The organism is Corynebacterium sp. MSK071 (assembly GCF_030232125.1).
Classification (GTDB): Bacteria; Actinomycetota; Actinomycetes; order Mycobacteriales; family Mycobacteriaceae; genus Corynebacterium; species Corynebacterium kefirresidentii.
The window spans coordinates 1-106,043 of sequence record NZ_JASPJA010000009.1 but is presented as its reverse complement, the minus strand read 5'-3'; the positions used below and the strand labels follow the sequence as shown (position 1 = coordinate 106,043).

Annotated in this window: 107 protein-coding genes, 3 tRNA genes, 4 pseudogenes and 1 riboswitch; of the genes and pseudogenes, 71 read left to right on the top strand and 43 right to left on the bottom strand. The window is 59.5% G+C overall.

Annotated features, from left to right (window positions below):
- The first annotated feature begins 546 nt into the window (after window positions 1–546).
- Window positions 547–723 (top strand): hypothetical protein, encoded by a 177-nt coding sequence (locus tag QP990_RS08960; RefSeq protein ID WP_023020515.1) that lies wholly within the window; start codon window positions 547–549, stop codon window positions 721–723.
- Window positions 724–839: 116 nt separating this feature from the next.
- Entirely contained in the window at window positions 840–1,124 is a 285-nt protein-coding gene (locus tag QP990_RS08955) for a hypothetical protein (RefSeq protein WP_034655721.1), read from the top strand.
- Here QP990_RS08955 and QP990_RS08950 read toward each other — a convergent pair.
- The 5 genes from QP990_RS08950 to QP990_RS08930 all read right to left on the bottom strand — a co-directional run bounded on the left by QP990_RS08950 (window position 1,121) and on the right by QP990_RS08930 (window position 6,512).
- Window positions 1,121–2,698 carry a phospho-sugar mutase gene (locus QP990_RS08950; protein ID WP_023020517.1) on the bottom strand — a complete coding sequence of 526 codons (1,578 nt, stop codon included), beginning with the start codon at window positions 2,696–2,698 and terminating at the stop codon, window positions 1,121–1,123. The two genes, QP990_RS08955 and QP990_RS08950, sit on opposite strands and share 4 nt — an antisense overlap.
- 3 nt (window positions 2,699–2,701) lie before the next feature.
- A complete protein-coding gene (gene deoC / locus QP990_RS08945) occupies window positions 2,702–3,349 on the bottom strand; it encodes a deoxyribose-phosphate aldolase (RefSeq protein WP_023027804.1) in 648 nt (215 codons plus the stop codon).
- A 10-nt stretch (window positions 3,350–3,359) separates the two neighbouring features.
- The gene (locus QP990_RS08940) at window positions 3,360–4,727 is read right to left on the bottom strand and encodes an MFS transporter (protein WP_023020519.1); all 1,368 of its coding nucleotides are present in this window, start codon (window positions 4,725–4,727) and stop codon (window positions 3,360–3,362) included.
- A gap of 15 nt (window positions 4,728–4,742) precedes the next feature.
- Complete coding sequence (gene deoD, locus QP990_RS08935) at window positions 4,743–5,468, bottom strand: purine-nucleoside phosphorylase (RefSeq protein WP_023020520.1); 726 nt, start codon at window positions 5,466–5,468, stop codon at window positions 4,743–4,745.
- An 87-nt stretch (window positions 5,469–5,555) separates the two neighbouring features.
- Window positions 5,556–6,512, bottom strand: coding sequence for a sugar-binding transcriptional regulator (locus tag QP990_RS08930; RefSeq protein WP_034655724.1), 957 nt, complete (start codon window positions 6,510–6,512; stop codon window positions 5,556–5,558).
- A gap of 164 nt (window positions 6,513–6,676) precedes the next feature.
- Here QP990_RS08930 and QP990_RS08925 point away from each other — a divergent pair.
- The 7 genes from QP990_RS08925 to rplA all read left to right on the top strand — a co-directional run bounded on the left by QP990_RS08925 (window position 6,677) and on the right by rplA (window position 10,083).
- Window positions 6,677–6,752: transfer RNA gene (locus tag QP990_RS08925), tRNA-Thr, on the top strand.
- Window positions 6,753–6,789: 37 nt separating this feature from the next.
- Window positions 6,790–6,861 (top strand) — tRNA-Met (locus QP990_RS08920).
- 139 nt (window positions 6,862–7,000) lie between these two features.
- Window positions 7,001–7,073 (top strand) — tRNA-Trp (locus tag QP990_RS08915).
- Between the two features lie 223 nt (window positions 7,074–7,296).
- Complete coding sequence (secE, locus tag QP990_RS08910) at window positions 7,297–7,629, top strand: preprotein translocase subunit SecE (RefSeq protein ID WP_023020522.1); 333 nt, start codon at window positions 7,297–7,299, stop codon at window positions 7,627–7,629.
- A gap of 126 nt (window positions 7,630–7,755) precedes the next feature.
- Window positions 7,756–8,694, top strand: a complete 939-nt coding sequence (gene nusG / locus QP990_RS08905; RefSeq protein WP_023020523.1) for a transcription termination/antitermination protein NusG — start codon at window positions 7,756–7,758, stop codon at window positions 8,692–8,694.
- Window positions 8,695–8,866: 172 nt separating this feature from the next.
- Window positions 8,867–9,310 carry a 50S ribosomal protein L11 gene (gene rplK / locus QP990_RS08900; protein WP_005327961.1) on the top strand — a complete coding sequence of 148 codons (444 nt, stop codon included), beginning with the start codon at window positions 8,867–8,869 and terminating at the stop codon, window positions 9,308–9,310.
- 68 nt (window positions 9,311–9,378) lie between these two features.
- Window positions 9,379–10,083, top strand: coding sequence for a 50S ribosomal protein L1 (gene rplA / locus QP990_RS08895; protein WP_005322897.1), 705 nt, complete (start codon window positions 9,379–9,381; stop codon window positions 10,081–10,083).
- Between the two features lie 85 nt (window positions 10,084–10,168).
- On the opposite strand, the gene QP990_RS08890 is transcribed toward rplA, so the two are convergent.
- From QP990_RS08890 to QP990_RS08875, 4 genes are read right to left on the bottom strand one after another with little or no spacing between them, the layout of a single operon-like run.
- Window positions 10,169–11,557, bottom strand: a complete 1,389-nt coding sequence (locus tag QP990_RS08890) for a hypothetical protein (protein WP_023020524.1) — start codon at window positions 11,555–11,557, stop codon at window positions 10,169–10,171.
- Complete coding sequence (locus QP990_RS08885; RefSeq protein ID WP_023020525.1) at window positions 11,554–12,855, bottom strand: FAD/NAD(P)-binding protein; 1,302 nt, start codon at window positions 12,853–12,855, stop codon at window positions 11,554–11,556. Before QP990_RS08885 ends, QP990_RS08890 begins: the two co-directional genes overlap by 4 nt.
- Window positions 12,852–13,868 carry a pyridoxal-phosphate dependent enzyme gene (locus QP990_RS08880; RefSeq protein ID WP_023020526.1) on the bottom strand — a complete coding sequence of 339 codons (1,017 nt, stop codon included), beginning with the start codon at window positions 13,866–13,868 and terminating at the stop codon, window positions 12,852–12,854. The genes QP990_RS08885 and QP990_RS08880 overlap by 4 nt, the downstream gene beginning before the upstream one ends.
- A gap of 32 nt (window positions 13,869–13,900) precedes the next feature.
- Window positions 13,901–15,205: a deoxyribodipyrimidine photo-lyase gene (locus QP990_RS08875; RefSeq protein ID WP_023020527.1), complete on the bottom strand. Its 1,305-nt coding sequence runs from the start codon at window positions 15,203–15,205 to the stop codon at window positions 13,901–13,903.
- A 314-nt stretch (window positions 15,206–15,519) separates the two neighbouring features.
- Between QP990_RS08875 and rplJ the strand changes: the two genes are divergently transcribed.
- From rplJ to tuf, 15 genes are all read left to right on the top strand, one after another.
- Window positions 15,520–16,041 (top strand): 50S ribosomal protein L10, encoded by a 522-nt coding sequence (gene rplJ, locus QP990_RS08870; protein ID WP_005322886.1) that lies wholly within the window; start codon window positions 15,520–15,522, stop codon window positions 16,039–16,041.
- A gap of 88 nt (window positions 16,042–16,129) precedes the next feature.
- On the top strand, window positions 16,130–16,519 hold the full coding sequence (rplL, locus tag QP990_RS08865) for a 50S ribosomal protein L7/L12 (RefSeq protein ID WP_023020528.1): 390 nt from the start codon (window positions 16,130–16,132) through the stop codon (window positions 16,517–16,519).
- 143 nt (window positions 16,520–16,662) lie between these two features.
- Window positions 16,663–16,878 (top strand): type II toxin-antitoxin system RelE/ParE family toxin, encoded by a 216-nt coding sequence (locus QP990_RS08860; RefSeq protein ID WP_255342536.1) that lies wholly within the window; start codon window positions 16,663–16,665, stop codon window positions 16,876–16,878.
- A 40-nt stretch (window positions 16,879–16,918) separates the two neighbouring features.
- Window positions 16,919–17,251 carry a HigA family addiction module antitoxin gene (locus QP990_RS08855; protein ID WP_023020529.1) on the top strand — a complete coding sequence of 111 codons (333 nt, stop codon included), beginning with the start codon at window positions 16,919–16,921 and terminating at the stop codon, window positions 17,249–17,251.
- Between the two features lie 69 nt (window positions 17,252–17,320).
- Window positions 17,321–18,337: a DUF3068 domain-containing protein gene (locus QP990_RS08850; RefSeq protein ID WP_023020530.1), complete on the top strand. Its 1,017-nt coding sequence runs from the start codon at window positions 17,321–17,323 to the stop codon at window positions 18,335–18,337.
- Between the two features lie 384 nt (window positions 18,338–18,721).
- Window positions 18,722–22,216, top strand: coding sequence for a DNA-directed RNA polymerase subunit beta (locus QP990_RS08845; protein ID WP_023020531.1), 3,495 nt, complete (start codon window positions 18,722–18,724; stop codon window positions 22,214–22,216).
- A gap of 107 nt (window positions 22,217–22,323) precedes the next feature.
- Complete coding sequence (locus QP990_RS08840; RefSeq protein ID WP_023020532.1) at window positions 22,324–26,319, top strand: DNA-directed RNA polymerase subunit beta'; 3,996 nt, start codon at window positions 22,324–22,326, stop codon at window positions 26,317–26,319.
- A gap of 170 nt (window positions 26,320–26,489) precedes the next feature.
- A riboswitch (TPP riboswitch) is annotated at window positions 26,490–26,622 on the top strand.
- The gene (locus QP990_RS08835) at window positions 26,612–27,226 is read left to right on the top strand and encodes an ECF transporter S component (RefSeq protein WP_023020533.1); all 615 of its coding nucleotides are present in this window, start codon (window positions 26,612–26,614) and stop codon (window positions 27,224–27,226) included. It overlaps the preceding riboswitch by 11 nt.
- 14 nt (window positions 27,227–27,240) lie before the next feature.
- A complete protein-coding gene (locus tag QP990_RS08830) occupies window positions 27,241–28,668 on the top strand; it encodes an ABC transporter ATP-binding protein (protein ID WP_034656222.1) in 1,428 nt (475 codons plus the stop codon).
- Window positions 28,661–29,431 (top strand): energy-coupling factor transporter transmembrane protein EcfT, encoded by a 771-nt coding sequence (locus QP990_RS08825; RefSeq protein WP_023020535.1) that lies wholly within the window; start codon window positions 28,661–28,663, stop codon window positions 29,429–29,431. The genes QP990_RS08830 and QP990_RS08825 overlap by 8 nt, the downstream gene beginning before the upstream one ends.
- Window positions 29,432–29,457: 26 nt before the next feature.
- A complete protein-coding gene (locus QP990_RS08820; RefSeq protein ID WP_023027806.1) occupies window positions 29,458–30,009 on the top strand; it encodes a hypothetical protein in 552 nt (183 codons plus the stop codon).
- Window positions 30,010–30,241: 232 nt separating this feature from the next.
- Entirely contained in the window at window positions 30,242–30,613 is a 372-nt protein-coding gene (gene rpsL / locus QP990_RS08815; RefSeq protein WP_005322866.1) for a 30S ribosomal protein S12, read from the top strand.
- 6 nt (window positions 30,614–30,619) lie between these two features.
- Entirely contained in the window at window positions 30,620–31,087 is a 468-nt protein-coding gene (rpsG, locus tag QP990_RS08810; RefSeq protein WP_005322865.1) for a 30S ribosomal protein S7, read from the top strand.
- Between the two features lie 322 nt (window positions 31,088–31,409).
- Window positions 31,410–33,539: an elongation factor G gene (fusA, locus tag QP990_RS08805; RefSeq protein WP_023020537.1), complete on the top strand. Its 2,130-nt coding sequence runs from the start codon at window positions 31,410–31,412 to the stop codon at window positions 33,537–33,539.
- Window positions 33,540–33,931: 392 nt separating this feature from the next.
- Window positions 33,932–35,122 carry an elongation factor Tu gene (tuf, locus tag QP990_RS08800; protein ID WP_023020538.1) on the top strand — a complete coding sequence of 397 codons (1,191 nt, stop codon included), beginning with the start codon at window positions 33,932–33,934 and terminating at the stop codon, window positions 35,120–35,122.
- Between the two features lie 230 nt (window positions 35,123–35,352).
- On the opposite strand, the gene QP990_RS08795 is transcribed toward tuf, so the two are convergent.
- From QP990_RS08795 to QP990_RS08780, 4 genes are all read right to left on the bottom strand, one after another.
- A complete protein-coding gene (locus QP990_RS08795; RefSeq protein ID WP_023020539.1) occupies window positions 35,353–37,047 on the bottom strand; it encodes an ABC transporter family substrate-binding protein in 1,695 nt (564 codons plus the stop codon).
- Between the two features lie 109 nt (window positions 37,048–37,156).
- On the bottom strand, window positions 37,157–39,061 hold the full coding sequence (locus QP990_RS08790; protein ID WP_023020540.1) for an ABC transporter ATP-binding protein: 1,905 nt from the start codon (window positions 39,059–39,061) through the stop codon (window positions 37,157–37,159).
- A complete protein-coding gene (locus QP990_RS08785; RefSeq protein ID WP_005322860.1) occupies window positions 39,058–40,050 on the bottom strand; it encodes an ABC transporter permease in 993 nt (330 codons plus the stop codon). The genes QP990_RS08790 and QP990_RS08785 overlap by 4 nt, the downstream gene beginning before the upstream one ends.
- Window positions 40,051–41,034, bottom strand: coding sequence for an ABC transporter permease (locus tag QP990_RS08780; protein ID WP_023020541.1), 984 nt, complete (start codon window positions 41,032–41,034; stop codon window positions 40,051–40,053).
- A 331-nt stretch (window positions 41,035–41,365) separates the two neighbouring features.
- Between QP990_RS08780 and QP990_RS08775 the strand changes: the two genes are divergently transcribed.
- The gene (locus tag QP990_RS08775; protein ID WP_023020542.1) at window positions 41,366–42,064 is read left to right on the top strand and encodes a hypothetical protein; all 699 of its coding nucleotides are present in this window, start codon (window positions 41,366–41,368) and stop codon (window positions 42,062–42,064) included.
- Here the strand turns inward: QP990_RS08775 and amaP are convergent.
- Genes amaP through QP990_RS08745 form a run of 6 tightly spaced genes read right to left on the bottom strand, consistent with a single transcriptional unit; the run spans window position 42,053 to window position 45,174 of the window.
- The gene (gene amaP / locus QP990_RS08770; protein ID WP_023020543.1) at window positions 42,053–42,628 is read right to left on the bottom strand and encodes an alkaline shock response membrane anchor protein AmaP; all 576 of its coding nucleotides are present in this window, start codon (window positions 42,626–42,628) and stop codon (window positions 42,053–42,055) included. The two genes, QP990_RS08775 and amaP, sit on opposite strands and share 12 nt — an antisense overlap.
- Complete coding sequence (locus QP990_RS08765; RefSeq protein ID WP_023020544.1) at window positions 42,621–43,187, bottom strand: DUF6286 domain-containing protein; 567 nt, start codon at window positions 43,185–43,187, stop codon at window positions 42,621–42,623. The genes amaP and QP990_RS08765 overlap by 8 nt, the downstream gene beginning before the upstream one ends.
- Window positions 43,180–44,145, bottom strand: coding sequence for an Asp23/Gls24 family envelope stress response protein (locus QP990_RS08760; protein WP_023020545.1), 966 nt, complete (start codon window positions 44,143–44,145; stop codon window positions 43,180–43,182). Before QP990_RS08760 ends, QP990_RS08765 begins: the two co-directional genes overlap by 8 nt.
- Entirely contained in the window at window positions 44,145–44,339 is a 195-nt protein-coding gene (locus QP990_RS08755) for a DUF2273 domain-containing protein (protein WP_023020546.1), read from the bottom strand. The genes QP990_RS08760 and QP990_RS08755 overlap by 1 nt, the downstream gene beginning before the upstream one ends.
- A 2-nt stretch (window positions 44,340–44,341) precedes the next feature.
- The gene (locus QP990_RS08750) at window positions 44,342–44,689 is read right to left on the bottom strand and encodes a hypothetical protein (RefSeq protein ID WP_023020547.1); all 348 of its coding nucleotides are present in this window, start codon (window positions 44,687–44,689) and stop codon (window positions 44,342–44,344) included.
- Window positions 44,690–44,694: 5 nt separating this feature from the next.
- The gene (locus QP990_RS08745; protein WP_023020548.1) at window positions 44,695–45,174 is read right to left on the bottom strand and encodes an Asp23/Gls24 family envelope stress response protein; all 480 of its coding nucleotides are present in this window, start codon (window positions 45,172–45,174) and stop codon (window positions 44,695–44,697) included.
- 719 nt (window positions 45,175–45,893) lie between these two features.
- Between QP990_RS08745 and rpsJ the strand changes: the two genes are divergently transcribed.
- Genes rpsJ through rpsQ form a run of 11 tightly spaced genes read left to right on the top strand, consistent with a single transcriptional unit; the run spans window position 45,894 to window position 51,065 of the window.
- Complete coding sequence (gene rpsJ, locus QP990_RS08740; protein ID WP_003848085.1) at window positions 45,894–46,199, top strand: 30S ribosomal protein S10; 306 nt, start codon at window positions 45,894–45,896, stop codon at window positions 46,197–46,199.
- Between the two features lie 23 nt (window positions 46,200–46,222).
- Window positions 46,223–46,879, top strand: a complete 657-nt coding sequence (rplC, locus tag QP990_RS08735) for a 50S ribosomal protein L3 (RefSeq protein WP_023020549.1) — start codon at window positions 46,223–46,225, stop codon at window positions 46,877–46,879.
- Window positions 46,876–47,529, top strand: a complete 654-nt coding sequence (gene rplD, locus QP990_RS08730; RefSeq protein ID WP_005322847.1) for a 50S ribosomal protein L4 — start codon at window positions 46,876–46,878, stop codon at window positions 47,527–47,529. The genes rplC and rplD overlap by 4 nt, the downstream gene beginning before the upstream one ends.
- Window positions 47,529–47,831 carry a 50S ribosomal protein L23 gene (gene rplW, locus QP990_RS08725; protein WP_023020550.1) on the top strand — a complete coding sequence of 101 codons (303 nt, stop codon included), beginning with the start codon at window positions 47,529–47,531 and terminating at the stop codon, window positions 47,829–47,831. Before rplD ends, rplW begins: the two co-directional genes overlap by 1 nt.
- Before the next feature lie 35 nt (window positions 47,832–47,866).
- On the top strand, window positions 47,867–48,703 hold the full coding sequence (gene rplB / locus QP990_RS08720; protein WP_023020551.1) for a 50S ribosomal protein L2: 837 nt from the start codon (window positions 47,867–47,869) through the stop codon (window positions 48,701–48,703).
- Between the two features lie 13 nt (window positions 48,704–48,716).
- Window positions 48,717–48,995: a 30S ribosomal protein S19 gene (gene rpsS / locus QP990_RS08715; protein ID WP_005276936.1), complete on the top strand. Its 279-nt coding sequence runs from the start codon at window positions 48,717–48,719 to the stop codon at window positions 48,993–48,995.
- A 3-nt stretch (window positions 48,996–48,998) separates the two neighbouring features.
- Entirely contained in the window at window positions 48,999–49,361 is a 363-nt protein-coding gene (gene rplV, locus QP990_RS08710) for a 50S ribosomal protein L22 (RefSeq protein ID WP_005276938.1), read from the top strand.
- A complete protein-coding gene (rpsC, locus tag QP990_RS08705; protein WP_023027807.1) occupies window positions 49,361–50,104 on the top strand; it encodes a 30S ribosomal protein S3 in 744 nt (247 codons plus the stop codon). The genes rplV and rpsC overlap by 1 nt, the downstream gene beginning before the upstream one ends.
- 3 nt (window positions 50,105–50,107) lie before the next feature.
- Window positions 50,108–50,524 carry a 50S ribosomal protein L16 gene (gene rplP, locus QP990_RS08700; protein ID WP_023020553.1) on the top strand — a complete coding sequence of 139 codons (417 nt, stop codon included), beginning with the start codon at window positions 50,108–50,110 and terminating at the stop codon, window positions 50,522–50,524.
- Window positions 50,524–50,754 (top strand): 50S ribosomal protein L29, encoded by a 231-nt coding sequence (rpmC, locus tag QP990_RS08695; RefSeq protein ID WP_005322842.1) that lies wholly within the window; start codon window positions 50,524–50,526, stop codon window positions 50,752–50,754. Before rplP ends, rpmC begins: the two co-directional genes overlap by 1 nt.
- A gap of 2 nt (window positions 50,755–50,756) precedes the next feature.
- Window positions 50,757–51,065 (top strand): 30S ribosomal protein S17, encoded by a 309-nt coding sequence (gene rpsQ / locus QP990_RS08690; RefSeq protein WP_284799079.1) that lies wholly within the window; start codon window positions 50,757–50,759, stop codon window positions 51,063–51,065.
- A gap of 72 nt (window positions 51,066–51,137) precedes the next feature.
- Here the strand turns inward: rpsQ and QP990_RS08685 are convergent, their stop codons facing one another.
- Window positions 51,138–51,959, bottom strand: coding sequence for a siderophore-interacting protein (locus QP990_RS08685; protein WP_023020555.1), 822 nt, complete (start codon window positions 51,957–51,959; stop codon window positions 51,138–51,140).
- A 100-nt stretch (window positions 51,960–52,059) separates the two neighbouring features.
- On the opposite strand from QP990_RS08685, the gene QP990_RS08680 reads away from it, so the two are divergent.
- From QP990_RS08680 to QP990_RS08665, 4 genes are all read left to right on the top strand, one after another.
- Window positions 52,060–53,007 (top strand): ABC transporter substrate-binding protein, encoded by a 948-nt coding sequence (locus QP990_RS08680; RefSeq protein WP_023020556.1) that lies wholly within the window; start codon window positions 52,060–52,062, stop codon window positions 53,005–53,007.
- Entirely contained in the window at window positions 53,008–54,090 is a 1,083-nt protein-coding gene (locus QP990_RS08675; protein ID WP_023020557.1) for an iron ABC transporter permease, read from the top strand.
- 5 nt (window positions 54,091–54,095) lie between these two features.
- The gene (locus QP990_RS08670) at window positions 54,096–55,130 is read left to right on the top strand and encodes an iron chelate uptake ABC transporter family permease subunit (RefSeq protein WP_023020558.1); all 1,035 of its coding nucleotides are present in this window, start codon (window positions 54,096–54,098) and stop codon (window positions 55,128–55,130) included.
- Window positions 55,131–55,215: 85 nt separating this feature from the next.
- A complete protein-coding gene (locus tag QP990_RS08665) occupies window positions 55,216–56,049 on the top strand; it encodes an ABC transporter ATP-binding protein (protein WP_023020559.1) in 834 nt (277 codons plus the stop codon).
- Between the two features lie 36 nt (window positions 56,050–56,085).
- On the opposite strand, the gene QP990_RS08660 is transcribed toward QP990_RS08665, so the two are convergent.
- Window positions 56,086–56,478 carry a hypothetical protein gene (locus QP990_RS08660; RefSeq protein ID WP_023020560.1) on the bottom strand — a complete coding sequence of 131 codons (393 nt, stop codon included), beginning with the start codon at window positions 56,476–56,478 and terminating at the stop codon, window positions 56,086–56,088.
- Window positions 56,475–57,359: a carbohydrate kinase gene (locus QP990_RS08655; RefSeq protein ID WP_023020561.1), complete on the bottom strand. Its 885-nt coding sequence runs from the start codon at window positions 57,357–57,359 to the stop codon at window positions 56,475–56,477. The genes QP990_RS08660 and QP990_RS08655 overlap by 4 nt, the downstream gene beginning before the upstream one ends.
- Before the next feature lie 20 nt (window positions 57,360–57,379).
- Here QP990_RS08655 and QP990_RS08650 point away from each other — a divergent pair, with 20 nt between their 5' ends.
- Together QP990_RS08650 and QP990_RS08645 are read left to right on the top strand one after the other, a co-directional pair.
- Window positions 57,380–58,588 (top strand): glycoside hydrolase family 32 protein, encoded by a 1,209-nt coding sequence (locus QP990_RS08650; RefSeq protein WP_023020562.1) that lies wholly within the window; start codon window positions 57,380–57,382, stop codon window positions 58,586–58,588.
- A 133-nt stretch (window positions 58,589–58,721) separates the two neighbouring features.
- The gene (locus QP990_RS08645) at window positions 58,722–60,770 is read left to right on the top strand and encodes a sucrose-specific PTS transporter subunit IIBC (protein ID WP_023020563.1); all 2,049 of its coding nucleotides are present in this window, start codon (window positions 58,722–58,724) and stop codon (window positions 60,768–60,770) included.
- A 218-nt stretch (window positions 60,771–60,988) separates the two neighbouring features.
- On the opposite strand, the gene QP990_RS08640 is transcribed toward QP990_RS08645, so the two are convergent.
- The gene (locus QP990_RS08640) at window positions 60,989–61,906 is read right to left on the bottom strand and encodes a hypothetical protein (protein WP_023020564.1); all 918 of its coding nucleotides are present in this window, start codon (window positions 61,904–61,906) and stop codon (window positions 60,989–60,991) included.
- A gap of 529 nt (window positions 61,907–62,435) precedes the next feature.
- Between QP990_RS08640 and rplN the strand changes: the two genes are divergently transcribed.
- Genes rplN through rplE form a run of 3 tightly spaced genes read left to right on the top strand, consistent with a single transcriptional unit; the run spans window position 62,436 to window position 63,677 of the window.
- Window positions 62,436–62,804: a 50S ribosomal protein L14 gene (rplN, locus tag QP990_RS08635; protein WP_005322812.1), complete on the top strand. Its 369-nt coding sequence runs from the start codon at window positions 62,436–62,438 to the stop codon at window positions 62,802–62,804.
- Between the two features lie 4 nt (window positions 62,805–62,808).
- Complete coding sequence (gene rplX, locus QP990_RS08630) at window positions 62,809–63,123, top strand: 50S ribosomal protein L24 (RefSeq protein ID WP_023027809.1); 315 nt, start codon at window positions 62,809–62,811, stop codon at window positions 63,121–63,123.
- Between the two features lie 2 nt (window positions 63,124–63,125).
- Window positions 63,126–63,677: a 50S ribosomal protein L5 gene (rplE, locus tag QP990_RS08625; RefSeq protein ID WP_023020566.1), complete on the top strand. Its 552-nt coding sequence runs from the start codon at window positions 63,126–63,128 to the stop codon at window positions 63,675–63,677.
- A gap of 58 nt (window positions 63,678–63,735) precedes the next feature.
- On the opposite strand, the gene QP990_RS08620 is transcribed toward rplE, so the two are convergent.
- The 4 genes from QP990_RS08620 to QP990_RS08605 form a co-directional block, all read right to left on the bottom strand.
- The gene (locus QP990_RS08620; protein WP_023020567.1) at window positions 63,736–64,314 is read right to left on the bottom strand and encodes a hypothetical protein; all 579 of its coding nucleotides are present in this window, start codon (window positions 64,312–64,314) and stop codon (window positions 63,736–63,738) included.
- Window positions 64,315–64,422: 108 nt separating this feature from the next.
- Window positions 64,423–65,565, bottom strand: coding sequence for a hypothetical protein (locus tag QP990_RS08615; protein WP_284799078.1), 1,143 nt, complete (start codon window positions 65,563–65,565; stop codon window positions 64,423–64,425).
- Window positions 65,562–65,843 (bottom strand): AAA family ATPase, encoded by a 282-nt coding sequence (locus QP990_RS12375; RefSeq protein ID WP_349834779.1) that lies wholly within the window; start codon window positions 65,841–65,843, stop codon window positions 65,562–65,564. Before QP990_RS12375 ends, QP990_RS08615 begins: the two co-directional genes overlap by 4 nt.
- A complete protein-coding gene (locus tag QP990_RS08605) occupies window positions 65,773–66,309 on the bottom strand; it encodes an ATP-binding cassette domain-containing protein (RefSeq protein WP_023020571.1) in 537 nt (178 codons plus the stop codon). Before QP990_RS08605 ends, QP990_RS12375 begins: the two co-directional genes overlap by 71 nt.
- Before the next feature lie 126 nt (window positions 66,310–66,435).
- Between QP990_RS08605 and QP990_RS08600 the strand changes: the two genes are divergently transcribed.
- Window positions 66,436–67,221, top strand: a complete 786-nt coding sequence (locus QP990_RS08600; RefSeq protein WP_023020572.1) for a formate/nitrite transporter family protein — start codon at window positions 66,436–66,438, stop codon at window positions 67,219–67,221.
- 55 nt (window positions 67,222–67,276) lie between these two features.
- Here the strand turns inward: QP990_RS08600 and QP990_RS08595 are convergent, their stop codons facing one another.
- Genes QP990_RS08595 through QP990_RS08585 form a run of 3 tightly spaced genes read right to left on the bottom strand, consistent with a single transcriptional unit; the run spans window position 67,277 to window position 72,624 of the window.
- The gene (locus tag QP990_RS08595; protein WP_023020573.1) at window positions 67,277–69,745 is read right to left on the bottom strand and encodes a GNAT family N-acetyltransferase; all 2,469 of its coding nucleotides are present in this window, start codon (window positions 69,743–69,745) and stop codon (window positions 67,277–67,279) included.
- Window positions 69,745–71,094, bottom strand: a complete 1,350-nt coding sequence (locus QP990_RS08590; RefSeq protein WP_023020574.1) for a lysine N(6)-hydroxylase/L-ornithine N(5)-oxygenase family protein — start codon at window positions 71,092–71,094, stop codon at window positions 69,745–69,747. The genes QP990_RS08595 and QP990_RS08590 overlap by 1 nt, the downstream gene beginning before the upstream one ends.
- Before the next feature lie 36 nt (window positions 71,095–71,130).
- Window positions 71,131–72,624: a pyridoxal-dependent decarboxylase gene (locus QP990_RS08585; protein ID WP_023020575.1), complete on the bottom strand. Its 1,494-nt coding sequence runs from the start codon at window positions 72,622–72,624 to the stop codon at window positions 71,131–71,133.
- Window positions 72,625–73,028: 404 nt separating this feature from the next.
- Here QP990_RS08585 and QP990_RS08580 point away from each other — a divergent pair, with 404 nt between their 5' ends.
- Window positions 73,029–74,012, top strand: a complete 984-nt coding sequence (locus tag QP990_RS08580) for a 3-hydroxyacyl-CoA dehydrogenase NAD-binding domain-containing protein (RefSeq protein ID WP_023020576.1) — start codon at window positions 73,029–73,031, stop codon at window positions 74,010–74,012.
- Here the strand turns inward: QP990_RS08580 and QP990_RS08575 are convergent.
- The 4 genes and pseudogenes from QP990_RS08575 to QP990_RS08560 form a co-directional block, all read right to left on the bottom strand.
- The gene (locus QP990_RS08575) at window positions 73,909–74,451 is read right to left on the bottom strand and encodes a hypothetical protein (RefSeq protein ID WP_023020577.1); all 543 of its coding nucleotides are present in this window, start codon (window positions 74,449–74,451) and stop codon (window positions 73,909–73,911) included. The two genes, QP990_RS08580 and QP990_RS08575, sit on opposite strands and share 104 nt — an antisense overlap.
- A complete protein-coding gene (gene fdhD, locus QP990_RS08570; RefSeq protein ID WP_023020578.1) occupies window positions 74,448–75,278 on the bottom strand; it encodes a formate dehydrogenase accessory sulfurtransferase FdhD in 831 nt (276 codons plus the stop codon). The genes QP990_RS08575 and fdhD overlap by 4 nt, the downstream gene beginning before the upstream one ends.
- Window positions 75,278–75,523, bottom strand: a complete 246-nt coding sequence (locus tag QP990_RS08565) for a DUF6457 domain-containing protein (protein WP_023020579.1) — start codon at window positions 75,521–75,523, stop codon at window positions 75,278–75,280. Before QP990_RS08565 ends, fdhD begins: the two co-directional genes overlap by 1 nt.
- Window positions 75,524–75,600: 77 nt before the next feature.
- Window positions 75,601–77,889 (bottom strand): annotated as a pseudogene (locus tag QP990_RS08560) (FdhF/YdeP family oxidoreductase).
- 306 nt (window positions 77,890–78,195) lie between these two features.
- On the opposite strand from QP990_RS08560, the gene rpsH reads away from it, so the two are divergent.
- The 7 genes from rpsH (at window position 78,196) to QP990_RS08525 (ending at window position 81,567) form a co-directional block, all read left to right on the top strand.
- Entirely contained in the window at window positions 78,196–78,579 is a 384-nt protein-coding gene (rpsH, locus tag QP990_RS08555) for a 30S ribosomal protein S8 (RefSeq protein ID WP_005322799.1), read from the top strand.
- A 15-nt stretch (window positions 78,580–78,594) separates the two neighbouring features.
- Window positions 78,595–79,131, top strand: a complete 537-nt coding sequence (gene rplF, locus QP990_RS08550) for a 50S ribosomal protein L6 (protein ID WP_023020585.1) — start codon at window positions 78,595–78,597, stop codon at window positions 79,129–79,131.
- A gap of 3 nt (window positions 79,132–79,134) precedes the next feature.
- Window positions 79,135–79,536 carry a 50S ribosomal protein L18 gene (rplR, locus tag QP990_RS08545; protein WP_005322788.1) on the top strand — a complete coding sequence of 134 codons (402 nt, stop codon included), beginning with the start codon at window positions 79,135–79,137 and terminating at the stop codon, window positions 79,534–79,536.
- Between the two features lie 40 nt (window positions 79,537–79,576).
- Window positions 79,577–80,200, top strand: a complete 624-nt coding sequence (rpsE, locus tag QP990_RS08540) for a 30S ribosomal protein S5 (protein WP_023020586.1) — start codon at window positions 79,577–79,579, stop codon at window positions 80,198–80,200.
- Between the two features lie 3 nt (window positions 80,201–80,203).
- On the top strand, window positions 80,204–80,389 hold the full coding sequence (rpmD, locus tag QP990_RS08535) for a 50S ribosomal protein L30 (RefSeq protein WP_023020587.1): 186 nt from the start codon (window positions 80,204–80,206) through the stop codon (window positions 80,387–80,389).
- A gap of 3 nt (window positions 80,390–80,392) precedes the next feature.
- Window positions 80,393–80,839, top strand: coding sequence for a 50S ribosomal protein L15 (gene rplO, locus QP990_RS08530; RefSeq protein WP_005322777.1), 447 nt, complete (start codon window positions 80,393–80,395; stop codon window positions 80,837–80,839).
- Between the two features lie 239 nt (window positions 80,840–81,078).
- Entirely contained in the window at window positions 81,079–81,567 is a 489-nt protein-coding gene (locus tag QP990_RS08525; RefSeq protein WP_023020588.1) for a hypothetical protein, read from the top strand.
- A gap of 111 nt (window positions 81,568–81,678) precedes the next feature.
- Here QP990_RS08525 and QP990_RS08520 read toward each other — a convergent pair whose 3' ends face one another.
- On the bottom strand, window positions 81,679–83,181 hold the full coding sequence (locus QP990_RS08520) for an FAD-binding oxidoreductase (RefSeq protein ID WP_023020589.1): 1,503 nt from the start codon (window positions 83,179–83,181) through the stop codon (window positions 81,679–81,681).
- 11 nt (window positions 83,182–83,192) lie between these two features.
- Window positions 83,193–84,500 (bottom strand): class I SAM-dependent methyltransferase, encoded by a 1,308-nt coding sequence (locus tag QP990_RS08515; protein ID WP_284799071.1) that lies wholly within the window; start codon window positions 84,498–84,500, stop codon window positions 83,193–83,195.
- Between the two features lie 375 nt (window positions 84,501–84,875).
- Here QP990_RS08515 and secY point away from each other — a divergent pair, with 375 nt between their 5' ends.
- The 12 genes from secY (at window position 84,876) to eccB (ending at window position 94,652) form a co-directional block, all read left to right on the top strand.
- Window positions 84,876–86,201 (top strand): preprotein translocase subunit SecY, encoded by a 1,326-nt coding sequence (secY, locus tag QP990_RS08510; protein WP_023020591.1) that lies wholly within the window; start codon window positions 84,876–84,878, stop codon window positions 86,199–86,201.
- Window positions 86,201–86,746, top strand: coding sequence for an adenylate kinase (locus tag QP990_RS08505; protein ID WP_023020592.1), 546 nt, complete (start codon window positions 86,201–86,203; stop codon window positions 86,744–86,746). Before secY ends, QP990_RS08505 begins: the two co-directional genes overlap by 1 nt.
- A gap of 2 nt (window positions 86,747–86,748) precedes the next feature.
- Complete coding sequence (map, locus tag QP990_RS08500) at window positions 86,749–87,543, top strand: type I methionyl aminopeptidase (RefSeq protein WP_023020593.1); 795 nt, start codon at window positions 86,749–86,751, stop codon at window positions 87,541–87,543.
- Between the two features lie 65 nt (window positions 87,544–87,608).
- Entirely contained in the window at window positions 87,609–88,460 is an 852-nt protein-coding gene (locus QP990_RS08495) for a L,D-transpeptidase (protein WP_023020594.1), read from the top strand.
- A gap of 300 nt (window positions 88,461–88,760) precedes the next feature.
- Complete coding sequence (gene infA / locus QP990_RS08490; RefSeq protein ID WP_004566852.1) at window positions 88,761–88,979, top strand: translation initiation factor IF-1; 219 nt, start codon at window positions 88,761–88,763, stop codon at window positions 88,977–88,979.
- Window positions 88,980–89,162: 183 nt separating this feature from the next.
- Window positions 89,163–89,531 (top strand): 30S ribosomal protein S13, encoded by a 369-nt coding sequence (gene rpsM / locus QP990_RS08485; RefSeq protein WP_005322765.1) that lies wholly within the window; start codon window positions 89,163–89,165, stop codon window positions 89,529–89,531.
- Window positions 89,532–89,534: 3 nt separating this feature from the next.
- Complete coding sequence (rpsK, locus tag QP990_RS08480; protein WP_005322764.1) at window positions 89,535–89,939, top strand: 30S ribosomal protein S11; 405 nt, start codon at window positions 89,535–89,537, stop codon at window positions 89,937–89,939.
- A gap of 21 nt (window positions 89,940–89,960) precedes the next feature.
- Window positions 89,961–90,566, top strand: a complete 606-nt coding sequence (rpsD, locus tag QP990_RS08475; protein ID WP_005322762.1) for a 30S ribosomal protein S4 — start codon at window positions 89,961–89,963, stop codon at window positions 90,564–90,566.
- Window positions 90,567–90,680: 114 nt separating this feature from the next.
- Window positions 90,681–91,691: a DNA-directed RNA polymerase subunit alpha gene (locus QP990_RS08470; protein WP_005322760.1), complete on the top strand. Its 1,011-nt coding sequence runs from the start codon at window positions 90,681–90,683 to the stop codon at window positions 91,689–91,691.
- A 72-nt stretch (window positions 91,692–91,763) separates the two neighbouring features.
- The gene (rplQ, locus tag QP990_RS08465) at window positions 91,764–92,261 is read left to right on the top strand and encodes a 50S ribosomal protein L17 (protein ID WP_023020595.1); all 498 of its coding nucleotides are present in this window, start codon (window positions 91,764–91,766) and stop codon (window positions 92,259–92,261) included.
- Between the two features lie 147 nt (window positions 92,262–92,408).
- The gene (gene truA / locus QP990_RS08460) at window positions 92,409–93,290 is read left to right on the top strand and encodes a tRNA pseudouridine(38-40) synthase TruA (protein WP_369707468.1); all 882 of its coding nucleotides are present in this window, start codon (window positions 92,409–92,411) and stop codon (window positions 93,288–93,290) included.
- 75 nt (window positions 93,291–93,365) lie between these two features.
- The gene (gene eccB, locus QP990_RS08455) at window positions 93,366–94,652 is read left to right on the top strand and encodes a type VII secretion protein EccB (protein ID WP_023020597.1); all 1,287 of its coding nucleotides are present in this window, start codon (window positions 93,366–93,368) and stop codon (window positions 94,650–94,652) included.
- Here eccB and QP990_RS08450 read toward each other — a convergent pair.
- Together QP990_RS08450 and eccD are read right to left on the bottom strand one after the other, a co-directional pair.
- Window positions 94,642–95,781, bottom strand: a complete 1,140-nt coding sequence (locus QP990_RS08450) for a S8 family serine peptidase (protein ID WP_232213546.1) — start codon at window positions 95,779–95,781, stop codon at window positions 94,642–94,644. The two genes, eccB and QP990_RS08450, sit on opposite strands and share 11 nt — an antisense overlap.
- Window positions 95,782–95,837: 56 nt before the next feature.
- On the bottom strand, window positions 95,838–97,265 hold the full coding sequence (eccD, locus tag QP990_RS08445) for a type VII secretion integral membrane protein EccD (RefSeq protein ID WP_023020599.1): 1,428 nt from the start codon (window positions 97,263–97,265) through the stop codon (window positions 95,838–95,840).
- A gap of 151 nt (window positions 97,266–97,416) precedes the next feature.
- On the opposite strand from eccD, the gene QP990_RS08440 reads away from it, so the two are divergent.
- From QP990_RS08440 to QP990_RS08420, 5 genes and pseudogenes are all read left to right on the top strand, one after another.
- On the top strand, window positions 97,417–98,790 hold the full coding sequence (locus QP990_RS08440; protein WP_284799064.1) for a cell division protein FtsK: 1,374 nt from the start codon (window positions 97,417–97,419) through the stop codon (window positions 98,788–98,790).
- On the top strand, window positions 98,769–100,271 hold the full coding sequence (locus tag QP990_RS08435; RefSeq protein ID WP_046202906.1) for a recombinase family protein: 1,503 nt from the start codon (window positions 98,769–98,771) through the stop codon (window positions 100,269–100,271). The genes QP990_RS08440 and QP990_RS08435 overlap by 22 nt, the downstream gene beginning before the upstream one ends.
- A gap of 405 nt (window positions 100,272–100,676) precedes the next feature.
- The gene (locus tag QP990_RS08430) at window positions 100,677–101,105 is read left to right on the top strand and encodes a hypothetical protein (RefSeq protein ID WP_248100326.1); all 429 of its coding nucleotides are present in this window, start codon (window positions 100,677–100,679) and stop codon (window positions 101,103–101,105) included.
- A gap of 204 nt (window positions 101,106–101,309) precedes the next feature.
- The gene (locus QP990_RS08425) at window positions 101,310–101,564 is read left to right on the top strand and encodes a hypothetical protein (RefSeq protein ID WP_034659529.1); all 255 of its coding nucleotides are present in this window, start codon (window positions 101,310–101,312) and stop codon (window positions 101,562–101,564) included.
- A pseudogene (locus tag QP990_RS08420) lies at window positions 101,564–102,156 on the top strand (recombinase family protein). The gene QP990_RS08425 and the pseudogene QP990_RS08420 overlap by 1 nt, the downstream one beginning before the upstream one ends.
- An 861-nt stretch (window positions 102,157–103,017) precedes the next feature.
- Here QP990_RS08420 and QP990_RS08415 read toward each other — a convergent pair.
- From QP990_RS08415 to QP990_RS08400, 5 genes and pseudogenes are all read right to left on the bottom strand, one after another.
- Entirely contained in the window at window positions 103,018–103,281 is a 264-nt protein-coding gene (locus QP990_RS08415; protein WP_011117479.1) for a hypothetical protein, read from the bottom strand.
- A gap of 353 nt (window positions 103,282–103,634) precedes the next feature.
- Window positions 103,635–104,052: pseudogene (locus tag QP990_RS08410) on the bottom strand (transposase family protein); the annotation flags it as partial.
- Between the two features lie 164 nt (window positions 104,053–104,216).
- Window positions 104,217–105,071 carry a 23S ribosomal RNA methyltransferase Erm gene (gene erm / locus QP990_RS08405; protein ID WP_257045183.1) on the bottom strand — a complete coding sequence of 285 codons (855 nt, stop codon included), beginning with the start codon at window positions 105,069–105,071 and terminating at the stop codon, window positions 104,217–104,219.
- A 99-nt stretch (window positions 105,072–105,170) separates the two neighbouring features.
- The gene (locus QP990_RS12370; protein WP_011116968.1) at window positions 105,171–105,218 is read right to left on the bottom strand and encodes an erythromycin resistance leader peptide; all 48 of its coding nucleotides are present in this window, start codon (window positions 105,216–105,218) and stop codon (window positions 105,171–105,173) included.
- A gap of 55 nt (window positions 105,219–105,273) precedes the next feature.
- Window positions 105,274–105,969, bottom strand: a pseudogene (locus tag QP990_RS08400) (IS3 family transposase); the annotation flags it as partial.
- Window positions 105,970–106,043 lie beyond the last annotated feature (74 nt).

Sequence of the window (106,043 nt, the reverse complement as noted above, 5' to 3'; positions counted from 1 at the left end):
AGCATATACTTTCCGGAAACCTACAGGTCAATCCGTGAAAATCCGCGATTCCGGACACACTTTTTGACCCTTAACCCGGTTTCGTCGTACCTGCAGTCGTGAGACGGGTGCTACCGGCAGGACTCCTGTCTGCGGGAGCTTTGAGCCCTGTGGAACACCGCATAGGCACCGATGAGGGATACAGCTAGGAATATCCCAGCGGCCGTGAAGTAGAAAAATCCATTTCCTAACCTACGAGAAATATCCGGCAATGAGGTGGAATCCGATCCCGCCAGGGCCTTGGCAACGTATACCGCATTCAAACCGCCAATGAAATAGCCGAGGCAGAGCAATGATGAAATACCAACTGCAATCTTTAGCAGAACTGTTAAGGATGAATGGCGGGGTTCTGTAATCTTTAACTCCTCTCATTTTGGCCTTCAGGACCAGCAAACTACACCTTCCTAAGGTGCTGTGTACAAACAGGCGTGCTCGGTAGCCACACCATCAGTCACAGAAAGTCACTGTAGAGATGAAGGTATGAGGTTTAGCGATAGGATATGGGATATGAAGAAGATCCGAACGATGCTGGACGGGGTAAACGAGATTCACCTATTTCAAAGCCAGCGAGTAGCGCAGGCAGCGCAGCAAGCGCATCTGCGCAATCGGACTCGCAGTTATCGGGCGCACCGCAAAATAAACGCAGCGATTTCCCACCAGTTGGAGGAGCGCTCCCTGGCGTAAATAGACTTTCTAACCTTGACGACCAAATTGCTGTGTGGGCGCATCAGGGGCCAACTCCGCATCCACAGATAATCAAACAGCACAATGACATTCAGCCGGGCGCAGGCGATCGGATTATGGAGGGCGCTCATGCAGATATTGTCCTCGATAGGAAAGTTACAGCAGAATCTTTCGAGTACGCGATATTTGAATCAAAAGTACGGCTCTTTACGGCCGTAGGTGTCATTTTCGGCGCGCTCATCCTTATGCCGGCGATACTCGTTCTTTTTGACCCACCGGAATCGATAGTTGGTACTGCGGCGGTGGGCCTGGCGGCAGCAAGCCCACTAGTCCGCACCCTCATTGGCCCTAAGCAATCTCAGAAGGACCAGTTAGAGAGCGTGGAGCGAGGAGGGGTTTAAATCTCGAAGTAGGCGCGCAGGTCGGCCGCAATAGCATCGAGGCGGTCGGCGTCGGGGGACTCGAGGTAGCACTTGAGCTTCGGTTCCGTGCCGGAGGGGCGAACGATGACGCGGTCATCGTTGTCCGTGAAGAACTTGGAGCCTTGGGCGAATTTCTCTACCTTCGCCACGGGCGAGCCAGCCAGTTCGGTGGGCGGGGTAGATGCGACCTTATCCATCGCTTGGGCGATGATGCTGAGGTCATCTACGCGGAAGGTCAGCGGTTGGGTATACAGGGCCCCGACGGTGGCGTAGATGCCCTCCAAGCGCTCCAGCAGGGTGGTTCCTGCGGCCTTGCACTCGGCAGCGAGGCTGGCGAGCACTACGGAGGTAGCGATGCCGTCCTTGTCACGGACAGCGGTGGGATCGGGGCAGAATCCAATGGCTTCCTCGTAGCCAAAGGCGAGATCCGGGGTTCGTGCGATCCACTTGAAGCCGGTCAGTGTCTCCTCGTGGCCGAGGCCGTAGTGCGCGGCGATGCGCCCGAGCAGGCGGGAGGAGACGAGGGAATTGGCAAAATTGCCGGTCGCCCCGCGGCGGGCCAGATAGTCGCCCAAAAGGGCACCGGTTTCATCGCCGGTGAGCTGGCGCCAGGAGCCAGAAGCAGTAGGTACGGCGGCGGCGCAGCGGTCGGCGTCGGGGTCATAAGCGATAAGGATATCGGCGCCGATCTCCTCAGCGTGGCGGATACCCAGATCAAGGGCGCCGGGCTCTTCCGGGTTGGGGAAGGAGACGGTGGGGAAATCCGGATCCGGTTGGGCCTGCTCAGGAACTAGCGAGACGCGGAAGCCACAGCGGGTGAGAAGTTCTTTGCCCAAGGCAGCACCAACGCCGTGCATGGCCGTGAGCGCGATGGTGACATCGGAGCTTTCGCCTACGAGTTGTGCCGCGCGGTCGAGGTAGTCGGCGCGGGTATCGACGTTCTCGACATTCGCCGCAGAAAGCGGGATTTCATCGGCATGAGGTGCCGCGGCGATGGCTTCCGCGATTGCGGCATCGGCGGGCGAGATAAGTTGCACGCCTTCCGCAGGGCCGGTGGCGATGCGGCCGCCCAAGTACACCTTGTAGCCATTATCGGCCGGCGGATTATGCGAGGCGGTAACCATGATGCCAGCATCTGCCTTGAGCTTGCGTACCGTGAAAGCGGTCAGCGGGGTGGGGTTTTGTGCGGGCAAAACCAGGGCTCGGCCGCCAGCTGCGGAGATGACCTGCGCCGCATCGCGTTGGAACTGCGCGGAGCCGTGGCGGGCATCGCAACCAATGGCCACGACTGGGGTATCGACCTGCTGCTTGAGCCATGTGATGAGCCCGTAGGTGGTGCGGATGACCACGGCGCGGTTCATGCGGGACTCACCTGGGCCCACGGCGGCGCGCAGGCCCGCGGTGCCAAAGGCCAGGGGGCCGGCGAAGGCGGAGGCGAGCTCAGCGGTATTGCCCTCCTCAATCCAGGTGTTTACCCGGCGGGCTGTATCCGGATCAGGGTCGTGCTCGGCCCACGTACGGGCGTAGTCATAATCTACGGCGGCGTTCGACATGGACTAGAGCTCCTCGAGGATCTTGGCGGAGGAGGACAGGCCCAAGCGGGTCGCGCCAGCCTCAATCATGGCTAGGGCGTCCTGTGCGGTACGGATGCCGCCAGAGGCTTTCACGCCTAACTTATCGCCTACGGTCTCGCGCATGAGCTTTACGGCATATACAGAGGCACCGCCGGCCGGGTGGAAACCAGTGGAGGTCTTGACAAAGTCCGCCTGGGCGGCTGCAGCGGCCTTGCAGGCGAGGACAATGGCGTCTTCGGAAAGCGCGGCGGATTCAATGATGACCTTGAGAACCTTGCCCGGGATGGCATCGCGCACGGCCTGGATTTCGGCCTGCAGATCCTCGGCGCGGCCCTCAATGGCTAGCGGGATATTGATGACCATGTCCACCTCTTCGGCGCCATCGGCAACCGCGCGGGCTGCCTCAGCGGCCTTGATCTCCGGCTTTACGGCACCGGAGGGAAAGCCGACGACGGTGGCAATGTGCAGGGAGTCAGGAACCTCGATGGGCAAGGCGGAGGGGGAAACGCATACGGAGTAGGTGCCCAGCTCGGCTGCCTCATTTACCAGGGCGCGGAATTGTTCCGGGGTGGCCTCCGGCTTGAGCAGGGTGTGATCGATGATGGATGCAACGTCGGTGCGGGAAGTCATAATTTTCTCCTTAACGGGCTGGGCGGGATTCGGAACGGGCCATCTTGAGGTCAGAAACTACGTATAGGGCAATGCCAATAGCAGCCACGGTGGCCAGGATCCACAGCACGGTGTTATAGCTAGCGAGGTCCTGCAGCTTGGCGGTATAGGCAATGCCCAGCGGGATGGCGATATTGATGGTCAGGTTATAAAAACCAATGGCGATGCCGGACTTGACGGCGCTGATATTGCGCAGCGCGGTATTAACCAGCGGCGCGTACATCAGTGAAAAGCCGGAGGCGAAGGCCACGATGGCTGCGATGAGAATAGCGACGTGGAGTTGCACAAAAAGCGCGGCCATCACCAGTGCGCCGGCAACTAAGGCGAAGGCGGTGTAGATGGTGGCGCGGGAGGATAAAACGGTGCCGATCTTTCCGGAGAAGATGCCGATGAGGATGGCGCAGATATAGCCCGGGATCATCAACAGGGAGGCTTTATCGATATTCATGCCGTGCAGGTCATGCGCCGCAAAAGGCAGCAAGAAGATGAAGCCCATCTGGGTGGAATAGACGAAGAAGACCATGAGGATGGTCCACACGTAGCGGCCGTTGGTGAAAAACTCCGGGGTGACCACGGGATATTTGGCGTGGCCGATGTGGTAAACAAAGCCCACCACGCCGAGGACAGCCACGATGAGATATACCCAGTCGAACTCCTGCATGAATAAGGTCAGGCCAGTGGCAAAGACGGCGATGAAAAATAGGCCGAGCACATCGAGGTGTCCCTCCACGGCCTCATCTTCTGGCACCAGCTTGATGATTGGTGGGATGGTCAGAATGAGGATGAGCGGGATTAGGAACATCGCCGTCCACGAGACATAGGTGGAAATAAAGCCAGAGGTCAACGCGCCGATGAGCAGGCCGGCTTGGAAAGCGGCGGTGGAAAAGCCCAGGTAGGTCTTTTGATCGGCCTCGCTCAAGTGCTTGGTCACGTAAATGACATAAAGCGTCTCCGCGGCGGAGAGGCCGCCGGTTTGAATGAGACGACCGGTCAGCACCATGGGCCAGAAGCTAGAAAAGGCGAAGGCTAAAATCGATCCCACGGCAATGAGGACAACGCCGGTGAGCATGAGCTTGCGGATGGAAATGGAATCCGCCAGCGCGGCATAGACCACAGCACCGATGCCGATGATGACGCCGGCGAGGGAAGCCTGGAGGGAGGCGGTCTTAACGGAAAGGTCGAGCGCCTGGGCAATCGGCATGGTCATCGTCTTAAAGCCGTTATCAATAACCAGAGAAAAGACAAAGACGAAGAGCAGGATGGGGACGGCAACTTTGGGGTTTAGCGCGGGACCTGGCCGCTTGTCCTGCGGGGAAGCAGAGGTAGTAGAAGAAGTCACGGGGAAGGCGTCCTTTTAGTCGAGCGCGTTAAGCGGCAGCGCGAGTTCAATCATGGTGTGGAAGGCGGTTTGGCGTTCTTCGGCAGAAAGCTTGGTACCGTGCACGAGGTTGTCGGATACGGTGAAAAGCCCCAGTGCGTCGACGCCGGCTTCGGCCGCGGTGGCATAAAGCGCTGCGGATTCCATCTCTACGCCGAGCACGCCCATGTGCGCCCAGCGTTCGTTGACGGACTGGTCAAAGTTATAAAAGATGTCCGAGCTCAAGATATTGCCCACGTGAATGTGTGCCTGCTGCTTCTCGGCTTCATCCACCAAAGCCTTGAGGAGCTTCCACGAGGCGGTGGGAGCGTAGCTGCCCGGCAGGTTGTACTGGCTCAAGAAATTGGAATCGGTGGAGGCGGAGGAGGCGACGATGACATCGTGTAGCTCGATGTCTTCCTGCATAGCGCCGATGGAACCGACGCGGATGAGCTTCTTTACGCCGTAGTTGTGGATGAGCTCCCAGGAGTAAATGCCGATGGAGGGAATACCCATGCCGGTGCCCATGACCGAAACGGGGTTGCCTTTATAGGTGCCGGTAAACCCCAGCATATTGCGCACGCCGTTGAACTGGACGGTGTCTTCCAGGAAGTTTTCGGCGATGAATTGTGCGCGTAGTGGGTCGCCGGGCAGCAAGATGGTTTCTGCAATGGGCGCGCCCTGCGGGTTGATGTGTGGGGTGGCAATATCGGTAGCGGACATAGCTTCGCTCCTCGGTGTGTGGGGGGGATTTTACACACTTAGCTTAACCCCGCAGGAACCCATGTCAATGACGCAATTTACAATTGTTCAACATTTGTGGGAGGCCTCACTAGCCCAGTCCACGATCTTGCGCGCGGTGGCCTGATCTGTGACCAGATGGGTAGCCAATCCCTTGCGCAGCGCCACCCATATGGCCCGCGCCTTAGATGCGCCGCCAGCTACCAGCACCCGGGTGGGGCGCGTGGCCAAGTCTGCGAGGCTGATGCCCACGGTGCGGGCGTCTACGGCCGGGCAGGCTACTTCCCCGCGGGCGTCGAAGAAGCGCGAGCACACATCACCCACAGCATTGTCTGCAATCTGCTGTTTCTCGGCCGCGGTCAGATAGCCCAGGTTGAATGCTAAGGATTCCTGCTCGGCCGAGCCCACCGTGAACACTGCCACGCTTACCGACGCCCCCTTATGCAAAATCTGCCCAATATGCCTATCGCGCTCCACCCACTGCTTGGCCTCCGCGGAATCGAAGATGCCCGGCAGTGGTAAAAGGTGGGCCTCGGCATTGAAGGCGTGGGCAAAGGCCTGCAGGGTGTAGAAGTCTTTAGTGGATCGCTCCGTGTGTGAGTGGCCACCTTTTAGTTGCACAATCTCTACGCCTTCCCGTGGCTGTCGCCGCAGGTGAGAAGCGACGGCGGACATCGTCTCGCCCCAAGAGAGGCCGACGCTGGTGCCATCCTCAATGAGTTCTTCCAGGAGGGCGGCGCCGGCGCTGCCCAGGTCTGCTAGGGGAGAACCGCCGGGTGGGGTGGTGGTCACGCGGACGTCGGCAAGCGCAAAGCGTTGGCGTAGTTGGCCCACTAGTTCATCGGATTGCTCCCGCGGATCGGCAATGCTGATGGTGACAAAGCCGCGCGCGGAGGCGTGGCTGAGCAACTTGGACACCGTGGGCCGGGAAACCCCAAGATGATGGGCAACCTCGGCCTGAGAGAAGCCGGAGTTGTAGTACAACTTTGCGGCGTCAATGGACTGGGCATCCTTCTGATCCAACATGCCTTTCATTCAAGCACATTCACATGCGCGATAAGGTGTCATAAAAGCTTCCCATTTTTGCGCTCTGACGTGGCGATTTGTGTAAAACGTTGCAAGCGGGTTAGATTATTGGAGTCCGCAACGGAGAGCACAACGAAATAGCGATGTGTTCAACGCTAGGATGTGCCCCCTTAGCTCAGTCGGCAGAGCGTTTCCATGGTAAGGAAAAGGTCGACAGTTCGATTCTGTCAGGGGGCTCCATTCATGTTCGGAGGAAGAAATTCCCCAAGGTGAATATGGCGGTGTAGCTCAGTGGTAGAGCAAGCGACTCATAATCGCTGTGTCGCGAGTTCAATTCTCGCCATCGCTACCGGGAAAGAAAGGCGCCCGCAGGGCGCTTTTTTATTACCGCGCTGAAGGCTTTGCAGACCCGCCTGGTTTCAGATTGGAACTACGGCTCTGGTAAGGTCTTCAACGCTTGATGCTGAGGCATTAAGAGATAAAAGAATAGGGGCGTGGCGCAATTGGTAGCGCAACGGTCTCCAAAACCGTAGGTTGCAGGTTCGAGTCCTGTCGCCCCTGCACAGTAAACCCCGTCACTTGATTTCAGGTGGCGGGGTTTGTTCATGCCATATTTTCCCGGTCGAGCCTTGCTCGCCGCTGTGCTCGCCCAATGTATCCAAGGCCACGTCTTATAAATGCGGTGGTCAGCTTTTCATGCAGTGCAAGCTTTGCTAGGGTTGACAAAGTTATGGAGGTGCGCGTTAAGCGCCCTATTAGATTTAGTTCCCAAGGAGGGTTAGCTGTGAGCGATGAGCAGCAGCCGAAGAATTCGGGTGCACCGCGCCCGACCGGTAAGCGTCAGCTCTCTGGTGCGGCTACCACGTCCTCCGCGGACTACGCCGATAAGCACGTCGTCCGCGTAGAGGATAAGAATCACGATGACACCCCAGGTGGTGGCGTAGCCGCTTTCCCTGGCGAGGTGGCAACTGAGATGAAGAAAGTGGTGTGGCCGACCGCTAAGGAGATGCTGCAGTACACCCTCATTACCTTTGCCTTCCTCATCGTCATGACCGTTTTGGTGTGGGGTGTGGACGCTCTGGCCGGTCTCGGAGTTGAGCAGGTTCTCTCTGATTAGTAAGATAGCCGCATAATCTTTTATCCCGCTGTTTCCACTGAAGGAACGGCGGGATACTTTTTGCCCATACGCGGGCGGGTAGGCTAGTCCTACGCAACGCGCCGAGGAATTTTTGGAGTAAGAATCATGAGCGACGAGAATAACGTCGAAACCGTAGGCACCTCCCTAGAGGAGGCTATGCAGGCCAACGTGCAGGAGCAGGCGGCAGAGCACGCTAGCTCCGTTGAAGAAGCACAGCAGGAGGACGCTACCCCAAGCGCGCCCGCAGTAGAAGAAGCAGCAGAGTCCACCGACGCTGCAGGCGAGTCTGCGGAGGCAGCCGAGGCACCGGGAGCGGAATCGGAATCGGCAGCAGCCGACGCCGAGGGCGCGGCAGAGGCCGCAGCTCCAGAGGCTGGCGAGGATGAGTCCGAAGACGCCGCCTACCGCAAGCGCCTGCGTGCGTTTACCCGCGAGCTGAAGAAGCAACCGGGCCAGTGGTACATCATTCAGTGCTACTCCGGTTACGAAAACAAGGTAAAGACCAACCTGGACATGCGTGCCCAGACCCTCGAGGTGGAGGACTCTATCTTCGAGGTTGTCGTTCCTATTGAGCAGGTACTTGAGAACAAAGACGGCAAGAAGAAGATTGTGAAGCGCAAGCTGCTGCCGGGCTACGTCCTCGTCCGCGCCGAACTCAATGACGCCGCTTGGTCCGTCATCCGCGAAACCCCTGGTGTGACCTCCTTCGTGGGCAACGAGGGCAACGCCACCCCGGTTAAGACCCGCGATGTGGCTAAATTCCTGATGCCGAACGAAGCACCGTCCACCAAGGGCGATGCCGCCCCGAATGAGGCCGAGGGCGAGCAGGTCGTGGCCATGCCAGAAAAGGAAGTGGCAAAGAAGTACGCCCACGACTTCGAGGTAGGCGAGGCAGTGACCATCCTGTCCGGCCCGCTGGCCGCAGTCTCCGCCACCATTTCCGAGATCGACCCAGAGACCGGCAAGATGCAGGGACTGGTATCCATCTTTGGTCGCGAGACCCCAGTGGAGTTGTCGCCGACCGAGATCGAGCGCATCTCCTAAAAGTGATTTTGTGCAGGGCGCACGGTGTTCTAAACTGGAACGCCGTGCGCCTTTGGCGTGCGTATAAGAAAAACGTTTCATCCTCCGGTGGCCCACTGAAGGTGAGCATCCGGACGGGATCCCGTTATTCATCGTGGCGGCTATCCCGGTAACACAGGAAAGAGGTAATTCGATGGCTCCTAAGAAGAAGGTATCTGGCTTCATCAAGCTGCAGATCGAGGCAGGCGCCGCTAACCCGGCACCGCCAGTTGGCCCGGCACTGGGTGCCCACGGCGTCAACATCATGGAATTCTGCAAGGCTTATAACGCCGCTACCGAGAACCAGCGTGGCAACGTGGTTCCGGTTGAGATCACCGTCTACGAGGACCGTTCCTTCGACTTCAAGCTGAAGACCCCGCCGGCAGCCAAGCTGCTGCTGAAGGCCGCTGGCATCAAGAAGGGGTCCGGCGTTCCACACACCGACAAGGTCGGCTCTGTGTCTTGGGACCAGTGCAAGGAAATCGCAGAGACCAAGTTTGCGGACCTGAACGCACGTGACATCGAGAACGGCGCTCGCATCATCGCCGGTACCGCCCGCTCCATGGGCATCACCGTTGATGGCGCACCGGAGAAGTAAAAACTTTATGTGGTAGGGCCAGCTACGGCCCGCCGAACACCACACCAATCCAGAAAAGGAATTGTTAAATGAGCACCAAGTCTAAGGCTTATAAGGCCGCTGCGGAACTGGTAGATAAGTCCCGCCTGTACCGTCCGATCGAGGCCACCAAGCTGGCTAAGGAGACCTCCTCCAAGAACTTCGACGCCACCGTTGATGTTGTTTTCCGTTTGGGCGTTGACCCGCGCAAGGCTGACCAGCTGGTTCGCGGCACCGTTTCCCTGCCTAACGGCACCGGTAAGGACGTTCGCGTTGCTGTCTTCGCAGAGGGCGAGAAGGCTACCGCCGCTCAGGAAGCTGGCGCTGATATCGTCGGCACCGCTGAATTGATCGAGCAGATCAACGAGGGCAACATCGACTTCGACGTTGCTATCGCTACCCCGGATCAGATGGCCAAGGTTGGCCGCGTTGCCCGCGTCTTGGGCCCGCGTGGTTTGATGCCGAACCCGAAGACCGGCACCGTTACCGCAGACGTTGCTAAGGCAATCTCTGAGGTTAAGGGCGGCAAGATCTCCTTCCGCGTTGATAAGGCTGCTAACCTGCACGCCATCATCGGTAAGGCTTCCTTCGATGCTGAGAAGCTGGCTGAGAACTACGGCGCCCTCATGGATGAGATCCAGCGCCTGAAGCCTTCTTCCGCTAAGGGCATCTACATCAAGCGCGCTACCATCTCCACCACCTCCGGCCCGGGCATCCCGGTTGACGGTTCCGTGGTCAAGGATTACACCGCTTAAGCAGTTATCACGTACTGCGTTTAAGGTTAAAGGGCTTAGAGGCAATTCCTCGAAGCCCTTTTTCTATATCTCGAGCCACTAGTAGTTATGTGGCGTCAATATCGTCTGGCACCCATTCGCCGCCGTCGTAGTAGACGTTTCGAGCCAAGGGAATCTGGTGCGAAGCAGACTCGAGGATGTGCATAAAATATCCGGCCGTGTTGGGAATGGCGAGGGTATCTCCTACGGCAATGCCCGCTGGGAAGTCCAGTTCGCGGCGCAGAATCACCTCGTCTTCAATGCAGTAGGCACCGACTACAAAGCCGGTACGTCGCTCGCGGGAGACCTCCTTTGCTGAACCGGCTGTAGGCACGAGGAGGGGGTCTAGCAGGATGTCATCCGCGGCGGTCCGGCACTGCGTGCGATTCATCGCCACACCGATAAGGGGCAGGCCATCAGAACGTTCTTTGAGAAAGCTCACCTCGGCGAGGATGACACCACAGCCGTCGAGGAGGCTGCGGCCCGGTTCTAGATGGAGGGCGATGTCCCGCTCTCGCAGGGCACCACCGGCGTTGCCGTAGCCGGGGACCTCACCGGAGAGAAGTTGGTTCAGCCACTGACCGCGCGTCGGTTCCTGCCAGAATGGGTAAGTATTGGAGAGCGGATCCGATTTCCAGGTAAAGGGGTCACCGGTACCAGCGCGTTGCGCAGAGATACGCGCTGTGTAGTTTTCCCACTGCTCGCGGGATTCTAAATAGCTCATGGGCACGCCGCCGCCGATATCGATGAAATTAGCGGGTTGGTTCATTGCGCGTAGGTGCTCGACTAGAGCAATGGCCTCTGTAAGGGCGGTGCGGCGATCCGCCTCGCTATAGCCATGCAGGTGGACGTGGACACCCACGGCACGAAGCTCCGTGGGCCACTCCGCTTTCTGCCATGCAGGTAGCCTTTCCCCGAAGCGGGTCGGTGGTAAATCATCTGGATCTGGAGCAAGGCGCGGTGCCACGCGGGCGGTAGTTTCTAAAGCTCGGGCGATGGCGGCGATGCGGCCGCATTCTGCGCGAGAATCGCACGATATAGTAACGCCACGCGAAATCGCGAGGCGGAGCAAACCATCGCTTTTGATAGCAGCGCTGAGGATGATGCGCTCTGGGGCTACATCGCGCTCGAGTACTTGGCGTAGCTCGTTCTCACTGGCTACATCCACGCCGAGTCCACTCTCGCGAGCGGCGTCGACAAAGCACAGCGCCTTATTGGCTTTGCGGGCGAAAAATACCCGAGTTTTCACGTCGTGGGAAGCACCGGCGTCTAGTAGCTCTTGGGCATTGTGGCGCAGTGGCGCGGGATTAAGCACGTTTACCGGAGAACCATAGCGCGAGGTGAGTGCGCTAACGTCTTGCGGGTTCTCCACGAGCTCTTGCATCCACTGCTCCCATCGGGCACGCAGCGGGACGGTGCCATGGACCGGCAGTGGGGCAACGGGAGGGGTGGTCATGGGTTTCCTACTTTCTCCGCCCAGCGGGGGATGTCATCGTGTACTAAACGGTTAAGAGAGTCATGCCCGGGCAGGGAGAGCTCATTCATGCGGCCAATTTCCACCACACCAGGAACGTTATGGAAGGGGGAGTGGGTGGCTTGGGGAGCCACAGTGGCGTCGATAAGCAGGTCCACGCCGCCCTTCTCCCGCCAGGAATCTATCTGCTCAGGAGTGCCTAGATACTGGGTATCCACCACCCCGGAGTGGATGAGCTCGAGCAGACGCCTAGCTGTGACCGGTGGTGGGCCGAAGGCCACCCGCTCAAGGGTGCGTGAGAGCTCGCGGAACCCGGGCATTGGGCCGTGTGCCTGGTGCCAATCGACGCAGTCTTGGAAGACCCCACGAAAAGCCGCGCCCACGGCCGTGGCCGGAGTCAGGGGACCAGTACCCTCGACCGCACGGAGGGAAGCCTCCAGCTCAGCGAGCGCAGCGCCAGTGAAATCCTGACCATCAATAACGGCTGCTAGTTCCGCACTAGAGAAGTCACCGAACTCGGCTGCGGCCCCGATGAGGATCTCGCGCAAATCTGCGGCGTTAGTGATGTGCACACAGGCCTGCCGCCACCGCGTCGAAACCTCCGGCAGCGGTGCCTCCGGAGAGGGCTTTACCTCCATAAATCGCCCGCCGCGGCTAACCGGATAAATGACCTCGGCGGTATCGCCATAAAGCAGGCATACATCGATAAAGCTTAAGGCGGCACCGCGCACGCCGATTCGCCGTGGAGCGCTAGGGAGGTCGGCGCCGAAATAGAGACCGGTGACGGGCACACGCGAAGTTTCGTGGACCAAGGAACCAGCATGGAGATGGTCGTGTCCGGTGCAGACCAGGACGTCGTCGAAGGGGGCGCCGTCGACCATGAAGCCTTCTCCGTCATTACTCACTTCGCTCACGCGGTGCGGCAGATGGCGAATGTGAACGTGCGCCGGCGCGCGCTGCAATGCGGCGGACCAGGTATCGGCGAGGAATTGGCCCACTTCGGCGCGCGGTGGGAAGGCATCGGTGGTGTCCCCACCGCGGCGGGCCCGCCATGCGTTGAAATTATCGTGGGCGGTGGTGACGATGGCGCAGTTGACGTTGAGGCGCCAGTGGGGCGGCTGCTGCGGGCGGTAGACAGCGCCTGAACCGGCCGGATACGGGTCGAAGACCGTGACATCGATGGGGATGCGGGCGCGCTCGATGAGTTCCTCTACAGCCCAGAGACCGCGCGGACCGCCTCCGATGATGGCAATGCGTCGGGCAGGCTTAGCGGAAGTCACTGCGCCGTCCCTTCGCTGCGCGCGGCAAGTTCGGCAGGTGAAATGCCGAAGTTTTCGCACACCCAGGAATCGTTATAGATAGTGTCTAAGTAAGGCTGGCCGGCGTCGTGTAGCACGGCAACCACCTCCGCCCCCGCCGGCAGGGAGGGGGCGAGGCGCTGGAAGGCTGCGATAACAGCACCGCCGGAAGCACCCGGCAGCAAACCCTCGGCCCGGGCGAGCCTGCGGGCGGCCACGATGGCCTCGAGATCGGGGACCCGCTCGACGGAGGAGGGCGAAAATTTGGTGGATAGGTCGGTCACGATACCTGCGCCATAGCCGGGCAGCATGCGGGTGCCACGCTCACCGCCGAAAAGTACGGAGCCCTCTGCATCAACGCCGATTGTTTGGGTACTGGCTCCCACCTCGGAAAGTTTGCGGACACAGCCGCCAAGGGTTCCGGTGGTACTCATAGCCACGAGCACATGGCTGGGTGCCTGCCCGAGTTGCTCCAGGATCTCAGTCATAGTGCCCTCCGCGTGGGCGTGGAAGGCGGCTTCATTGGAATACTGGTTGAGGTTGAAAGAATCGGGGATCTCTTCCAATAGCTCGGCCACGCGGGTGCGGCGGGCGGTGAGCCAATCGCCGGTTTCAGGATCTGGGTGGTCGAGCAATTCCACGTGTGCGCCATAGGCCCGCATGGTGGCCACCGTAGAAGCGTTGACGCGCGGATCCACCACACAATGGAACTTCATCCCCTGGAGCGGGGCTTGGCGAGCTAGCGCCATGCCCAGGTTGCCGGAGGAAGATTCCACCAGCGTCGAGCCTGGGCGGATATCGCCGGCTGCAAGGGCTGCCTGGATAAGCGCTCGCGCCGTCCGGTCTTTCGCAGAACCGCCAAGGTTGAATTGTTCGAGTTTGAGATAGAGGTGGACATCCGGCCGGGGACTAGTCGCCTCTACTCGCATGAGTGGGGTATTGCCAATGGGCGGGTGCGCTTGAGAATGAATCCTGGGGCTCATCATTGGCCCCATGGTAGACCTTTACGTCCACCTTTTCTGCAGGCTTAGTCTTTGATCTCCGCATAGGCATCGAGCGCGGCTTGGCGCGATTCCTGCAGGTCCACGATAGGCGGGGCGGACAGTGCGGGTGCCCAGCGGCGCACGTACTCGCCGTCGGGGTCGAAGCGCTTGGCTTGCGTTTCGGGGTTGAAGATGCGGAAGAAGGGCGCGGCGTCATCGCCGCAGCCGGCCACCCACTGCCAATTAAACGGGTTGGAGGCGGCATCGGCGTCCACCAAGGTGTCCCAGAACCATTCTTCGCCCAGGCGCCAGTGGATGCCTAGGTTCTTGGTGAGGAAGGAGCCCACCACCATGCGCACGCGATTGTGCATATAGCCGGTGGCCCATAGTTCGCGCATTCCGGCGTCGACAAGCGGAATGCCAGTAGTACCTGCCTGCCAGTCCTTGAGCCGCGGGTCATCCCAGGACCAGTCGAAGCGGTCGAATTTCTCCCGCACGTTCTCGGTGGCGAGATTGGGCAGGTGGTAGAGACGGTGCCAGGCAAAGTCGCGCCACAGTAGCTCGGAGTGAAACTTGGCGGCCTCTGGTTCCTCGGCTGCGGCGAACCACACCTCGCGCGGGGAGACCTCGCCAAAGCGCAGGTGGGGCGAGAGTAGGGAGGTGGCATTGAGCGCGGGGATATCGCGCTCCTCGGCGTAGTTGGCCAGGTCCAGCTGGGCTAGTCGCTCGCGCGCGCCGGCCTCGCCGGGCGTCCAGTGCTCGGCCAGCGATGCGGCCCATGCCGGTTCGGTGGGCTGGGGCCAGGCAGATGCACTGCTTGCCGACGCCCCCATTTCCGGCACCCCCTCCGGTTCATCTCCCGCCACCTGGGAGGCGGCGGCCTTGGAGAAAGGAGTAAAAACCTTATAGGGCTGGCCCTGGCCATTGGTGACCTCCCAGGGCTCCACCAAGGTGAAGCCGGGCGAGGACGTCGCGGTGATGCCCTGGGAGGCCAGGGTTTCCTTGACGGTGGCATCGACCTCGCGCAGCGGGCCGTGGTAGCGGCGGGTCCACGTGACGGTGGTGGCTCCCAGTTCGGTGGCGAGGCGGGGGATTTCCTCGCGAGCATCGCCGGCGGCGCGAATGAGTTCTACGCCGTGGTCGGCAAGGTCGCTAGCGAGGGCATAGAGGGAACGTTCGCGCCACCACGTGGTCGCGCCGCCCAGCGGGCGGGTGCCGGGATAGGCAGGTTCGTCGAGGACGACGGCGACCAAGGGGGCGTCGCCAAGCGCGGCGGCCTCGGCCGCGCGGGAAAGGGCCTGGTTATCGTGCAGGCGCAGGTCATCGCGGAACCACATGAGGCTGGTCATGGCGGCCATCCTACGCGGCGGAAACGGCGATTTGGAGAAACCGCGGGTGGGGAGGTAGTGTTTTCCACGAAGTTTGAACGGCCACTTCACGGCCGAGTCAAAGTTCACCGAAGACCGTTGGTCATCCATTTGGATCGAAGGTTCTCCATCCTAGGAGGCGGCCCACGCAGGAGACACTTTGCGATTATTCGCGGCATTCTCTTATGTCGCGCGCCCTGTGCTCTTGCACGGGGCTTTTGTTGTTTCGGGCAACCGAAGCGAGGAAGGCCCCGGCGGAATAATAAAAGAGATGTTTTGGAAGGAGGCGAGAGACAATGGCAAACCCAAAGAACACTGCAGACCTGGCAGAGCTGAAGGAGAAGCTGGCTGGCGCTAACTCTGTTGTATTGACCGAGTACCGCGGCCTGACCGTATCCCAGCTGCAGGAGCTGCGTAACGATCTGGGCTTTGACGTTGAATACTCCGTCGCCAAGAACACCCTTTTCAAGATCGCTGCCAAGGAAGCTGGCATCGAAGGTCTTGATGATTTGCTGACTGGCCCGACCGCAATTGCGTTCATCAAGGGCGAGGCAGTGGATGCTGCGAAGGTCATCACCAAGTTCGCTGATGACAACAAGGCACTCATCATCAAGGGTGGCTACATGGACGGCAACGCACTGTCTGCCGACCAGGTTGAGGCCATCGCCAAGCTGGATAACCGCGAGACCACCCTCGCAAAGCTGGCTGGCGCTATGAAGGGTTCTATGGCGAAGGCAGCCGCTCTCTTCAACGCTCCTGCAACCAAGGCTGTACGCACCGTCGCAGCCCTGCAGGACAAGAAGGAAGCAGAAGCTTAAGTCGTCACAAAAGACGCACAATTACAACACCGTGTGCGCGGCATAAATCACGCGCAGCGCACACACAACACAGAAAGGACTTGCCATCATGGCTAAGCTCACCAAGGACGAGCTCATTGAAGCTTTCAAGGAAATGACCCTCATCGAACTGTCCGAGTTCGTTAAGGAATTTGAAGAGGTATTCGACGTTGAGGCTGCTGCTCCGGTTGCTGCTGTTGCAGCTGGCGCTCCGGCTGAGGGCGGCGCTGCTGCTGCTGAGGAGAAGACCGAGTTCGACGTCGTTCTGACCGACGCTGGCGCTAAGAAGATTGGCGTTATTAAGGCTGTTCGCGAGATCGTCTCCGGCCTGGGCCTGAAGGAAGCTAAGGAAATGGTCGAGGGTGCTCCTAAGGCTATCCTCGAGGGCGCTTCCAAGGACGACGCTGAGGCTGCTAAGACCAAGCTGGAAGAGGCTGGCGCTTCCGTCGAGCTCAAGTAATTTCACTGAGCTTTACGCTTTCAAACCCCCACTCTTACCGCCGCGCGCGGTGGGAGCTGGGGGTTTCCTCGTTTTATGCTCGCGGGCGCTATGCGGGTAGTACAGCAATGGCCAGTAGTGTCAAAGTGTGACACTATGGCATTGTGGAGTTCAGGAGGGGTAGCTTAGAGCGCTTTCACACAGATGGTAAGGCGCCAAAGTACGTGCCCCCTGAACTGCGAAGGATACTGCGTCGCAAACTCATCATGATTGACCGAGCAGCCTCTCTTGCTGATTTGAGGATTCCACCAGCGAATCACTTAGAGAGGTTGAAAGGGCAGTGGGACGGATTTTATTCCATCCGCGTTAACGCGCAGTGAAGAGTAGTCTTTCGATGGACAGGGAAAGGAGCTGTGGACGTTGACTTCATCGATTATCACAAATGAGGGAGAGGAAGCTTCGGATATCATATCCGTTCCACACCCTGGGGAGGTTCTGCGCGAGGAGTTTCTGGAGCCGCTCGGACTTACTCAATACCGCTTAGCCAGGGATATTTTTAGCTCCAAATCCCAAATTTCCAAGCTGGTGCGTGGGCGCATTGGGATTAGTGCGGAAATGGCGCTACGTCTTTCCGCCTATTTTGGCAATTCGGCAGAGTTCTGGCTGGGACTGCAGGAAGAGTTTGATCTTTGGTGCGCGCGCCAAACCACGGATACGAGCAGCATCGTTGCTTGGAATAAGCACACAGCTTAAAAATCAATCCGGCGTAGCGGGGCCTGTAGAAACAAGGAATCGCCGCTACGGGCTGTAGAATTAGCCCCCATGCTGCCCAAGTCCCGCATTTTTTCCGTCCTGCTCCTAGGCCTCGGTGTTGCGCTCATCGCCGCCGGTATTGTGGCGCCGGCGTTTTTGGATTACTCCCCGCGGCTGCCGCTGAACCTGAAAAACAGTACGTGGACACTGCACGATGATTCTGCGGATTCGCAGCAGCTGTCCAAGGACGGCACACAGCCGTATTCGGGCCCCATGACCTACCAAATCAACATGGATATCCAAGAGCCCTCGGACGAGGAGAATGCTACCGTGCGCATCGGTGAGACCCGCATGCGCGGTGAGGGAGAGGGCCTTAATGACCTGAGCCAGGCCCAGGTGTGGACGTACCCCGTAGATCGCCTGAGCGGCGAGGCAGCAGGAGAGGCCACGTTGAGCCACACACTCGCAACCCCGTCCGACACGGTGACCGTGGACGGATATTGGCTCAAGTTCCCAGCGGACGCGGAAAAGACCAACTACCCGGTCTTTGACCCGACCCTGCGCAAGGCCGTCGATGCAGTCTTTGAAGAAGAAACCACGATGGACGGCCGCACGGTCTACCGCTACCACCAAGAAATTGAGCCGACCAACGTCGCGCAGCTATTTGCGGCCGATGGCAATACCACCAGCCTGCCCAAGGAAGACGGCGGCGAGGAGCAGGGCTACCTGACCCACTCCGGAAGCCGTGACTTCTACGTGGACCAACAAACCGGCCTCGTAGTGGGCATGGATATGGATATCGATGATTACTACGCGGACCGCGAGGGCGTGGGCCGCGAGCGCGCCTTCGTCTTTAATGGCTCTACCTCCGAAGAGGACCAGCAGGCGCTGCTCAAAGAGGCGGCAGATTTCCCGCGCGACCGCGTGGCGGAGATCGTGCGGTGGGTTGCCATCGGCCTCGGCGCACTGTTGACCCTGCTCGGAATCATTGGCGCATTGGGCCTAATTGGCGGCAAGAATAAGCATGCCCGCCCGCGCCATAACCGCGGGCGCATCGGCGGGAGCGCGGTGCCAGCGAGCCGGTAAAAGCGCAGCTGGAAAACAAAATCGCCGCCGGGGTTGCGGTGTATTGAGATTTTAGTGGTAGGGTGCTCGGTGGTTGTCGCGCACAGTCGCGCGACGTGGACGCGTTAGCGCCGCGGCGAGCACGAGCTTGCCCCCTAGCGCGGTAGCGACACGCCCCAAGTGTGGTGTGTCTTTACATGGCAGGTCTTTTCCTATAAGCTGTTTCGTTGCGCTGGAATCTGGATCTTCGGTGCACATTTAGCCTTTCAGGCCGGTGATGGCAAAACCGACTTGACAAGGTGATTTTGTGCATTCTGAACCCAGACACTCCACAGCAGACCGAATGCTAGAATTACCAGCGGTTTTGCGGCTCGTCGGCCAGGGCGAGCAGGCAATCCGCGTGAGGTGCTGGAAGGACCCATCTTGGCAGTCTCCCGCCAGACCAAGTCAGTGGCCAATATCCCCGGAGCCCCGAAGCGATACTCGTTTGCAAAAATCAGCGAGCCTATCGCCCTGCCGGGTCTCCTTGACGTACAACTTGATTCCTTTGATTGGCTCGTTGGCGCGCCGGAGTGGCGCGAGCGCGAGCAGGCTGAGCGCGGCGATGACGCCCGCGTGACGAGCGGCCTCGAGGACATCCTCGAAGAGCTCTCGCCGATTGAGGACTACTCGGGCAATATGTCCCTGTCCCTGTCGGAGCCGCGCTTTGAACCGGTGAAGAACACCGTGGATGAGTGCAAGGAAAAGGACATCAACTACTCCGCGCCGCTGTACGTGACCGCAGAGTTTATTAATAACGACACCCAAGAGATTAAGTCGCAGACCGTCTTCATCGGCGATTTCCCGATCATGACGGATATGGGCACGTTCATCGTGAACGGTACCGAGCGCGTCGTCGTCTCTCAGCTGGTGCGCTCCCCGGGCGTGTACTTCGATCGCTCGATCGATAAGTCCACCGAGCGCCCGCTGCACTCCGTGAAGGTTATTCCTTCCCGCGGTGCATGGTTGGAGTTCGACGTCGACAAGCGCGACACCGTCGGCGTGCGCATTGACCGCAAGCGCCGCCAGCCGGTAACCGTGCTGCTTAAGGCACTGGGTTGGAGCGAGGAGCAGATCAGGGATCGCTTCGGCTTCTCCGAGCTCATGATGTCCACCCTGGAGTCTGACGGTGTAGCGAACACCGATGAGGCACTGCTGGAGATCTACCGCAAGCAGCGCCCAGGCGAGCAGCCCACCCGCGAGCTGGCTCAGTCCTTGCTGGATAACTCCTTCTTCCGTGCAAAGCGTTACGACCTGGCTAAGGTCGGCCGCTACAAGGTCAACCGCAAGCTGGGGCTCGGCGGCGACCACGATGGTCTGATGACCCTGACCGAGGAAGACATTGCCGTCACCCTCGAGTACCTGGTCCGCCTGCACGTAGGCGAGCGCGAGATGAAGGCACCGAACGGTGAGATGATCTCCCTGCACACGGATGACATCGACCACTTTGGTAACCGTCGCCTGCGCACCGTGGGCGAGCTCATCCAGAACCAGGTCCGCGTCGGCCTGTCCCGCATGGAGCGCGTTGTGCGCGAGCGCATGACCACCCAGGACGCGGAGTCCATCACTCCGACCTCCCTGATTAACGTGCGCCCGGTCTCTGCTGCTATCCGCGAGTTCTTCGGTACCTCGCAGCTGTCCCAGTTCATGGACCACAACAACTCGCTGTCCGGCCTGACCCACAAGCGCCGCCTGTCCGCGCTGGGCCCAGGCGGCCTGTCTCGTGAGCGCGCCGGCATTGAGGTGCGAGACGTTCACGCTTCTCACTACGGCCGCATGTGCCCGATTGAGACTCCCGAGGGCCCGAACATTGGCCTCATTGGTGCGCTGGCGTCCTACGCCCGCGTGAATGCCTTCGGCTTCATTGAGACCCCGTACCGCAAGGTTGTGGACGGCAAGATTACCGACCAGGTGGAGTACCTCACCGCCGATGAAGAGGACCGCTTCGCTATTGCTCAGGCCGAGGTCGAGCAGGACGCAGAGGGCAACCTCACCGGCGAGCGTATTGAGGTCCGCCTGAAGGACGGCGACATCGGGCTTACCGACGCCGCCGGTGTGGACTACGTTGACGTCTCCCCGCGCCAGATGGTTTCCGTGGGTACCGCCATGATTCCGTTCTTGGAGCACGACGATGCTAACCGTGCCTTGATGGGTGCGAACATGCAGAAGCAGGCAGTGCCGCTGGTACGCTCCGAGGCCCCGCTGGTTGGTACCGGCATGGAGCAGCGCGCTGCGTACGACGCTGGCGACGTTGTCATCACCCCGAAGGCCGGCGTGGTCGAAAACGTCACCGCTGATGTCATCACCATCATGGATGATGAGGGCCAGCGCGATACCTACATCCTGCGTAAGTTCGAGCGCACCAACCAGGGCACCAACTACAACCAGACCCCGCTGGTTTCCATGGGCGAGCGCGTAGAGGCCGGCCAGGTTCTGGCCGATGGCCCGGGTACCCACAATGGTGAGATGTCCCTCGGCCGCAACCTGCTGGTTGCCTTCATGCCGTGGGAAGGCCATAACTACGAGGACGCCATCATCCTTAACCAGCGCATCGTGGAGGAGGACATCCTGACCTCCGTCCACATCGAGGAGCACGAGATCGATGCCCGCGATACCAAGCTGGGCGCCGAGGAAATTACCCGCGAGATTCCGAACGTCTCCGAGGACGTCCTGAGCGACCTGGACGAGCGCGGCATCATCCGCATCGGTGCCGACGTCCGCGCCGGCGACATCCTGGTGGGTAAGGTCACCCCGAAGGGCGAGACCGAGCTGACCCCGGAGGAGCGCCTGCTGCGCGCCATCTTCGGCGAGAAGGCCCGCGAGGTCCGCGATACCTCCATGAAGGTGCCGCACGGTGAGGTAGGCAAGGTCATTGGCGTTGCTCGCTTCTCCCGCGACGATGATGACGATCTGGCCCCTGGCGTCAACGAGATGATTCGTGTCTACGTTGCCCAGAAGCGCAAGATCCAGGACGGCGATAAGATGGCCGGCCGCCACGGCAACAAGGGTGTTGTGGGCAAGATTCTACCGCCAGAGGATATGCCGTTCATGGAAGACGGCACCCCGGTCGACATCCTGCTGAACACCCACGGTGTGCCGCGTCGTATGAACATTGGCCAGGTCCTTGAGGTTCACTTGGGCTGGCTGGCACACGCTGGCTGGAAGGTCGATACCGAGGATCCAAAGAACGCCGAGCTGCTCAAGACCCTGCCGGAAGAGCTCTATGACGTTCCTGCGGATTCCTTGACGGCGACCCCGGTCTTCGACGGTGCTACCAACCATGAGATCGAGCGCCTGCTGGCTTCTTCCCGTCCTAACCGCGACGGCGATGTGCTGGTGGATGAGCACGGCAAGGCCACGCTTTTCGACGGCCGCTCGGGCGAACCGTACAAGTACCCAATTTCGGTTGGCTACATGTACATGCTCAAGCTGCACCACTTGGTCGATGAGAAGATTCACGCCCGTTCCACCGGTCCTTACTCCATGATTACCCAGCAGCCGCTGGGTGGTAAGGCCCAGTTCGGTGGCCAGCGCTTCGGCGAGATGGAGGTGTGGGCAATGCAGGCATACGGCGCTGCCTACACCCTGCAGGAGCTGCTGACCATCAAGTCCGATGACGTCGTCGGCCGCGTGAAGGTCTACGAAGCCATTGTTAAGGGCGACAATATTCCAGATCCGGGCATTCCTGAGTCCTTCAAGGTGTTGCTCAAGGAGCTGCAGTCCCTGTGCTTGAACGTGGAAGTTCTTTCCACCGACGGCACGCCGATGGAGCTGTCTGGCTCTGATGACGATGACATGGATAGCCCATCGCTTGGCATTAACCTGTCCCGCGATGAGGGCTCTTCCGCTGACATCGCCTAATTAGTTTCTTGGTCCACCGCGGGGTAAGTCCCCGTGGTAGGGCGTAAACGTTCCATTCATACAAAGCCATCAATTCCTCGACAACGAGGATGAAAGGGAGACATTACGTGTTTGACGTAAATCTCTTCGACGAGCTCCGCATCGGTCTGGCCACCGCAGACGATATTCGTCGCTGGTCCAAGGGCGAGGTCAAAAAGCCTGAGACCATTAACTACCGCACCCTGAAGCCGGAGAAGGACGGCCTCTTCTGTGAGCGCATCTTCGGCCCCACCCGTGACTGGGAGTGCGCTTGTGGTAAGTACAAGCGCGTCCGCTACAAGGGCATCATCTGTGAGCGCTGTGGCGTTGAGGTCACCAAGTCCAAGGTTCGCCGTGAGCGCATGGGCCACATTGAGCTGGCCGCTCCGGTAACCCACATCTGGTACTTCAAGGGCGTTCCGTCCCGCTTGGGCTACCTGCTGGACCTGGCTCCGAAGGATCTCGAGCGCATCATTTACTTCGCCGCCAATATCATCACCTCCGTGGATGAAGAGGCTCGCCACAACGATCAGTCCACCCTGGAAGCAGAAATGCTCCTGGAGAAGAAGGACGTTGAGGACGATACCGAGTCCGAGATCGCAGAGCGCGCCTCCAAGCTGGAGTCTGACCTGGCTGAGTTGGAAGCAGCCGGTGCCAAGGCCGATGCCCGTAAGAAGGTAAAGAACGCTGCCGATAAGGAAATGCAGCACATCCGCGAGCGTGGCGAGCGCGAAATCGCCCGCCTGGATGAAATCTGGAATACCTTCATCAAGCTGGCTCCAAAGCAGATGATCATCGATGAGACCATCTACGAAGAGCTGGTTGACCGCTACGAGGATTACTTCACCGGCGGCATGGGCGCAGAAGCTATCCAGACCCTGGTCCGCAACTTCGACCTCGAGGCTGAGGCCGAGGAGCTGCGCGAGATCATCAACAACGGCAAGGGCCAGAAGAAGATGCGTGCTCTCAAGCGCCTGAAGGTCGTTGCTGCCTTCCTGCGCTCCGGCAACGATCCGGCCGGCATGGTGTTGGATGCCATCCCGGTTATCCCGCCAGAGCTGCGCCCAATGGTGCAGCTGGACGGTGGCCGCTTTGCTACCTCCGACCTGAATGACCTCTACCGCCGCGTGATCAACCGCAATAACCGTTTGAAGCGCATGATCGACCTGGGCGCTCCAGAGATCATCGTGAACAACGAGAAGCGCATGCTGCAGGAGTCTGTGGACGCGCTCTTCGATAACGGCCGCCGCGGCCGTCCGGTTACCGGCCCGGGCAACCGTCCACTGAAGTCTCTGTCTGACTTGCTCAAGGGCAAGCAGGGCCGTTTCCGCCAGAACTTGCTGGGTAAGCGCGTGGACTACTCCGGCCGTTCCGTTATTATTGTCGGCCCGCAGCTGAAGCTGCACGAGTGTGGTCTGCCGAAGCTCATGGCGCTCGAGCTATTCAAGCCGTTCGTCATGAAGCGCTTGGTAGAAAACGACTATGCCCAGAACATCAAGTCCGCCAAGCGCATGGTTGAGCGCCAGCGCCCAGAGGTGTGGGACGTTCTGGAGCAGGCCATTTCTGAGCACCCTGTGATGCTCAACCGTGCACCTACGCTGCACCGCCTGGGCATTCAGGCCTTCGAGCCGAAGCTGGTTGAGGGTAAGGCTATTCAGCTGCACCCGCTGGCTTGTGAGGCGTTCAACGCCGACTTCGACGGTGACCAGATGGCAGTCCACCTGCCGCTGTCCGCTGAGGCACAGGCTGAGGCCCGCGTCTTGATGCTGGCGTCCAATAACATTCTGTCCCCGGCATCCGGTAAGCCACTGGCTATGCCGCGTCTGGATATGGTTACCGGTCTGTACTACCTGACGATGGACAAGTCCGAGGACGAGATCGGTGGCAACGGCCGCTTCCGCGAGGCAGAAGAGGACAAGCCAGCAACCGGCGTTTACTCCTCCTACGCCGAGGCCCTCATGGCCTATGACCGCGGCACCGTTGGCCTGCAGGCCCCGATCAAGGTCCGCATCGATCACCTTCGCCCGCCGAAGGAGATCGAGGAGGAGCAGTTCCCGGATGGCTGGACCAAGGGCCAGGCATGGATGGGCTACACCACCATTGGCCGCGTCATGTTCAACGAGTTGTTGCCATGGAACTACCCGTACCTCGAGGGCATCATGGTCCGTAAGGGCGGCGGCTCTGGCAACAAGGTCCTCATCGGTGACGTGGTCAATGACTTGGCCAATAAGTACCCGATGATCACCGTGGCTCAGGTGCTGGACAACATGAAGGATGCCGGCTTCTACTGGGCAACCCGTTCTGGCGTGACCATCACTATGTCTGACGTTCTGGTTCTGCCGAATAAGACCGAGATCCTCGAGTCTTATGAGAAGGAAGCAGAGCGCATCGAGCGTAAGTACTGGGAGCAGGGTGCTCTGACCGAGCGCGAGCGCTACGATCGCCTGGTTGAGCTGTGGAAGGACGCTACCGATACCGTCGGTGAGGCCGTCGAGAACATGTACCCTGACCACAACCCGATTCCGATGATTGTGAAGTCTGGTGCGGCCGGTAACATGCGTCAGATCTGGACGCTGGCCGGTATGAAGGGCATGGTTGTGAACTCGCACGGTGATTACATCACCCGTCCGATTAAGACCTCCTTCCGTGAAGGCCTGTCCGTGCTGGAGTACTTCAACAACTCCCACGGTTCCCGTAAGGGTCTGGCCGATACCGCGCTGCGTACCGCTGACTCAGGCTACCTCACCCGTCGTCTGGTGGACGTGGCCCAGGACGTCATCGTCCGCGAAGAGGACTGTGGCACCCGCCAGGGCGTTCGCGTCCCCATCGGCGAGGTTTCCGGCGACAAGGTGGTTCTCTCCGAGCTGTGGGAGACCTCCGCATCCGGCCGCGTTCTCGCGACCGATGTCAAGGACGACAATGGCGAGGTCGTGGCCGAGGCCGGCTCCGACCTCACCGAGGAACTCACCCAGAAGCTGTTGGACGCCAAGGTTACTGAGGTCAAGGTTCGCTCCGTGCTGACCTGCCAGACCCCGGCTGGCGTGTGTGCCAAGTGCTACGGCAAGTCCATGGCTTCCGGCCAGCTGGTCGATATCGGCGAGGCCGTCGGCATCGTGGCGGCACAGTCCATTGGTGAGCCGGGCACCCAGCTGACCATGCGTACGTTCCACCAGGGTGGTGTCGGTGGCGATATTACCGGCGGTCTCCCGCGTGTTCAGGAGCTTTTCGAGGCCCGTAACCCGAAGAACCGCGCTCCTATCGCTTCCGTTGACGGCACCGTATCCCTGTCCGATGAGGGCAACTTCTGGACCCTGACCATCACCCCGGATGACGGTTCTGATGATGTGGTCTATGAGAAGCTCTCCAAGCGTCAGGGCCTGGCTCAGGTCCGTCGCCCGATGGAGTCCAACCCGGATGCGATGATCGAGCGTTCCCTCAAGGACGGCGACCACGTCGAGACCGGAGACCGCCTGATGCGCGGTGCGGCTGACCCGCACGACGTGCTCGAGGTCCTCGGCCGTCGTGGCGTGGAGCAGCACCTCATCAACGAGGTGCAGGCTGTGTACCGTACCCAGGGTGTGGCTATCCACGATAAGCACATCGAGATCATCATCCGCCAGATGCTGCGCCGCGGTACCGTCATTGATGCGGGTACTACGGACTTGTTGCCGGGTAACCTCATCGACCTTTCTGAGGCTAAGCAGCTCAATGCTGCTCAGGTTGCAGAAGGTGGCGAGCCGGCTCAGCTGCGCTCGGAGATCATGGGTATTACCAAGGCTTCCTTGGCTACCGAGTCCTGGTTGTCTGCTGCATCGTTCCAGGAGACCACGCGTGTGCTTACCGACGCCGCTATTAACAAGCGCTCCGATAAGCTCATCGGTCTCAAGGAGAACGTCATCATCGGTAAGCTGATCCCTGCCGGTACCGGTATCTCCCGCTACCGCAATATCTCCGTCAAGCCGACCGAGGCTGCACGCAACGCTGCATACTCGATTCCGACTTACGGCGATTCCATCTACGGTGATGACGGCTTCGGTGAATTCACCGGTGCTTCCGTCCCACTGGATGAGGACTTCACCTTCTAACGTGCAGTTCAATTTGCGTTAACGCGGGAAATAGATGGCCCCGCCTTCCTGAACGATAGGAAGGCGGGGCTGTTTCGATGTCTAGGGAGCACCGCTAGACTGCTTTGCTAGTATGAATGCAGCTTTTGGCCAGTCACCTTTAAAGGAGTGCGGCCTAAGTCATTGAAAATTGCACACTTCACGGGTGCTTACGCGCTGCTCGGTTTTGCAGCTGTGTCGGGCTGAGATGCCACAGAAGTTGTGGCGAACCGTAGAACCTGATCCGGGTAATGCCGGCGAGAGGGAGGAAATTATGACAACTAATACACGTGTGTCCGCTGCCCCGAAGCGCAGCCTGAACTGGCGCGTGGTCGATATTGTGGTGGCGTCCGTTTTGGGCGTGGCCTGCGGAGTTTTATTCCTGGTATGGAATGCAGTGGGTTATGCCTGGTTTGAAGCTATGGACGCCGTGACTCCGGGCCTGGGAGGCATTGCTACTGGTATTTGGCTTATCGGTGGCGTGCTGGGTGGCTTGATTATTCGCAAGCCGGGTGCGGCCATCTATGTTGAGGTTTTGGCCGCCACCGTATCGGCGGTGCTGGGCTCCCAGTGGGGTATTAGCACCCTGTATTCGGGCCTGGCGCAGGGTATCGGCGTGGAAATCATCCTGGCGATCTTCCTGTACCGCAAGTTTGGCCTGGGAGTATCCATTCTGGCCGGCATGGCAGCTGGCTGGGGTGCGTTCATCTTGGAGCTGTTTACCTCCGGCAACCTGGCTCGTTCCTTCGAGTTCAAGCTCATCTATTTTGTAACTCTGAACATCTCCGGCGCTATCTTGGCCGGTGCGCTGGGTTTCTTCGTGGTGAAAGCCCTGGCTAAAACCGGTGCCCTGGATCGCTTTGCCGCAGGCCGTGAACAGCGCGCTTAGGGCGTGTTGTGTCCGTGTCTGATTGTGCATCATTGGCGGGAAACGCCACCAAGATAACGGCCCGAGGATTCGGCTGGACTCATGCCGGGCGCAGCGAACCGGCGCTATCCGATATTGACCTGATCATCGAGCCAGGAGAACGCGTGCTTTTATGCGGCGACTCTGGATCGGGTAAGTCCACTTTCCTTGCGGCGATGGCCGGAGTGCTGGGTTCCGATGAGGAAGGAACCCGCACTGGTGAAATTCTCTTGGAAGATTCCACCGGCATGGTGGAGGAGCCTGGACATACCATCCCAGTGGGGCTGGTGCTTCAGGATCCGGATTCCCAAGTGATCTCCGCGCGTGTTGGCGATGACATTGCTTTCGGCTGCGAGAACCTGGCGTATCCGCGCGGGGAAATCTGGCGCCGTGTGGCCGCCGCTAAGGAACTGGTTGGCCCATTCGTGGATCTGGATTTCCCCACCGAGAGGCTTTCTGGTGGGCAAAAACAGCGTTTGGCGTTGGCCGGCGTCATTGCAATGGGTGCGGGTGTGGTGCTGCTGGATGAGCCCACGGCCAACTTAGACCCCGAGGGTGCGCGAGATGTCGTGCGCGCCGTGTCCGCGTTGGTGGAGGAAACCGGTGCCACGCTCGTTGTAGTAGAACACCAGCACGCGGCGTGGAAAGGTGTGCTCGAGCGCGCGGTGGAGTTGGACCATGGGCGCATAGTCTCTGATGGTCCTTTCGCGGAGGTGGCCCAGCGTCGCCGAGTCGAAGGATTGCCGCAGGCGCGCCGTTTGGGCGAGGCCGAATTGGCAGGGCGCGAGGCCGCGCTGTGGAGTACGGACCTCGTCACCCGCTATGGACCGCCGCGCACGATTGCGCTGCCGGCGGGAGCCTCCACGGTCATTACCGGGCCGAATGGCGCGGGTAAGTCCACCTGGTTGATGACCATGGCCGGGTTACTGCCGGCCAAATCAGGGGAAATTGGGGTGGCCGATTTCGTGCGCCGCGGGGTCAAAGGGTCGCCGCTGCGCTGGAAATCACGCGAGCTGGCGGACCGCATTGGCTTTGTCTTCCAGAATCCGGAGCACCAATTTGTCGCCCGGACGGTGGCCGAGGAGCTGCGGGTTGCGCCCAAGGTAATGCGCGTGGACCCGCCGGAGGAGAGGATCGCGCAGCTCGTGGAATCACTGCGGCTGGAGCATCTCTTGGAAGCCAACCCGTTTACGCTCTCTGGCGGCGAAAAGCGGCGCCTGTCGGTGGCCACTGCCTTGGTGACCGCCCCGTCGGTGCTGCTCTTGGACGAGCCCACCTTTGGGCAAGACCCTCAGACCTTTGTGGAGCTGGTGCGCTTGCTGCGGCAATTGGCAGATGATGACACCACCATTGCCTCTATTACCCATGACCCGCTATTTATCCAGGCCTTGGGAGATCACCGAGTGGAGGTGCGCGGTGCCTAATCTTTTGCGCGGAGCTAACCCGCTAAGCCGCATCTTTTTGATGTTTATCTGGGTTAGCCCACTATTGGCCTCCATTGACCGGGTCTCGGCTGCGGTATCGCTGACGCTTACCCTGATCCTCGCGCCGCTGTGCGGGGTGTCATGGGGGCAGCTACTAAAGGGCGGTTGGTTCCTCTTTCTCATTGCGCCGATTTCTGGCATCTCGATGCTGTTGTATGGCGAGCCTGGTGGCACGGAGTACTTCAGCTGGTGGCTCATCGCGGTAACGCAGAACTCGCTGACCCTCGCGGTTGCCATTACGCTGCGCGTCTTTGCTGTGGCGCTGCCCATGGTGGTCTTGGCTCGCGATATTGACCCGACGGAACTGGGCGATGCGCTCTCGCAGATCCTCAAGCTGCCCTCGCGCTTTGTTATTGGTGCGGTCGCCGGCGTGCGTATGATGACGCTCTTCCAGTCCGATTGGCAGTCGTTGGGGATGGCGCGCAGGGCGAGGGGGCTGACGGACGTCGGCAAGCTGCAGCATCTGCTGACCATGTCCTTTGGTCTTCTAGTAATTGCGCTGCGCCGCGGTGGCAAGCTGGCCACCGCCATGGAGGCGCGCGGTTTCGGCCGCACCCCACCTGGCGGTGGGAAGCGCTCGTGGGCGCGCGAATCGCGGCTGCGGGCCCGCGATGGGTGGATTATGACCTGCGGTGCCGTCCTGGCTTTCGTACCGGTGGTAGTTTCGGTACTCACTGGGGCCTGGAGATTCTTCGGCCTATAAACCGCGAAAGCAGTGATTGAGCGACCATGGACTTTGATAGCCAACAAGAGCGCCTTTTAGAGGACGTCGTCAAGCTGGCGGCAGCCAGAAAGCGTGCCTTCAAGCCAGTGACCGTGCTTATCGACGGCCCTTCGGGTGCCGGAAAAACCTGGACTTCCGCCGCGCTGGCCGAGCGCACCAACTGGCGCGTGGTACACCTCGATGAGTTCTACCCCGGCTGGCACGGCCTGGACAAGGGCTCTGACATGGTGGCAGAACAGGTATTGCGCACCATGAATCCCGGCTATTGGCGCTGGGATTGGGAGGCGGACAGCCCTGGAGACTGGGCTAGCCTCGACGTGCGCGATGATCTCATCGTGGAAGGGGTGGGCTCCGTAACCCCGGCCAATATCGCAGCCGCAAAGGAGAGGGGAACGGTAGTTAGCGTGCTTATCGACGGCCCCCGGGACCAACGCCGCGAACGCGCCATCGCCCGCGAGCCCGACTACGAGCAGTGGTTTGAAACCTGGGAAGCACAGGAAAAGGACTACTTTGCCACCAAGGCTGCTGAGGCTGATTTAGTTTGGGAATGGTCCTAGCAGGAAGAAGGTGCCGATCGCGTTTTGTATAAAGCGTGATCGGTTTGCTAGTCTAAACGGCAGTTCACTATGCGTGCCTTGCTGGCACGCGGTGAAGAGTCTGATCCTTAACAAGGCACCGACCTTGGGAAGAGTTCTGGACATGCGGCAGCGCCCCGGGAAAGAGCGCCCATTTTTGCATGTTTGGTTCTTTTCCTTCGGTATTGGTGCAATTCGACAGAAAGACTGTTAAATGCCAACTATTCAGCAGCTGGTCCGCAAGGGCCGCCACGATAAGCGTAAAGAGGTTTCCACCGCTGCGCTGAAGGGTTCCCCGCAGCGTCGCGGTGTATGCACCCGCGTGTACACCACCACTCCTAAGAAGCCGAACTCCGCACTGCGTAAGGTTGCTCGTGTTCGCCTGACCACCGGTATTGAGGTTTCCGCCTACATTCCGGGCGAGGGCCACAACCTGCAGGAGCACTCCATGGTCCTCGTTCGCGGCGGCCGTGTGAAGGACCTTCCTGGTGTTCGTTACAAGATCATCCGCGGCGCTCTGGATACCCAGGGTGTCAAGGACCGTAAGCAGGCACGTTCCCGTTACGGCGCAAAGAAGGGACAGTAATAAACAATGCGTAAGAATGCTGCTCCGAAGCGTCCTGTAGTCAAGGACCCGGTATACAACTCCGAGCAGGTAACCATGCTCGTCAACAAGATCCTCCAGGACGGCAAGAAGTCCACCGCAGAGCGTATCGTCTATGGCGCTCTCGAGGCTTGCCGCGAGAAGACCGGTACCGATCCGGTTGGCACCCTGGAGAAGGCACTGGGCAATATCCGCCCAGACCTTGAGGTTCGCTCCCGCCGTGTCGGTGGCGCTACCTACCAGGTGCCGGTTGAGGTTCGCCCTGACCGTGCAAACACCCTGGCACTGCGCTGGATGGTGACCTTCACCCGCCAGCGTCGCGAGAACTCCATGATTGAGCGTCTCGCAAACGAGATTCTGGATGCCTCCAACGGCCTCGGCGCTTCCGTTAAGCGTCGTGAGGATACTCACAAGATGGCTGAGGCTAACCGCGCCTTCGCTCACTACCGCTGGTAATTTCAGCACTCATTTCAATGGCCCAAGCAACGAGAAGAAAGTTTCGCGCTGGCTGCCGGCAGGTTTTCTCCGGCGGCGACACAAAACTACATATCTCTTGCTTGGGTCATTCTTTGCCCTAATGGGTGTGATTTCTGGGCGGTATGCCCGCCCGGTCCAGCGGCATCGTGGAGTGTCCAGTACACTGAAGCGATGGAAGTCTAGGGGCATGCGTGCACCTAGGACGGCCAATAGTGGCAAAAATTAAAAGACCTTATCCATGCAGGCGTCATAGCCAGAAACCTGGTCACGGCGTCGACGACTATTAAGTTGGGGTATAAACGTGGCACAAGAAGTGCTTAAGGATCTGAACAAGGTCCGCAACATCGGCATCATGGCCCACATCGATGCTGGTAAGACGACGACCACCGAGCGTATTCTCTTCTACACCGGTATCAACCGTAAGGTGGGCGAGACCCACGACGGTGCGTCCACTACTGACTGGATGGAGCAGGAGAAGGAACGCGGCATCACCATTACCTCCGCTGCCGTGACCTGCTTCTGGAATAACAACCAGATCAACATCATCGACACCCCGGGTCACGTTGACTTCACCGTTGAGGTTGAGCGTTCCCTGCGTGTTCTTGACGGCGCCGTCGCAGTCTTCGACGGTAAGGAAGGCGTTGAGCCGCAGTCCGAGCAGGTGTGGCGTCAGGCTGCTAAGTACGATGTTCCGCGTATCTGCTTCGTTAACAAGATGGACAAGCTGGGCGCTGACTTCTACTTCACCGTTCAGACCATCATTGACCGCTTGGGCGCTAAGCCGCTGGTTATGCAGCTGCCTATCGGCGCTGAGGATGACTTCGACGGCGTTGTCGACCTGCTGAATATGCAGGCAATCACCTGGCGTGGCAAGGTCGAGACCGGCGCTGAGCCTACCTACGAGGAAATCCCAGAGGACCTCAAGGACAAGGCGGAAGAATACCGCGAGAAGCTGGTTGAGACCGTTGCTGAGTCCGACGAAGAGCTCATGGAGAAGTACTTCGGCGGCGAGGAGCTGACCATTGACGAGCTCAAGGCCGGCATCCGTAAGCTCACCATCAACTCCGAGGTCTACCCGGTTTACTGCGGTACCGCCTACCGTAACAAGGGCGTGCAGCCACTGCTTGACGCTGTGGTTGACTTCCTGCCAAGCCCGCTGGACGTCGGCGAGGTTATCGGCCACGAGGTAGGAAACGAGGACAAGGAGCTTACCCGTAAGCCTTCCGTTGAGTCCCCGTTCTCCGCACTGGCATTCAAGATTGCTGCTCACCCATTCTTTGGCCAGCTCACCTTCACCCGCGTCTACTCCGGCCAGGTCACCCCGGGTACCGAGGTTATGAACTCCACCAAGGGCAAGAAGGAGCGCATCGGTAAGCTCTTCCAGATGCACGCCAACAAGGAAAACCCTGTTGAGCAGGCAGACGCCGGTAACATTTATGCTGTTATCGGTCTGAAAGAGACCACCACCGGTGACACCCTGTGTGACAAGGATAACCAGATCATCCTCGAGTCCATGGACTTCCCGGATCCGGTTATCAAGGTTTCCATCGAGCCGAAGACCAAGGCTGACCAGGAGAAGCTGGGTACCGCTATCCAGAAGCTCGCAGCTGAGGACCCAACCTTCACCGTCGAGCTGGATGAGGAGACCGGCCAGACCGTTATCGGCGGCATGGGCGAGCTCCACCTCGACGTTCTCGTTGACCGCATGAAGCGCGAGTTCAAAGTTGAGGCGAACATCGGTAACCCGCAGGTTGCTTACCGTGAGACCATCCGTAAGAAGGTTGAGTCCATGGAGTATACCCACAAGAAGCAGACCGGTGGTTCCGGTCAGTTCGCAAAGGTTATCTGCACCATCGAGCCGTACAACCCGGACCCAGAGACCTTGGAAGAGGGCGAGTCCGCAACTTACGCATTCGAGAATGCCGTCACCGGTGGCCGCGTTCCGAAGGAATACATTCCTTCCGTTGACGCTGGTATCCAGGACGCAATGCAGTACGGCTACCTGGCAGGCTTCCCGATGGTTAACATCAAGGCCACCCTGGAAGACGGCGCTTACCACGACGTCGACTCCTCCGAGATGGCCTTCAAGCTGGCCGGCTCCCAGGTCTTCAAGGAAGCAATGGCCAAGGCAAAGCCAGTTCTGCTGGAGCCGATGATGGCCGTTGAGGTTGTCACCCCTGAGGAGTACATGGGTACCGTTAACGGTGACATCTCCTCCCGTCGTGGCCAGGTCTTCGCTATGGAGGACCGTTCCGGCGCGAAGGTCGTTAAGGCTAAGGTGCCGCTGTCCGAGATGTTCGGTTACATCGGTGACCTGCGTTCTTCCACCGCTGGCCGCGCAAACTTCACCATGGTCTTCGATTCCTATGCAGAGGTTCCATCCTCCGTTGCACAGGAGATCATCGAGGAGCGCACCGGCAGCGCTAACTAAGCAGTAGCCCCGCTCCACCCGCGGTTTGTCCGGGCTGGTAATCTTCGCCAGTAGATGCCAGACCCGCCGCGGAGCGGGACAACTGGGCCAGGGTAGCGGCGGGCTGAGTTTGCAGCTTAACCATCTAGGTTGTGAATTGAGCCGGCCGTTACCCTCCCAGGATCCTTTTTAGAAGATTCTTGTCGAGGGAAATGGCCGCGATATTTCGCGGGGTTACCTCCTATAACGGCGGTTTGAAAAAACCGTGGCATAAATCTAGGATCGTGTAACTGGCACGTAAAGAAAGCGTCATTAGCGCTTTGCCCCACATACTGTGGGTCGGGTGCCAATGACAACTGTCAACCACGTGGCTGCGAAGGTCGTAGCCACCATATAGTCCAGGAGGACATACAGTGGCAAAGGAGAAGTTCGAGCGTACGAAGCCGCATGTGAACATCGGCACCATCGGACACGTCGACCACGGCAAGACCACCACCACCGCAGCGATCACCAAGGTTCTGGCTGACCAGTACCCTGAGGAGAACCAGGCATTCGCGTTCGACATGATCGACAAGGCTCCTGAGGAGAAGGAGCGCGGTATTACCATCAACATCTCCCACGTTGAGTACTCCACCCCGAAGCGCCACTACGCACACGTTGACGCTCCGGGCCACGCCGACTACATCAAGAACATGATTACCGGCGCTGCTCAGATGGACGGCGCTATCCTGGTTGTTGCTGCAACCGATGGCCCGATGCCGCAGACCCGCGAGCACGTTCTGCTTGCTCGCCAGGTTGGCGTTCCTTACATCCTCGTTGCACTGAACAAGTGCGACATGGTTGATGATGAGGAAATCATCGAGCTCGTTGAGATGGAGATCCGTGAGCTGCTCGCAGAGCAGGACTACGATGAGGAAGCTCCTATCGTTCACATCTCCGCTCTGAAGGCTCTCGAGGGCGATGACAAGTGGGTACAGTCCGTCGTTGAACTGATGGAAGCCTGCGACAACGCTATCCCGGATCCGGAGCGCGCTACCGACCAGCCGTTCCTGATGCCTATCGAGGACATCTTCACCATTACCGGCCGCGGCACCGTTGTTACCGGCCGTGTTGAGCGTGGCCGTCTGAACGTCAACGAGGACGTTGAGATCATCGGTATCCAGGAGAAGTCCCAGACCACCACCGTTACCGGTATCGAGATGTTCCGCAAGATGATGGACTACACCGAGGCTGGCGACAACTGTGGTCTGCTTCTGCGTGGTACCAAGCGTGAGGACGTTGAGCGTGGCCAGGTTGTTATCAAGCCGGGCGCTTACACCCCGCACACCAAGTTCGAGGGTTCCGTCTACGTCCTGAAGAAGGAAGAGGGCGGCCGCCACACCCCGTTCATGAACAACTACCGTCCGCAGTTCTACTTCCGTACCACGGACGTTACCGGTGTTGTTCACCTGCCAGAGGGCACCGAGATGGTTATGCCTGGCGACAACGTTGAGATGTCCGTTGAGCTCATCCAGCCGGTCGCTATGGACGAGGGCCTGCGCTTCGCTATCCGCGAGGGCTCCCGCACCGTCGGCGCTGGCCGCGTTACCAAGGTTATCGACTAGTCGATACCCAGTAACCGCTCAGTAGAGCTATAAAAAATCCGCTTCACTTTCGGTGGGGCGGATTTTTTGATCCTTAACCCACTTTCTCCGCGATGCACGAGCGTCGGCAATAGCCGTTGCTGCCTTGGCCGGGCGGTGCTGGCCTATAAAAGAGGCCTCCCGCTGCATCCTGTTTGATTGATGCTGCGGGAGGCTTCAGCGCATTGCGCTTTTAGGTGTGCAGGGAGTTGCTACTTTTCCCAGCCGATGTCTTCCTTGGGGAGGATGGCGAAGCCGTTGGCACCGTAGTTGGCCAGACCCTTCTTTACGCCGACCATTTGCGGACCGTTGGCGAAGGGGAGGATACCGTAGTGGCCGAAGGCCTCCGATTCGAGCTCATTGACGCGGTCGATTTGTTCGTCCTGGGAAGGAAGCTTCTGCAGCTCTTCAATCTTCTTATCAAATTCCTTGGTGCCAGTGCTGGACATATTTAGTGTGGAATCGCTGGCGTAGTACTGGCCAAAGTAGGCGACTCCAAATGGATCGGAGGAAGCAATGGCGGACAGGAAGAGGTCGAAGTCTCGCTCAGAGGTTACCTTCGAGAACTCAGCAGAAGGGCGCTCTTCAATCTTGAGGTCAACGCCGACGTCCTTGAGCATCTTTTGAAGTGCGGCGGCAAGGGACTTGGATACCTCATCGTCGCCGATGAGGATATAGCGCAGGGATAGTTTTTCGCCGTCTTTAGCAAAGATTCCGTCATCACCTTGTTGATATCCGGCATCCTCGAGCAGCTTCTTGGATTGCTCGGGGTCGAACTTGATGACGTCCTTGATATTGTCCTTGTAGCCCTCCTGGGTGGAGTAGAGGGTAAGCGAGCCCGGCATCTCTTCTTCATAGCCCAGGCCGTTATAGCGGATCTCGGCCAGCTGATCGCGGTCGATGGCGGAGAAGACGGCGTGGCGCACATCCTCATCCTTGAGCTGTGGCGCCTTGGAATTGAGGGTGAGGATGACATTGGCAGGGCGCAATGCTGCGCGGATATCGATGTCCTCGCCCATTTCACCGGCAATGGTGAGGCTGTTCTTATCGGCCACGCCAGCCGCGTCGATTTCCCCGGCCTGGAAGGCGTTGATGGTGGCCTGGGATTCCATGACGCGGAAGCTTACCTTCTTCATCTTTGGCTTATCGCCCCACCACTTTTCGTTCGGCACGAGGCTAAGGGTGCCACCCTTAAAGTCCACATTGTCCACCTTGAATGGGCCAGCGCCGTACTGCGGGTTCAGTTTGCCCAGGTAGGCCTTGTCAAACTTCTCTGGGCTATCAATAGCGGGGTGGAGCAGTTGATTGAAAAGACCCTGCCACCACGGGTAGGGGCCATCGAAGGTGATGACCACGTCCTTGTCGGTAGCTCCCATTTCCACGGAGGTGATGCGCTCGTAGCCGTCGGTGGAGTTTACCTGGACGTCCTCGTCCTTGCCGTTGTTAAAACGCCAGGTATTCTCAAAGGCCTTCCAATCGATGGGCGTGCCGTCGTTGAAGGTGGCGTCTTTGTTGATCTTGTAGGTGACGACGGTGTTCTTGCCCTTCTTGTCTTCCTTGGCCTCGTCGATGTAGTCGGGGTTTGGGGTGTAGTTTCCCTCGCCGTCGTAAAGTGCCAGCTGTGGGTTGTACCAACCCCATACCGTGCGGGTATCGGTGACCATATTGGCATGGAAGGTGTTTTGCTGCTCGGTCAGTTCGCCGATGGGGAGGGTGAGTTCACCGTCGTCCTTGAGCTCGTCGCGGGATTTTTCGTTATAGTCGCCGGCTGGATTGACCTCGATGTCGAGGCCGCCTACGGCCTTATTAGAGCCTCCGCCCGAGTTGGCGGCACAGCCGGTGAGCGCGAGGGCTGCGGCGGAAAGGGTGGCTACGGTAGCGATCCGGAAGCGAGTGAACTTGTGCATAATCGGGTTCTCCTTGAGTGAGAGGAAAGTGAAAGATGTGGAAGCGGGGCAGCCGCCACATCCTTCTAGGTGTGAGGTCAACTATATAGAACGGTTGCTGTGCGGCGGGTCACTTTCGTGAAATTGGGGATGTATCGGCCGGATCGGGGTTGCGTCGCCTGCGGGCGGCCTCCGGATCTGGAATCGGAATAGCTTCCAGTAGCTTCTTGGTGTAATCCGCTTGGGGGTTTTCGAAGACCTCGTCGGTCGGCCCGGATTCCACAAATTGGCCCTTATACATGACGGCCAACCTATCGGAGAGGTGGCGCACCACCGAAAGATCATGGGCCACGAAGAGGTAGGACAGCCCCAGCCTTCTCTTCAGATCTTCAAGCAAGTTGATGACACCAGCCTGGATGGAGACATCGAGCGCGGAGACGGGCTCATCCAGCACTAAGACCGAGGGGTTGGTGGCCAGCGCGCGGGCGAGGCCGATGCGCTGGCGCTGTCCGCCGGAAAAGTGGCTGGGGAAGCGATCCAGCTGGGAGGAGTCCAAACCGACAAGGCCCATGAGCTCGTTCACGCGGGCATCCACGTCGCCGTCATAGCCTAGGGAGTTGAGTGGTTCGGCGATGACCTCGCGCACGGTCAGGCGCGGGTTGAGGGAGCTCATCGGGTCCTGGAAGACAATTTGAATGTCCTTGCGGGCCTCGCGGCGCTCGGAATTGCTCATCCCGGCCGCGTCCTTCCCGTTGAGCACGACTGCGCCATTTTCGGGCTTTAAGTCCATGATTTCTAGCAGGGTGGTGGTCTTGCCGCAGCCAGACTCGCCTACGATGGCCATGCATTCGCCCTTGCGAATATCAAAGGTGAGGCCGTCCACTGCCTTGACCGTGCCCACGCGGCGCTTGACCAGCGCGCCCTTGGTAAGTGGGAATTCCTTGCGCAGGTCCGTGACCTCCAGGGTGGTGGCGCGCTCCTCGCGGGAGATACCGGCCATGACGTCCTCCGCGAGCTGCGGGGGCTTGAACATGAGCTCGCCGCCGATTTTGCGGTCGTGGATTTCGGGCGCGCGCAGGCAGGCACTCTGGTGCGAGGGGGCGTCGTCAAGCGCGATAAGCGGCGGCTCCCCGTCGGAGCAGGCGGGCTGCGCCACGGGGCAGCGCGGGGCAAACTGGCAGCGCTGCTTGAGGTCCACCAGCACCGGCGGGCTGCCCACGATGGGTGTGAGCGGCTCTTCTGCGGACACGTCCGGGCGGGGCGTAGAGCCGAGCAGGCCCACGGTATAGGGCATGCGGGGTTGGGAGAAGATGGTATCCACATCGCCGCGCTCCACGGGTCGGCCGGCGTACATGACCATGACATCATCGGCCGTTTCTGCCACCACGCCCATGTCATGGGTAATCATGATGGTGGCGGCGCCGGTTTCGCGCTGGGCGAGCTTAATGACCTCCAGAATCTGCGCCTGAATGGTCACATCCAGCGCGGTCGTGGGCTCATCGGCGATGAGTACGCGCGGATTATTGGCGATTGCGATGGCAATTACCACGCGCTGGCGCATGCCGCCCGAGAACTCGTGCGGGAAAGACTTCAGGCGCAGGTGCGGATCGGGGATGCCCACGAGATCGAGCAACTCCGTGGCCTCTTTGAGGGCCTGCTTCTTGCCGACGTCCCTATGGGCCTGAATTGCTTCCACCAACTGCGATCCAATATCGAAGACCGGGGTGAGCGCGGAGAGCGGATCCTGGAAGATCATGCCAATGCCGTTGCCTCGAATCTCGGACATCTGCTTATCGCTGAGACCGAGCAGCTCGCGGCCGTCGAACTTTACGGACCCGGTGATCTTCGCGTAGTCCGGCAGGAGCCCCATGATGGACATGGAGGTCACGGACTTACCGGAACCGGATTCGCCCACGATGCCGAGCGTGCGGCCAGGGTAGAGATCAAAATCTACGCCACGGACCGCGGAGACGGATCCGGCTTCGGACGGGAAGTTAACGCGCAGGTCTTTGACGGATAAGACGGGCGAGGTCATGCTTTACCTCCGGAATTCGAGTTGGGGTCGAGCGCATCGCGCAGGCCATCGCCAATGAAAGCCATGGACACGGTGAGCAAGGTCAGGGTTGCGGCAGGGAAGTAGAACAGCCACGGGGAGGACTGCACGGCGGCGGTGCCGCCCTGCAGGAGGGTGCCGAGGGAGACGTCGGGAAGCTTGACGCCCAACCCCAGGAAGGACAGGGCCGTCTCGGAGCCCACGGTGCCCACCACGCCGAAGACGAACTGGATGATGAGCAGCGAACCAATATTGGGAATGACGTGGCGCACGATGGTGCGCAGCTTGGACACGCCCATGTAGCTCGCCGCGCGGACGTAGTCTTGCTCGCGCACCGTAAGCGCCAGCGACCAAATCACGCGGGCCTGGTACATCCAGCCAAAGAGGATGAGCACGACGATAAGCAGCTTCCAATCTCCGCCGGAATCCGCCACTACCAATGCGATGAGTAGGAAGGTAGGGATGGACAGCAGGAAGTGAATGACGGCCAGCACCGCCTTTTCGGCTATGCCTCCCCACAAGGCTGCAGCGGATCCAATGAACGCGGAGATGACCAAGGTGGCTAGGGATACCACGATGGCGATGGTCAGGGACCTGCCTAAACCGTGAATGGTCTGGGCATAGAGGTCATTGCCGGTGTCATTCGTGCCAAACCAGTGCTCGGGGCTCGGCGGCTCCGACAGCGCAAGGAAGTCCGGCTCGGTGTAGTCCCACTTGGCAAAGAAGCCGCCAAAAAGCGCCGCAAGGACCAAGAAAGCCAGGATGATAAGGCCCAAGGTGGCGAGCTTATTGCGGAAGAAGCGGCGCAGGTACAGCTTGTAGCGCGAGGTGCCACGGGGCATCTGCTCCAGGGTGGCTACCTGCTCGGCCTCGGCGGGGGAGAAGGGGTCTCCCGAAGTGACCTCGCTGTGTGCGGTGATTTCCCCGCGCGGTTCCTGCTTGAAATAGTTGCGGTCTTTAGATGGGGTCATTTAACTCACCCTCACTCGTGGATCAAGCGCGACGACAACCAGGTCCGCCAATACCGCGGAGATGGCCGTCATGGCGGCGCCAAAGGCAGCGACAGCCGCTGCACCGTTGACGTCGTTCTTGCTAATGGTCTCGATGAAGTACTGGCCCATGCCGTTCCAGCCAAAGATGCGCTCGGTCATCACCGCACCGGTGAAGATGCCGGGGATGGAAAAGGCCACCGAGGTTGCCACCGGGATGATGGAGGTGCGCAGTGCGTGCTTGCGAATCGCCTGTTGGCGGGTCAAGCCCTTAGCGCGGGCGGTGCGCACATAGTCCGCATCCAAGTTATCCAGCAGCAAGGTGCGCTGGGTCATGTGGTAGCTGGCGTAGCTAATGAAGACCAATGAAATGGTGGGAAGGATCAAGTGCTGTGCGGAGTCCACCAGCTTGGGAAAGAATCCTTCCACGTCCAGCGAATGGGAGCCGACCACATAGAAAATCTTCTTGCCGCTGAGCTCGTTGATTTTCAGTGCGCCCCACACCACGGCGATGGACGCCACTACCACGTGGGTATTCATCGCGATGATGGAAATGCCCTGCCAGATGCGGTCACCGGTCTTGTACTGGCGCGAAGCGGTGTAAACGCCCACTGCCACGCCGATGAGAATGGACAAAATGGTGGAGAGCAAGAGCAGCTGCGCGGAAACCCAGATGCGGTAGCTAATTTCTGAATTCACCACCTCGCCCACTGGGGATTGGCCCCAGTCCCATTTGGTGAGGATATTGGTCAGCCAGGTCCACCAGCGTTGTACCAGCGGAGTATCGGGGCTGAGGTTATAGGGCTCGAGGAGGCTATTGATTTCCTCCGGTGAAAGCGGTGGGCGGCGGCCGGTGTAGTTGGACCGTGGGTCCAGGAAGCTGGCCGCCAAGAGATAGGCGAGGTTGGTAGCCAAAAAGATCATGAGTAACCAGCCCAAGGTCTTTTTGATCAGATATTTAGTCATAGAGATTCTCCGTGCGCGGTTAAGCAGGAAACGGGGTGCAAGGTGTATCCAACGAGCGAATCGTTGTATGTGACTAATCTAATAATCTGTTATCCAGAACACAATCAAATTAACCCCGTGACATAAATCCCCAATAATACGACAGGTATTACTGAACGTAGCTAGGGTGGAAAAATCTGCAATAAATACATTGTGAGCAGGCGATATGTGGCTCGAGATTGTTGAACACTTATAGTATTTATTTAATTGAATGAAATTAACTCGGGGGTGAAAATTTTCCTCTCGGCCCCGGCTGTCTGGCCGGCGCGGGTGCTGGGTAATCTTGGCGGATATGGATGACCCCACCCGCATCGATCCCACGCTTGAGTCCCTCCGTCGCGCCTGGGAAGGCCAACCCGACCTCAGCCTCGCCACCTTCTTTGCCATGCTGGCTAATCGGGGCATCGGTTGGGGTGCGAGCGATGCGGAGCTGGTAGCGGAGTTGCAGCGACAAGCGGCCGTGCATCCACCGCTTCTGCCCTTGGATAACGGACGCATTGCGGAAGGGGAGTGGCTGGTGCTTGCCGACGCCCCCACTAACCGCATTACCGCCACCCCCACCCACGTCATCGTGCGCCGTCCACAAGCTCAACCCGTGGTATGGGCATATGATTCCATTCGCCCAACCGGGCCCGGCCGGCCTTTTACCATTCGTGATACAGAAGGCTTCGAGCACCGCTTTGGCGTGGTTACCAGCCTCATGCGGTTGAGCACTACGTGCCCAGACCTCAAGGGCCTGAAGCGACAGGAGTTAGGCGATTTCGTCTTTGTTCTTCGCTTCTCCGGGGCCATTGGCGTTCTTGACCATGGGTTACACCTATTTGCCAAGGAAAATCGCCGCGTTACTCGCCAGGATTATTCTTGGCAGCGAATAGAAAAATGCCGCCCCGGAGAGGAACTGGAAGTGATCCTCGGGGGCGGCGAATCGGCCCGTTTGGGGGCCATTGAAGAGGTCCTAGTGGCAGAGACCCCGAACCCGCTATTCGGATAGGTCCTTCAGAGGCCCAACCTTGCTGAATTGCAGTTTATAAATGGTGTCCAAATCCGCGTCCGGGAAAGCCGCGCGGAAATCGCGTTCATTGGTCTCCACGGCGCCAGTAAGGCGCTCCACCGGGGTATCCGGATTGGCCGTGACCGTGTACTGCAGGGTAGGGCGGGCACGGTCATAAGCCACGAGCCGCTCCACGTGCTCGACGCCCTTAATTCCATCCAGATCCTGGGCCACAGCACCGGCAATAGCGTTCATCGACGTCGTGATAGATCCCTTGTCATTAGACGATGCAGACTCCACGTTATTAAAGCGACGGTGGCGCAGGTTAGCTACCACGAGCCACAGGCCTACGATAAGCAGTAGTGCGGAACCACCGGCCAGCGCCCAGACCCACCAGTCATTGTCCGCCAACGTCTTCCACGCATCGTGGTCCACCCACAGGGCTAAGTACTTGGCAAACTCCACATTGAAGTGGATAAGGATGGGCCACACGCCCAAAGCGATGAGGATTATTCCCAGCAGGCCGAGCAGGATACGGTCAAAAGTAGCAAGTTTTCTAGACATTGTTATCCAACTCCGGAATCTTTTCTACAGCTACGGTGACCTGTGGCGGATTCTTTAAGTGCGCCAGGCACTGCGTAACCGCGGTCTCTACTCGGCCCTGCAGCTCGGCATCGTCGGTATCACCATTGACGGTGACCTTAGCGGTCTTTTTATCCGCTGAGGTCTGTGCGGAGGCAACGCCCGGCACGCGGCGAGCAGTCGCCGAAGATAGGCGAGCGATATCTACCGGCCGCATCCACATGGACGCGGTATCGGAAGCCAGCTGCAGGTGCGTTGTGCGGCGCGTCTTTAGCGTTGCAAATAGGAAGATAAGGCCGACGATGATGGATGCGACACCGGCCCAAATCATCCAGGTCTGCAGCTGTTCAGTGGCGATGAGGTTAAGTACTGGCTGTACCCACGATTGGGCATCGGAACCAGAACCTACAAGCCACGTCTCGCGCACGCCGACGATGCCCGCGGCGATCAGAAGCAGCCCTAGAATCACAGCCCACGATCGCGCCGCTGGAGACGCCTTCGGCTGCTGCCCAAAGTGTTCAGGCATGTGCTGTTCAGCCATGGTTGCCTCCTTGTGGGCGGTAGGGGTTTATGGAAATGGCGCGCAACGGCTCCGGCCGTGGCACATCCACGTGCAGTGGGCGAGGGTTGGCCGGGGTGACCTCAATACGTTTGAGTGCTTGTGGTCGAGGGGCTTGTACCTTTCGCGCAGGAACGGACTTAGGGGTCTGCACGCGGCGCGGTGTCCACTCGTGGCGGATCTCGATATCACGCAGCGGCTGCGGCCGAGGAGCTGATACCTGTACTTTTCGCGACAGCGGGCGAACCTGTCCGCTGGGGACCAGCTTGGCTGGGCGCGGTGCCGCCACGCTGTGAACGTGTACCGGCTTAGGCTCTTTGAGAGGCCGCAGCGCATGTTCACCTGGGGAAGAGATTTCGCGCAGGTGGTGGTCAGGGAGATCAGCAGAGACACTGCGTACCTCAGCCTCGCGCGGAGTGTTTACGGACCGCACCGCGATGTCGGAGTCCGGGGCAGTGACGCTGCGCACCGGTGTTTTCTGCGGTGTGGCAATGCTGCGTACGTTGACCGACTCGGCAGTGACCGGCTGCCAGACCGGCGAGGGCGTGATGTGCGGCGCGACGGCAGCAGCAACCTGGCGCTGCTCCACTTCTGCCGCTGTTACCCGATTGCCCGGAACGGAACCGCCAACGGTGACATTAACGCGTGTAGTGGAATAACCGGTATGTGCCGCGATGGCTTCTGAAATGGCGGCGCGGGTATGCTCCGCCACCGTAGTAACCGGCGAGGGCCACACTACGCCGATAGTGGCGTTGACGGCCGCTACCTCGCGCTCCGAGTCCATTTGGACCGAGACCCGTGGAAAACCGCGGCCGCCGATGCCCGCTAGCTTGGCCTCTATGGCCTTGGTGCCGGGGACGCTAGCGATCGCGGCGGTAACGATGCGTTCCATGGTCCGCAGCGAGATACGCGTGTGGCCCTGAGTGGAACTATCTGTCATTAACCTTGGCCTTTCTCCTTACCGATGAGGCCATTCCACACCGAGGTGAGATCGATACGGCCATCAAAGTGTGCTCCCACGATTCCGCCAATGGCAGCAAGGAGTACGGCGAGCAGGGTCGGACCCCAACCTAGGTGCAAAAAGAAGGCAAGAATAAGGCCGGAAATGATGCCCAAAGTGGTGTAATTTTTCATATCTATTCCTTCGATGGAGCAGCGGATAAGCCATCCACGGCGTCAGAAAACTCAACGTCAATGCGCTGCAGTTCGGGACATGCCCCTCGTGCGGCGGACCGGATGTCTTCTGCCAAGGCATAAAGGTCCGGCGCCGCGCTGATATCGACGCGGATGTTGATCTGCAGGTGGCGATCGTCGCGCGGATTGGGTCGCCGCATACCGACGATGCGCTCGCCTGGGAGGTACAAACTCACCGAACTGAACGAACCGCCGTCGAGTGCAGCGACGCCGCGGACCTTCGTGACGGCCTGTGCAATAGCGTGGGCGTGGCTTACCTCGAGCTCGAAATGTGCTCGGGGCTCAGGCATTGGGCTTAGGCCTGACCCTGGTTCAAAGCAGCCTGGTCTTCAGACTCGGACTCATCTTTCGGCAGCTTGACATCGTGAACAACAACGTTGACGCGCTCGACACTCAGGCCAGTCATGCGCTCTACAGCATTCATGATGTTGCGGCGGATAGCCTCAGCGAGCTCGTGGATGGCCACGCCGTACTCAGCCGTAATTGCAATCTCGATGCGGGCGGAGCCTTCTGCTACCTCTACGTCTACGCCCTGGCGGACGTCCTCGGAAGCACCGAAAGACTCGCGAATATTGCCGATCATGCGGGCGCCGCCGCCACCCAGGGAATCCACGCCGGAAACCTCGCGGGCTGCGATGCCGGCAATCTTGGAGACCACGACATCATCGATGGTGGTGGTGCCGTACTGGGTTTCCAGGTTGTTATTGACCTCGCGCTCCTCGGAAGCGGGAACCTGGTTGTCAGAGTTTTGTGCAGGGGTCTTGTTTTCAGACATGGGCGAGTGAGCCTTTCTTTATTGGGTAATGCATGAACGCGATATTCAACTATCTAGGCAGAACAAAGAGTCCACAGCCATTGCCTCCGAGTTTAGATACTTCTCAGCCGAGTGTGGGGTGCGAGGCAACAAAATTTTCCAAAACGTGATTTTTGGCACGGTTTAATACGCGGCTTGAAAAACCGCAGCCCAACATGCTTAAATACAAAGGTTGCTTTAACAGGGCAGCGAGAACCGAGATGTGGTGCGAGCGACGGACGTCGTCAAGCGCAGTCTCGGGGAGACGCTGAGCTGGTAAAGCGAACATGACACCTTCGTTGTCGCCATGTTTCAGGGGAACTTGAAACATTGACTGGAAGGTCATCCGATCGGGCTAGGTCCGCGTTAGAGCAGTGACACCCCGAGAAGATGGACCGGAGAAGGGGCATGGCAAATAAACAGCGGCAGTAGACGAATTGGACACTCTCCACGTGTAATGCGTGAAAACCGTCCTCTTCACAATACTTTGACCACGGGTCTTGTACCCCGTCGAGAGCACTGCGTTCTGGCGCTTGCCATGTACCGCAACTCTTGGTCGTCATGACAGTCAGACCACTGGCGTTGTGTCAGGCCCCCAAGCCCGGACAACGTTATAGAGAAATCGAGAAGCAATTTCCCACCGCTTCACGCCCCGGAAACGCCGGGAATGTGAAAGTGGGGAAGCGAGGAAGAGGATAAGCGTGGCGGGACAAAAAATCCGCATTCGGCTGAAGGCCTATGACCACGAGGCTATCGACGCTTCTGCAAAGAAGATCGTCGAGACCGTTACCCGTACCGGTGCTCGTGTAGTCGGCCCAGTGCCGCTCCCAACCGAGAAGAACGTATACGCAGTTATTCGTTCTCCGCACAAGTACAAGGACTCTCGCGAGCACTTCGAGATGCGCACTCACAAGCGCCTGATCGACATTCTCGACCCAACCCCGAAGACCGTTGATGCTCTTATGCGCATCGATCTTCCGGCAAGCGTCGACGTGAACATCCAGTAAGCGACTTTGGTGGAGAACAAATAATGAGTGAAAACGAGATCAAGGGCATTCTGGGCAAGAAGCTCGGCATGACCCAGGTCTTCGACGAGGACAACCGCGTTGTACCGGTTACCGTCGTCGAGGCAGGGCCATGCGTTGTCACCCAGATTCGCACCCCCGAAACCGATGGCTACAGCGCCATCCAGATCGCCTTTGGCGAAATCGACCCACGCAAGGCAAATAAGCCGGTTGGTGGTCACTTCAAGAAGGCTGGCGTAACCCCACGCCGTCACGTTGCGGAAATCCGCATGGACGACACCTCTGCTTATGAGGTTGGCCAAGAGGTCAAGGTTGACATCTTCGAGGGCATCACCTTCGTTGACGTCACCGGCAAGACCAAGGGCCACGGCTACGCTGGTGCCATGAAGCGCCACGGCTTCGCAGGCCAGGGCGCAGCTCACGGTAACCAGGCCGCTCACCGCCGCGTTGGTGGCATCGGCGGCGCTGCTACCCCGGGCCGCGTCTTCAAGGGCAAGCGCATGGCTGGCCGTATGGGCCAGGACCGCGTGACCACCCAGAACCTGAAGATTCAGAAAATCGATGCCGAGTCCAACCTGCTGCTCATCAAGGGTGCTATCCCTGGTGCGCGCGGCGGCCTCGTCACCGTTAAGACCGCAGTGAAGGGCGGTGCACACGCATGAGCAACCTCAAGCTAGACGTCCACACTTCCGAGGGTAAGACCAACGGCTCTGTAGACCTGCCTGCTGAAATCTTTGACACCGAGGCATCCATTGCTCTGATGCACCAGGTTGTTAACGCTCAGCTTGCTGCTGCACGCCAGGGCACCCACGCAACCAAGACCCGCGGCGATGTCCGCGGTGGTGGTCGCAAGCCTTTCCGTCAGAAGGGCACCGGCCGTGCACGCCAGGGCTCAATCCGCGCACCGCATTACACCGGTGGCGGCACCGTCCATGGCCCACAGCCGCGCGACTACGCACAGCGCACCCCTAAGAAGATGATCAAGGCTGCTCTCTTCGGTGCACTGTCTGACCGTGCTCGCAACGAGCGCATCCACGTCATCGAAGAGCTCGTACCGGGCCAGAAGCCGTCCACCAAGTCGGCTAAGGCCTTCCTCGAGTCCCTGACCGAGCGCAAGAACGTGCTCCTGGTCATCGGCCGCGAGGACATCAACGCTCGTCGTAGCGCTAATAACCTGCCTAACGTTCAGATCCTGGACGCTGGCCAGCTCAACACCTACGACGTTCTCTACTCCGATGACGTTGTGTTCTCCGTTGAGGCGCTACACACCTTCATCAACCGCGCAACCGGCGCGGATAAGGAGGAGAACTAATGGCTAAGATTTCTAACCCACGCGATATCATCATCGCCCCGGTTGTATCCGAGAAGTCCTACGGTCTGATGGAGCAGAACGTGTACACGTTCTACGTCTCCACGGACTCCAATAAGTCCCAGATTAAAGATGCCGTAGAGCAGATCTTTGACGTCAAGGTCGACTCCGTGAACACCGTGAACCGTGCAGGCAAGCGTAAGCGCACCCGCACCGGTTACGGCCAGCGTAAGTCCACCAAGCGTGCATATGTGACGCTCCGTGAAGGCAGCGACTCCATCGACGTCTTCGGCGGCGGCGCTTAAGCGTCACCGGAGAGCCGAAAGGAAAAGGAAGAATTATGGCTATTCGTAAGTACAAGCCGACAACTCCGGGTCGCCGCGCATCCTCCGTTTCTGAGTTTGACGAGATCACTCGTTCTACTCCGGAGAAGTCCCTGCTGCGCCCGCTGAGCAAGACTGGTGGCCGTAACAACTACGGCCGCATCACCACCCGCCATATCGGCGGTGGCCACAAGCGCCGTTACCGTCTGATCGACTTCCGTCGTAACGACAAGGACGGCATCCCGGCAAAGGTCGCTCACATCGAGTACGACCCGAACCGCACCGCAAACATTGCACTGCTTCACTACGTTGATGGCGAAAAGCGCTACATCATCGCCCCTAAGGGTCTGAAGCAGGGCACCATCGTAGAGTCCGGCCCGAATGCAGATATCAAGGTTGGCAACAACCTGCCTCTGCGTAATATCCCGACCGGTTCTACCATCCACGCTGTTGAGCTCAAGCCGGGTGCTGGCGCTAAGCTGGCTCGCTCCGCTGGTGCTTCCATTCAGCTGCTGGGTAAGGAAGGCAAGTACGCAGTTCTGCGTATGCCGTCTTCCGAAATCCGCCGTGTGGATATCCGCTGCCGCGCCACCGTTGGTGAGGTTGGCAATGCCGAGCAGATGAACATCCGCTGGGGCAAGGCCGGCCGTATGCGTTGGAAGGGCGTTCGCCCGACCGTCCGCGGTGTCGTAATGAACCCGGTTGACCACCCACACGGTGGTGGTGAGGGTAAGACCTCGGGTGGTCGCCACCCTGTGTCCCCATGGGGCCACAAGGAGGGTCGCACCCGCAACCCGAACCGTTACTCCAACAACATGATCGTGCGCCGTCGTCGCCCGAACAAGAAGCGCTAAGAGGAGGTAAACAATGCCACGCAGCCTTAAGAAGGGCCCGTTCGTCGATGAGCACCTCCTCAACAAGGTGGATGCTCAGAACGATGCAGGCACCAAGCAGGTCATCAAGACCTGGTCTCGCCGCTCGACCATTCTCCCCGATTTCATCGGTCACACCTTCGCCGTCCACGACGGCCGCAAGCACGTGCCGGTTTTCATCGAGGACTCCATGGTCGGCCACAAGCTGGGCGAGTTTGCACCAACCAAGACCTTTAAGGGTCACGTCAAGGATGACAAGAAGGGACGTCGATAAGCGATGAGTGAGACCATCACCTCCGCATCCGCCACGGCCCGCTACGTCCGCGTCACCCCGATGAAGGCACGTCGCGTGCTCGATCTGGTCCGCGGCAAGTCCGTAAGCGAAGCCCTGGCTATCCTGAAGTACGCACCGCAGGGTGCTTCCAAGCCAGTTGCTAAGGTCGTTGCTTCTGCAGCCGCTAACGCTGAGAACAACTTCGGCCTCGACCCACGTACCCTGGTCATCTCCGAGGCTTATGCCAACGAGGGTCCGACCATGCGTCGTTTCCAGCCGCGTGCACAGGGTCGTGCATTCATGATTCGTAAGCGCACCAGCCACATCACCGTGGTGGTCGAAAGCCAGCAGGAAGGGGCCAAGTAATGGGCCAGAAGATCCATCCTCACGGCCTACGTTTGGGCATCACTTCCGACTGGAAGACCCACTGGTTCGCCGATAAGGACTACGCGAACTACGTAGCCGAAGACATCAAGATTCGTAACTACCTCAACAAGGGCCTCGAGCGCGCCGGCATTGCCGACGTCGTTATCGAGCGCACCCGCGACCGCGTCCGCGTCGACATTCACACCGCCCGCCCAGGCATCGTGATTGGCCGCCGCGGTGCTGAGGCTGACCGTATCCGCCGCGAGCTGGAAAAGCTCACCGGCAAGATGGTTGCCCTCAACATCCTCGAGGTCAAGCAGGTAGACGCAAACGCAACCCTGGTTGCTCACTCCATCGCGGAGCAGCTGGTTAACCGCGTCGCATTCCGTCGTGCAATGCGCAAGGCTATCCAGTCCGCTATGCGCCAGCCACAGGTCAAGGGCATCAAGATTCTGCTGTCCGGCCGCCTGGGTGGTGCTGAAATGTCCCGCGTTGAGCGCTACCACGAGGGTCGCGTTCCGCTGCACACTCTTCGCGCCGAAATCGATTACGGCACCGCAGAGGCCCACACCACCTTCGGCCGCATTGGCATCAAGGTGTGGATCTATAAGGGTGACGTCGTCGGTGGCGTACGCGAGTCCGAACTGAACGCTCCGGCACAGGGCCGTGGCCGTGACCGCAATGGTCGCTCCCGCCGCGGTGGCCAGCGCCGCCAGCGTGCACAGCAGAAGCAGGAGGGCTAATCCATGCTGATTCCTAAGCGTGTTAAGTACCGCCGTCAGCACCGCCCGAACCGTCGCGGCGTGTCCAAGGGCGGTAACCGCATCAACTTCGGCGATTACGCTATCCAGGCTCTCGAGCCGGCGTACATCACCAACCGTCAGATTGAGGCCGCACGTATTGCCATCAACCGCCACGTCAAGCGTGGTGGCAAGGTGTGGATCAACATCTTCCCGGACCGTCCGTTGACCCAGAAGCCGCTCGGCGTTCGTATGGGTTCCGGTAAGGGCCCGGTTGAGAAGTGGGTGGCTAACGTTAAGCCGGGCCGCGTACTTTTCGAGATGAGCTATCCGAACGATGCCGTTGCAATTGAGGCTCTGCGCCGCGCTGGCCAGAAGCTTCCTTGCAAGGTCCGTATCATCAAGAAGGAGGACCAGTTCTAATGGCAACCGGTACCCCCGCCCACGAGTTCCGTGAGCTCGACAATGCTGAGCTGCAGTCCCGCCTGAAGGATGCGAAGGAAGAACTGTTCAACCTTCGCTTCCAGAAGGCCACCGGCCAGCTGACCAACAACCGCCGCATCGGCACGGTTAAGCGCGACATTGCCCGCATCTACACCGTTCTGCGCGAGCGCGAGCTGGGCCTGTCCGTTGCTCCGGGAGCTGAGGCTTAATCATGAGTGAGGCTAACGTGACTGATTCCAAGAAGGCACCTACTCCGAAGAAGGAGAAGGTCAAGGGCGCTCCTAAGGTTCGCACCGGCTATGTAGTATCCGACAAGATGAACAAGACCATCGTTGTCGAGCTGGAAGACCGCAAGCAGCACGCCCTGTACGGCAAGATCTTGCGTTCTAACAAGAAGGTTAAGGCGCACGACGAGGAAGAAACCGCAGGCATCGGCGATCTCGTACGCATCGCTGAGACCCGCCCGCTGTCCAAGGACAAGCACTTCCGTCTCGTTGAGATCATCGAGAAGGCTAAGTAAAAACTAGCCAGCGCAGCCCCTGCTCCGAATCTAATGGTTCGGGGTAGGGGCCTTCGCCGTTTTCGGGCTTAGCTACGGTCGGGCCCTTCCATAAAACCAGTAGGGAACCCACGTGACGTCGGTGGTATCCAGGCCCCACTCATTCACCGCGAGGCCTCGTACGCTCTTTGCTAGCTCCCCCTCGCCGGAAGCCCACACGTACCCTGGCCCCGGCGCACGGGCATAGTCCGCTCTTAGAGCGGCTACGACAGCATCCGCCTCCTGACGCGGTTGGGTATGAATGATGCGCAGGCTGCGGACGCTCGTCTCCCACCGAGTTGCAAGGCCCGGCTCTACCTCGTCCTCGCTGGTTACCACGGCCATAACGTCGGTGGCTCGAAGCATCGCCGGGTTATGGTTTTCTTGGTAGGCCAAGATGTGCCGCAGGGCGGGCAGGGCGGATGCATCGGCGACTAGAAGTTGTGCCGACTCGGTTGGTCGCCACAAGTCGTTGCACGTAAAGAATCCCGCCGTATCGCCGGCTCGTGCGCGGCGAATCCACCGCGAGCCAGGTCCGGAATCGCCGTGGGTGACCACGTCGACATCGACTGTGGCCTCTTCTGAATGGAGCGCGCGGATGGTATACCAGCGCAGGTCCGGCCGCCTCTCCTCGCAAATCGCGCTTACCGCCGAGCGAAGGTTTATGCCGTCGACGGGGAAGGGCCTAAATTCCTGTCCGGCTTGTGGCATGACGAGTCCAAAGAATTCATCGGGTCCGGAGAGGGTGTATGTCCGGAATGCCTCGGCATAAAACGTCAGGCGGTGCAGGCGCGGCCGGATCCGTTTATTAGCGGTCAGAATAACGGGGATGAGTTCGTGTTGACGCATCGTGGCGGATTGTGGGGAAGAGTTCATGCGTCTAATATACTCATAATAAACTAAGGCTTGCCTAAATTACTCTTTGCGGTATAGGCTAAGCAAAGTTATTTTCCTCCTTCTTGAAAGGGCTAGCCTGGTGAAGATTTTCGGCCGTCGTAGTTTGGGTGCAGTAGCAGTGCTTTCTGCCGGAGCCGTAGCCTTAGGAGGCTGCTCCCGCGGTGAAGGCGATGAAACGGCTAAGGCTACTGACGCTTCCAGCGAGCAGCGGGTGGCTAGCCTGGGCCTGGGTGACGCCGATACGCTACTTGCCCTGGGGATCACTCCCGTGGCGGTGGCACCGTGGGGTGCTGAGGGCGATGGCGATCCCTCCGGCGTCGGCCCCTGGGCAGATAAGCTTTTGGGCGATGCAAAGCCTGAGGTGATTTATAATACCGCAACCGGATTCACCGCGGATACCTTTGAGCAGATCACCGCGGCAGATCCCACCCAGATCATTGCGGTGAACCAGGCCGTGGATGCGCATACGAAGGAATCCCTGGAAGACATCGCGCCTACCACCGTCAAGCCAGATGGCTATGAAGACTGGCAGGTGCCCTGGGAAAAGCAGGTAGAAACTATTGCAGACGCGGTGGGTAAGGAAGACGAAGGCGATAAGCTTATCGATGACACCGAAAAGGCCTTCGAGGAATTCCGCCGCGAGCACACGGAATTGCAGGATAAATCTGCGGCCATCGTCATGCCTTATGACGGCAAAATCGGCCTCTACACCGAGGAGGACGGGCGCGGACAATTCATCGAGGATCTTGGCATGGAGATCCCCGATGCCTTGCAGGGCGATGGCAGCAGCTTCTTCGTTGACATTGCCCCAGAAAATTACGCAAAACTTAACCAGGTTGATTACCTCTTTGTCCTGGACTACAACGGTTCCTCCGAAGCCTTGAAGAAGGATAAGACCTTCCAAGGCCTCGACGTTGTCAAGGATGGTCGCGTGCGCTACCTGGATACGGATACCGGTAATGCCATGAGTATGCCGAACCCGGTGACCATCCCCTGGGCAGTAGATAAGTTTGAAGAGAAGCTGTAATTGTCAGCAACCACGAAAGTCGGCCAAAAAATCCAGACGGATAACACCGCAGATAGTCCTACCGCCACCGGCGCCGCCGCACCGGTAATGACGCGGGCACAGAGTCACAAGCTGCTCCTTGTTGCCCTCATCCTCGCCAGTCTGGTGTTGGCGGTGGCGTCCTTGACGCTAGGATCCCGCTCGATTCCGCCCGGGGAGGTCATCGCCGCCCTGCACGGAGCAGGGGAGCAGGATATCCACGATATCGTGTGGAACCTGCGCATGCCGCGCACCTTCCTGGCTTATTTCGCCGGCGCGGCCCTTGCTGTGGCCGGTGTACTGGCGCAATCGTGGACCAGAAACCCGCTGGCGGATCCAGGGTTTATTGGCGTTACCGCGGGTGCGTCATTCTTTGTTGCCATAGGCACGGCCATCGGCATTGCTACCTCCACCGGTATGCGGACTACCCTCGCGCTCGCTGGCGCGGGTATTACCACGCTGCTGGTCTTAGCCGTATCGCGGCGGTTTCAGGATCCTCTGACGCTCGTTCTGGTAGGTGCCGGCGTCTCCGCCGCCTTGGGATCGGGCGCGATGATCATCGGCCTTTATTCCACGGACGTCCTCGATAGCATGCGGCGGTGGACCATCGGATCCACCTTTGGCCGCGGCCCAGAAGACGTCGCGATCGCGGGCATAGGGCTTGTTATCGGCCTAGCGTGCGCGGCGATGGCAGCCAGACCCCTCGACCTTTTGGCTATGGGGGAGGAGTCCTCCCTCGCCTTGGGCGGGTCCCCCACCACCGCGCGGGTGGGCGCGGCGCTCAGCGTCGTGGTGCTGGCCGGCAGTGCAACGGCGGCAACGGGGCCCATTGCCTTCGTCGGCTTTGCCATTCCTCACATCGTGCGGCGGGTGGTGGGCCCTAGCGTTGCTACCATGCTTTTGCCCTCCGCGCTCTTAGGTGGTTGTGCCGTGCTTGCCGCCGATATCATCGGCCGCCTCATTGTGGGTAACTCGGAGCTGGAGATGTCCATCGTCCTCGCAGTAGTGGGCGCACCCTTCCTCATTTGGGGTGCCCACCGAGGAATGGGCAGAACGTGGGGGTAAAACGCATGACCACGATCAGCACAATTTTAACAGCGCAGCAACGCCGTCGGCACGCGCGCGTGCTCGCTTCCACGTTGGCATTTATCCTTATCGCCCTTATCGCGTACTTAGTATTGTTGGGGCAAGGTTCCGTGGAACTGAGCCCACGGCAAGTCATCGATGTCCTCACCGGCGGCGGCAGCGAGAGCCACATCAGGGTGGTGTGGGACTTGCGCCTGCCGGTTGCTATCGCCACCGTCATCGTGGGCACCGCCCTCGGTCTGGCCGGTTCTTGGACGCAAACCATGGCCCGCAACCCGCTCGCCTCGCCGGATATTTTAGGCGTTACCGGCGGGGCATCGGTGCTGGTGGTCCTGGGCACCGTGCATTCGCGCCCCAGTTTCGCTGAGGGCATCCCGGAGTTTTGGTGGCGGGCATGCTTGGCGACGATCGGCGCCCTCCTCGTTGTCCTCCTCCTCGCCACCCTTGGTGGCATCGGTACGAGCAACCGCATCGTCATCGTCGGTATTGCCTTATCGCTGCTGTTTCAGGCCATCGTGGCGTATTTGATGCGCAGCGCCCAGGTCCTGCGCGCTGCGGAGGCGCAAACGTGGCTTGCGGGATCGACTGGATTTGTGCGCATGGAGGTCATCCTCCCCCTGCTGGCGGCATTAGCGCCGTTTCTCGCTATAGGCATCTGGTGCGCGCGGGAATTGCCGTTGCTTGCCCATGATGATTCCTCCGCAACCACCCTGGGCGTGAATATCTCCCGCCAGCGCTCTCTTCTGCTTATCGCGGCAACCGGTATCAGCGCCGTGGTGGTCTCGGTGGTGGGACCCATTGGGTTTATCGCGCTGCTAGCGCCGCACCTGGCGCGGATGGTGGCGCGCACCCCCACGCCATCGCCGCTGGCGTCGGCAGCCGCGGGCGCGGCGTTGCTTACCGTGTGCGCCGTCATCGCTGGCGCTATCCCGGTAGACGCGCCGGTGGGTGCGGTTTCCTCGGTCATCGGCGGCTGCGCCTTGGTGATAGTGGTGTGGAATGCGGCCGGGCGCAGCTAAACGTTGCGCCGCGGCACAGCGGGGGAAACGGACAAACACAGCGCCGGATGGTGCTAGATAGTCGTACGTGGATGAAGGAAAAGATATGACGAATAATCAGCCTAAACAGCCCACGAGCGCGAAGCCTCGGTGCAGTCTCCACGCCACCGGCATTCATGCGGGATATAAGGATGGCGAGGACATCCTTGCCGGCGTCGATCTGCACGCCCGTGCCGGCGAAGTCACCACGCTCATTGGGCCCAATGGCTGTGGCAAGTCCACGCTGCTGAAAACTCTCTCGAAAATCCTGGCCCCGCGGCAGGGCAGCGTCATGGTCGGGGACGCTGACCTACATGCGTTGTCCGCGAAGGATGCCGCGCAGCAGGTGGCGCTGCTGCCGCAGCACCCCGTGGCCCCCGATGGGCTACGGGTAGGCGAGTTGGTCGCGCGCGGGCGTCATCCCTATCAGGGGAGGATGCGCGGCCTTTCCGCTACGGATCGGGAGACTATCGCGCAGGCCTGCGAGGCTACCGACATTGTGGACTTCCTCGATCGTGATATCGCTTCGCTATCGGGTGGGCAGCGCCAACGCGTCTGGCTGGCGTTGGCACTGGCACAAGATACGCCTGTGCTGCTTCTCGACGAACCCACGACCTTTCTCGACCCCGCCCATGCCATGCGCATGCTGGAGTTGGCTCGCGCACAGGCGCAGGTGGGAAAAACAGTGGTTGTAGTCCTGCACGATCTCATGCTGGCGGGCCACTATTCTGATTCCATGGTGGTGATGAAAGCCGGCAAAATTATCGCTCGCGGGGCGCCGAAACAAGCGCTATCCCCGAAGGTATTGGAGCAGGCCTATGGCATCGAGGCTGAAGCCTGGGACGATCCGGATAGTGATGCCCCCATCATTGTTCCCCGCCGCGTCGTAGCGGCGCATTAGTGGAAACCTGCCAATTGTGGCTGTTGCCCAGTCGCTCTAGTTGACCTTTCTTTGTATATCTAGAAAGGAAATTGCCACTACAAAAAGATTGAGCACGCTTCCCGCGCCGAGCAAAAAGGTACCGATTCGATAGGATCCTGTGCCGACGGCCGCCATATTGCCGTAGATATAGACCCAGATGCCCCAGCCGATGAGCAGAACGAGGCCGGCAAGACCAGAGAGCAGGCGGAGGCTACGAGGGGAGGCGGGGGCGAAGAATTTATAGGCGGCGTCGACAAGCGTGCAAGCCGCAAGCCCCAAACTCAGCCCGCCGGTCAACCAAACAGGAAGTAGAGCGGAGGTGCCAAAAACTACGGGCAGGATAAACGCGAGAAACGCGAGGATAAAGAGCGCGGAGTGCAGCCACAGGGTGCGCTTGGTGTAGGTCATAGCGCTGACTCTACTTCCTCACGCCGTGGTGGGTTAGCACCTTTGCGTGAAACGGTGATCCCTGCGGCGGCCGCGGCGAAGGACAGGATTTCCTTCCACTCCGCAGCTCCTAGTTCAGACAAGGCGGTGGCGTCGAGCCCGCGCTCATCAATCTGGGTCAACAATGCGGCCATGATGGTATCGCCGGCGCCAATGGTGTCGGCGACGGTGACCTTTGCGGCCGGCACCTGTAGTGCGGTGTCACCGGCCTGAACGCTAAGGCCCTCCCCGCCGCGGGTAATTACGACGACGGGGACCTGGGAAATGAGGTCGGTGCCGAGGAATTCCACCTCCTCGTCGGAAAGCTTGAGCACAGTGACGTGGGGGAGCAGGTCCGCTAGGAATTCTCGGTGCTCCTGGGTGGCGTAGAACGGGCGGATATTCGGATCGAGGGCGACCAAGGTACCTTGTGCGGCAAAATCCTTCAATAGTTGCGCATAGCGGGAGGCGCCAGGTTCAAGGGCAAGGGAGACCGTGCCAAAGCACGCGATATCGGCCGGAACCAAGTGTGGCTCAACCAAGCGGTCGGCGGTGCCCTCGATATAGAAGTTATAGGAAGCGGAGCCGTCCTCATGGATGGTCGTGACGGCTAGCGTGGTGGGCTCATCGCCACGCTGCAGGTGGGTGGTGGTCACGCCTTCTGACTTAAGGCGGCCAACGAGTTCCTGGCCAAAACCATCGGTAGAAAGGCGGGACTGGAACTCTACGTCCGCCCCCAGTCTCGCGGCTGCGATGGCCACGTTAAATGGCCCGCCGCCCAGCGCCGGGGTGTGGTCGTTCAAGCTGCCAGGGGCTACTGGAACGAGGTCCACGAGCCCTTCACCGCACACATGAATAGTCATATTTTCATAGTATCGGTGATATGAACTACCGGCCCAATTTTCACCTTGCCCCACCACAAGGCCGCCTCAATGATCCCAATGGTGTCTTTGTAGACGGTGATACCTTGCATGTTTACTACCAGCATGACCCTGCCTTCCCGCGCCAGCCCAAGCGCACCGGCTGGGGCCATGCGACCACACGTGTTTCCGCGCCCACGCCATGGCAACACCACCCGGATGCCTTATACCCGGATCTGCCCTATGACAAGGATGGATGCTATTCGGGCGGCGCGGTGGTCGATGGCACCGATGTCTGGCTGTTTTATACAGGCAACCTGAAACAAGACGGCCGCCGCATTCCCTCGCAGAACCGCGTGCGCGCCCTCGACCCTTCGGGCCCTGAAGGCGGCATCTATCTCCGCGATGAGAATAACCCCCTCATCCCGGACTCCCCGGAGGGTTATACGGGCCACTTCCGTGACCCACAGATCACCCGCGACGGTGACGGTTGGCGGATGGTCATCGGCGCCCAAACCGAAGATGAACGCGGCACCATTGTTCTCTACCGCTCCCAGGACTTAGCGCAGTGGGACTTTCAGGGCGAGATTGTTTTGGATGATCCTTCCCAGCTGCCGGGCGGATATATGTGGGAGTGTCCTAATCTCCTCACGCTAGGGGACAAGCAGGTACTCATCTTTTGCCCGCAAGCAGAAACGGACCGCTGCGGCTATGTCGTGGGCACGCTCGAAGGGTTGGATTTTCACATTGAGCGCGGCTTTACACTCTTGGATCACGGCACCCAGTTTTATGCGCCGCAGGCTACCGAGGACGGCATCCTGCTGGGGTGGATGGGCATGCCCGCCCAGGATGACACTCCGACGCAAGGCTGGGTGCACACCTTGACCCTGCCACGCCGCATCTGGCTTGAGGGTGACTACTTGCACCAAGAGCCGCTGTGGTCTGCCTTGCCGGAGACCCACGGGCGCGAAGGCTTTGGCTCCACCATCGATATCAAGGGCGAAGGTTCCTTTGCTCTTATCGACGCCGCCGGGGATGAAGCTTTCCGTGTCACCCAACGCGACGGGACCATTTCCTTTAATGGCGGAGAACCCATCGACTGCCCGGATGGTGAGATGCGCTTGATTGCGGATGGCTGCGCCGTTGAGGTCTATGCCGGGGGTGGTCGGATTGCTGCTTCGTTCGCGGTGTTTGGCGAGTCACCGTGGCAGGGGTGGGAACCGCGCGGGTAGGTGTACCTATCACCGGTGAAGTTGCCAACACTCCGCCCGAATGTGTGGACTTAGGCCCGAATTCCAGCTGTAATGGACATAAGTAGTCACGTCCGGTATCAGGATGTGATCCATTACACTGAAGGGCTCTTCTATGGACCACAAGGAAGTAGCCGCCCGCACGCTTAAGGCGCTCGGCGGCGAAAACAACATCAACGCACTCGCGCACTGCGCCACGCGCCTGCGCATGGTGCTGCAAGATTCGGACAAGGTGGATACCGCCGCGCTGGATAATGACCCCGATCTCAAGGGCACCTTTGAGGCTGGCGGTATGTTCCAGGTCATCGTCGGCCCTGGTGACGTCAATATCGTCTTCCAGGAAATGACCAACCTGATTTCCAAGGACGTGGCCGTATCCACCGACCGTCTAAAAGACATCGCTGCTGAATCCGGCAACTGGTTTAGCCGGGCCGTCAAAGTCTTGGCGGATATCTTCGTGCCGCTCATCCCCATCCTATTGGGCGGCGGTTTGCTCATGGCTCTCAATAACGTCTTGACGGCCGAAGGCCTGTTTGGCGATAAATCCGTCATCGAGATGTTCCCGGCGTGGGAAGGCTTTGCTGGGCTAGTTAATTTGCTCGCCGCCGCGCCGTTCGCCTTCCTGCCCATCCTCGTCGGCTTTACCGCGACGAAGCGCTTTGGTGGCAACGAGTTCCTTGGCGCCGGTATGGCTATGGCGATGGTCATGCCGGATTTGGTCAGCGGTTACAACGTGGCTGAAGCGATTGAAAGCGGCGAGATGTCCTATTGGAATATCTTTGGCTTCGACGTCGCCCAGGCCGGCTACCAAGGTTCCATCCTTCCTATCTTGGTGATTTCGTGGATCCTCGCCACCTTGGAGAAATTCCTGCACAAGCACCTCAAGGGCACGGTGGACTTCATGCTTACCCCGCTGCTCACGCTGCTCATTACCGGTTTCTTAACCTTTATGGGCTTGGGGCCCATCCTGCGCACGGCCGGCGACTGGCTTGGCATGGGACTAGCTAACCTCTATGACTTTGCCGGTCCAGTGGCCGGTTTCCTCTTCGGCCTTGTCTATTCGCCGATTGTGATTACCGGCTTGCATCAATCTTTCCCGCCGATTGAGACGATGTTGTGGAACGAGGGCGGTTCCTTTATCTTCCCGATTGCCTCCATGGCCAATATCGCCCAAGGTGGTGTCGCGCTCGCCGTATACTTCCTGGCCCGCTCCGAAAAGCTCAAGGGGCTGGCCGGTGCCTCCGGCATTTCCGCCCTGTTCGGTATTACTGAGCCCGCTATCTTCGGCGTAAACCTTCGCTTGCGCTGGCCGTTCTATATCGGCATGGCGGCGTCCGCCGTTTCCTCTGCCTTCATCGCCATCTTTGGCGTGCTTGCCGATGCCCTCGGCGCCGCCGGCTTCATCGGTTTCGTCTCCGTCCCCCGCTTCGTGCCGACCTTCCTCCTGTGTGGTGTCATCTCCTTCGTGATTGCCTTTGTGGGCGCGTACCTCTACGGCCGCGTGCTCATTCGGAAGAATGGCTCCATCGACCCGGACGAGGTCAATCCTCCCGCAGCCGAGGCACAGGCTGCCGCTGCCACCCCAGCTGCGGTAGCTGCCGACGATGCCTGCACCATCTTCTCCCCACTGGAGGGCACCGCCGTGCCACTGTCTCAGGTCAGCGATCCTATGTTTGCCGGTGGCAAGCTGGGCCAAGGTGTGGCAATCGAGCCCACCGTGGGCAAGCTGGTTGCGCCTGCCGACGGCAAAATCACCGTTACTTTCCCCTCCCACCATGCCTATGCCATTCGTGCCAAGGACTCAGTGGTGGGCAACATCGATATCCTCATGCATATCGGATTCGATACGGTAAACCTCAAGGGTGAGCACTTCACCTCCCACGTCACCAAGGGCGATGAGGTCAAGCGGGGCGATATCCTCGCCGAATTCGATATCGACGCTATCAAGGCCGCCGGCCTTCCCGTGACCACTCCGGTGGTTGTCTCGAATTCGAAGAAGACCGGCCCGGTCATCCCTACCGAGGCCTTCCGCCCCGGCGAACTTATTGGCTCCGGTACCGATATCTTCACCGTGGATCCCAAGCTCGAGCCAGCATCCACACCAACCACTGGCCATGCAGCTACACCTGCATCCACTGAGGAGCCTTCCAGTACAACCAGCTAGCTCTAAAGAACAAAGGCCGAACTGAGAGATACTTCTTCCCAGTTCGGCCTTTAGTGTATTAGAAACAACTGTGCTCCCATGGCCAAAAGCTCATTTGGAGCCCAAGCGAATTGCGATGCACCAGGGAGTCCACAGCAAAAAGCTGCGCCGGCCGGACCGAAGCCCGACCGACGCAGCAAGTCTCAATTCAGTTTCCTATCTAGTAGGGAGGCTCTTGCTTAAGCGAAGAACTTGCGGCGTGCGGTGAAAGCGCCAGCAGCAACCATTGCAGCTACGGCCAGAGCAGCCAGAGCCTGTGCAACGGAGTTGGAGCCGGTCTCAGCGGACATGTCACGTGCGGAGTCTGCAGATTCGCCAGTTGCCGGGGCAGATAGTGCGGAAGGAACCTCAGCCAGGGCAGCGTCGCCCTTAGCGAGCTGACCGACCTGGGCGATAACTTCGTCCTTGTTAGCGTTCAGCATCTGCTCGGAAGCAGCCTTTTCCTCAGCGGTCGGTTCCTGGTTCTTGCGTGCCTCGTCCTTGACGTAGGTCTTGCCGTCCTGGGAAAGGTACCAGGTGATGCCACCGATGATCAGTGCAGCTGGCAGTGCCAACCAAGCCAGCTTATTCTTGTCGAATTCAGGCTTCGAATCCTCAGACAGGAACGCCTCAGCGTAAGAATTGCGCATCTCGTCGGTGATCTCTTCATTCACCAGAGCTGGGTCGTTGACGTAAACCTTCGGATCCTTCAGGCTCTGGTACCACTCGTTGCCCTCGGCGTCCTTCTTCGTAGCTGGAGCAGGGATACCTTCTTTGTTGGAGCTCTCGGAGTCAGTACCCTCGGCGTCGGCTGCGCCTTCAGTGTCAGTCTCGTTTCCAGGGGTCTCAGGATCAGCGCTTTCACCATCCTTTGACTGCTGACGCTCCCAGATGGCGCGAGCTTGATCCTCAGTGAGGGTAGGTACGGTGTCCTCGCCGGCTGGGTTCTCAAAGCGGTTGCGTGGTGCGTAGCTGCCGTCGGGCTGCTTGTCGTAGGTAATGCCATTGGTCTCGATGGAAGCCGGTAGTGGCATCTGAGCCTGGGCAATAGCTGCGCCGCCAAAGGCGAGTGCGCCGGTCAGTACAGCAGCAGTCAGGGTCTGTGGCAAACGCTTCATGTGTTTCTCCTTCGGGAAATATGGGAAAGAGCAAAGAAACGTCTTTCGCGGGCAAATACCAGTAGTCACAGAATTTGCAGTTGTTGCATGAAAATCAGAAGTTAACTGTAATTCTCATGCGTTACAGCAGTGAAAGATCAAACCATTAGAATGGCTGCGCGATGGACTTTGCACTGAGCGTTGTTAAAGTGTGGTTCATATGTGCAGATTGTGGCGATGATTTTGGAGCCTATGCGTGTCGTAGTATTCGAAATAAGAGGCCGAGGGGTAAGCGGGTGTACTGACGGAAATATATGTGGAGGTAGGGGGCGTCGGTAATCACTAAGCGGCGTTTTGGTATGGGCGCTGGCGTGTGGTTGAATGTATAGGTTGCAAAAGCTGGTCGGCCCGTAGTGGTGCGTTTCCGAACCGCCGGTCCGAGACCCTTCGGCACAGTCCGTTGTCAAGGCTTGAGCATCGCAAGTTTGTAGACCGCGTGCGGCAAGGACGGAAATCTTACCGCACATCAATCCAGGTCAGGAGACCCATAGTGATTCAGCAAGAATCGCGTCTGCGCGTCGCCGACAACTCTGGTGCACGTGAACTGCTGTGCATCCGCGTTCTCGGCGGCTCTGTCCGACGCTCCGCTGGCATCGGCGACGTCATCGTCGCGACTGTCAAGGACGCTGTCCCAGGTGGCAACGTCAAGGAAGGCGACGTAGTTAAGGCAGTTATCGTCCGTGCGAAGAAGGAAACCCGTCGTCCAGACGGCTCCTACATTCGCTTTGACGAGAACGCTGCAGTTGTTCTCAAGGGCGATAGCGAGCCTCGTGGTACCCGTATCTTCGGACCGGTTGCTCGCGAACTTCGTGACAAGCGTTTCATGAAGATCGTTTCTCTCGCACCGGAGGTGATCTAGTCTTATGAAGATCCATAAGGGAGATATGGTGATCGTCATTTCGGGCCCAGATAAGGGCGCGAAGGGCAAGGTCATCGAGGCATACCCAAAGCGTGACAAGGTCCTCGTAGAGGGCGTTAACCGCATCAAGAAGCACGTCGCAAACTCTGCTGCCGAGCGTGGCGCCGAGTCCGGCGGAATCGTTACCCAGGAAGCACCGATCCACGTGTCCAACGTTGCGATCGTTGACTCCGAAGGCAACCCGACCCGCGTGGGCTACCGTTTCGACGAGAACGGCAAGAAGGTCCGTATCGCGCGTAGCAACGGGAAGGACATCTAAAAATGAGCGAGAACTACACCCCGCGTCTGAAGACTCGCTACCGCGAGGAAATCCGCAAGACCCTGAATGACGAGTTCAAGTACGACAACGTCATGCAGATCCCTGGTGTCACCAAGGTTGTCGTCAACATGGGTGTTGGCGAAGCCGCACGTGACTCCAAGGTCATCAACGGCGCACTCGAGGATCTGACCGCTATTACCGGTCAGAAGCCGCAGCTGCGTCGCGCTAAGAAGTCCATCGCGAACTTCAAGCTTCGTGAGGGCATGCCCATTGGCGCACGCGTTACCCTGCGCGGCGACCGCATGTGGGAGTTCCTAGACCGCCTGCTGACCATCGCGCTGCCACGTATTCGTGACTTCCGCGGTCTGTCTGATCAGCAGTTCGACGGCCACGGCAACTACACCTTCGGCCTGTCCGAGCAGTCCATGTTCTACGAGATCGACATCGACAAGATCGACCGCCCTCGTGGTATGGACATCACCGTCGTTACCACCGCTACTAACGACGACGAGGGCCGCAAGCTCCTGCGCGAGCTCGGCTTCCCGTTCAAGTAAATAGCGCTTGAGGCATTCCCCCGGCACTCCGAAAGGAGGCCGGGGGAATTTTTTGGTTTTAGTGCCGTCGGTGAAGCCACGCAGCCGCGCCTACAAGGAAGATAGTGGCGCACACGATGGCAATGATGGGAGACATACTTTGGCCGAGGGAATTGCCCAACGGCGTGGTTTCGCCCAAGCACCAGGGAAAAAGGAGCGCCAGCAACGACAGGGGGAGCGCAATTCCCGCAGATGCCTTCGAGTCCAGTGCGCTACGCAGCGTTAACGCGACGCCAACCGCAGCGAGACAGAAAAGGATCGTGGATGCTGAATGAATAGGTACTACCCCAATGAATAATCCGAATCCGAACACAGCGGTCCACGCTGCGGTAGCTGCACCCAACAAGGCAGTTTTCTCCTTGCGTAGCGAACGGGCCGTGCTCGTGGCCTCGTATTTCTCATCCCATGAACTATTCAGCAACGCCAGTATGGAGCCTGCGACGAGCAGTGGCAGCAGATTGAAAACGAATACGGGACGGTTCAGTGGCGCTCCGAAGAGCTGTGGAACGGCCAAGTTATCCAGGAACTGCGCTACCACGCCAAGGCTGAGGATTAAAAAGAACTCCGGCCAACGGCGAAGTCTCAGGTAGGGACTCATTGTGCAACCCCCAGCGGTGGTAGCTCGGAGCTGCACGTCTGCATGGTGTGAATAAAGGGAGCCAGAGCCACGGCTTGCTCTGCGGGCGAACGGTGAGAAAGCTCGTTTTCAATCCAGGCGCGCGCAGGAGTAGTTGAACTTTGTGCGCTGAGGGTAGTAAACCTGTCGTCCTCCGCTCTGAACGCATACGTGGCCCAGTCCGAAAGTACCTGGTGTGCGTTGCGAGAGGCAGAAGTTTCTTCGCAGGGGGCGCTGAGCGCGCAGCGCCGCAGCTTGAGCCTCATAAACCCGCGTGTACAGGGCCGCTGGGCTGGCCACTGTGTGGGACAACTCCGTGGCGTGATCGGAGCCGGGTTGACCGTATGTGCCGGTGAGGGGAGGAAGGCCGGCGTCGACAAGCATCTGCGTGAATTCCTGCCAGTGCGCGTCTGCGGCTACGACGAGTTCGTGATCTTCTGGCCAACTGCAGTATCGCTGTTTGTTCGCATCCCGGGTGCAGCTTGCCGACGCCTCCGTGGTGTCCCGTGCCCGCGTACCTTGGGGCCCCACTGCGGCGGAGCCAACAGCGGCGATGGTGATGATGGCGAGGAGAGTCAGCGCGGTGTAACGCGGGGCAGGGTGGTGGCGTGTCAGTGCGGCAAGGACACAGGCGCTTAAGGCCGCTACCATGACGGCAGAAATTGCGACCGAAGCCACCCGTCGCTGCCGTGCTATCAGCTCGTACCCATTGCCGGGGAAGAAAAGAAAGCGTAGGGAAGCCGGCGTGGAATCCGCACACGCCGATACCACGCACAAAGCTAGCGTGAGCAGTGCTGCGAGTAACACGGCGAGAAGCCGGCGCCGGACAAAGACACCCAAACCCGCACCGAGAACCGCACACAACACAACCCACACAAGGCTGCTAATGATGACGAGGAACCATGGCGAGCTGCCCACGGGTGCGGTATAGACAAACCCTGCCAGGATCATGAAGTCGATAAGAATGCTGGCCAGTCCCCATGCCAGCGCCAGGCCGACGAGAAGTACTGCTGTGCGGGCGCGCGAGGTGGATGTGGAGCGTAGAAACGTGGCGTCCTGGCTTCCTGCGTCCCATGCAGCAATACTTTCGAGAAGTACGCCCGTAGCCGCGGCGACAACCGCGCAGATTGCGGTGGCCTCTGGCCAGGAACCGGCGACGTTACTGCCCCGCGCAGAGGCAAAACTCAGCAGTGCGGTGAAGAGTACAACAGGAATGAAGCGAACGTGTCTCACAAAGCAGCCCCTCCCCGTGCCCCGTCGGTAGCTTGTTCGGTGACGGCGCAGAATCCTTGTTCTACGGAGCCGTACCTTTCGATGAAATCTGCAACAGAAGAATCGACTGCGATGCACCTACGATGAAGAATGAGCGTGCGATCGGCGGAGTCCATATCAGCCGCGACGTGCGTAGACATGAGGACAGTGGTGCCGTTCGAGGCCATGTCACGCAGTGCGCGGATGAGTGAGGATCGTTGGTGTGGGTCGAGACCTGCGGTGGGTTCGTCGAGAAGCAGTACATCTGGCTCGTGGACAATGGCCCGCCGCGACCATGGCGCGGCGCTGCATTCCACCGGACATCGCGCGCAGGCGGGTAGTGCTGTGGTCCTCCAAGCCAATTATCCGCAAGGCATTTACCGCGTGCTGGCGTGCTGTCGCGCGGTCTAGTCCGCGCAGCCAGCCAACGTCTGCTACGAAATCCACTGCGCGTTGCGCCGGATCAAACACACTGCGTTGCGGAACCCAGCCGACACGTTGCCGCCACGAGTCGGAACGGCGGACGTCTTCACCGCCCACGAAGATGGTTCCTGTTGGCGGGCGTAGCTCACCGGCGATGAGCTGCATGAGCGTGCTTTTCCCCGCGCCATTTGCGCCGAGAAGGACGGTGAGCCCTGGGGCGAGGTCGAAGGATATATCGCGAACAACCTTAGTGCGGGCGGAGTAGCCGTAGCTGAGGTGCTGGACAGACAGGAAGGGTGTCATTCCCGCCAGTTTTTCTTAAGTGAAAAGTGATTGCAATTGGTTGCTGAAGATCAGGGATTCACCTGCGGTGCGTGCGGCGGAGTACGATACAAAGGTCTCTGAAATCTGAACCGTACGAGGTACTTGATGTCCTTGAATGATGCTGCCGCAGCAGCCGTGACGAAGAAGGTCACGCTCCTAGAGCAATCTTTCTCCCGCTTTGCTGTCCGTTCTACTTTGGCCGGCGTGTACCTGGCGATCGGTACGGCATTTGCTGCGGTGATGGGTATGGGCGTCGAGAAGCATGTGGAAGGCCTCGGTTCTCTGGTCTTTGCCTGCCTGTTCGGTTTGGGCCTTTTTGCCATCGTCATTCTGGGCGCGGACCTAGCCACCGGCAACATGATGTACATGGTCTACGGCGCCGTGAAGAAGCAGGTGGGCTGGGGAAAGGCGCTGTGGCTCCTCGCAGTCACCACGCTATTCAACCTAGTTGGCGCCGTGCTTTTCGCCGCAGCCATGGGTATGTCCGCCAAGCTCGGCGGCATCGACCCAAATCACCTTATCGTCGACCTCGCGATGGGCAAGCTCCTCAAAGGACCAGGCGGCATGTTCGTGGAGGCCATACTGGCCAACTTCGTGGTCAACATGGCGATTATCGGCGCTATCTTTGCCAAAGACATTGCCTCCAAGTTCTTCGTCATCGTGCCGATCATCGCCTGCTTCGTGGGCTTGGGCCTCGAGCACGTCATCGCCAATTTCTGCCTGATGACCCTGACCTTCTTCTGCGCCAGCCCGCTACCGGAAGGTTTTACCCTTTGGGTGGTGTTGGCCAATTGGTCCATCGTGTGGGTAGGAAACCTCATCGGTGGTGGCTTCCTAATTGGTGGCGTGTACGCCTGGCTTAACTCTGGCCCGGAAGCGTATCGCGACTAAGCTGCGGCGTAGTACGCGAGAAGGCCAACCCCGCACGAGCGGGGTTGGCCTTTACTTATCGCGCCGTCGATTCTGGAGAATGCAACGGGTTGTCCATGTCCCCGGCGTAGATGAGCGAGGACTCCTGGTCGCCCAAGTTCACCATCGATAACGGGTTGCGTAACTGCAAGCGGTTGAGGCACGAGTGCTTGAACTGCGGCGCGAGCACCGGAAGTTTCTCCAGCGTGCCGGGGAAGCGGCGTTCGTAATCCAGTACGACTTCACGGCAGGTGAGCCAAAATTCGGTCTCAGTGAGCAATCCCTCCCGGTCGAAGAGCGCGGCGAGGTGGCGCAGCACGCCGTCGAGGACGTCGGTGTGGATAGATAGCGCGCGCTGGGCACCGGTGAAGTCGCCGTGATCGACCTGCAGGCGCTCTAGTCCCGCAGGCATGTCCACGCGGGCGTCAACGACCGCGGCCTCTTCCCCCAGGTCCTTGAAAAACGCGCCGACGGGCGCGCCGTTGTCGAGCTCGAGGATGACATTCTCGCTGTGCGGCATGAACACGATTCCGTACTGGGCGAGCGCGTGGAGGACTGGGACAAGGTACACGTCGAGCAGCTGACGCAGCCATTCTTGCGGCGGTAGACTCGATTGCGCGATCCACTCGGCGGCGAGTGACTCTCCTGCCGGGTCGACGTAGAGGCAGCCCGCCAGGGTCACGGCCACGCTCGTGGCGGATAGCTGCGGCACGGGCGAGTCGCGCCACAGCGCGGAGAGCATTTTCTCTCGCCCGCTTGTTGAGTCCGCGGGCAGCGGGTGGCGGTGGTAGGTGTCGCCGCGGTAGCCTACGGCGACGATTTCTTTGAGCAGACGCACGTTGCAGGCCCGGAATTCCGGATCGACATTGAGCTGTTGGGATAACCAATCGTTGATGGCGGGCGTGGTTTCCATATACGCCGGCGAGAGCCCGCGGACGAACCCCATGTTGCGAATGCCCACGGCAGTCTTGACATAGGGCAGCGCCGGGCGCGAGTGGTTGAAGAACGTCCGCAGCGACTGCTGGGGGCGAAATAGGTCGCTGCTGGTGCCGATGTACACCAGATCCCGGGAAATGAGCTGGGCGAAAAAGATCGTGGAGATGCAGTTGTCCCACTGCCACGGGTGCAGCGGCAGCGGCACATAGTCATCCGGGTCGCAGCCCAATTCTGCGAGCGCCTGCTCATAGCGCGGCTCGAGGTCTCCGAGCTGTTCGGCGAAGAACCCGGCTAGGTCCGCGACGTCTTCTGATGCCGCCACCACGCAGTGCTCCCGCTTGGCGGCGAGCCACACGATGTGTACGTCGGCTCCCGCCTCCGGCGCGTAGGCGCGTAGCTCGGTAAGGCTCATCCCGCCGCGCCCCGAATTCGCGAGGAACCCGGGGTGCCCCTCATACATTGCTGACTCAGCGGAGACGAGATAGTCCGCCTGGGCATTCGCGCGCTCCTGGGCGCTGGCGGCGAGCTGCGGTGCGCGCAAGCTTTGCGCGGCGGGGCGAGTCGCGAGGGCGCGGGCACGGCCGGCGAGGGTCGCCTGAATTTCTTCGATGTAGGTGTGCAGGAACCCCGTTTCTATGCCCAGCTGTTCTGCGGCCCCGGCGATGAGCTCGGCCAGGTGCAGCGGGGCGGCATCGGCAGCTTCGATGCTTTCGGGGACGACTTCGAGATGCTCCAGCCCGTACTGGTGGGCCGAAAAGCTCAGCTCCCGCGGCCCCAAGTGGACCGACCATCGTTCTGAGTCCGGGTGAAAGCTCGGCGTCAGCAGTCTTTCATGGCTAAATTCGCGGATGGCCTTGGCGATGAGCTGGCGCTCAGCGGTCTCGGCCGCGCACAGCGCATTCGCCACCGGCGACAGCGAGGCGCGCGCGGCAGCCGCTGAGGAATAGAAGTCTGAGGCAGTACAACGCTGCACCCGTGCCGTCTTCGTGTGCCCGCCTTGAAGCAGGCGGACCTCGTTAAGTCCCGGCACATCAAGGAAGCCGGCCTCGGCGTTCTTGCGGTGAATTGCGCCATTGGCTACGTCGGGCTCCACGAGGAGTTCGCGGAAACCCCGGCAGTCGATGAGCCAGCGGATGACCGCGGCGAAAAGGCTGCTGGTTAGCCCAGAAACGTGGGCACCGGCCGGCGGGGCGACGAGGAAGTGCAGTCCGCGTATTGGCTCTTCCAGCGTCAACTCCCTGACACCAGCAGCCTCCGAGCTAGCAGCCCCGGCCAACACCGAGTCCAGAACCACGCGGCGCGGGTCGTAGTCCTCGACGATGCCCATCGGTCTGCGCGGGGCGGCAGGGTACGGGCGCAGCTCGAGGATCCAGGCTTCTTCGTGCGGGGAGGCGCGGAGCCGGTCGTATTCGACGGCGACGTCGTTGACGCTGGCCTGTTGCATGCCCCAGAACGCGCAGTGAGGATCGGTGAGCCACCCGTGAACGAGCTCGGTGTCGCCGGGGGTGAGCGGGCGAAGGCGCACCGTGCCGTGGGGAGTGAAGATTTCGTCACGTTCGGTATTGAGCATTACTGACCCCCGAAGGTCTGGAAGGCGACGGAACGCTCGATGGGATAGTACTCGCGGCCGGTGATGGCCTTGAGAATAATGGAGTTCCTCCACGGTCCCATCCCGAGATCCGGCGCGATGAGCGAATGAAGGTGTTCCTCGGCGTTTTGGACGAAGAGCGACTGGGCGGCGTCGATGGCGAACTCGGGATCGATGGCCAGGCGCCCGGCCGTGTCGAACTGGACTTCTTCGCGTGCGGTCTCCAGGAAGCTGGGGAAGAGCGGGGCCTTGTAGCCGGTGGCGAGCACCAGCGCGTTTGTCGCGTGCGTGCGGGTTTCGCCGGTCTCGCCGTGGGTCAACGTCAGCTGGAACGGGGCGGACGCGTCTGCGTCGCATAGCGCCGCGCTCCAGCCGGCTAGGAGCGTCGAGGCGAATGGGCGCGGCAGGCCCTTCGTGATGGACAACCGGTAGTAGGTGTCGTAGATGTGATTGACGAGCTGGCCGGAGATTCCCTTGTAAAGATTGCGCTGCTCGCGGTTGAGCCGGTCGCGCGTCGCGGCGTCCAGGCTGCGGAAGAACTGCGCGTACTCGGGGCTAGTCATCTCGAGGGTGAGCTTGGTGTATTCCATGGGGAAGAAGCGCCCCGAGCGGGTGACCCAGTCCAGCCGCGTGCCTTGGTACGCGGCAGGTTCCATGAGATTGGCGTAAATCTCGGCCGCGGACTGCCCCGACCCGATGATGGTGACGGACTCCTGGGCGAGCAACTCCTCCTTGTGCTCAAGATAGTCCGCCGAGTGTACGGCGAGCCCGGCTTCCGGCGCAGCCCGCAGCTCGGCGGGAATAAACGGTATGGTGCCCACTCCGACCACGACGTTGCGGCTGAGCACCGTGCAGGTGTCCCGTGGCCCGTTGACGGTGACCTCCCACAGATCGTCGACGCGGCGCACCGACGTCACCGTGGAGTTCCACTCGAGCGTGCTCAGCTGCTGGGAGACCCAGGTGCAGTAATCGGAGTATTCCTCGCGCAGCGGGTTGAAATCCTCCTTGATGTAGAACTGGTGGATGCGCCCTTGCTGCTTGCAGTAGTTGAGGAAACTGTACGGGCTCGTGGGGTCGGCGAGGGTGACCAGATCGGCCATGAACGGAACCTGGATCGTCGTCCCAGGAATCATCATCCCGGGGTGCCAGCAAAATTCCGCGCGCGAATCGAAGAACGCCGCGCGCAGCGCGCCGCCGTCAACCAGCGGCTGGCTCAGCGCCGCCAGGCCCAGGTTGAACGGCCCGATCCCGATGCCCACCAGGTCATAGGGCTTAATGCTAGATTCGGCATCAGCGGCGGCGGTAGTGCGGGCGGTGGTGGAAGAAGACATTACAAACTCCTGTTTTAAGTTTCTGTGGGTCGTGGTCTAGCGCGCGGGTTGTATCGCGAGAGCGCTGGGGCTCGGTTGAGCGTTGGCTTGGTCGACGGCGTCCATCTCGCGCTCGATGAGCCCGAGGATCGCGTCGATATCTGTGCCACGCAGCTGCGGATCGAGAATGGTGAACTTCCAGCACGGCGCGCCCTCGAAGGTGGTGGTCGCGACAATCACGTCGCCCCGCTCGAGCAAGCGCTGGCGGACGATGTGGACGAGGCTGGCGGGGGCATCGGCAGGCGTAAACAGCACTGTGGAAAGCTCCGGTGTGGCGCGCAGTGCAAAGCGTGGATGGGCGTCGACGCGCCGGGCGGCATCGCGGGCCGCGGCGCAGCAGGCGTCGAAGGCCTCCCCGAGGGCGTCGGCGCCGTGGGTGCGCAGCGTCATCCAGAGCTTGAGCGCGTCGAAGCGACGCGTGGTTTGGAGCGAGAAGTCTGCGAGATTGTGGTCGGTGGCGTCTTCGGGGTTGAGGTAGTCCGCGTGCCACGACACGAGGGCGCAGTCGGCGGGATCGCGCAAAAGAATCGCGCTGCAGGCCACCGGCTGGAAGTAGCCCTTGTGGAAGTCGACGGTGACGCTATCGGCCGCGTCCATGCCGCGCAAACGGTGCCGTTGCGTGGGTGAGAGCAGCAGGATGCCCCCGTACGCGGCGTCGACATGCAAGTGCACCCCTGCGTGGCGGCAGACCTTGGCGATGCTCTCTAGCGGATCGATGGTGCCGCGGTCGGTTGCCCCAGCGGTGGCCACGACGGCCATCGGCGTGTAGCCGTCCGCCACGTCGGCCGCGATGCGCCGGGCGAGATCAGCCGCGTCGAGTCGGTGTTCGGCATCCGATTCGATAGTGATGACGGCGGTGTCCGCGAGCCCAAGGAGGTGGGCGGCGCGCAACACGGAGTAGTGGGCGTGGCTGCTGGTGTAGAGGCGCAACTGGGAAAGTCCCTGCACGCCTTGGGCGCCCAGCGCCTTTTCGCGCGCAATGTAGAGCGCCTGCAGATTGGATTGCGTACCACCGGAGGTAAAGACCCCGCGGGTGCGGGAATGCGGGTCTTCCGGCCAGCGCAGCTTGCGCGCGAAGAACTCGAGGAGGTGGCCTTCGATTGCGGCGGCGCTCGAGGCCTGATCCCAGCTTTCGACCGCGGTGTTAACTGTGGTGGCGAGCAGATCCGCGCCCACGGCGGTGGCGGTGATCGGACAGTTGAGGTGGGCGATGTAGCGCGGGTGGTGGTACCACACGGCGTGGTCGAGCCAGAGTTCGCAAAGCTCAGCCAACGCGGCGTCGAATGTACCAATTGGGTGCTCGAGGTCAACGCGTGTGACGGCCGCTGCTGTCTCATGGGCGTTGCGACCGGAGCGTGGCGCGTCGCCCTCGGCGAGATACTGCGTGAGGGTGTGCTGGCTGTGGTGGATGATTGTGTTTAATGCAGTCGGATCGGCTCTTACGAAGGAATCGACGAAAGGGGCCGGTCTCTCGTGACGAATTTTGTGCATGTTAGGATACCCTAACATAGAGTAGGCTACGGTAAAAGTGTTTAATGGAAAGTGGTGCTGCGCGCGGGCACGCTGCGGTGATCCGTGGTCACGGCGGGATGTATTTGCTGCACCGGCTCGGGGAAGGGTGCGAAAGCACTGGTCTGATGCGCAGTGCGCGGGGGCGACGGCTGAGGTCTCGGGCATAGCAGGAGCGGCACAGGGGCGAGTAGAAGGAATGGGCGTGCGGTGCATTTCTATGGGTTGGTTGCGGGCGCAGGACGTGGCGAGGGTGGGATGTGGAAAAGCGTCTTTCACTTCGGACAAGGCCGAGGCGGGTTAAATCAATTCTTGTAGACCTTTTGTGTGGCGGTGGCCATACAACAAACCGTGTGGCCGCGAGCCAGAAGGCCCAGGCTAAAAACATGAAGACAGCATTGCTTGTAGGTGGCGGCCTGATCGGTTTCTCGTTTGCCCAGCGCTTCGTCGGCGCGGGGTGGCAGGTGCGCATGACAGACGTGCGCGCAGAACTCGCGGACGCGGTGGCGCAGGAGTTCGGGGACAAGGTTCGGTTCTCGACAAACCTGGAGGATCTCACGGACAGCGTCGATTTCGTCCAGGAAGCAGGGCTGGAGTCGCTGGAGTTCAAGCACAAGATCTTCGCACGGCTGGCGGGACTTACCGATGCCGCCATCCTCGCCAGCTCGACCTCAGCCATCCTTCCTTCCAAGAGCGCGGCAGACAATCCCGCAGCCGAGCGGATCGTCATCGGTCACCCGTTCACCCCGCCGGCACTCATGCCGGTTCTCGAAGTCGTGCCGGGACCGGAGACCGCGCCGGAGACGGTCGAACGCGCGCTGGAGGTCTACCGAGAGCTCGGCTTCGAGCCCAGCGCGATGAAGAAGGAAATCCCCGGATTCGTGGGCAACCGCATTCAAAAGGTCGACATGTGGGAGGCGATTTCACTCGTGCAACAGGGGGTCATTGACGCGAAGGACCTCGACACGATTTTGCGCAACTCGCTGGGGCTGCGCTACGCGGCCACAGGCCCGTTCGAGTCCAACCGTTTGGGCGGCGGCCCCGAGGGCATCAAGTCGACTATCGAACATATCGCGGGAGCCTGGGAGACCGAGCCTGTCGCCGGAGTGCCCGACATGTCGCATCTCGACGAGGTGTACGCGCAAGTCGATGTCCCTACGGCAACTACGCCGAGACCTTCGAGTCCGGCACCCGCCGCCGCAATGCGCTGCTGCGCGGCTTCCTCGACGTGCGCGCTGCACACTAGCGCTTACTCGGCGCGCGGAGTTATTCGGGGCGCAGGATGCGCTGGGCGACCTCGACATCAGGGTTCGCCGCGCGCAGGGCGTCGAGGATGTCATCTGCCGCCAGGCGCAGATCGTCGTCCGTGAGCGGATCCAAGGCCTCGAGGATATAGAGCACGCTGGTGGTCTCCGGCGTGGGCTGGACTCGGTGCTCGGGCCGGAAGCGCCGCGCGGCACTACCCGCGGCATCGCGCACCGTAGCGGTGCCTACCTCGATGCGCACTAGGCCCGCGAAGCCATCGAGGGCGAACGCCGTGACAGGCAGCTCGAAACGGCGGGCGACGGCGTTGCCGAGGGCAACTACGGGGGCATCGGAAGGCTGGGCGCCCAGATCAAAAAGTGCGGGATCGAGCCCGGCGTTCTGCCACGCCGTGCGCCACGCGGCGACATGGGGCTGGAATGCTGACGGGGCGGCGGGGGTTTCGGCAACCGGGGAAGTGACGTTGCGTGCGGCGATGAGCAGCGCGCGGTAGTCGGGGCGCGGGGTGTCCAGCTCGACGTTGACAAGGAAATCGATAAGGCTCATTTCAGGTCTCCCGAGTAAAGGTTGAAGCGGTCGCCGCGTGCGAAACCGACGAGTGCCATGCCGGTTTTGCGGGCAGTGTCGACGGCGAGCGAGGAGGCTGCCGATACCGCCACGAGCTGGCAGAAGCCCGCCATCGCAGCCTTCTGCACGAGCTCGAAGCTGGCGCGCGAGCTCATCACGAGGATGAGATCGCTGGCCGGAAGCAAGCCCTCCATGAGCAGGTGGCCGATGACCTTGTCCGCGGCGTTGTGGCGGCCGACGTCTTCTCGGATGACGATGGGCTCGCCACCCAGCGTGAAGGCGCCAGCGGCGTGGATGCCGCCGGTCTTGCGGAACTGCTTCTGGCCCTCGCGCAGCCTATCCGGCAGCTGGGCGATAACGAGCGGGTCGACCGGCACGTGGGGGATGGGGTAACGGGTCTTCTTGGCTAGCTCCTCGATGGACGAGGTACCGCACACGCCGCACGCGGAGTTGGTGAGTGTTAGGCGCAGCTCTTTGAGCGAGATGACGTTGTCGTCGCGCATCTCAATGTCGAGGAGGTTGTAGGTGTTGACACCGTCGCGGGTGGTGCCCTCGCAGTACTTGGCGGACTCGATGTCGCGGGCGGCCTGGATGTGGCCCTCGGAATGGAGGAATCCATGGGCGAGCTCAACGTCGTGGCCCGGGGTGCGCATGGTCGTGGTGAGAGTCTGGCCATCGACGCGGATTTCGAGCGGCTCCTCGCCAGCGACGGTATCGGCGCGGGTATCGACCTGGGTGACCTGCGTGCGCTCCTCGTTGAGGCGGACCTTGGTGACCGCGAACTTGGAGGTGGTGCGGCCCGCCACTACTGCACGGCTTCCTTGAGCTTGGCGATGTTGGCGCGGGCTTCCTCGACGTCTTTGCTGGCCAGACCGACCACGAAGGCGGTGAGCGGGGCGGCCGGGCGGGAGCGATTGTGCGCGACGTCCTTGGTGAGATCGAGCAGCTCGCGCACCAGCGCCGTGGCGTCGTGCGGATCGAGATCCAGCGTCGTTGCGACCTCTTCAAGCCACTCGTGCGCGGTCTGGATGGGGTCTTTGTCTTCAGTCATGAACTCAACTGTAGTCGCGGCCCTGCCTACAACCGCGAAAGTCCCGCTCGCGACGGGACTAACGGGGGTGCGGCGACTTAGAAGTCGTTCGCGTTCTTGCCGGTCGGTTCCAGACGGACAATGAGGGACTTGGAAACGGGAGTCTCGGAGTCCTTAGTCATCTCTTCCACAGGCACGAGGATGTTGAGCTCAGGGAAGTAGCCGCCCACGTAATCCTTGGCGATGTCGTACTCGACCAGGCGGAAGTTCGGCGCGACGCGGCGGCCCGAGGCGTACTCGGAGACAACGTCGACGATGTCGCCGTCCTTGAGCCCGCGCTCGGCCAGGTCCTTCTTGCGGATGAAGATGACACGGCGTCCACCGCGCACACCGCGGTAGCGGTCAACCAGGCCATAGGAGATGGTGTTGTACTGGTCGTGGCTGCGCACCGTGGTCAGCAGCAGCTGGTCGCCCAGCTCGATGGTGTCGGTGGCATTGATGGTCAGCTGGGCCTTGCCGTCCGAGGTGTTGAAGATGCGTTCGCGGGTCGCGTGCGGGAGCATGAAGCCGCTGGGGCGTTTGAGGTGCTCGTTGTAGTTCTCAAAACCAGGGATGACGTTCGCGATGTGATCACGGATGACATCGTAGTTGTCCATCATCGGGCGCTAGAAGGCGTCGCCGAATGCACGCTCGCCGATGCCGCAGATGATCTGCATTTGGGAGTGGAGATTCAGGTCGCGGTTTCCGCGGCGCTTCGGGAAGGACGCGGAAACCTTGGAGTCCGATGCCTCGACAGAGACCTTCTGCGGGCCCGAGGCCTGAATGTCGACATCGGTGCGGGAGCGCACCGGCAGGATAAGCGACTTCTCACCCAGCCACGCACACGTGCGGTTGAGCTTGGTGAGCATGTGGGCCGACTGCTAGGTGGCAGAAATGCCGTCTTCAAGCGCCGTCGTGTCCGACATCGCGCGGATGTAGTTTCCGCCCAGTGACAGGAAGAAATCGACGTTCTTTTCGCGCAGCTGGATACCCGCGCCAGTGGAAGAAACGCCGTGCTCGCGCGGAACGTCGAAGCCAAATTTTTCTTCCATGTTGGCCAGGAACCACTCCGGCATCTTCTACGAGATGCCCATCGTGCGGTCACCCTGGACATTGGAGTGGCCACTGAACGGGCCGGAGCCCGCGCCGGGCTTGCCGTAGTTGCCGGTGAGCAGCAGGAAGTTCATCATTTCCTGGATGGTGGCCACCGCGTTGCGGTGCTGGGACACGCCCAGCGTCCACGCGAGAACAACCGTCTCGGACTTCTCCACGTAGTCGACGATGTTCTTGACCTCGGCCTGGGAGACTCCGGATCCGCGGGAAAGGGCGGCATCGTCAAGCGAATTAAGGTGCGCGATGGTCTCGTCGACGTTGGAACAGAACTCCTCCAAGAACTTGCGGTCGAGCAAGTCGCGGCGAATGACCTCGCGGTTGATCTGCTGGAACAGCGCGCGGTCGCCGTCGAGGCGAACCTGGACGTACTCGTCGCTAATCTTGTCGGCCACGCCGAGGGCGCCCTTGACGGACTGCGGCTCCTTGAACTTCATTAAACCAGTCTCCGGCATGGGATTGATAATGATGAACCTGCCGCCGTTTTCCTTCTGCTTCTTAAAGGCGGTCAGCGAGCGCGGGTGGTTGATACCCGGGTTCTGGCCCACGGAGATGATGTGTTCCGTGTTGTATATGTCTTGCATGACGATGGAGCCCTTGCCCACGCCCACGGTCTTGGCGAGCGCGACACCCGTGGAGTCGTGACAGAGGTTCGCGCAGTCCGGCAGGTTATTGGAGCCGTGGCGGCGGCCCAGCACACCGAAGATGAAGGCGGACTCGTTGACGGCCGTGCCGGAGGTATAGAAGATGGCGCGGTTTGGGTCCGTGGCCTTGAGCTGCTCCGCGATGAGGTCGTAGGCCTCGTCCCAGGAGACGGGGTGGTACTTCTCGTCGCCGAGCGAGCGGTCGCAGAGCATGGGCTCGGTGAGACGGCCGAGCTGGTTGAGCTCCTAGTCCGGCATCTCGCGCACCTGCCGGACGGTGGTGTTGGCGAAGAACTCGCGGGACACGCGCTTGGACGTGGTCTCCTGGGCGATGGCCTTGGCGCCGTTCTCACAGAACTCGACGAAGTTGATGTCGCCCTGCCCCGGCTCCGGCCAGGCGCAGCCGGGGCAGTCAACGCCTCCATGCTGGTTCATTTTCAGCAGCGGCACGAGGCCGTGGTTCGGGATTGCCTTCTCCATCGCGTGGTATACGCCGCCCACGCCTGCAGGCGCGGTGACGCGGTGGCCGATGCGTGGGTTGTCGAAGCGGTTAGCGACGGGATTGGCACGAGAAACTGTAACGTTTGGGGTCATGCCGGCAAGCTTGCCGATAAGCAGGGAGAATTTTGGAAAAGGCCAGGTCGACGTGTAATGTAAATGCTCGGACTCGTGCCCGCACGCTGTTTATGCAGCTCACATGGGGATGAGTACCCGCAATTCAAGAATTTCATTTCAACTTTGTTGTAGGCCCCTCGCCGTAGATAGCGGACCGTTGTCTGAATTAAAGGGTGGCGAGCGCCTCACGGTACTGACCGTGGGGAGCGTGAGTAGCCCGAAATCACACGGAGAACGCTTTGGTGAGCACGGGAACCGCAACGAGAAAGGTACACGGTCACTCATATGACTATGACTGATCCTATTGCCGACATGCTGTCGCGCGTGCGCAACGCAAGTAATGCGCACCATGACACCGTGTCGATGCCTACCTCCAAGCTGAAGGCAAATATTGCCGACATCTTGAAGCAGGAAGGCTACATCGCTGACTACACCGTCGAGGGCCACACCCTGTCCCTCGAGCTGAAGTACAACAACCGCGAGCGCTCCCTGTCTGGCCTGCGTCGCGTGTCTAAGCCGGGTCTGCGTGTGTACGCAAAGTCCACCGAACTGCCACAGGTCTTGGGCGGCCTGGGCGTGGCTATTATTTCCACGTCCCACGGCGTGCTGACTGACCGTCAGGCTGAGGAGAAGGGCGTAGGCGGAGAAGTTCTCGCCTACGTCTGGTAAAGGGAGGTTTGACACATGTCTCGAGTCGGTCTAGCACCAATCGCCGTACCAAACGGCGTCGAAATCAAGATCAACGGCCAAGACGTTGAGGTGAAGGGCCCAAAGGGCACCCAGAGCGTTAACGTTCCAGAGCCAATCGCCATCAACCTGGAAGACGGCGTACTGTCCGTCTCCCGCCCTGATGACCACCGCAAGCACCGTGCTCTGCACGGTCTGTCCCGCTCCCTGCTGAACAACGCCGTTATCGGCGTGACCGAGGGCTACACCATCAAGATGGAAATCTTCGGTGTCGGCTACCGTGTCCAGCAGAAGGGCAAGGACCTGGAATTCAGCCTGGGCTACTCCCACCCGATCCTCATCGAGGCTCCGGAGGGAATTACCTTCGCAGTGGACGGCGCAACCAAGCTGTCCATTACCGGTATTGACAAGCAACTAGTCGGACAGATCGCCGCTAATATCCGTCGTCTGCGTAAGGACGATCCTTATAAGGGCAAGGGTATTCGCTACGAAGGCGAGCAGATCCGTCGCAAGGTCGGAAAGACGGGTAAGTAAGCAATGGCAAACACTGAAAACACCAAGCGCACTCCAGTCGGCAAGGACATCTCCTCCCGTCGTCGCGAAGCACGCGCACGCCGTCACTTCCGTATCCGTAAGACCCTGCGCGGCACCCCTGAGGCACCGCGCCTGGTTCTTCACCGCTCCTCACGTCACATGCACGTCCAGGTCATCGATGACCTGGCAGGCCACACCCTGGTCTCCGCATCCTCCATGGAGGCGGACGTTCGTGCACTCGAGGGCGATAAGAAGGCCAAGGCTGCCAAGGTAGGCGAGCTGGTTGCCGAGCGCGCAAAGGCCGCTGGCATCGAGCACGTCGTATTTGACCGCGCAGGCTACAAGTACCACGGCCGCGTCGCTGCGCTGGCTGACGCCGCACGTGAAGGTGGTCTGAAGTTCTAATGATCATCGTCAACGGAAACATCAACGGAAGGAACGCCTAATGTCGGACCGTGAACAGCGTGACGGCGGACGCTCCGCCGAGAACAACAAGAACAACCGCGGTGGCAACGGCCGCCGCAACGATCGTCGTAACCACCAGGACAACGAGCGCGATAAGTACATCGAGCGCGTTGTGACCATCAACCGCGTCTCCAAGACCGTTAAGGGTGGCCGCAACATGTCCTTCACCGCTCTCGTCGTCGTTGGTGACGGCCAGGGTCAGGTTGGCGTTGGCTACGGCAAGGCCAAGGAAGTCCCGGCCGCAATCCAGAAGGGTGCTGAAGAGGCTCGCAAGAACTTCTTCCGCGTTCCGATGATTGCCGGCACCATCACCCACCCGGTTGAGGGTCGCGACGCAGCTGGCATCGTTATGATGAAGCCTGCCGCACCTGGTACCGGTGTTATCGCCGGTGGTGCTGCTCGTCCAGTGCTTGAATGCGCTGGCGTGCAGGACATCCTGTCGAAGTCCCTGGGCTCCGACAATGCACTCAACGTCGTCCGCGCTACCGTGGACGGCCTCAAGCAGCTGGTCCGCCCTGAAGAGGTTGCCGCACGTCGTGGCAAGTCCATCGAAGAGGTCACCCCGGCCCGTATGCTGCGCAAGCGCGCAGGTCAGGAGGCATAAGCAATGGCTCTGAAGATTACACAGGTAAAGGGCCTGGTGGGCACCAAGCCGAACCATCGCAAGAACATTGAGGCTCTTGGCCTCAAGCGCATCGGTCAGTCCGTAGTTAAGCAGGACACCCCGATCGTTCGCGGTATGGTTCACAAGGTTCGCCACCTGGTCACCGTCGAAGAAGTGGCAGGGGAGTAAACCATGGCTGATATCATCAAGCTGCACGACCTGCGCCCAACCGCAGGAGCAAACAAGCCTAAGACCCGCGTCGGCCGCGGTGAGGCATCCAAGGGTAAGACCGCTGGTCGCGGTACCAAGGGTACCGGTGCTCGTAAGCAGGTTTCCGCTGCTTTCGAGGGTGGCCAGATGCCGATCCACATGCGTCTGCCTAAGTTGAAGGGCTTCAAGAACCCGAACCATGTTGAGTACCAGGTAGTTAACGTTGCTGACTTGGCTGAGAAGTTCGCAGATGGCGGCGACATCACCGTTGCTGATATCGCAGCTGCTGGCCTGGTCCGCGCTAATAAGCCGGTCAAGGTTCTGGGCAACGGCGACATCAACGTTAAGTTGAACGTCACCGCTGACAAGTTCTCCAAGTCTGCTGTTGAGAAGATCGAGGCTGCTGGCGGATCTGCCAACACCAAGTAATCTCTTTCAAGTAGATTTTCGTCCCCCTCTCCGCACCAGCGGAGCAGGGGGATGATTTCGTTTGGTAAGCGCCCTGGTGCCGGTATAGAGCGCAGTACCTTGGTTATGGACACAATTGGTGCTGGAAATAGCTGACAGGAAACCTTTATTAATAAATAAGGTTGCCGGTATGGCGATATATATTCATGAGTGTTAAAGTCAATCTTAGTTGAAAATCATCTACCGTTAAGGAGACTCTTATGTCGTCTATTTCTTCGCTGCTCGCAACCGCAGTCGCTGCCATCATGCCATTTGCCGGCTCTACCGGCCCAGTCGACGCCCAGGAACAGCTCTCCCAGCCGGATCCTGCTGAGACCACTCAGACCGCGCCTGCCGAAGTTGGCGAGCAGAACGCTCAGGACCAGCAGCCCGGCGCTCACGCTGAGAAGGGCCGTATCACCGGTGACAAGGAAGACGTCATCAACGGTGACGCAGAGGGTGCCGAAGAGGTCGATCCAGGGTTCAACGGTGGCAACCTGCAGAGCGGTAAGCTGGCCGTGCAGCGTGAGCTGGCCCTAGCTACCCAGGAGGCCGGCCACGAGTTCATGAACATCGAGTTTAAGGATGACCACTCTGCTCACCTGACCTTCCCGGAGACCTATAACCCGGAGAAGGATGAGGCAGCTGTGCAGCGCGTCATGGACGCCCTGAAGATCAACGGCTACGACAACATCACCGCGGCCTACTAAAGCGCGAGTGTCCCAAGACTTCGGGACGATAAAAGAGGGTGGAACGCTCGGGGAGGGCGTTCCACCCTTTATGCTCTTCCAACTAGGGTAGGCGCGGGGGGGAGGGAAGGCCTAGGCCTCGTCTACGGTTTTTTCGTACAGGCCAGGGAAGCGGTCATCCGGATCGGTAACCGCTTTGATGGTGGCGGGAAGGCTGCCACCGTAGAGTTCTTCGAATTTTTCCCGGGAATAGAAGGCTTCGGAGTAGAGGGACTTGTGTCCGCCAAGCTCGTTGACCTTGGATTCAATGACGCGGTTGAAAGCGCCATTATTCGGGGCGGAAGGGTCGACGTGGTCGCCTTCTACGCCGGACCAAAAGCCAACATTGACCCAGGTCTGCCCGGGGCGAAGCGGGTAGAGCGGCCAGGGGTCGCTCGAGTTAGAGGCGAGGTCGCCGGTGCCTACTAGCTCTTCCACGCCATCGCGAAGTCGGATTGGACAGAGCCACACCGGCTGGATATCGGAAGCATTAAAGAACCAATGGAGGAATTCCGGCAGGTTTTCTGGAGTGACCTCGATATCTTGGACCACGCGTTCAGCACGTGGCTTGCCGTGGGGCTTTTTAATGAAGTTATATTCCAGCTCGTATTTGCGGTCGAGCCGGACCAATTTCCAATAAAAAGAACTGCGGCGCAATTCGCGCGGCCACACCTTGCGCACCTTCGGGTTCTGCGCGCCAAAGGCGCGCGAGCACCAGAACCAGTCGGTATCCCAGCGCCAGATATAGTCGCGGATGGTCAGGCGGTCGCGCCGGATGTCAGAGGCGTGCTGGAGGCTGCGGTAGTAAATCTTGTCCCGCGTGTAATCGGAGGTTGGGCCCTCCTCGTCGGTAAAGCGGGCGAAGACGAGGTAGGCCTCGTCCTCGGAGAAGACCACGCCGTCGAGGCCATGGACGGGCTCGCCGCGGTGCGTGTGGGAAGAGGCGACGTCGGCAAGCACGCGGCTCGCCTCCTCCACGGTGTGGAAACGCTCCTCGCGCAATTCCACATAGGCGGGCACGGGCTCTAACTCGATCTTCAGGCGCACCGCATAGCCCAGCGAGCCATAGGAGTTGGGGAAGAGACGGAAGAGATCCACATTCTGCTCGCGGGAGCAGGTAAGGATCTCACCCGTGCCGGTAAGCACGTCCATCTCGAGGACGGACTCGTGCGGCAAGCCATTGCGAAAGCTCGTGGATTCCACGCCCATGCCAGTAACCGCACCGCCCAAAGTAATGGTCTTAAGCTGCGGTACGACGAAGGGCATGAGGCCATGGGCCAGGGTGGCATCCACGAGGTCCTCATAGGTGCACATGCCCTGCACATCGGCCGTGCGGGCAACTGGATCGACCTCAATGACGCCGCTAAGGCCGGATACGTCGAGGCCTTCCTGCGCCTCGCTGCGGCTACGGAAGAGATTGGAGGTCTTCTTGGCTAGGCGCACGCGCTTTCCGGCCGGGACAGCACGGAAACTCGCCAGCAGCTTGTCGACGCCCTCTTGGTGCGCCGTCCATCCCACCGGCTCAATGGGCATGGCATCCACCGGTCGCGGTTGGGCAGCGGCGAGGCGTTCGCGCAGATTATCAATGAGAGTCATGGCACCCCTCCTTAAAAGCGGCTATCTTCCCACCAGCGGCGCTCAGGCACACCGGCGCGGGAGCCGGCCTCGCCCAGCTTGACGCCGAGGAAGTGATAAAGGTTGATGATATTGCGCTCAAAGCCCCATTCGGATCCGGCCATATAAATGCCGTAGAGGCGAGCGGTGGGTAGGCCCACGGTTGCGCAGGCCTCGTCCCAATTGTCCTTCAGGTTCTCGCACCAGTCATGCAGCGTGCGCATGTAATCAAACCGGAGGGACTCGGTGTGGATGACTTCGAAGCCATTGTCTTGCATCGCCTTGGTGACATTGCCGGAGCCGGTGAGCTCGCCGTCCGGGAAGATATAGCGGTCAATGAAGCCGCCCTTGGGCGTCTTGTGGTTATCCGGGTAGGTGATGTTGTGGTTGAGCATCAGGCCGCCCACCTTCAACTTGCCATGGAGGAACTTGAAGAAGTCATCGTAATTCTTTACACCGATGTGCTCGATAATGCCGATGGCGGAGATAGCATCGAAGCCCTCTTCGGTGATATCGCGGTAATCCATGAAGCGTACTTCCGCCAAGTCTTGGAGGCCTTCCTCCTCAATCTTGCGCTGGCCCCACTCGGCCTGTTCCTTGGATAGGGTGACGCCAATGGACTTCACGCCGCGGCGCGCCGCGTAGCGCACCATGCCGCCCCAGCCACAGCCCACGTCCAAGTGGTGGTCGCCCTCCTGGAGGCGCAGCTTGTCAAAGATGAGGCGGTACTTATTCTCCTGCGCTTCCTCCAAAGTGGCGTCTGGGGAAGGGTAGTAGGCGCAGGTATAGGTCATCGAATCGCCCAAGAAGAGCTCATAAAAGTCATTGCCCACGTCGTAGTGATCAGAAATGACATCAGCATCGCGCTGCTTCGAGTGCTTGGATAGGCCGTCGTGTAGCTTGCGGCGCAGCCAAGAGGCACGCTCTACCTCGGGAACAGGCTGGATCTGGAAGGCGCCCATGGACGCCAGCGAGCGCACCACGCGCGCCAGTGTCTTCGCATCCGGCTTTTCAAACTTGTCGTACATGGCATGTAGGGCGTCGAAGATGCCATAGGGGTGGGCTGGGTGATCGCCGTGTACCGTGATGCCGTCGGTGACATAGGCGCGGGCGAATCCCACATCGCCGGGATGGGTGGCTATAAAAGACAAGCCTTCAAGGCTGTTAATAGTCACCTTGTACTGGGCATCCTTCGGTCCGGTCGCGGATCCGTCGAAGGCTTCCCAGCGGAAGGGATTGGGGCTAGGGACAAATACGTCGATGATCTCAGCAACGGTCATCGGGGTGAATTTCTTGCTCATAAGTACTTCTTTCGAAACATTTGGTTCACACCAATAACGGCCTCGAAGCGCGAAAGGCTGTGAGGTCGGAGATATTTTCGGAGAATTGCGTGTGTGCAATACCTCCTCATGGTAGACCCCGTAGGCAAAACGTGCGAAAGAACAAGCAATGATGGTCACACTATTGGGTATTAATGTGGCTATGGGGGACAAGGCTGGTAGGGTTGTGGGGTCATAAGTGTTCAACCGTCCCTGAAAGAAGCCTAAAATTCCCCTTAGCTGTCCAGCTTAAGGGGTGCGGTTTCCTAGGGGCAGATGAGTTTCCACCTCCGTGTATGAGCGCGAAACCCTCCCTAGATTTCGCGTTCGGCAGCGGTAGGCCAGGAGGATTTTGTAGTGTCCGCCATTATCCAGGCTTTTAAGGATGCCGACCTACGTAAGAAGATCATCTTCACCATCGTGATGGTCATTGCGTACCGCGTCGGCGCACAGATCCCGTCCCCGGGTGTTGACTATGCGTCAATTGCTGGCCGCTTGCGCCAGCTGACCGAGCAGTCCGGAGACCTTTACTCCGTCATTAACCTCTTCTCGGGTGGCGCGTTGCTGCAGCTGTCGATCTTCGCCATCGGCATCATGCCGTACATTACGGCCTCGATTATTGTGCAGCTGTTGACCGTGGTCATTCCCCGCTTCGAGGAATTGAAGAAGGAAGGCCAGTCCGGTCAGGCCAAGATGACCCAATACACTCGCTACCTGACCTTGGCGTTGGCGTTGCTACAATCCTCCGGCATCGTCGCACTGGCAGACCGCGAGCAGCTGCTGGGCCAGGGCGTACAGGTCTTGGCAGAAGACCGTAACTTCTTTACCCTCATCGTCTTGGTAATCACCATGACGTCGGGCGCCGTGCTGGTGATGTGGATGGGCGAGCTTATCACCGAAAAGGGCATCGGTAACGGTATGTCCCTGCTCATCTTCGCTGGTATCGCAACCCGCCTTCCAACCGATGGTGTAAGCATCCTGCAGAACAATGGTGGACTCGTCTTCGCCATGGTGGTAGCCGGCTTGGTCATCCTGGTTGTTGGCATTACCTTCATCGAACAGGGCCAGCGCCGCATTCCGGTTCAGTACGCAAAGCGTATGGTCGGTCGCCGCCAGTACGGTGGTTCCTCTACCTACCTGCCGCTGAAGGTCAACCAGGCCGGCGTTATTCCGGTCATCTTTGCCTCCTCCCTTATCTACATGCCGGTTCTCATTACCCAAATTGTGAACTCTGGCTCCGCCGGTACCCCCGATAACTGGTGGCAACGCAATGTCATCGCACACCTGCAGGCGCCATCGTCCTGGCAGTACATCGTGCTGTACTTCGTCCTGACCATCTTCTTCGCTTACTTCTATGTCTCGGTCCAGTACGATCCGGCGGAGCAGGCGGATAATATGAAGAAGTACGGCGGCTTCATCCCGGGTATTCGCCCGGGCCGCCCGACCGCGGAGTACCTTGGTTATGTGATGAACCGTCTGCTGTGCGTAGGCGCCCTGTATCTGGCAGTTATCGCCATTTTGCCGAATATCCTCTTGGACCTCGGCGTGGGCCGCGCTTCTGCCAGCGGTACCTCCGCCTTTGGCGGTACGGCCATCCTGATTATGGTCTCTGTCGCTTTGACTACGGTCAAGCAGATCGAGTCCCAGCTACTGCAATCCAACTACGAAGGACTACTTAAGTAATGCGTCTTGTACTTCTAGGACCTCCCGGTGCCGGCAAGGGCACCCAGGCAGCTATCCTCAGCGAGAAGCTGAACGTTCCGCATATCTCTACCGGCGACCTCTTCCGCGCCAATATTGGCGAGGGCACTCCGCTGGGTGTGGAAGCAAAGTCTTATATCGATGCAGGCAAGCTGGTACCTACCGACGTCACCGCTCGTATGGTCGAGGATCGCCTCAACCAGGACGATGCCAAGAATGGCTTCCTGCTGGACGGTTTCCCTCGTACTACCGAGCAAGCAGACATCCTGGAAGAGCTGCTGTCCAAGAAGGGCGAAAAGCTCGACGGCGTGCTCAACTTCGAAGTATCTGAGGACGTAGTTGTCGAGCGCATGATGGCCCGCGGCCGTGCCGACGATAACGAGGAAACCATCCGTACCCGTCTCGGCGTGTACCGTGAGGAAACCTTCCCGCTTATTGAGCACTACGGCGATGCCATTATCCCCATCAAGGCCGAAGGTACCGTGGAGGAAATCAACGCCCGTGCGATGGAAGCACTGGGTAAGTAAGCATGGCTTTTCGACGCCGCAGTAAGCGCATCCCCGCCCGCACCCCGGGTGAGCTAGACGCCATGCAGGCCGCCGGCGAGATCGTCGGCAAGGCACTGCAGGAAGTCCGCGCTGCTGCGGCGTCTGGCGTATCTACCCTCGAGCTAGATGCAGTGGCCGAGCAGACCATTCGCGATGCCGGGGCATATCCCACTTTTAAGGGCTACGAGGGCTTCCCGGGCTCCATTTGCGCTTCGGTTAATGATGTCATCGTCCACGGAATCCCAGACCAGGAAACCGTCCTCGCCGAAGGTGACCTAGTTTCCATTGATTGTGGGGCCACGCTCGACGGCTGGGTCGGCGATAGCGCATGGTCCTTCGCCGTGGGCAAGCTCGATCCAGATGTCGAGGCCCTCAATAAGGCCACCGAGTGGGTCCTTATGGAAGGCATGCAAGCTATGGTTCCGGGCAATCTGCTTACCGATGTCTCCCATGCCTTAGAGCAAGCCACCCGCCGTGCCGAGGACAAATTCGGTGTGGAGCTTTTTATCGTCGATGGCTACGGCGGACACGGAATTGGCCGCACCATGCATGAGGATCCCTACCTAGCTAACGAAGGCCGGCCCGGACGCGGCCCGCTGATTCAGGAAGGTTCCGTACTGGCCATCGAACCCATGCTAACTTTGGGCACAGAGGATTCCGCCGTCTTGGAGGATGACTGGACGGTCGTTACCCTCGATGGTTCCTTTGCCGCCCACTGGGAGCATACGGTGGCCGCCACCGCCGATGGTCCCCGTATTCTCACCCGTCGCTACTGACATATATTCCCCAATATTGCCTGTTGTACTAGGCAGATACCCCCCGAAAGGTTATACTCACAGCTATGTCTAAATTTAGCTTCCGCAAGTTCCGTGCCACGGTCGCAGCGCCCGCAGTCGCTAGCGTGATGGCCTTGAGTGCCACCGTTGCGGCTCCTGCCGCTACTGCCCAGGAGGTTCCTAACCTGGATCAGCTCCGCTCCAAGGCAAACTCTGACCTCGCACAGCTCTCTTCTCAGTCCGGCCTAGATAGGCTCACCGCTGATGCAAAGGCACAGCTGGATAATTTCTACGGCCAAACCCGCGAGCAGGCGTGGAACACCCGCAACCAGATTTTGGACCAGGCGGAGAAGTTCTCTCCTGAGCTGGTTCCTAGCGTTCAGACTGCGGTGGATGGCGCCGTTGAATTCCTCTTCCCGGGTCTGATTGCTCAGAAGAATGAGGAAGCACGCAAGGCTCGCGAGGCTGCGGCCCGCGCTAATGCCGAGCGCGTTGCCGCTGAGAAGGCTCGCTCCGAGGCTGCCGCACGCAAGGCGGAAGCACAACGCCGCGCTAACGAGTTTGACCGTGGTCCGTGCCCAGCGGATGCCAAGGTGTGTGTTGACTTGAACGGTCGCCGCACCTGGCTGCAGGACGGTGGAAAGGTCTCCTATGTTTCCCCGGCAATGTCGGCTGGCATGCAAGGTCAGGAAACCCCACGCGGCACCTTCCACGTCACCCGCAAGGTAGAGCACGAAATCTCCCGCGAGTTCAATAACGCGCCGATGCCGTACTCCATCTACTTCACCAACAATGGCCACGCCTTCCACCTGGATGACCCGGCCGTTGACTCCAATGGTTGCGTACACCTGCCGCCGGACGCTGCAAAGCGTTACTGGGATAACGTGCAGGTCGGCGATAAGGTATTCATTTACTAAAGCCTCCCGCCACTGCGCTTATTGATTCCCCCGCGCTGGTTCCCCGAGAAGGGGGCCGGTGTTGGGGGATTTCTTTGATCTGCAAGTCTTAAGAACTCTGACCGTGGGCACAAGGGTAGGGCAGCGGGGAAGTCCATTATGGGACGTCGAAAAGCGCACTGGTTTGGAAATCGTGTCGCTGCAGCGTATGCTGTTAAGTCGGTGTATAGCGTCAGTGAGGCTGGCGCGGATACGCCACCGCAGTAGACAACAAACATGCAGGTGACGGCACACTTGTCCGTCGCCAGAAAAGTAGAGGTTATGGCTAAGGAAGGCGCAATCGAGGTAGAAGGCCGCATTATCGAGCCTTTGCCCAACGCAATGTTCCGTGTCGAGCTCGACAATGGACACAAGGTTCTTGCACATATTTCTGGCAAGATGCGTCAGCACTACATTCGCATCCTCCCAGAGGACCGCGTGGTTGTAGAGCTGTCTCCTTATGACCTGACCCGTGGACGCATCGTCTACCGCTACAAGTAAAAACTGTAAGCCTCCTCACCCAAGGGTGGACCTGTAGGTTCACCCTGTCCACCTCAGGCTACGGTGGCCTGAGCCCACACTGGTAAGTAACCCAAGGATTCCCGGCACGGTCCGGGCGAAGCGTTGCATGGAGTGGGACGGATGGGGAGAAAACCGCCGTAACAACCCGAAAGGACACGCCATATGGCACGTCTAGCTGGTGTTGACCTCCCACGCAATAAGCGTATGGAGGTCGCTCTCACCTACATCTACGGCATCGGTCCAACCCGTGCCAAGGAACTGCTAGAAAAGACTGGCATTTCTCCTGACCTGCGCACTGACAACCTGGATGATGACCAGCTGTCGGCGCTCCGTGACGCAATTGAAGCTACCTGGAAGGTTGAGGGTGACCTCCGCCGTCAGGTTCAGGCTGATATCCGCCGCAAGATTGAAATCGGTAGCTACAAGGGTCTGCGCCACCGTCGTGGCCTGCCTGTACGTGGCCAGCGCACCAAGACCAATGCGCGCACTCGTAAGGGTCCGAAGAAGACGATCGCAGGAAAGAAGAAGTAATTCATGCCTCCAAAGACTCGTTCCGGCGCGCGCCGTTCCGGCCGTCGCGTCGTAAAGAAGAATGTGGCTCTCGGCCACGCATATATCAAGTCCACCTTCAATAACACCATCGTCTCGATCACCGATCAGACCGGTGCTGTTATTTCCTGGGCATCCTCCGGCCACGTTGGCTTCAAGGGTTCCCGTAAATCCACTCCGTTCGCCGCTCAGATGGCAGCTGAGAACGCTGCACGCAAGGCAATGGATCACGGCATGAAGAAGGTTGACGTATTCGTCAAGGGTCCGGGCTCCGGCCGTGAGACCGCCATCCGTTCCCTGCAGGCCGCAGGCCTCGAGGTTTCCTCGATCACGGATGCCACCCCACAGCCGCACAACGGCTGCCGTCCGACCAAGCGCCGCAAGGTTTAAGGGAAAGGAAGAGGTAAGAAAATGGCTCGTTACACTGGCCCCGCTACCCGCGTATCCCGCCGTCTTCGCGTCGACTTGGTCGGCGGAGATATGGCATTCGAGCGCCGCCCGTACCCACCGGGACAGGCTGGCCGCAACCGCATCAAGGAATCTGAGTACCTGCTGCAGCTCCAGGAGAAGCAGAAGGCAAAGTACACCTACGGTGTGCTGGAGCGTCAGTTCCGTCGCTACTACGCAGAGGCTAACCGCCTCCCGGGCAAGACCGGCGATAACCTGGTTATCCTGCTCGAGTCCCGCCTGGACAACGTAGTTTACCGTGCAGGTCTGGCACGCACCCGCCGCCAGGCTCGCCAGCTTGTCTCCCACGGTCACTTCACCGTGAACGGCAAGAACATCAACGTTCCTTCCTACAAGGTCACCCAGTACGACATCATCGATGTCCGTGACCGCTCCAAGAAGATGGAATGGTTCGAAGATGCTCAGGACGCCCTCATCGATGCCAACGTACCGGCATGGCTGCAGGTTGTTCCTGATACCCTGCGCATCCTCGTGCACCAGCTGCCCGAGCGCGCTCAGATCGACATTCCGCTGCAGGAGCAGCTCATCGTCGAGCTTTACTCGAAGTAAACTGTTATTCCGCGAGGCCTTTAATGGCCTGGCGGAGAACCAGGAATCTTCGAACCCGAAGATTTTTACCCCTCTACCGGCGTCAAATAGCGGTCGCCGAAAAGGAGAATTGCAATGCTCATTTCCCAGCGTCCTCAACTCACCGAGGAATTCATCGACTCGTCTCGTTCCAAGTTCGTCATCGAACCGCTCGAGCCGGGCTTTGGCTACACCCTCGGTAACTCGCTGCGTCGTACCCTGCTGTCTTCCATTCCGGGTGCAGCAGTAACCTCCATCAAGATCGATGGTGTTCTCCACGAGTTCACCACCATCAACGGTGTGAAAGAAGACGTTTCTGAGATCATCTTGAACATCAAGAGCATGGTGCTTTCTTCCGACTCTGATGAGCCGGTAGTTATGTACCTGAGCAAGGAGGGCCCGGGCGATGTCACCGCGGGCGATATCCAGCCGCCGGCTGGCGTGGAGATCCACAACCCGGATCTGCACATCGCTTCCCTGAATGACACCGCCAAGCTGGACATTGAGCTCGTCGTCGAGCGCGGCCGTGGTTACGTCCCAGCCGCTCCTACCTCCGGTGAGATCGGCCGTATCCCGGTCGACCAGATTTACTCCCCGGTTCTGAAGGTCTCTTATAAGGTCGAGGCAACTCGTGTTGAGCAGCGCACCGACTTTGACAAGCTGACCATCGACGTCGAAACCAAGAACTCGATCTCCGCACGCGATGCACTGGCTTCCGCCGGTGGCACCCTGGTTGAGCTTTTCGGCTTGGCTCGCGAGCTGAACAACGCTGCCGAAGGCATCGAGATCGGACCCTCCCCGCAGGAGACCGAGTACATCGCTGCTTATGGCATGCCGATCGAGGACCTGAACTTCTCCGTCCGCTCTTATAACTGCCTGAAGCGTCAGGAGATCCACACCGTGGGCGAGCTCGCTGAATGCACCGAGTCCGACCTGCTGGATATCCGCAACTTCGGCCAGAAGTCGATCAATGAGGTAAAGATCAAGCTGGCTAACCTGGGCCTGGCTCTCAAGGACACCCCTGAGGACTTTGACCCGACCCAGCTCGAGGGCTACGACGCAGAAACCGGTGACTTCAAGGACCCGGCTGCTGAGGATTCCGAGTAAAGAACCCCGCTGACTTGCGGCAATTACCTAATTGCCGCGCGCTCAACTTTTACCGCATACGAGGAGTACACAATGCCAACCCCTAAGAAGGGTGCCCGTCTCGGCGGCTCCGCCAAGCAGCAGGCTCACATGCTGAGCAACCTGGCAGCCAGCCTGATCGAGCACGGCGCTATCAAGACCACCGATGCTAAGGCGAAGGTTCTTCGCCCGTACATCGAAAAGATCATCACCAAGGCTAAGTCCGGCACCGTTGCTGACCGCCGCGCAGTGCTGAAGCTCATCCCACGCAAGGATGTCGTTTCCTACCTGTTCGACGAGGTCGCACCGAAGTTTGAGAACCGTGAGGGTGGCTACACCCGCACCATCAAGCTGGACAACCGCACCGGTGACAATGCCCCGATGTCCCAGATCTCCCTCGTTCTTGAGGAGACCGTGACCTCCGAGGCTAACCGCGCTACCCGCGCTGCCGCTTCTAAGGCCGCCGAGGCTGAGGAAGCTAAGGCAGACGAGGCTGCAGAAACCGAGGCACCTGCTGAGGAGACCGCAGCTGAGGAGTCCGAGGAGAAGTAGTTCCCCTTCGGCCTTAGCGCTTTGCCGCCGCCTTTCCCACTTGTGGGAGGGCGGCGGCTTTTTATTTCTGGACTCTTCCGAACGGTGCACGGGGAGCTGGGCCCGGCTCTGGTCGAGGGAAGTGCCTCCGGTAGCATGAGTCCCACCATGACTGTTGCAGCATCTACCACGGCAGAAGGGCCGGCAGACGGGTTCGTGCGCCTGCGCTTGGACTTGGCCTATGACGGAACGGATTTCCACGGCTGGGCGAAGCAAAAAGGCGGTCTGCGCACCGTGCAAGGCGTGCTGGAAGAAACACTCGCGATGATCGCCCGCGCAAAGGTACCGCTAACGGTCGCCGGCCGGACGGACGCCGGGGTCCATGCGCGTGGCCAGGTTGCCCACGTGGACGTTCCCAAAGAGATGCTGGAGCAGCGCTCAGTGGCGGGGGAACCGGGGAAGCTGGTGCGTCGGTTAGCAAAGCTTTTGCCTGAAGACGTGCGGGTACATAGCTGCGAGTTTGCGCCCGCGGGCTTTGATGCGCGTTTCTCGGCGTTGCGCAGGCATTATGTATACCGGATTACTACCAGCCCGCGGGGCGCTTTGCCGACGCGTGCGCGGGATACCGCCGAGTGGATAAAGCCAGTGGATATCGATGCCATGCAGGAGGCCGCCACCGCGTTGGTAGGCCTGCATGACTTCGCGGCCTTCTGCAAAGCTAAGCCGAATGCCACGACCATTCGTGAGCTGCAAGAGTTCTCCTGGCGGGATATTTCAACGCCTGAGGAACCAGAGCTCTTCGAGGCCCGCGTGAGCGCCGATGCGTTTTGCTGGTCGATGGTTAGGTCCTTGGTGGGGTGCTGCCTGCGTGTAGGGGAGGGGCGCCGCGATGCCGACTTCGCCGAAGCGCTGCTCCACGAGACCAAACGCTCCTCCAGCATCCCCGTGGCTCCGGCGAAAGGGCTTTCTCTGGTGGCCGTAGATTACCCGGCGGCGGATCAGATGGCCGCCCGCGCCGAGGCTACTCGGGAACGGCGCAGCGCCGACTAGCTTTCCAGGTGGCGGTGGGAGCCCACCTGGGATAGCCTGTGTGCTGGGTGTACACAGACTTTTCGGGGGAAAATCATGGCACGTCCGCTGCCTACTACTAAGGCCCAAGTTTCGGGGCATAAATTTCTGCGCCGCCGCGTCGAGCACGGGCTCGTATTGGGCGATATCAGGATGATTCATGATCCTTTGGCAAGGCGGCGCAAGGCCCTGCTTTTCGGCGGAGTGGGCATAGCCTTCCTCGCGGTGGGCTCTGGCATGCTCGCATGGCTGCAACCGAGCCCGCAACCGGGCGATGCGCCCATAGTGCGCTCGGAGCAGGGCCAGCTATTTGTGGATGTCAATGATACCTACCACCCAGTCTTTAACCTGGCGTCTGCGCGCATCATCGCCGGTCAGGCTGCCGAGGCTCAGGCGATAGGGGATGAACACCTGCACGACGCGCTTCTGGGGTCCCCGGTAGGGATCGCGGATGCCCCGGGGTACCTTGCGGCTGCCAGCGAGACTCCGCAGCAGCGCTGGGCGGCCTGTTTGGCAGGTAAAGAGGAGTCCTCAGGGGCGGAAAACCCGACTAGCATCGGCGGCCACCAGGTTGCTGCACAAGAGGTCATCGTGCTTGCCGAGCCCGACCAGGAAGGCCTGGGGCCGGAGCGCGCCGCATTGGTGGAGACCGAAGGCACGCAGTGGCTTATTACTCAGGACGGCCGGGTGGCGTTGCCTGATCCCTCTAACACCCAGGGGCGTGTGGTGCGTCGCGCGATTGGTGTGGACGACGGCACCCACGCCTGGCCCATGCCGCCTGAGCTGCTCAATGCTTTTGCGGAGTTGCCTCCGCTGAATTTTCCGGCGCAGCCGCCGGAGGTCGTAGACACAGGCCAGGGCCTATGGGCGCGCACACCCGATGGCGTCGCCGAGCTTACGCCCACGCAGGCGCAGATGCTTATTGGATTAGGCGCCAAGACGGCGACATCCACGGCCCAGGAGATTGCTGCGCTTGCCGACGTCCCCTTAAACCTCAACCTTCCCTCCACCACTTTCCGCTTTGTGAGCCCAGACGATGGTTGGATGTGTGCGAGTAATGAGGGCGGCGGGGAAGTGGTACCTGCCCAAGCGGGTACCGTAGCCTTGGCTGGTGAGACGGTGGCGCAGCGCTTTGGTGGTCTCAACGGCGGAGGCGTAGGAGTAGATAGCGGTCATGGCTACCACGTGGTTGCACCGACGGGTCAGCGGCACGAGGTCAAGGATAAAGAGACCTTAGAGGCGCTGGGCACTGGTGTAGGCGCGCGGGTGCCCTGGGAGATTCTGCGTTTGCTGCCGGAAGGCTCGGCGCTTAGCCGGGAGCAGGCGCTGCAGGTCAGCTCTTAGACCACAGCCCGCGCCACGTTGCCCACGCGGCTAGCGCCAACGCCAACCCGCCGAGTACCCATGCACTGTGCATAGGTGCGCGTGATGTGCTCTTTTCGGCGGGGCGGATAGCCATTGCTCGGGTATCTCCGAGCGTGGATGATTCCACGTGGGTGAGCACCGTGAGCGGGTCGACGAATCCGTGTCCCGGCTCCGCGGCGTCTTCTAAGCGTTTACGCAGGGCGGCCGGGCTGTCATCGGGGAAACGCTGCGCCAGTAGGGCCGCCGTGCCGCTGACTACCGGCGCGGCAAAGGAGGTGCCGTGAAATTGTGACGTGCCGTCCGTACCCTCTTTGCCGTCGGCCCATCCGCCGGCGGGATTGAGCGCGAGTGGTACAAATCCTTGCGCGGCCAGTTGTGGGCCATCCGCCGAAGTCAGAGAGTAGTCAGCGAGCTCGTGCGAATCCGCTTGGGCGCTTACTGAGAGCACTGTGGGCGAATCCGCTGGAAATACTCGGTCACCCATCTCGCAGCTACCGGAAGAAGCGTTGCCGGATGCGGCAATTACCACGGATCCAGATTCTTCCGCATGTGCTAAAGCACCGTCCAACCGGGAAGTATCCACCTGGGCGGCCACATCCGGCGGGACGCAAGAAACAACGGAGATATTGATGATGCGGGCGCCGGCATCGGCGGCGTCATCAATCGCTTGGGCCAAGGTATCTAGCGAGCCGGTGGTATTGTCTTCTCGCTCTTGGCGATAATGCGCGCTGGTTTGGCGCACAGCGTAGATTTCCGCCCGTGGCGCGATACCGATATCGTGGCCGGCGATGATACCGGCTACGACAGTGCCGTGCAGGTCGCAGTCGCGGTGCGGCTCCGGTTCCTCCGGCGCGATAAGGTCCGCGCCACCGCTGAGGTGCCGCAGCTGATCGTGGGTAGCCACGCCGGTATCGATAACGGCAACCTTTACGCCCTCCCCGGTGGCAAAGGAGTGCAGACGGGCGCGGTAGTTGAGCTGATCCTCGCTAGGTTGGGGCGAAAGCGGTGAGGAATGCGCGATTGCGCATTCGCGGTCCGGTTCACGCGCGGTCGCATCGGGAGCGGTTACTAATGCCGCAGCACCTAAGGTAACGGGAAGTATTGCCACAGCTACGCAAGCAAGAAGCGCCGGGCTTATCCACAATGTAGTAGGTAGACTGCGCATCATCCGATACCCCTGATGAGCATGAAAACGCCGGTTAGGTGGGCGGCGAGTGGCAAGCTGGCGGCAATAGCTAGGGATTCGATGCGCTCAAACCAAGCGATGGTGGTGGGCTCTAGCCCCGCCACCTTGGACGCCCACAGCGGGGCGCTAATCATAGCGATGAGAACGAGACCGGAAATCAAGGCCGGTGCCCAAGCATGTGCAAGCCCGGAATCTACTATCGCGTGGGTGGCACAGAGACAAGTAGCCAGGCACGCGGCAATTGCCAAAACCATGAGTGCCCAACTGGCTAGCGCACGACCGTGCCGGGAGGCGTGCATCATTACGGCACCCGCGGAAGTAACACAGAGTGCTTGGACGAAGCCCGCGCCGGAGCCCTCTGTTCCAAAAAGCACCGAAATGTACTCGGTGAGAGAATCAGGCGCGCCATGGGTCGGTGATAGAGCCGGACCACTGCCTGTAAACGAGAGAGCGATGAGCGCCGGAATAAGACAGAGTGACAGGCCGCAGCACATTCCCTCGTAGGCGCTGCTGGCGCGGCACGCGCGGCTATCGACATCCGGCTGGCTAGCATCGGATACCGCAAGATCTTGGCCGGCCGTGGGCAGCTGCGGAACCTTGAGGCCAGCAGTAGCAATGCTCAATGCAGGGGCAGTGGCCAGCATAATAATGCCGGCGATGATGACACAGGCAGCGGCCGCCGTACCGTGGCTGGCGTGTAGCCCTGCCCTTGGTCCGGGCAGCAGATACCCCAATGCCGCGATGAAGATGAGAGCCGAGACAGTGAGTGCCGCAGAGCTGGTGCGAACCGTGCTTAACCCGGTGACGTGGCAAGCAAGTAGCACGATGAGCAGGGTGAAACAGGCGGTAAATGCGGCAAACGGCGCCTCATCCAGCGAGGGCGAAATTATCACCCAGCCGCACGCCATGCTGGCCACCAAGCTAAGGTGCACCAGCGACAGGACACGGATCCACAGGGCGAGCAAAAGCGCTCCTGCGGCCAGCGCCGCCCACGCCGCAAGGGGAAGGGTGCTAACCCAGAGCAAAGCGAAGGCGGCAAGTAGCCCTCCCCACGCCCAAACAACAGGAAGGGCAGCGGTAGTATCCTCCTCGGCCGCGGCGGCAAGCGATTCTGCTGCATCTCGAATCACCGGCGCAGGGCGGCGCTCGCGCGGACTAATAACCAGGATGGCGCCTTCGGTAAGTGGAGTGGCGGCCAGCGGGGCGGTGAGATCGATAGCGCGGCCAGAAACAGTACTGGCGCGCCAGGGCTCGGAAATCGTGGGCGCATCCACTAAGTCCGTGATTTCAGCCAAAAGCTCGCCCACGCTGGAACTCAACGGTAGTGCCACGTCCGCCTCTTTGTGGAATGTACCGGCGTGAATGCGGATGGTAAGGCGCAGGTGGTGTGCTGTAGCAGTAGTCATTATTCCCCCGAAAGTCAATGGATTGTGGGCGTCCCCCTTGCCCAATGCCACATATTGTGGCTTACTAGTGGCGACGTGTCCACCGCAGCGCGGGGAATCTTGGCAGGGGGCTAAGGGCGCTGGCGCGTGGCTCGGGGGAGGTTACCTAAGCATGCTTGGGATCGGGGATACCCGTGTAATTGAGCCGTTGACCATGCCATTGCGGGATGCTGCACCGCCGCTGCCCGCCGGGAGCATTGAGGCCGAGGAGGTCCCAGAGGCAGTACGCCCACAACCGGTACCGCTGGTGCGGCTGCTTCTTCCGGTGGTGATGATTGCGGCGATGCTTGGCATGGTCGCCCTTATGGTGCTTGGTGCGGGAGATTCCCGGCAGATAAGCCCGATGGCCTTGATGTTTCCGCTGATGATGCTGGCGAGCATGGCCATGATGTTTGGGCCCAATAACAGCGGGCAGGATCCTGATGAAACCCGACGCACCTACCTGCGCCACATCAAAGCCTTACGGGAAAAGGCCCTATGCAACGCTTCTGCGCAGCGCGCACATGAGAACTATCGCCACCCCGCACCGGAAGAGCTAAGTGCGCTGATAGGCTCGCGTCGCATGTGGGAGCGCGGCCCCGATGACTCAGACGCCCTCGAGGTACGCGTAGGAACTGGGCCTACCACGCTGTGCACTCCCATCAACGTGCCGGATTCTGGAGCCACCGAGGACTTAGACCCAGTGTGCGCAGTGAGCATGCGCCAGACCATCAAAGCGGTGGGTACCGTGCCCGATATGCCGGTGGTTATTCAATTGCAGGCTTTTCGCTTTCTTTCTGTTTCCGGTACGGCGTCGACGCGAGGTGAAGAGCCTGCGGATCCCGCCCGCGATATGGTGCGCGCTATGGTCCTCCAGATGGCATTGGCGCATGGCCCAGAAGCTTGCGGCATTGAAGCTCGTGGTGGGCAGTGGGAATGGCTAAAGTGGCTGCCCCACGCTCGCACGCCGGAGAAGGCACGCTTTCGCATCCTCATTGTCGACGGCGTGCTGACAACGGGAACCGAGGATTTTTTCCACGATGATTCCTACACCACCATCATCGAGGTCGCAGGGGCGCCGTCTTCGGCGCTGGGGGTACGTGCCGAGCACGAAGGCCTAAGCCTGGTGGCAGGGGACCACTTGCAGGTAGTCACCGCAGCCGGGGTGGAAGAACTAGGGGCTCCCGATGGAATGAGCGTGGCCGCTGCGACATTGCTTGCGCGCAGCATGGCTTCCTTTCGCCGGCCCGATAGCACCTCTGGCCGCCATGGAAGTGACCTCATGGGCCTTTTAGGCTATCGCGATGTGGAGGAGCTAGCGGCCAGCGGCATGTGGCATGGCCGAGAAGGCTCGGCGCGCCTCATGGTGCCCATCGGCATCGATACGGTCGGCCAACCCGTCACGGTGGATCTTAAGGAATCTGCGCACGGCGGCATGGGCCCGCATGGCTTGTGCATTGGGGCTACCGGCAGCGGCAATAAGGAATGTGGGTTTGGGGTACAATAGGGCATATGACAGCGACTACATCACAGCGTGCGGCGATTTACGCACGTATTTCGTTGGATAAGCAGGAAGAAGCCGGTGTGAAACGGCAAATTCACCTCGCCACTAAGCAGGCTGAGGCTGACGAGGCTAAGGTGGTCGCCACCTACGTGGACAACAACATCTCCGCCTTCTCTGGCGACCCTCGCCCTGATTACAACAAGCTTATTCACGCCATCGAGAACCACGAGATTGACGTTGTTTACGTCTACGCACTCGATAGGCTGACCCGTCGCACCAAAGACACATTGGCGCTCTTTGAGTTGTGCGAGAAGTACAACGTCACCGTCAAAGCGAACCGTGGCTACAACATTGACCCTTCAGACCCCGCATCGCGGCTCACTATCGTGATTCTTGGTCTGATTGCTGAGCAGGAGTCTATTGATCGTGCTGCACGTATTCGAGCTGCCTACGAAGACCGGGCTCGGACAGGGCGGCCTAAGACAGGCGGGCGGCGTATGTTCGGCTACGAGGCTGACGCTGAGACCATCATCGACGAAGAGGCCAAGGCTATTCTCGACGCCGCCGCGATGGTCATTGCTGGAAAGACTCTGCGCGAAACCGTGCGCGAGGTCTTTCATGCACGCAGTCTTACTGCGACTTCAGGCAGGCCTATGTCGGCGCCAACGCTGCGAGACATTTTACTCAACCCACGCGTGCGCGGCTTGAGTACGTTCAACCCAACTGACCCGGATACGGGGAAACGTCTTGTTAAAGATCGCAAAATCATTGGTAAAGGCAACTGGTCTGCGATTATCGACGAGGTTACAGGTGAAAAGCTCGATGCAATCTTGCGCGACCCGTCGCGGCGGCTCTCACATAGCGGTAACGCACCGCGCTATTTCCTCGCTTCTGTCCTGACCTGCACCTGCGGAGAACCGATGTATTCGCGTAGTCGGCGGAACACGGATGGTAAACCTCGTCGTTTCTATACCTGCAAGCGCTCTGAGCCGGGCGGTACCCATGTCTCTATCGGTGCTGAGGTTGATGATCTTATCGAAGCTGTCATTCTTAAACGCATGGAGCAACCTGACGCCGTGGATGCGTTGCGTAAGGCCTTGGCACCAGAGAACAACACCCTTACCGAACGACTCCAAGAACTTTCAGGACGGCGAAACGCGCTGTTGGCCAAGCGTGAGCAGATTGAAAATTCTGCTATCGATGAAGAGATTGACATGCCAACATTCGTGCGAATGTCAAAGAAAATTGAAGCTCAGATTGCAGGTCTTGATGGAAAAATGCGTGAACTAACGACCAGTCATGCTGCTGACCCCCTTGCTGTAGAACTTGTCGACGTGCCGGACTTTGCCAAGTGGTGGGGCGGTGCCTCTGTTGAGGATAAGCGACGGCTGACTCGGCTGCTAATGGAAATTCGCATCCTGCCTGGCAAGCCTGGCGCTAAGAAATTCGACCCGCACCGCGTGAAGATCACCTGGCTACAGTAGCTGTCTGTGAAGCGCTTCTCCGAGGGAGTGCTGCGAGAGCTGGCAACCAATCTGTCCACGTTCCTCGGGGGCGACACCGCTCAACCGTAGCGTTTGGGAAAAATTAGACACGACTCTCGCAGCCTCGCATGTCGAGCGCTGGAAAGAATATCTTAACTGTCTGATATCGTTAATTTTTTAATTGGGTTACACTTCTCCGCTACAGTGGAGTTACATTCTCGACCTCCTGCCAACAGCGATGGCGGGAAGATTGGCGGTAGTAAATTGCGCACTTCCATCAAAGGCGGAGAAAGATGCGGATTTGTACATGAACAAATTCGGAAAATGTGCATAAAAGACACTGCTACCCTCAGCCTAGGTATGCAAATTCTGGAGCTTTCACAGTAAAAGGTGATCCGATTTAATATGTTGGGCGAAACTCTTCTTTTTACAACTTACTTCCTCGCTCGAGAGTCTGACCTTGAACAATTCCATAAACAGTATTTAAAAAGAGTGGATAAGGCTCGAGATATCACAGAGATACTCTATGTAACTGACGAAATTACACATGGGGGAGACGGAGTAATTCGCGAAGTCATGATGCAAGATTTCCGTAGGGATATGCGAGACTTTGGCACTTACCCATTTGATGAATCTGAATGGGGTTTGTATAGCCTTTCATGTGTGGCTAAAGACGTTGACGAACCCGCGATGGAAGGGGCTGGTGTCTCTCGGCTATGGCGTGATTTGGCATTAGGTGAAGAGACAGTACCTAGGGAATTTACCAGTCATGTAAAAGCCGTTAATGTGTCGAGCGATGGCAGAGGGTTCCCTCTGGGATCTATTTGTGCTTGATTGTGATCCGGAAATTCAACGGAATATCCATATGATAAATGCCGTCACCTCTTGATTAAGGCAGAGGGTGTATCAGGGTGGTACACCCTATTGTTACGCCGGTGTGCGGCAGAATGTTTCCTGTAAAATAGGGCCGTTCCTAGCATTGTTTTACACGTGTCTAGCGGGGTCTAAGCCTTATGTTTACAGAAAGTGGTGAGTGTGATGTTATCGTCTGACGGTTTCCATATTGAAAGTCATATTGACTCTGTACCCGCGTTGGCGCGGGTGAAAGATCTGCATGGTGGACTCTCGTCGGGGCAGCAGGCGTTGGGCAGGATTGTACAATCCTTGCTTGCTGACGCTGATGGCCTCGACGGTGTTCAGCTTTATGCCCTCTCGGATGCAATCGAGTCGTATCGTGATGCAGTCATAGAACAAGAGAATGCCGCCTTTAAACCTTCGCGGAGCGAAGACTAATGGTCAATGACTCTGGTTCGCATGGGCAGCGGGTGGGCTATATCCGTGTCTCCACGGTGGAGCAGAATAATCAGCGCCAGAAAGAACTACTCAATGCTTCCGGCAGGATTGACCGGTTTTTGAAGATAGGATTTCCGGCCGCACCAAGACTGCCCGCCCTGGACTTGTCGAGTGTATGGCGTACGTGCGAGACGGTGACGAACTTGTCGTGTCGTCGATTGACCGTCTCGCCCGATCGCTGACAGATCTGCGCGGTATTGTTGATGAACTTACCGGCAAGGGTGTGACTGTTACTTTCCTGCATGAGAATCTCGCGTTTGCGAAAGACACGTCCGATCCGCGCGCGGATTTAATGCTCGGAATTCTCGGTAGCTTCGCGGAGTTTGAGCGGGCCATTATCCGCGAGCGCCAGGCGGAGGGGATTGCGTTGGCGAAAAAGGCCGGAAAGTACAAAGGCCGCAAACCCGCTCTTAGCCCGCAGCAAGTAGCGGAGATTAAACGGCGCATATTGGCAGGGGAGTCAAAGGCAGCACTAGCGCGGGAATTTGGGGTAACCCGTCCTACGGTGTATCGAGCATTGAAAAACACCTAGGGTAGTGCAGCCGTGATGGTAGATCAGCGCGCCCATGAGCCCCGTCATATGTCTTGCCATATGGCGGGACATATGTTTAGGCATATGCTAAAGCATATGTCGGCAGTTATGTAGCACTGCCAGCATTTTCGTGCGTCTAGATAGGGTGACAGGCAGAGAAATTAGCGGTGTTGAGTGCAGCTGCAAGTAGCACTGTACGGGTTTCCCCTCATGGGCGGCTTTTATAAAGGCAGGGGTGAAATCATGCTTCTAGGTCTCGTCAGGGGTGGCTGCTAACGTTAGTGCCGGTTCACAATCATGCCCCGCCACCTGTGGTGGGGCGTGGGCGTGACTTCCTCGTCGGTGCGCGGTAAGGCCCGCGCGTGACGTGGGCTGTCCCGCGCGCCTTTTTCAGGCGAGCGGACAACCCTACGACGTAAAGGGAGGTAGACAATGGGTAAACACTCATTGGATACACCCGGTCGCAAAAGAAAAGACCTTGATGCCACCAAGCTTGACTGGCTAGATGTGGCTACCAAGGTCATAGTTCTTGTGACCGTAATCGTGAAGCTCGTTACCGCGATGCTTCACGTGGGTCTTTAGGCCCGAGGGTCTCAACGAGCTGGCACTCGTTGGGGCCCTTTTTATTGTGCAGCCGCAATTCAGGGATGAACTGTGCTGTCACTTTTTAGGCTAATGGGCGCGCGAAGGTTTCGCAATACTCCCACACTGAGCCCGTAGCCCTCCTTTTCTCTACTGCGGGCGGGAATCTGCGTATTCGTGCGCCCGCGAGTCCTGCCATATGGCGGAACATATGTTTAGGCATATGTTATAGCGTATGTTCCGCCATATGCTAAAGCATATGTTCTGTGTTATGCAGGTTTACCTGCTAGTTCTTGCGTTTAGGCGGAGTCCGAAAATGGTAATCCACAAGGCTAGTAGGCCGAAGGAGATGAGCAGTGCGGCCAGTTCTCGCGAGAGACCGGCCTGGGTGAAAAGGAAGGAGGGGACAAGGATCATTGCTGCGCTTATGCTGCCTCCAAGCGCGGCGTAATACATACGGTCTTCTGGCCGTTCGCGGCGGATGGTCTGGATGATTAAGACGAAAAGTACTGCGAGTGCGGCGAGGGTGATGGTCGTGTACATTCCTTCTCCTTTCGGGACTGGTGCCCATTTTATCGGTGAGGGTGTGCACGGTCTGTGTGCTGCGTTTTCCAAGAGTCAGGGTGTGTTAGTGTTATCCCCCGTAAGATCCTGATGAGCAGTTGAACAAACTGCACCACCGGAAGTAACAAACTCGAAAGGGTATGTTACCTCCGGTTTCTTTCATTTTTCAATCTTTGAGGTGCGAAGATTGCACGCGTGGGGATTGAGGGTGTGAATCCCACTGTCGTGGGTTTGATGAGGTAGTCGATGTTGCGGAAGCTTTGGCATCGGCGTGCGTTGTGCTCCGTACGTTGTTTCAAAAACGGGTTTCATCAAACGGAACAAAACCTGGGACACTTCATATCCCACCCCAGGCCTAATGACTTGGGTGCAGCGGCAACGCTCATCCGATTTAGGCAGAGTCGTTGCAGGATCCAGTGGGTCACCTGGTCCGTGGTCTTTGAATTGTCGGGCGCGCAGGCAAGGCCAGCACGGAAGATCTTCTGCAAGCAACGCTTGTTGGTGCACCGGTAGCGTGGAAGGCGCACATGAAGTTGTTGGGTGGCCGACGATGGGCAGATCGACCAGGCTGCGGATGACGTGGTCGCGGAATACTCCAGGCTGCCCGCAGGTAGGGCATTCATTGATCGGCTCGACGGGTTCGGCTTCAATAACAGTGACGTCACCGTTTTCTGTGGCACCGGTGATAGTAGTTCCTAGTTTTGCGGTGCGGCAGATGGTATCGACGATGACATTTCCGTTAGGCTGCACAGTAGGTCCTTAGTTTTGTACGGATGGATTAGATACCTTTTTCCTACAAAGCCAAGGACCCCAATATCTTGTGCCACGCCCGAACCCCCGGCGAACTAATCAATGCACTCTAAAACCGGAAGAGCCCTTTTAGTACTACTGGTGGATTTCGGTTTTGGTGGGGATTAACGCCGCCGGCTTCGGTTTTTCCGTTGAGGAGGTCGTTGACTACTTCCCGATGGTGAAATGGGTCGATGGTGAGGTAGAGAGGAACCAGTCACCTGGAAGAGATCGATCCAGTCGTTGGTGTGCAATCTGGGAGGTAGGGTCGCGGGGTCGATTCCTCGCGAGCGCAACCATGATTGTGTTTCTGAACGTGATGAAAACAACCCTGCCCTTCGGAGAATTTCCCTTATCCCGCGTCCCCGGGCAGTGAAAACGGTGTGCACCATCGCCTGAAAGGCTTTGCGCTGCTCTATCGGAATCTTCGGGTCACCCACCCGGCGGATCACTAAGATCCCCCCGTCAACGTTTGGCTGTGGCCGGAAAGCAGTCCTTGGTACCCGAGAACCCAGGTGAAATGTGAACCATGGGGACCACTGAGCCGTCATCATCGTGCTTGCGCCTACCCCGGCCCGGCGGCGAGCGACTTCCCACTGCATGAGGAGTACAGCGTCAGTCCATGCTGGCGCATGCAGCAACTTTCGAAGAATGGCAGTGGTGAGGTGAAAGGGAATGTTTCCCACAATGACGCAGGGAGTGGCGGGTAACCGGAAGTTAAGGAAATCATCATGGACCACTTCGACCGCCGCCGAGGAGGTTTCTTGTGTGATTTTGGCAGCTAGTTTTGCGTCCACTTCAACTGCCGTTATCGCCCTCCCCAAGTGGGCCATCGGGTGAGTGAGGGCACCGCTTCCTGGTCCGATCTCAATGATGGGGCCGGAGGTTTGTTTCACAAGGTCGATGATGGAGTTGATGATCTTGTGGTTGGTGAGAAAATTTTGGCCATGCTCGTGACGGCCGTGTCCGTATGCAGACATCAGGTGTGCTCCTTGGATTTGAAAGGGAGCCGGGCATGACAAATAGCCGCCCGGCTAAAGGACCGGAGTGGTTTTTAACCTACGGGGTAGGAAACCGCCTTAGCGGTTGGTGCGCAACCGCAAGAAAGCGGTACCTGAAATCAACATGGGTCTAATTATATCCATTTAAATTCGCGGGTGTGAAGTGCCCCGGGTTTTGTTCCTAGGCGTTTGCCTTGATTTCTATTATTGCTTGCGGCGGGTGCTGGTCCCAAAATTCGGTTTCCACTTCAGCTGGCGTGCGGTAGCCCAAGCTTTGGTGAAGCCTCGTCTCGTTCCACCATGACACCCACTCAAACGTCGCGATTTCCACCTCGACAACCTCATCCCACCTGCGAGTATGGATCAGCTCGTTTTTGTAGGAACCATTAACGTTTTCCGCCAGAGCATTGTCATAGGAGTCGCCAACAGTTCCGGTGGAAGCGGCAATCCCGTGCTGGGCAAGACGCTCGTTGTAGACAACGCTGACATACTGCGAGCCGTGATCCGAATGATGAATGAGACCTGTTGTTTCCTCAGCAGACGCGATCGCCTGGTTGAGAGCTTGCAGCGGCAACGCTTCGGTGCGCATGGAATCTGATAACGCCCACCCAACGATCCGTCGGGAGTAAACATCGGTGACAAACGCGGCATACACAAAGCCTTTCTTCGTGCGCACGTAGGTAATATCAGCCACCCACAGCTTGTTCGGGCCTTCGGCTTTGAATTCTCGCTCCACCAAGTCCGGGCGCAAATCCGGCCTTTGAGGTGTGCGAGTGGTCATAGGCGAGCGGCCTTTGCCTTTGCCTGATACACCGGCTAGACGCATCAGCCGCGCGGTTTGTTCACGACCGATATCGATTCCGTCACGATGAAGTGAAGCGTCCTGGGTTTAGTTCCTACCTCAGCTAAGGAAGGATTGAACTATGCCTAGAAAGTATTCCGTCGAGTTCA

Excerpts from the sequence above, each read along its gene's own strand:
- QP990_RS08960 (WP_023020515.1), top strand. The coding sequence starts at position 547 with ATGAAGAAGATCCGAACGATGCTGGACGGGGTAAACGAGATTCACCTA.
- QP990_RS08955 (WP_034655721.1), top strand. The coding sequence starts at position 840 with ATGGAGGGCGCTCATGCAGATATTGTCCTCGATAGGAAAGTTACAGCA.
- QP990_RS08950 (WP_023020517.1), bottom strand. The coding sequence starts at position 2,698 with ATGTCGAACGCCGCCGTAGATTATGACTACGCCCGTACGTGGGCCGAG.
- deoC (WP_023027804.1), bottom strand. The coding sequence starts at position 3,349 with ATGACTTCCCGCACCGACGTTGCATCCATCATCGATCACACCCTGCTC.
- deoD (WP_023020520.1), bottom strand. The coding sequence starts at position 5,468 with ATGTCCGCTACCGATATTGCCACCCCACACATCAACCCGCAGGGCGCG.
- QP990_RS08930 (WP_034655724.1), bottom strand. The coding sequence starts at position 6,512 with ATGTTGGATCAGAAGGATGCCCAGTCCATTGACGCCGCAAAGTTGTAC.
- nusG (WP_023020523.1), top strand. The coding sequence starts at position 7,756 with ATGAGCGACGAGAATAACGTCGAAACCGTAGGCACCTCCCTAGAGGAG.
- rplK (WP_005327961.1), top strand. The coding sequence starts at position 8,867 with ATGGCTCCTAAGAAGAAGGTATCTGGCTTCATCAAGCTGCAGATCGAG.
- rplA (WP_005322897.1), top strand. The coding sequence starts at position 9,379 with ATGAGCACCAAGTCTAAGGCTTATAAGGCCGCTGCGGAACTGGTAGAT.
- QP990_RS08890 (WP_023020524.1), bottom strand. The coding sequence starts at position 11,557 with ATGACCACCCCTCCCGTTGCCCCACTGCCGGTCCATGGCACCGTCCCG.
- QP990_RS08880 (WP_023020526.1), bottom strand. The coding sequence starts at position 13,868 with ATGGGGCCAATGATGAGCCCCAGGATTCATTCTCAAGCGCACCCGCCC.
- QP990_RS08875 (WP_023020527.1), bottom strand. The coding sequence starts at position 15,205 with ATGACCAGCCTCATGTGGTTCCGCGATGACCTGCGCCTGCACGATAAC.
- rplJ (WP_005322886.1), top strand. The coding sequence starts at position 15,520 with ATGGCAAACCCAAAGAACACTGCAGACCTGGCAGAGCTGAAGGAGAAG.
- rplL (WP_023020528.1), top strand. The coding sequence starts at position 16,130 with ATGGCTAAGCTCACCAAGGACGAGCTCATTGAAGCTTTCAAGGAAATG.
- QP990_RS08850 (WP_023020530.1), top strand. The coding sequence starts at position 17,321 with ATGCTGCCCAAGTCCCGCATTTTTTCCGTCCTGCTCCTAGGCCTCGGT.
- QP990_RS08835 (WP_023020533.1), top strand. The coding sequence starts at position 26,612 with ATGACAACTAATACACGTGTGTCCGCTGCCCCGAAGCGCAGCCTGAAC.
- QP990_RS08820 (WP_023027806.1), top strand. The coding sequence starts at position 29,458 with ATGGACTTTGATAGCCAACAAGAGCGCCTTTTAGAGGACGTCGTCAAG.
- rpsL (WP_005322866.1), top strand. The coding sequence starts at position 30,242 with ATGCCAACTATTCAGCAGCTGGTCCGCAAGGGCCGCCACGATAAGCGT.
- rpsG (WP_005322865.1), top strand. The coding sequence starts at position 30,620 with ATGCGTAAGAATGCTGCTCCGAAGCGTCCTGTAGTCAAGGACCCGGTA.
- QP990_RS08795 (WP_023020539.1), bottom strand. The coding sequence starts at position 37,047 with ATGCACAAGTTCACTCGCTTCCGGATCGCTACCGTAGCCACCCTTTCC.
- QP990_RS08790 (WP_023020540.1), bottom strand. The coding sequence starts at position 39,061 with ATGACCTCGCCCGTCTTATCCGTCAAAGACCTGCGCGTTAACTTCCCG.
- QP990_RS08785 (WP_005322860.1), bottom strand. The coding sequence starts at position 40,050 with ATGACCCCATCTAAAGACCGCAACTATTTCAAGCAGGAACCGCGCGGG.
- QP990_RS08780 (WP_023020541.1), bottom strand. The coding sequence starts at position 41,034 with ATGACTAAATATCTGATCAAAAAGACCTTGGGCTGGTTACTCATGATC.
- QP990_RS08775 (WP_023020542.1), top strand. The coding sequence starts at position 41,366 with ATGGATGACCCCACCCGCATCGATCCCACGCTTGAGTCCCTCCGTCGC.
- amaP (WP_023020543.1), bottom strand. The coding sequence starts at position 42,628 with ATGTCTAGAAAACTTGCTACTTTTGACCGTATCCTGCTCGGCCTGCTG.
- QP990_RS08765 (WP_023020544.1), bottom strand. The coding sequence starts at position 43,187 with ATGGCTGAACAGCACATGCCTGAACACTTTGGGCAGCAGCCGAAGGCG.
- QP990_RS08760 (WP_023020545.1), bottom strand. The coding sequence starts at position 44,145 with ATGACAGATAGTTCCACTCAGGGCCACACGCGTATCTCGCTGCGGACC.
- QP990_RS08755 (WP_023020546.1), bottom strand. The coding sequence starts at position 44,339 with ATGAAAAATTACACCACTTTGGGCATCATTTCCGGCCTTATTCTTGCC.
- QP990_RS08750 (WP_023020547.1), bottom strand. The coding sequence starts at position 44,689 with ATGCCTGAGCCCCGAGCACATTTCGAGCTCGAGGTAAGCCACGCCCAC.
- QP990_RS08745 (WP_023020548.1), bottom strand. The coding sequence starts at position 45,174 with ATGTCTGAAAACAAGACCCCTGCACAAAACTCTGACAACCAGGTTCCC.
- rplC (WP_023020549.1), top strand. The coding sequence starts at position 46,223 with ATGAGTGAAAACGAGATCAAGGGCATTCTGGGCAAGAAGCTCGGCATG.
- rplD (WP_005322847.1), top strand. The coding sequence starts at position 46,876 with ATGAGCAACCTCAAGCTAGACGTCCACACTTCCGAGGGTAAGACCAAC.
- rplW (WP_023020550.1), top strand. The coding sequence starts at position 47,529 with ATGGCTAAGATTTCTAACCCACGCGATATCATCATCGCCCCGGTTGTA.
- rplB (WP_023020551.1), top strand. The coding sequence starts at position 47,867 with ATGGCTATTCGTAAGTACAAGCCGACAACTCCGGGTCGCCGCGCATCC.
- rpsS (WP_005276936.1), top strand. The coding sequence starts at position 48,717 with ATGCCACGCAGCCTTAAGAAGGGCCCGTTCGTCGATGAGCACCTCCTC.
- rplV (WP_005276938.1), top strand. The coding sequence starts at position 48,999 with ATGAGTGAGACCATCACCTCCGCATCCGCCACGGCCCGCTACGTCCGC.
- rpsC (WP_023027807.1), top strand. The coding sequence starts at position 49,361 with ATGGGCCAGAAGATCCATCCTCACGGCCTACGTTTGGGCATCACTTCC.
- rplP (WP_023020553.1), top strand. The coding sequence starts at position 50,108 with ATGCTGATTCCTAAGCGTGTTAAGTACCGCCGTCAGCACCGCCCGAAC.
- rpmC (WP_005322842.1), top strand. The coding sequence starts at position 50,524 with ATGGCAACCGGTACCCCCGCCCACGAGTTCCGTGAGCTCGACAATGCT.
- rpsQ (WP_284799079.1), top strand. The coding sequence starts at position 50,757 with ATGAGTGAGGCTAACGTGACTGATTCCAAGAAGGCACCTACTCCGAAG.
- QP990_RS08685 (WP_023020555.1), bottom strand. The coding sequence starts at position 51,959 with ATGAACTCTTCCCCACAATCCGCCACGATGCGTCAACACGAACTCATC.
- QP990_RS08670 (WP_023020558.1), top strand. The coding sequence starts at position 54,096 with ATGACCACGATCAGCACAATTTTAACAGCGCAGCAACGCCGTCGGCAC.
- QP990_RS08665 (WP_023020559.1), top strand. The coding sequence starts at position 55,216 with ATGACGAATAATCAGCCTAAACAGCCCACGAGCGCGAAGCCTCGGTGC.
- QP990_RS08660 (WP_023020560.1), bottom strand. The coding sequence starts at position 56,478 with ATGACCTACACCAAGCGCACCCTGTGGCTGCACTCCGCGCTCTTTATC.
- QP990_RS08655 (WP_023020561.1), bottom strand. The coding sequence starts at position 57,359 with ATGACTATTCATGTGTGCGGTGAAGGGCTCGTGGACCTCGTTCCAGTA.
- QP990_RS08650 (WP_023020562.1), top strand. The coding sequence starts at position 57,380 with ATGAACTACCGGCCCAATTTTCACCTTGCCCCACCACAAGGCCGCCTC.
- QP990_RS08645 (WP_023020563.1), top strand. The coding sequence starts at position 58,722 with ATGGACCACAAGGAAGTAGCCGCCCGCACGCTTAAGGCGCTCGGCGGC.
- QP990_RS08640 (WP_023020564.1), bottom strand. The coding sequence starts at position 61,906 with ATGAAGCGTTTGCCACAGACCCTGACTGCTGCTGTACTGACCGGCGCA.
- rplX (WP_023027809.1), top strand. The coding sequence starts at position 62,809 with ATGAAGATCCATAAGGGAGATATGGTGATCGTCATTTCGGGCCCAGAT.
- rplE (WP_023020566.1), top strand. The coding sequence starts at position 63,126 with ATGAGCGAGAACTACACCCCGCGTCTGAAGACTCGCTACCGCGAGGAA.
- QP990_RS08620 (WP_023020567.1), bottom strand. The coding sequence starts at position 64,314 with ATGAGTCCCTACCTGAGACTTCGCCGTTGGCCGGAGTTCTTTTTAATC.
- QP990_RS08605 (WP_023020571.1), bottom strand. The coding sequence starts at position 66,309 with ATGACACCCTTCCTGTCTGTCCAGCACCTCAGCTACGGCTACTCCGCC.
- QP990_RS08600 (WP_023020572.1), top strand. The coding sequence starts at position 66,436 with ATGTCCTTGAATGATGCTGCCGCAGCAGCCGTGACGAAGAAGGTCACG.
- QP990_RS08595 (WP_023020573.1), bottom strand. The coding sequence starts at position 69,745 with ATGCTCAATACCGAACGTGACGAAATCTTCACTCCCCACGGCACGGTG.
- QP990_RS08590 (WP_023020574.1), bottom strand. The coding sequence starts at position 71,094 with ATGTCTTCTTCCACCACCGCCCGCACTACCGCCGCCGCTGATGCCGAA.
- QP990_RS08585 (WP_023020575.1), bottom strand. The coding sequence starts at position 72,624 with ATGCACAAAATTCGTCACGAGAGACCGGCCCCTTTCGTCGATTCCTTC.
- QP990_RS08580 (WP_023020576.1), top strand. The coding sequence starts at position 73,029 with ATGAAGACAGCATTGCTTGTAGGTGGCGGCCTGATCGGTTTCTCGTTT.
- QP990_RS08575 (WP_023020577.1), bottom strand. The coding sequence starts at position 74,451 with ATGAGCCTTATCGATTTCCTTGTCAACGTCGAGCTGGACACCCCGCGC.
- QP990_RS08565 (WP_023020579.1), bottom strand. The coding sequence starts at position 75,523 with ATGACTGAAGACAAAGACCCCATCCAGACCGCGCACGAGTGGCTTGAA.
- rpsH (WP_005322799.1), top strand. The coding sequence starts at position 78,196 with ATGACTATGACTGATCCTATTGCCGACATGCTGTCGCGCGTGCGCAAC.
- rplF (WP_023020585.1), top strand. The coding sequence starts at position 78,595 with ATGTCTCGAGTCGGTCTAGCACCAATCGCCGTACCAAACGGCGTCGAA.
- rplR (WP_005322788.1), top strand. The coding sequence starts at position 79,135 with ATGGCAAACACTGAAAACACCAAGCGCACTCCAGTCGGCAAGGACATC.
- rpsE (WP_023020586.1), top strand. The coding sequence starts at position 79,577 with ATGTCGGACCGTGAACAGCGTGACGGCGGACGCTCCGCCGAGAACAAC.
- rpmD (WP_023020587.1), top strand. The coding sequence starts at position 80,204 with ATGGCTCTGAAGATTACACAGGTAAAGGGCCTGGTGGGCACCAAGCCG.
- rplO (WP_005322777.1), top strand. The coding sequence starts at position 80,393 with ATGGCTGATATCATCAAGCTGCACGACCTGCGCCCAACCGCAGGAGCA.
- QP990_RS08525 (WP_023020588.1), top strand. The coding sequence starts at position 81,079 with ATGTCGTCTATTTCTTCGCTGCTCGCAACCGCAGTCGCTGCCATCATG.
- QP990_RS08520 (WP_023020589.1), bottom strand. The coding sequence starts at position 83,181 with ATGACTCTCATTGATAATCTGCGCGAACGCCTCGCCGCTGCCCAACCG.
- QP990_RS08515 (WP_284799071.1), bottom strand. The coding sequence starts at position 84,500 with ATGAGCAAGAAATTCACCCCGATGACCGTTGCTGAGATCATCGACGTA.
- QP990_RS08505 (WP_023020592.1), top strand. The coding sequence starts at position 86,201 with ATGCGTCTTGTACTTCTAGGACCTCCCGGTGCCGGCAAGGGCACCCAG.
- map (WP_023020593.1), top strand. The coding sequence starts at position 86,749 with ATGGCTTTTCGACGCCGCAGTAAGCGCATCCCCGCCCGCACCCCGGGT.
- QP990_RS08495 (WP_023020594.1), top strand. The coding sequence starts at position 87,609 with ATGTCTAAATTTAGCTTCCGCAAGTTCCGTGCCACGGTCGCAGCGCCC.
- infA (WP_004566852.1), top strand. The coding sequence starts at position 88,761 with ATGGCTAAGGAAGGCGCAATCGAGGTAGAAGGCCGCATTATCGAGCCT.
- rpsM (WP_005322765.1), top strand. The coding sequence starts at position 89,163 with ATGGCACGTCTAGCTGGTGTTGACCTCCCACGCAATAAGCGTATGGAG.
- rpsK (WP_005322764.1), top strand. The coding sequence starts at position 89,535 with ATGCCTCCAAAGACTCGTTCCGGCGCGCGCCGTTCCGGCCGTCGCGTC.
- rpsD (WP_005322762.1), top strand. The coding sequence starts at position 89,961 with ATGGCTCGTTACACTGGCCCCGCTACCCGCGTATCCCGCCGTCTTCGC.
- QP990_RS08470 (WP_005322760.1), top strand. The coding sequence starts at position 90,681 with ATGCTCATTTCCCAGCGTCCTCAACTCACCGAGGAATTCATCGACTCG.
- rplQ (WP_023020595.1), top strand. The coding sequence starts at position 91,764 with ATGCCAACCCCTAAGAAGGGTGCCCGTCTCGGCGGCTCCGCCAAGCAG.
- truA (WP_369707468.1), top strand. The coding sequence starts at position 92,409 with ATGACTGTTGCAGCATCTACCACGGCAGAAGGGCCGGCAGACGGGTTC.
- eccB (WP_023020597.1), top strand. The coding sequence starts at position 93,366 with ATGGCACGTCCGCTGCCTACTACTAAGGCCCAAGTTTCGGGGCATAAA.
- eccD (WP_023020599.1), bottom strand. The coding sequence starts at position 97,265 with ATGACTACTGCTACAGCACACCACCTGCGCCTTACCATCCGCATTCAC.
- QP990_RS08440 (WP_284799064.1), top strand. The coding sequence starts at position 97,417 with ATGCTTGGGATCGGGGATACCCGTGTAATTGAGCCGTTGACCATGCCA.
- QP990_RS08435 (WP_046202906.1), top strand. The coding sequence starts at position 98,769 with ATGTGGGTTTGGGGTACAATAGGGCATATGACAGCGACTACATCACAG.
- QP990_RS08430 (WP_248100326.1), top strand. The coding sequence starts at position 100,677 with ATGTTGGGCGAAACTCTTCTTTTTACAACTTACTTCCTCGCTCGAGAG.
- QP990_RS08425 (WP_034659529.1), top strand. The coding sequence starts at position 101,310 with ATGTTATCGTCTGACGGTTTCCATATTGAAAGTCATATTGACTCTGTA.
- QP990_RS08415 (WP_011117479.1), bottom strand. The coding sequence starts at position 103,281 with ATGTACACGACCATCACCCTCGCCGCACTCGCAGTACTTTTCGTCTTA.
- erm (WP_257045183.1), bottom strand. The coding sequence starts at position 105,071 with ATGTCTGCATACGGACACGGCCGTCACGAGCATGGCCAAAATTTTCTC.